This window comes from Cupriavidus neocaledonicus (assembly GCF_000372525.1).
Classification (GTDB): domain Bacteria; phylum Pseudomonadota; class Gammaproteobacteria; order Burkholderiales; family Burkholderiaceae; genus Cupriavidus; species Cupriavidus neocaledonicus.
Genome location: NZ_AQUR01000095.1, coordinates 1 through 110901, shown reverse-complemented (window position 1 = coordinate 110901; position 110901 = coordinate 1). Strand labels below are relative to the sequence as shown.

109 protein-coding genes, 2 tRNA genes and 2 riboswitches (1 of these 113 only partly in view) are annotated in these 110901 nt (G+C 69.0%); of the genes, 48 read left to right on the top strand and 63 right to left on the bottom strand.

Annotation, left to right across the window (positions count from 1 at the left end):
- From A3AG_RS0114920 to A3AG_RS0114895, 6 genes are all read right to left on the bottom strand, one after another.
- Positions 1 to 393: the 5' portion of an MBL fold metallo-hydrolase gene (locus A3AG_RS0114920; RefSeq protein WP_018006186.1), read on the bottom strand. Its footprint begins 345 nt before the window's first position; the window shows 393 of its 738 coding nt (coding positions 1-393); its start codon is at positions 391 to 393; the stop codon falls past the left edge of the window.
- A 55-nt stretch (positions 394 to 448) separates the two neighbouring features.
- A complete protein-coding gene (locus A3AG_RS0114915; RefSeq protein ID WP_018006185.1) occupies positions 449 to 1825 on the bottom strand; it encodes an L-serine ammonia-lyase in 1377 nt (458 codons plus the stop codon).
- Positions 1826 to 1918: 93 nt separating this feature from the next.
- Entirely contained in the window at positions 1919 to 4849 is a 2931-nt protein-coding gene (gcvP, locus tag A3AG_RS0114910; RefSeq protein WP_018006184.1) for an aminomethyl-transferring glycine dehydrogenase, read from the bottom strand.
- Positions 4850 to 4947: 98 nt separating this feature from the next.
- Entirely contained in the window at positions 4948 to 5328 is a 381-nt protein-coding gene (gene gcvH, locus A3AG_RS0114905) for a glycine cleavage system protein GcvH (RefSeq protein ID WP_018006183.1), read from the bottom strand.
- A 100-nt stretch (positions 5329 to 5428) separates the two neighbouring features.
- Entirely contained in the window at positions 5429 to 6556 is a 1128-nt protein-coding gene (gene gcvT / locus A3AG_RS0114900; RefSeq protein ID WP_018006182.1) for a glycine cleavage system aminomethyltransferase GcvT, read from the bottom strand.
- A gap of 96 nt (positions 6557 to 6652) precedes the next feature.
- A riboswitch (glycine riboswitch) is annotated at positions 6653 to 6778 on the bottom strand.
- Between the two features lie 21 nt (positions 6779 to 6799).
- A riboswitch (glycine riboswitch) is annotated at positions 6800 to 6887 on the bottom strand.
- A gap of 74 nt (positions 6888 to 6961) precedes the next feature.
- Entirely contained in the window at positions 6962 to 7189 is a 228-nt protein-coding gene (locus A3AG_RS0114895) for a glycine zipper 2TM domain-containing protein (RefSeq protein WP_012354259.1), read from the bottom strand.
- A 271-nt stretch (positions 7190 to 7460) separates the two neighbouring features.
- Between A3AG_RS0114895 and A3AG_RS0114890 the strand changes: the two genes are divergently transcribed.
- Entirely contained in the window at positions 7461 to 9566 is a 2106-nt protein-coding gene (locus A3AG_RS0114890) for a UvrD-helicase domain-containing protein (protein ID WP_026164203.1), read from the top strand.
- Positions 9567 to 9589: 23 nt separating this feature from the next.
- On the opposite strand, the gene A3AG_RS0114885 is transcribed toward A3AG_RS0114890, so the two are convergent.
- Positions 9590 to 10717: an ABC transporter substrate-binding protein gene (locus A3AG_RS0114885; protein ID WP_018006180.1), complete on the bottom strand. Its 1128-nt coding sequence runs from the start codon at positions 10715 to 10717 to the stop codon at positions 9590 to 9592.
- 210 nt (positions 10718 to 10927) lie between these two features.
- On the opposite strand from A3AG_RS0114885, the gene hemN reads away from it, so the two are divergent.
- Positions 10928 to 12385, top strand: coding sequence for an oxygen-independent coproporphyrinogen III oxidase (gene hemN, locus A3AG_RS0114880; protein WP_240619847.1), 1458 nt, complete (start codon positions 10928 to 10930; stop codon positions 12383 to 12385).
- An 80-nt stretch (positions 12386 to 12465) separates the two neighbouring features.
- On the opposite strand, the gene A3AG_RS0114875 is transcribed toward hemN, so the two are convergent.
- Positions 12466 to 13362: a c-type cytochrome gene (locus A3AG_RS0114875; protein WP_018006178.1), complete on the bottom strand. Its 897-nt coding sequence runs from the start codon at positions 13360 to 13362 to the stop codon at positions 12466 to 12468.
- Between the two features lie 463 nt (positions 13363 to 13825).
- Between A3AG_RS0114875 and A3AG_RS0114870 the strand changes: the two genes are divergently transcribed.
- From A3AG_RS0114870 to arfB, 3 genes are all read left to right on the top strand, one after another.
- Positions 13826 to 13901: transfer RNA gene (locus A3AG_RS0114870), tRNA-Arg, on the top strand.
- Positions 13902 to 14066: 165 nt separating this feature from the next.
- The gene (locus A3AG_RS0114865) at positions 14067 to 14882 is read left to right on the top strand and encodes a MipA/OmpV family protein (RefSeq protein ID WP_051073524.1); all 816 of its coding nucleotides are present in this window, start codon (positions 14067 to 14069) and stop codon (positions 14880 to 14882) included.
- Between the two features lie 37 nt (positions 14883 to 14919).
- Positions 14920 to 15324 carry an alternative ribosome rescue aminoacyl-tRNA hydrolase ArfB gene (arfB, locus tag A3AG_RS0114860; protein WP_026164201.1) on the top strand — a complete coding sequence of 135 codons (405 nt, stop codon included), beginning with the start codon at positions 14920 to 14922 and terminating at the stop codon, positions 15322 to 15324.
- 9 nt (positions 15325 to 15333) lie between these two features.
- Here the strand turns inward: arfB and htpX are convergent, their stop codons facing one another.
- Both htpX and A3AG_RS0114850 read right to left on the bottom strand, forming a co-directional pair.
- Positions 15334 to 16212, bottom strand: coding sequence for a protease HtpX (gene htpX / locus A3AG_RS0114855; RefSeq protein WP_018006175.1), 879 nt, complete (start codon positions 16210 to 16212; stop codon positions 15334 to 15336).
- Positions 16213 to 16338: 126 nt separating this feature from the next.
- On the bottom strand, positions 16339 to 16683 hold the full coding sequence (locus A3AG_RS0114850; protein ID WP_035848844.1) for a hypothetical protein: 345 nt from the start codon (positions 16681 to 16683) through the stop codon (positions 16339 to 16341).
- Positions 16684 to 16903: 220 nt separating this feature from the next.
- Here A3AG_RS0114850 and A3AG_RS0114845 point away from each other — a divergent pair, with 220 nt between their 5' ends.
- The 3 genes from A3AG_RS0114845 to A3AG_RS0114835 all read left to right on the top strand — a co-directional run bounded on the left by A3AG_RS0114845 (position 16904) and on the right by A3AG_RS0114835 (position 18947).
- On the top strand, positions 16904 to 17335 hold the full coding sequence (locus A3AG_RS0114845) for a Cd(II)/Pb(II)-responsive transcriptional regulator (protein WP_018006173.1): 432 nt from the start codon (positions 16904 to 16906) through the stop codon (positions 17333 to 17335).
- A 519-nt stretch (positions 17336 to 17854) separates the two neighbouring features.
- The gene (gene rnk, locus A3AG_RS0114840) at positions 17855 to 18274 is read left to right on the top strand and encodes a nucleoside diphosphate kinase regulator (RefSeq protein ID WP_026164200.1); all 420 of its coding nucleotides are present in this window, start codon (positions 17855 to 17857) and stop codon (positions 18272 to 18274) included.
- A gap of 259 nt (positions 18275 to 18533) precedes the next feature.
- Positions 18534 to 18947 carry a hypothetical protein gene (locus tag A3AG_RS0114835; protein WP_012354246.1) on the top strand — a complete coding sequence of 138 codons (414 nt, stop codon included), beginning with the start codon at positions 18534 to 18536 and terminating at the stop codon, positions 18945 to 18947.
- 113 nt (positions 18948 to 19060) lie between these two features.
- On the opposite strand, the gene A3AG_RS0114830 is transcribed toward A3AG_RS0114835, so the two are convergent.
- The 7 genes from A3AG_RS0114830 to gcl all read right to left on the bottom strand — a co-directional run bounded on the left by A3AG_RS0114830 (position 19061) and on the right by gcl (position 30443).
- A complete protein-coding gene (locus A3AG_RS0114830) occupies positions 19061 to 22198 on the bottom strand; it encodes a multidrug efflux RND transporter permease subunit (RefSeq protein ID WP_018006171.1) in 3138 nt (1045 codons plus the stop codon).
- 300 nt (positions 22199 to 22498) lie between these two features.
- Positions 22499 to 23368 carry a KPN_02809 family neutral zinc metallopeptidase gene (gene ypfJ / locus A3AG_RS0114825; RefSeq protein WP_018006170.1) on the bottom strand — a complete coding sequence of 290 codons (870 nt, stop codon included), beginning with the start codon at positions 23366 to 23368 and terminating at the stop codon, positions 22499 to 22501.
- A gap of 258 nt (positions 23369 to 23626) precedes the next feature.
- Entirely contained in the window at positions 23627 to 25090 is a 1464-nt protein-coding gene (gene pyk / locus A3AG_RS0114820; RefSeq protein WP_018006169.1) for a pyruvate kinase, read from the bottom strand.
- A 74-nt stretch (positions 25091 to 25164) separates the two neighbouring features.
- Positions 25165 to 26478: a glycerate kinase type-2 family protein gene (locus A3AG_RS0114815; protein WP_018006168.1), complete on the bottom strand. Its 1314-nt coding sequence runs from the start codon at positions 26476 to 26478 to the stop codon at positions 25165 to 25167.
- A 113-nt stretch (positions 26479 to 26591) separates the two neighbouring features.
- The gene (locus A3AG_RS0114810; protein ID WP_018006167.1) at positions 26592 to 27512 is read right to left on the bottom strand and encodes a 2-hydroxy-3-oxopropionate reductase; all 921 of its coding nucleotides are present in this window, start codon (positions 27510 to 27512) and stop codon (positions 26592 to 26594) included.
- A 250-nt stretch (positions 27513 to 27762) separates the two neighbouring features.
- Positions 27763 to 28545, bottom strand: coding sequence for a hydroxypyruvate isomerase (hyi, locus tag A3AG_RS0114805; RefSeq protein WP_018006166.1), 783 nt, complete (start codon positions 28543 to 28545; stop codon positions 27763 to 27765).
- 113 nt (positions 28546 to 28658) lie between these two features.
- Entirely contained in the window at positions 28659 to 30443 is a 1785-nt protein-coding gene (gene gcl, locus A3AG_RS0114800; RefSeq protein ID WP_018006165.1) for a glyoxylate carboligase, read from the bottom strand.
- Positions 30444 to 30703: 260 nt separating this feature from the next.
- On the opposite strand from gcl, the gene A3AG_RS0114795 reads away from it, so the two are divergent.
- The 3 genes from A3AG_RS0114795 (at position 30704) to A3AG_RS0114785 (ending at position 32858) form a co-directional block, all read left to right on the top strand.
- Positions 30704 to 31390, top strand: coding sequence for a hypothetical protein (locus A3AG_RS0114795; protein ID WP_018006164.1), 687 nt, complete (start codon positions 30704 to 30706; stop codon positions 31388 to 31390).
- Between the two features lie 149 nt (positions 31391 to 31539).
- On the top strand, positions 31540 to 32460 hold the full coding sequence (locus A3AG_RS0114790; protein ID WP_026164199.1) for a LysR family transcriptional regulator: 921 nt from the start codon (positions 31540 to 31542) through the stop codon (positions 32458 to 32460).
- Positions 32461 to 32477: 17 nt separating this feature from the next.
- Entirely contained in the window at positions 32478 to 32858 is a 381-nt protein-coding gene (locus A3AG_RS0114785; RefSeq protein WP_018006162.1) for a DUF2784 domain-containing protein, read from the top strand.
- A 10-nt stretch (positions 32859 to 32868) separates the two neighbouring features.
- On the opposite strand, the gene A3AG_RS0114780 is transcribed toward A3AG_RS0114785, so the two are convergent.
- The 5 genes from A3AG_RS0114780 to A3AG_RS0114760 form a co-directional block, all read right to left on the bottom strand.
- Positions 32869 to 33702 (bottom strand): crotonase/enoyl-CoA hydratase family protein, encoded by an 834-nt coding sequence (locus A3AG_RS0114780; RefSeq protein WP_018006161.1) that lies wholly within the window; start codon positions 33700 to 33702, stop codon positions 32869 to 32871.
- Between the two features lie 42 nt (positions 33703 to 33744).
- A complete protein-coding gene (locus A3AG_RS0114775; protein ID WP_018006160.1) occupies positions 33745 to 34524 on the bottom strand; it encodes an enoyl-CoA hydratase-related protein in 780 nt (259 codons plus the stop codon).
- Between the two features lie 53 nt (positions 34525 to 34577).
- Complete coding sequence (locus A3AG_RS0114770; RefSeq protein ID WP_018006159.1) at positions 34578 to 35381, bottom strand: SDR family oxidoreductase; 804 nt, start codon at positions 35379 to 35381, stop codon at positions 34578 to 34580.
- A gap of 582 nt (positions 35382 to 35963) precedes the next feature.
- The gene (locus tag A3AG_RS0114765) at positions 35964 to 36656 is read right to left on the bottom strand and encodes a GntR family transcriptional regulator (RefSeq protein WP_012354232.1); all 693 of its coding nucleotides are present in this window, start codon (positions 36654 to 36656) and stop codon (positions 35964 to 35966) included.
- 47 nt (positions 36657 to 36703) lie between these two features.
- Positions 36704 to 38101 carry a C4-dicarboxylate transporter DctA gene (locus tag A3AG_RS0114760; RefSeq protein ID WP_018006158.1) on the bottom strand — a complete coding sequence of 466 codons (1398 nt, stop codon included), beginning with the start codon at positions 38099 to 38101 and terminating at the stop codon, positions 36704 to 36706.
- 393 nt (positions 38102 to 38494) lie between these two features.
- Here A3AG_RS0114760 and A3AG_RS0114755 point away from each other — a divergent pair, with 393 nt between their 5' ends.
- Positions 38495 to 39751 (top strand): allantoate amidohydrolase, encoded by a 1257-nt coding sequence (locus tag A3AG_RS0114755; RefSeq protein ID WP_018006157.1) that lies wholly within the window; start codon positions 38495 to 38497, stop codon positions 39749 to 39751.
- A 55-nt stretch (positions 39752 to 39806) separates the two neighbouring features.
- On the top strand, positions 39807 to 41075 hold the full coding sequence (locus tag A3AG_RS0114750; RefSeq protein ID WP_018006156.1) for a M20/M25/M40 family metallo-hydrolase: 1269 nt from the start codon (positions 39807 to 39809) through the stop codon (positions 41073 to 41075).
- 81 nt (positions 41076 to 41156) lie between these two features.
- Here A3AG_RS0114750 and A3AG_RS0114745 read toward each other — a convergent pair whose 3' ends face one another.
- From A3AG_RS0114745 to A3AG_RS0114735, 3 genes are all read right to left on the bottom strand, one after another.
- The gene (locus tag A3AG_RS0114745) at positions 41157 to 41447 is read right to left on the bottom strand and encodes a type II toxin-antitoxin system RelE/ParE family toxin (RefSeq protein ID WP_018006155.1); all 291 of its coding nucleotides are present in this window, start codon (positions 41445 to 41447) and stop codon (positions 41157 to 41159) included.
- Positions 41444 to 41728 carry a hypothetical protein gene (locus A3AG_RS0114740; protein ID WP_018006154.1) on the bottom strand — a complete coding sequence of 95 codons (285 nt, stop codon included), beginning with the start codon at positions 41726 to 41728 and terminating at the stop codon, positions 41444 to 41446. The genes A3AG_RS0114745 and A3AG_RS0114740 overlap by 4 nt, the downstream gene beginning before the upstream one ends.
- 97 nt (positions 41729 to 41825) lie before the next feature.
- Positions 41826 to 42407 (bottom strand): GNAT family N-acetyltransferase, encoded by a 582-nt coding sequence (locus A3AG_RS0114735; RefSeq protein WP_026164198.1) that lies wholly within the window; start codon positions 42405 to 42407, stop codon positions 41826 to 41828.
- A 173-nt stretch (positions 42408 to 42580) separates the two neighbouring features.
- Here A3AG_RS0114735 and arsC point away from each other — a divergent pair, with 173 nt between their 5' ends.
- Entirely contained in the window at positions 42581 to 42940 is a 360-nt protein-coding gene (gene arsC / locus A3AG_RS0114730; protein ID WP_018006152.1) for an arsenate reductase (glutaredoxin), read from the top strand.
- A 70-nt stretch (positions 42941 to 43010) separates the two neighbouring features.
- On the opposite strand, the gene A3AG_RS0114725 is transcribed toward arsC, so the two are convergent.
- From A3AG_RS0114725 to A3AG_RS0114715, 3 genes are all read right to left on the bottom strand, one after another.
- Complete coding sequence (locus tag A3AG_RS0114725) at positions 43011 to 43238, bottom strand: hypothetical protein (protein ID WP_026164197.1); 228 nt, start codon at positions 43236 to 43238, stop codon at positions 43011 to 43013.
- Positions 43239 to 43444: 206 nt separating this feature from the next.
- Positions 43445 to 44101, bottom strand: a complete 657-nt coding sequence (locus A3AG_RS0114720; RefSeq protein WP_018006150.1) for a hypothetical protein — start codon at positions 44099 to 44101, stop codon at positions 43445 to 43447.
- 4 nt (positions 44102 to 44105) lie between these two features.
- The gene (locus A3AG_RS0114715; protein ID WP_018006149.1) at positions 44106 to 44756 is read right to left on the bottom strand and encodes an MBL fold metallo-hydrolase; all 651 of its coding nucleotides are present in this window, start codon (positions 44754 to 44756) and stop codon (positions 44106 to 44108) included.
- A gap of 270 nt (positions 44757 to 45026) precedes the next feature.
- Here A3AG_RS0114715 and A3AG_RS0114710 point away from each other — a divergent pair, with 270 nt between their 5' ends.
- Positions 45027 to 45794: a septal ring lytic transglycosylase RlpA family protein gene (locus tag A3AG_RS0114710; RefSeq protein ID WP_018006148.1), complete on the top strand. Its 768-nt coding sequence runs from the start codon at positions 45027 to 45029 to the stop codon at positions 45792 to 45794.
- A 102-nt stretch (positions 45795 to 45896) separates the two neighbouring features.
- Here A3AG_RS0114710 and rsmI read toward each other — a convergent pair whose 3' ends face one another.
- A complete protein-coding gene (gene rsmI, locus A3AG_RS0114705; RefSeq protein ID WP_018006147.1) occupies positions 45897 to 46802 on the bottom strand; it encodes a 16S rRNA (cytidine(1402)-2'-O)-methyltransferase in 906 nt (301 codons plus the stop codon).
- An 18-nt stretch (positions 46803 to 46820) separates the two neighbouring features.
- Here rsmI and A3AG_RS0114700 point away from each other — a divergent pair, with 18 nt between their 5' ends.
- From A3AG_RS0114700 to A3AG_RS0114615, 18 genes are all read left to right on the top strand, one after another.
- Positions 46821 to 47231 (top strand): YraN family protein, encoded by a 411-nt coding sequence (locus A3AG_RS0114700; protein WP_018006146.1) that lies wholly within the window; start codon positions 46821 to 46823, stop codon positions 47229 to 47231.
- An 85-nt stretch (positions 47232 to 47316) separates the two neighbouring features.
- Complete coding sequence (locus A3AG_RS0114695; protein WP_018006145.1) at positions 47317 to 47904, top strand: phosphoheptose isomerase; 588 nt, start codon at positions 47317 to 47319, stop codon at positions 47902 to 47904.
- 54 nt (positions 47905 to 47958) lie between these two features.
- On the top strand, positions 47959 to 48837 hold the full coding sequence (locus A3AG_RS0114690) for a BON domain-containing protein (protein WP_018006144.1): 879 nt from the start codon (positions 47959 to 47961) through the stop codon (positions 48835 to 48837).
- A 284-nt stretch (positions 48838 to 49121) separates the two neighbouring features.
- Positions 49122 to 49430 (top strand): c-type cytochrome, encoded by a 309-nt coding sequence (locus tag A3AG_RS0114685; RefSeq protein WP_370866988.1) that lies wholly within the window; start codon positions 49122 to 49124, stop codon positions 49428 to 49430.
- A 12-nt stretch (positions 49431 to 49442) separates the two neighbouring features.
- Positions 49443 to 50708, top strand: coding sequence for an NAD(P)/FAD-dependent oxidoreductase (locus A3AG_RS0114680; RefSeq protein ID WP_018006142.1), 1266 nt, complete (start codon positions 49443 to 49445; stop codon positions 50706 to 50708).
- 133 nt (positions 50709 to 50841) lie between these two features.
- Positions 50842 to 51732, top strand: a complete 891-nt coding sequence (locus tag A3AG_RS0114675; protein ID WP_018006141.1) for an O-acetylserine/cysteine exporter — start codon at positions 50842 to 50844, stop codon at positions 51730 to 51732.
- A 49-nt stretch (positions 51733 to 51781) separates the two neighbouring features.
- Entirely contained in the window at positions 51782 to 52201 is a 420-nt protein-coding gene (locus A3AG_RS0114670; protein ID WP_018006140.1) for an ArsR/SmtB family transcription factor, read from the top strand.
- A 117-nt stretch (positions 52202 to 52318) separates the two neighbouring features.
- Positions 52319 to 53668 carry a sulfite dehydrogenase gene (gene soxC / locus A3AG_RS0114665; protein ID WP_018006139.1) on the top strand — a complete coding sequence of 450 codons (1350 nt, stop codon included), beginning with the start codon at positions 52319 to 52321 and terminating at the stop codon, positions 53666 to 53668.
- On the top strand, positions 53652 to 54689 hold the full coding sequence (locus tag A3AG_RS0114660) for a c-type cytochrome (RefSeq protein WP_018006138.1): 1038 nt from the start codon (positions 53652 to 53654) through the stop codon (positions 54687 to 54689). The genes soxC and A3AG_RS0114660 overlap by 17 nt, the downstream gene beginning before the upstream one ends.
- Positions 54690 to 54806: 117 nt before the next feature.
- Positions 54807 to 55133, top strand: coding sequence for a c-type cytochrome (locus tag A3AG_RS0114655; protein ID WP_018006137.1), 327 nt, complete (start codon positions 54807 to 54809; stop codon positions 55131 to 55133).
- Positions 55134 to 55289: 156 nt separating this feature from the next.
- Positions 55290 to 55745, top strand: a complete 456-nt coding sequence (soxY, locus tag A3AG_RS0114650; protein WP_018006136.1) for a thiosulfate oxidation carrier protein SoxY — start codon at positions 55290 to 55292, stop codon at positions 55743 to 55745.
- Positions 55746 to 55801: 56 nt separating this feature from the next.
- Entirely contained in the window at positions 55802 to 56113 is a 312-nt protein-coding gene (soxZ, locus tag A3AG_RS0114645; protein WP_018006135.1) for a thiosulfate oxidation carrier complex protein SoxZ, read from the top strand.
- 105 nt (positions 56114 to 56218) lie between these two features.
- On the top strand, positions 56219 to 56674 hold the full coding sequence (locus A3AG_RS0114640) for a DsrE family protein (protein WP_018006134.1): 456 nt from the start codon (positions 56219 to 56221) through the stop codon (positions 56672 to 56674).
- An 81-nt stretch (positions 56675 to 56755) separates the two neighbouring features.
- On the top strand, positions 56756 to 57583 hold the full coding sequence (gene soxA / locus A3AG_RS0114635) for a sulfur oxidation c-type cytochrome SoxA (protein ID WP_018006133.1): 828 nt from the start codon (positions 56756 to 56758) through the stop codon (positions 57581 to 57583).
- Between the two features lie 19 nt (positions 57584 to 57602).
- Entirely contained in the window at positions 57603 to 58277 is a 675-nt protein-coding gene (soxX, locus tag A3AG_RS0114630; protein ID WP_018006132.1) for a sulfur oxidation c-type cytochrome SoxX, read from the top strand.
- Between the two features lie 5 nt (positions 58278 to 58282).
- Entirely contained in the window at positions 58283 to 58777 is a 495-nt protein-coding gene (locus A3AG_RS0114625; protein ID WP_018006131.1) for a TlpA family protein disulfide reductase, read from the top strand.
- Between the two features lie 68 nt (positions 58778 to 58845).
- The gene (gene soxB, locus A3AG_RS0114620; RefSeq protein ID WP_018006130.1) at positions 58846 to 60567 is read left to right on the top strand and encodes a thiosulfohydrolase SoxB; all 1722 of its coding nucleotides are present in this window, start codon (positions 58846 to 58848) and stop codon (positions 60565 to 60567) included.
- Positions 60568 to 60640: 73 nt separating this feature from the next.
- Positions 60641 to 60716 (top strand) — tRNA-Ala (locus A3AG_RS0114615).
- Between the two features lie 129 nt (positions 60717 to 60845).
- Here the strand turns inward: A3AG_RS0114615 and A3AG_RS0114610 are convergent.
- Both A3AG_RS0114610 and A3AG_RS0114605 read right to left on the bottom strand, forming a co-directional pair.
- Entirely contained in the window at positions 60846 to 61877 is a 1032-nt protein-coding gene (locus tag A3AG_RS0114610; RefSeq protein WP_018006129.1) for a hypothetical protein, read from the bottom strand.
- 203 nt (positions 61878 to 62080) lie between these two features.
- A complete protein-coding gene (locus A3AG_RS0114605) occupies positions 62081 to 63997 on the bottom strand; it encodes a YncE family protein (RefSeq protein ID WP_240619846.1) in 1917 nt (638 codons plus the stop codon).
- Between the two features lie 718 nt (positions 63998 to 64715).
- On the opposite strand from A3AG_RS0114605, the gene A3AG_RS0114600 reads away from it, so the two are divergent.
- Together A3AG_RS0114600 and A3AG_RS0114590 are read left to right on the top strand one after the other, a co-directional pair.
- Positions 64716 to 65567, top strand: a complete 852-nt coding sequence (locus tag A3AG_RS0114600; RefSeq protein ID WP_018006127.1) for a MurR/RpiR family transcriptional regulator — start codon at positions 64716 to 64718, stop codon at positions 65565 to 65567.
- 303 nt (positions 65568 to 65870) lie between these two features.
- Positions 65871 to 66566, top strand: a complete 696-nt coding sequence (locus A3AG_RS0114590) for an aspartate/glutamate racemase family protein (RefSeq protein WP_018006125.1) — start codon at positions 65871 to 65873, stop codon at positions 66564 to 66566.
- Between the two features lie 17 nt (positions 66567 to 66583).
- Here A3AG_RS0114590 and A3AG_RS0114585 read toward each other — a convergent pair whose 3' ends face one another.
- Positions 66584 to 66835 (bottom strand): hypothetical protein, encoded by a 252-nt coding sequence (locus A3AG_RS0114585; protein ID WP_018006124.1) that lies wholly within the window; start codon positions 66833 to 66835, stop codon positions 66584 to 66586.
- A 221-nt stretch (positions 66836 to 67056) separates the two neighbouring features.
- Between A3AG_RS0114585 and A3AG_RS0114580 the strand changes: the two genes are divergently transcribed.
- Positions 67057 to 68001, top strand: coding sequence for a cation diffusion facilitator family transporter (locus tag A3AG_RS0114580; RefSeq protein WP_018006123.1), 945 nt, complete (start codon positions 67057 to 67059; stop codon positions 67999 to 68001).
- Positions 68002 to 68343: 342 nt separating this feature from the next.
- Here the strand turns inward: A3AG_RS0114580 and A3AG_RS0114575 are convergent, their stop codons facing one another.
- A complete protein-coding gene (locus tag A3AG_RS0114575) occupies positions 68344 to 68970 on the bottom strand; it encodes a DNA-3-methyladenine glycosylase I (RefSeq protein ID WP_018006122.1) in 627 nt (208 codons plus the stop codon).
- 105 nt (positions 68971 to 69075) lie between these two features.
- On the opposite strand from A3AG_RS0114575, the gene A3AG_RS0114570 reads away from it, so the two are divergent.
- Positions 69076 to 69432, top strand: a complete 357-nt coding sequence (locus A3AG_RS0114570) for a DUF2314 domain-containing protein (protein WP_018006121.1) — start codon at positions 69076 to 69078, stop codon at positions 69430 to 69432.
- A 68-nt stretch (positions 69433 to 69500) separates the two neighbouring features.
- On the opposite strand, the gene A3AG_RS0114565 is transcribed toward A3AG_RS0114570, so the two are convergent.
- Both A3AG_RS0114565 and A3AG_RS0114560 read right to left on the bottom strand, forming a co-directional pair.
- Positions 69501 to 70811 carry an MFS transporter gene (locus A3AG_RS0114565; protein ID WP_026164194.1) on the bottom strand — a complete coding sequence of 437 codons (1311 nt, stop codon included), beginning with the start codon at positions 70809 to 70811 and terminating at the stop codon, positions 69501 to 69503.
- A 79-nt stretch (positions 70812 to 70890) separates the two neighbouring features.
- The gene (locus tag A3AG_RS0114560; protein ID WP_018006119.1) at positions 70891 to 71229 is read right to left on the bottom strand and encodes a hypothetical protein; all 339 of its coding nucleotides are present in this window, start codon (positions 71227 to 71229) and stop codon (positions 70891 to 70893) included.
- Positions 71230 to 71501: 272 nt separating this feature from the next.
- Here A3AG_RS0114560 and A3AG_RS0114555 point away from each other — a divergent pair, with 272 nt between their 5' ends.
- Positions 71502 to 72386 (top strand): DODA-type extradiol aromatic ring-opening family dioxygenase, encoded by an 885-nt coding sequence (locus tag A3AG_RS0114555; protein WP_018006118.1) that lies wholly within the window; start codon positions 71502 to 71504, stop codon positions 72384 to 72386.
- A 12-nt stretch (positions 72387 to 72398) separates the two neighbouring features.
- Here A3AG_RS0114555 and A3AG_RS31660 read toward each other — a convergent pair whose 3' ends face one another.
- From A3AG_RS31660 to A3AG_RS0114535, 4 genes are all read right to left on the bottom strand, one after another.
- The gene (locus A3AG_RS31660; RefSeq protein WP_018006117.1) at positions 72399 to 73601 is read right to left on the bottom strand and encodes an MFS transporter; all 1203 of its coding nucleotides are present in this window, start codon (positions 73599 to 73601) and stop codon (positions 72399 to 72401) included.
- Positions 73598 to 74887: an MFS transporter gene (locus tag A3AG_RS0114545; protein WP_026164193.1), complete on the bottom strand. Its 1290-nt coding sequence runs from the start codon at positions 74885 to 74887 to the stop codon at positions 73598 to 73600. The genes A3AG_RS31660 and A3AG_RS0114545 overlap by 4 nt, the downstream gene beginning before the upstream one ends.
- Before the next feature lie 110 nt (positions 74888 to 74997).
- A complete protein-coding gene (locus A3AG_RS0114540) occupies positions 74998 to 75441 on the bottom strand; it encodes a VOC family protein (RefSeq protein ID WP_018006115.1) in 444 nt (147 codons plus the stop codon).
- Positions 75422 to 75772 (bottom strand): GFA family protein, encoded by a 351-nt coding sequence (locus A3AG_RS0114535; protein WP_018006114.1) that lies wholly within the window; start codon positions 75770 to 75772, stop codon positions 75422 to 75424. Before A3AG_RS0114535 ends, A3AG_RS0114540 begins: the two co-directional genes overlap by 20 nt.
- 204 nt (positions 75773 to 75976) lie before the next feature.
- On the opposite strand from A3AG_RS0114535, the gene A3AG_RS0114530 reads away from it, so the two are divergent.
- Positions 75977 to 76588: an HD domain-containing protein gene (locus tag A3AG_RS0114530; RefSeq protein WP_018006113.1), complete on the top strand. Its 612-nt coding sequence runs from the start codon at positions 75977 to 75979 to the stop codon at positions 76586 to 76588.
- A 172-nt stretch (positions 76589 to 76760) separates the two neighbouring features.
- On the opposite strand, the gene A3AG_RS0114525 is transcribed toward A3AG_RS0114530, so the two are convergent.
- Positions 76761 to 80378, bottom strand: a complete 3618-nt coding sequence (locus tag A3AG_RS0114525) for an indolepyruvate ferredoxin oxidoreductase family protein (protein WP_018006112.1) — start codon at positions 80376 to 80378, stop codon at positions 76761 to 76763.
- Positions 80379 to 80717: 339 nt separating this feature from the next.
- On the opposite strand from A3AG_RS0114525, the gene A3AG_RS0114520 reads away from it, so the two are divergent.
- Positions 80718 to 81986 carry an NYN domain-containing protein gene (locus tag A3AG_RS0114520; protein WP_018006111.1) on the top strand — a complete coding sequence of 423 codons (1269 nt, stop codon included), beginning with the start codon at positions 80718 to 80720 and terminating at the stop codon, positions 81984 to 81986.
- Positions 81987 to 82126: 140 nt separating this feature from the next.
- Here A3AG_RS0114520 and gspF read toward each other — a convergent pair whose 3' ends face one another.
- From gspF to gspG, 11 genes are all read right to left on the bottom strand, one after another.
- Positions 82127 to 83344 carry a type II secretion system inner membrane protein GspF gene (gene gspF / locus A3AG_RS0114515; protein ID WP_018006110.1) on the bottom strand — a complete coding sequence of 406 codons (1218 nt, stop codon included), beginning with the start codon at positions 83342 to 83344 and terminating at the stop codon, positions 82127 to 82129.
- A gap of 15 nt (positions 83345 to 83359) precedes the next feature.
- Positions 83360 to 84835, bottom strand: a complete 1476-nt coding sequence (gene gspE, locus A3AG_RS0114510) for a type II secretion system ATPase GspE (RefSeq protein ID WP_050976489.1) — start codon at positions 84833 to 84835, stop codon at positions 83360 to 83362.
- 98 nt (positions 84836 to 84933) lie between these two features.
- Complete coding sequence (gspD, locus tag A3AG_RS0114505; RefSeq protein WP_026164191.1) at positions 84934 to 87423, bottom strand: type II secretion system secretin GspD; 2490 nt, start codon at positions 87421 to 87423, stop codon at positions 84934 to 84936.
- A 34-nt stretch (positions 87424 to 87457) separates the two neighbouring features.
- Positions 87458 to 88267 (bottom strand): type II secretion system protein N, encoded by an 810-nt coding sequence (locus A3AG_RS0114500; protein ID WP_018006107.1) that lies wholly within the window; start codon positions 88265 to 88267, stop codon positions 87458 to 87460.
- Positions 88267 to 88884 carry a type II secretion system protein M gene (locus A3AG_RS0114495; RefSeq protein ID WP_018006106.1) on the bottom strand — a complete coding sequence of 206 codons (618 nt, stop codon included), beginning with the start codon at positions 88882 to 88884 and terminating at the stop codon, positions 88267 to 88269. Before A3AG_RS0114495 ends, A3AG_RS0114500 begins: the two co-directional genes overlap by 1 nt.
- A 16-nt stretch (positions 88885 to 88900) precedes the next feature.
- Positions 88901 to 90352: a type II secretion system protein GspL gene (gene gspL / locus A3AG_RS0114490; RefSeq protein ID WP_018006105.1), complete on the bottom strand. Its 1452-nt coding sequence runs from the start codon at positions 90350 to 90352 to the stop codon at positions 88901 to 88903.
- 272 nt (positions 90353 to 90624) lie between these two features.
- Positions 90625 to 91680 carry a type II secretion system minor pseudopilin GspK gene (gene gspK, locus A3AG_RS0114485; protein WP_026164190.1) on the bottom strand — a complete coding sequence of 352 codons (1056 nt, stop codon included), beginning with the start codon at positions 91678 to 91680 and terminating at the stop codon, positions 90625 to 90627.
- Positions 91677 to 92384: a PulJ/GspJ family protein gene (locus A3AG_RS0114480; RefSeq protein WP_018006103.1), complete on the bottom strand. Its 708-nt coding sequence runs from the start codon at positions 92382 to 92384 to the stop codon at positions 91677 to 91679. Before A3AG_RS0114480 ends, gspK begins: the two co-directional genes overlap by 4 nt.
- The gene (gspI, locus tag A3AG_RS0114475; protein WP_018006102.1) at positions 92362 to 92775 is read right to left on the bottom strand and encodes a type II secretion system minor pseudopilin GspI; all 414 of its coding nucleotides are present in this window, start codon (positions 92773 to 92775) and stop codon (positions 92362 to 92364) included. Before gspI ends, A3AG_RS0114480 begins: the two co-directional genes overlap by 23 nt.
- Entirely contained in the window at positions 92772 to 93272 is a 501-nt protein-coding gene (locus tag A3AG_RS0114470) for a GspH/FimT family pseudopilin (RefSeq protein ID WP_018006101.1), read from the bottom strand. Before A3AG_RS0114470 ends, gspI begins: the two co-directional genes overlap by 4 nt.
- 33 nt (positions 93273 to 93305) lie before the next feature.
- Entirely contained in the window at positions 93306 to 93767 is a 462-nt protein-coding gene (gene gspG / locus A3AG_RS0114465; protein WP_018006100.1) for a type II secretion system major pseudopilin GspG, read from the bottom strand.
- A 242-nt stretch (positions 93768 to 94009) separates the two neighbouring features.
- Here gspG and A3AG_RS0114460 point away from each other — a divergent pair, with 242 nt between their 5' ends.
- The 5 genes from A3AG_RS0114460 (at position 94010) to A3AG_RS0114440 (ending at position 98346) form a co-directional block, all read left to right on the top strand.
- Positions 94010 to 94462, top strand: coding sequence for an RrF2 family transcriptional regulator (locus A3AG_RS0114460; protein ID WP_018006099.1), 453 nt, complete (start codon positions 94010 to 94012; stop codon positions 94460 to 94462).
- A 93-nt stretch (positions 94463 to 94555) separates the two neighbouring features.
- Positions 94556 to 95776, top strand: coding sequence for a globin domain-containing protein (locus A3AG_RS0114455; RefSeq protein ID WP_018006098.1), 1221 nt, complete (start codon positions 94556 to 94558; stop codon positions 95774 to 95776).
- A 126-nt stretch (positions 95777 to 95902) separates the two neighbouring features.
- Positions 95903 to 96661, top strand: coding sequence for a type II secretion system protein N (locus A3AG_RS0114450; RefSeq protein ID WP_018006097.1), 759 nt, complete (start codon positions 95903 to 95905; stop codon positions 96659 to 96661).
- Between the two features lie 154 nt (positions 96662 to 96815).
- Positions 96816 to 97439 carry an EF-hand domain-containing protein gene (locus A3AG_RS0114445; RefSeq protein WP_018006096.1) on the top strand — a complete coding sequence of 208 codons (624 nt, stop codon included), beginning with the start codon at positions 96816 to 96818 and terminating at the stop codon, positions 97437 to 97439.
- 412 nt (positions 97440 to 97851) lie between these two features.
- Entirely contained in the window at positions 97852 to 98346 is a 495-nt protein-coding gene (locus tag A3AG_RS0114440) for an Lrp/AsnC family transcriptional regulator (protein ID WP_010813460.1), read from the top strand.
- 87 nt (positions 98347 to 98433) lie between these two features.
- Here the strand turns inward: A3AG_RS0114440 and A3AG_RS0114435 are convergent, their stop codons facing one another.
- The gene (locus A3AG_RS0114435) at positions 98434 to 99132 is read right to left on the bottom strand and encodes a GNAT family N-acetyltransferase (RefSeq protein WP_012354170.1); all 699 of its coding nucleotides are present in this window, start codon (positions 99130 to 99132) and stop codon (positions 98434 to 98436) included.
- A gap of 328 nt (positions 99133 to 99460) precedes the next feature.
- Between A3AG_RS0114435 and kefF the strand changes: the two genes are divergently transcribed.
- Positions 99461 to 100015 (top strand): glutathione-regulated potassium-efflux system oxidoreductase KefF, encoded by a 555-nt coding sequence (gene kefF, locus A3AG_RS0114430; protein WP_018006094.1) that lies wholly within the window; start codon positions 99461 to 99463, stop codon positions 100013 to 100015.
- Complete coding sequence (gene kefC / locus A3AG_RS0114425) at positions 100012 to 101826, top strand: glutathione-regulated potassium-efflux system protein KefC (RefSeq protein WP_018006093.1); 1815 nt, start codon at positions 100012 to 100014, stop codon at positions 101824 to 101826. The genes kefF and kefC overlap by 4 nt, the downstream gene beginning before the upstream one ends.
- A gap of 40 nt (positions 101827 to 101866) precedes the next feature.
- Here the strand turns inward: kefC and A3AG_RS0114420 are convergent, their stop codons facing one another.
- The 7 genes from A3AG_RS0114420 to paaA all read right to left on the bottom strand — a co-directional run bounded on the left by A3AG_RS0114420 (position 101867) and on the right by paaA (position 107420).
- Positions 101867 to 102484 carry a TetR/AcrR family transcriptional regulator gene (locus A3AG_RS0114420; RefSeq protein WP_018006092.1) on the bottom strand — a complete coding sequence of 206 codons (618 nt, stop codon included), beginning with the start codon at positions 102482 to 102484 and terminating at the stop codon, positions 101867 to 101869.
- A 10-nt stretch (positions 102485 to 102494) separates the two neighbouring features.
- On the bottom strand, positions 102495 to 103289 hold the full coding sequence (locus tag A3AG_RS0114415; protein ID WP_026164189.1) for a DUF1835 domain-containing protein: 795 nt from the start codon (positions 103287 to 103289) through the stop codon (positions 102495 to 102497).
- 195 nt (positions 103290 to 103484) lie between these two features.
- Entirely contained in the window at positions 103485 to 104582 is a 1098-nt protein-coding gene (paaE, locus tag A3AG_RS0114410; RefSeq protein ID WP_018006091.1) for a 1,2-phenylacetyl-CoA epoxidase subunit PaaE, read from the bottom strand.
- Between the two features lie 25 nt (positions 104583 to 104607).
- The gene (paaD, locus tag A3AG_RS0114405; RefSeq protein WP_035848809.1) at positions 104608 to 105180 is read right to left on the bottom strand and encodes a 1,2-phenylacetyl-CoA epoxidase subunit PaaD; all 573 of its coding nucleotides are present in this window, start codon (positions 105178 to 105180) and stop codon (positions 104608 to 104610) included.
- 43 nt (positions 105181 to 105223) lie between these two features.
- Positions 105224 to 106075: a 1,2-phenylacetyl-CoA epoxidase subunit PaaC gene (gene paaC, locus A3AG_RS0114400; protein WP_026164188.1), complete on the bottom strand. Its 852-nt coding sequence runs from the start codon at positions 106073 to 106075 to the stop codon at positions 105224 to 105226.
- Between the two features lie 11 nt (positions 106076 to 106086).
- On the bottom strand, positions 106087 to 106374 hold the full coding sequence (gene paaB, locus A3AG_RS0114395; RefSeq protein ID WP_012354162.1) for a 1,2-phenylacetyl-CoA epoxidase subunit PaaB: 288 nt from the start codon (positions 106372 to 106374) through the stop codon (positions 106087 to 106089).
- A gap of 26 nt (positions 106375 to 106400) precedes the next feature.
- Positions 106401 to 107420 carry a 1,2-phenylacetyl-CoA epoxidase subunit PaaA gene (gene paaA, locus A3AG_RS0114390; RefSeq protein ID WP_018006088.1) on the bottom strand — a complete coding sequence of 340 codons (1020 nt, stop codon included), beginning with the start codon at positions 107418 to 107420 and terminating at the stop codon, positions 106401 to 106403.
- A 213-nt stretch (positions 107421 to 107633) separates the two neighbouring features.
- On the opposite strand from paaA, the gene A3AG_RS0114385 reads away from it, so the two are divergent.
- The gene (locus A3AG_RS0114385) at positions 107634 to 108104 is read left to right on the top strand and encodes a universal stress protein (protein WP_018006087.1); all 471 of its coding nucleotides are present in this window, start codon (positions 107634 to 107636) and stop codon (positions 108102 to 108104) included.
- Positions 108105 to 108125: 21 nt separating this feature from the next.
- Here A3AG_RS0114385 and A3AG_RS0114380 read toward each other — a convergent pair whose 3' ends face one another.
- The 4 genes from A3AG_RS0114380 to A3AG_RS33980 form a co-directional block, all read right to left on the bottom strand.
- On the bottom strand, positions 108126 to 108404 hold the full coding sequence (locus A3AG_RS0114380; RefSeq protein WP_018006086.1) for a DUF1488 family protein: 279 nt from the start codon (positions 108402 to 108404) through the stop codon (positions 108126 to 108128).
- 335 nt (positions 108405 to 108739) lie between these two features.
- Positions 108740 to 109984 (bottom strand): nucleoside recognition domain-containing protein, encoded by a 1245-nt coding sequence (locus A3AG_RS0114375; protein ID WP_018006085.1) that lies wholly within the window; start codon positions 109982 to 109984, stop codon positions 108740 to 108742.
- A 64-nt stretch (positions 109985 to 110048) separates the two neighbouring features.
- Positions 110049 to 110435 carry a DUF488 domain-containing protein gene (locus tag A3AG_RS0114370; RefSeq protein ID WP_018006084.1) on the bottom strand — a complete coding sequence of 129 codons (387 nt, stop codon included), beginning with the start codon at positions 110433 to 110435 and terminating at the stop codon, positions 110049 to 110051.
- Positions 110436 to 110666: 231 nt separating this feature from the next.
- Positions 110667 to 110901: hypothetical protein (locus A3AG_RS33980; RefSeq protein WP_157625331.1), on the bottom strand; the 235-nt coding region annotated here is incomplete at its 5' end.

The following is a 110901-nucleotide window of genomic DNA, read 5'->3' as shown; positions in this document are numbered from 1 at the left end:
GATGCCGTCGGCGGTGGCTTCTTCCCACAGGTAGCTCATGCTGCCGGCGGTGTGGCCGGGGGTATGGATGGCGCGCAGCACCTGCTTGCCGAACGCGACGGTGTCGCCGTCGATCAGCTGCTTGTGCGCGGGCTTGATGTCGCAGCCGGACGGTGCCGCGGTATGCGCGCCGGTCTGCAGGGCCAGGTGGCCGGCCGAGGTGATGTGGTCGGCATGGGCGTGGGTCTCGATCACCCACGCCAGGCGCGCGCCGGTCGCTTGCAGCAGCCTCAGGTCGCGCTCCAGCTGGTGGTCGACCGGATCGATCAGCAGCGCGTCCCCGGTGGCGGCGTCGATCAGCAGGTAGGTGAAGGTGGACGAGGTCTCGTCGAACAGCTGGTGGAAGGTCTGCATGGCCGTCCTCTTGTTGTTTGCCCGGGGAACGCCGCCATGATACGCCGCACCTGCGCTAGCACTCCACGATATTCACCGCCAGGCCGCCGCGTGCGGTTTCCTTGTACTTGGTCTTCATGTCGGCCCCGGTTTCGCGCATGGTCTTGATCACCGAATCGAGCGACACGTAGTGCGTGCCGTCGCCGCGCAGCGCCATGCGCGCCGCGTTGACCGCCTTGACAGACGCCATCGCGTTGCGCTCGATGCACGGAATCTGCACCAGTCCGCCGACCGGGTCGCAGGTCAGGCCGAGGTTGTGCTCCATGCCGATCTCGGCGGCGTTCTCCACCTGCGCCGGGCTGCCGCCGGTGACCGCGGCGAGTGCGCCGGCCGCCATCGAGCAGGCCACGCCAACTTCGCCCTGGCAGCCGACTTCGGCGCCGGAGATCGACGCGTTGAGCTTGTACAGCAGCCCGATCGCGCCCGCGGTGAGCAGGAAGTCCACCACGCCCTCGCGGCTGGCGCCCGGCACGAAGCGGTCGTAGTAGTGCAGCACCGCGGGGATGATGCCGGCCGCGCCGTTGGTCGGCGCCGTGACCACGCGCCCGCCGGCGGCGTTCTCTTCATTGACGGCGATCGCGTACAGGTTGACCCAGTCCATCACCGAGAGCGGGTCCGACAGCGTGCGCTCGGCGCGCTCGGTCAGGCTGCGGTACAGCTCGGGCGCGCGCCGCTTTACCTTGAAGGGGCCCGGCAGTTCGCCGTCGGTGCGGCAGCCGCGCGCCACGCAGGCCTGCATCACGTCCCAGATATGCAGCAGGCCATTGACGACCTCGGCCTCGCTGCGCCAGGTCAGTTCGTTTTCGAGCATCAGCCGGGCGATGCTCTTGCCGCTGTCCTGCGCCATCTGCAGCATGTCCTTGCCGCTGCGGAACGGGTGCGGCAGCTGCTGCGCGGCATTGAGCACCTGGGTGTTGGGCGCACCCGCCGTGACCACGAAGCCGCCGCCCACCGACAGGTAGCGCGCTTCGCGCAGGCTCGCGCCGCTGCTGTCGAAGGCATGGAACTTCATGCCATTGGGATGCTCGGCCAGCGCCTCGCGCCGGTAGAACGCGATGTGCTCCTTTTCGACGAAGGGCACGATGTGGCGGCCCAGCAGCGACAGCTCGCGCGACTTGCGCAACGCGGCCAGGCGCGCGTCGATGGCATCGGGATCGATGGTGTCGGGGGCCTCGCCCATCAGCCCCAGGATCACGCCCTTGTCGGTGCCGTGCCCCTTGCCGGTGGCGCCGAGCGAGCCGTACAGCTCCACCCGCACGCTGGCGACTTGCGGCAGCAGCCCGTCGCGCTCCAGCCCCTGCGCGAACATCAGCGCCGCGCGCATCGGCCCCACGGTGTGCGAGCTCGACGGGCCGATGCCCACCTTGAACAGATCGAATACGCTGACTGCCACGGACGGCCTCCAGATTGACGCCGGACCAAGCCGGCGGGCGCCGCGTTGCGCGGCGCCCCTGAGTACAGCTTAGCTTCTGGCCGGGGTGCCGGCTCAGTCCACCACGTAGTCGCTGACCGGCACGCAGGCGCAGAACAGGTTGCGGTCACCGTACACGTTGTCGGCACGGCCGACCGGCGGCCAGTACTTCTGCGTGCGCAGCGACGCCACCGGATAGGCGGCTTCCTCGCGCGTGTACTGGTGGGTCCACTCGTTGGCGGTGACCACCGCGGCGGTGTGCGGGGCGTGCTTGAGCGGGTTGTCGTCGCGGTCGAAGGTGCCGTCGGCGACGCGGCCTATCTCCTGGCGGATTGCGATCATCGCGTCGATGAAGCGGTCCAGCTCATGCAGCGCTTCGGACTCGGTCGGCTCGATCATCAGCGTGCCCGGCACCGGGAAGCTCATGGTCGGCGCGTGGAAGCCGTAGTCCATCAGGCGCTTGGCCACGTCTTCATTGCTGATGCCGGTTTCCTTCTGCAGCGGGCGCAGGTCCAGGATGCACTCGTGCGCGACCAGGTCGTGCTGGCCGGTGTAGAGCACCGGGTAGTACGGCGCCAGGCGCTTGGCGACATAGTTGGCGGCCAGGATCGCGTTCTCGGTCGCCGCGGTCAGGCCGGCCGAGCCCATCATCGCGATATACATCCACGAGATCGGCAGGATGCTGGCCGAGCCGAACGGCGCCGCCGACACGCCGCCGATGCCGCGCTCGTCGCGCCGGTAGCCGACGCTGTCCTGGTTGGGCAGGAAGTCCGCCAGGTGCGCGCCGACCGCAACCGGGCCCACGCCCGGGCCGCCGCCGCCGTGCGGGATGCAGAAGGTCTTGTGCAGGTTCAGGTGCGACACGTCGCCGCCGAACTGGCCCGGCGCGGCGGTGCCCACCATCGCGTTCATGTTGGCGCCGTCGACATAGACCTGGCCGCCGTGCTTGTGCACGATCTCGCAGATCTGCTGCACGCCCTGCTCGAACACGCCGTGCGTGGACGGGTAGGTGATCATGATCGCCGCCAGGTTCTTGCTGTGCTGCTCGGCCTTCTTCGCCAGGTCTTCCAGGTCGACGTTGCCGTTTTCATCGCAGGCCACCACCACCACCTTCATGCCGGCCATCTGCGCCGACGCCGGGTTGGTGCCGTGCGCCGACGACGGGATCAGGCAGATGTCGCGGTGGCTTTCGCCGCGGCTGGCGTGGTACGCATGGATGATCAGCAGGCCCGCGTACTCGCCCTGCGAGCCGGCGTTGGGCTGCAGGCTGACCGCGGCGTAGCCGGTGGCGGCGCACAGCATGGCCTCGAGCTGGTCGATCATCTCGCGGTAGCCGACGGTCTGGTCCAGCGGCGCGAACGGGTGGATCTGGCTGAACTCGGGCCAGGTCACCGGGATCATCTCGCTGGTGGCGTTCAGCTTCATCGTGCACGAGCCCAGCGGGATCATGGTGCGGTCCAGCGCCAGGTCCTTGTCGGCCAGCATGCGCAGGTAGCGCAGCATCTCGTGCTCGGCGTGGTGGGTGTTGAACACCGGGTGGGTCAGGTACGCGCTGGTGCGCGCCAGTTCGGCGGGGAAGGCGTCGCCAGCGGCGCCTTCAAGCTTGTCGAAGTCCAGGCCCGCCGGCAGCGGCTTGCCTTGCGTGAAGATTTCCCACAGCGCGACGACGTCGTCGCGGGTGGCGGTCTCGTCCAGCGAGATGCCGACGCGCGTGGCGCCGGCATGGCGCAGGTTGATGCCGCGCGCGGTGGCGGCGGCATGGATGGCTTCGGTGTTGAAGCCGGTTTCCAGCGTCAGCGTGTCGAAGAAGGTGGCGTTGGTGCGGGCAAAGCCGAGCTGCTCCAGCCCGGCGGCGAGCGTCGCGGTCAGGCGATGCACGCGCTGGGCGATGCGCTTCAGCCCTTGCGGACCGTGGTACACGGCGTACATCGATGCCATCACTGCCAGCAGCACCTGCGCGGTACAGATGTTGGAGGTCGCCTTTTCGCGGCGGATATGCTGCTCGCGGGTCTGCAGCGCCAGGCGGTAGGCCTGGTTGCCCTGCGCGTCGATGGTCACGCCGACCAGGCGGCCCGGCATCGAGCGCTTGAACGCATCCTTCACCGCCATGTAGCCGGCGTGCGGGCCACCGAAGCCCAGCGGCACGCCGAAGCGCTGCGAGTTGCCCACGGCGACGTCGGCGCCCCATTCGCCCGGCGCGGCGATCAGCGTCAGCGCAAGCAGGTCGGCAGCGGCCACCACCAGGCCGCCGGCGGCGTGCACGGCGTCGGCGATGGCGCGGTAGTCATTGATGTCGCCGTTCACGCCCGGGTACTGCAGCAGCACGCCGAAGGCGCCCGCGGCAGCGGCGTCGGCGGCGGGACCGACCTTCACTTCGATGCCCAGCGGCAGCGCGCGCGTGCGTACCACTTCCAGCGTCTGCGGCAGCACGTCGTCGGCGACGAAGAAGATATTGGAGTCGTGCTTGTTCACGCGCTGCAGCAGCGTCATTGCTTCGGCCGCGGCAGTGCCTTCATCCAGCATCGACGCGTTGGCGATATCCAGCCCGGTGAGGTCGGTGACCATCTGCTGGAAGTTCAGCATCGCCTCCAGGCGGCCTTGCGAGATTTCCGGCTGGTAGGGCGTATAGGCGGTGTACCAGGCGGGGTTCTCGAAGATATTGCGCAGGATGACGCCGGGCGTGATGGTGTTGAAGTAGCCCTGGCCGATGAAGCTCTTCAGCACCTTGTTCTTGCCCGCCAGCGCGCGCAGCCTGGCCAGCGCGGCCTCTTCGCTCAGCGGCTCGGTGAACTCGCCCATCGGCATGCCGTCGCGGCGGCGGATGGCGGCGGGGATGACGGCGTCGATCAGCGCGGCGCGGCTGTCATAGCCGAGCACCTTCAGCATGTGCTGCTGCTCGGGGGTATCGGGGCCGATATGGCGGGCGGCGAAGGCGTCGCGCGCCTCCAGTTCGGCCAGCGTGGGCCGGGTTGCTTGGGCGGCGTTCATGGGCAGCGGGGCGTTCATGGGCAAGAACCTCGTGGAGGGCGCGGCGGAAGGTGGTCAGCCGTGCCGCGGCGCCGCGAATGCGGTGTGCCGGTCCCGCACGCGGGACCGGCGGGCGATCAGGCGCCGACGCTGGCCTTGTAGGCGTCGGCAGACATCAGGCCGTTGACGTCGTCGCCGTTGGCCGGCTTGAGCTTGAACAGCCACGCGTCGAAGGCGTTGGCGTTGACGCTTTCCGGCGCCGCGGTGGCGGCCTCGTTGACGGCGATCACTTCGCCGGCCACGGGCGCGTAGATGTCGGAAGCGGCCTTCACCGACTCGACCACGGCCAGCGCGTCGCCGGCGCCGACCGACTTGCCCACTTCCGGCAGTTCCAGGAAGACGATGTCGCCCAGCGCGTCCTGTGCGTGGTCGGTGATGCCGATGGTGAGCGTGCCGTCGGCTTCGACGCGCACCCACTCATGCGACTCGGTGTACTTGAGGTCAGCGGGGAAATTCATGAAGGTTCTCCGGATTCAGATCTGATTCTTGTTGGGTGATGCCTGCCCGGCAACGCTGCCGGCAGGCGAGGGCGACCGTTGGGTGAGCGGGGCTTTCCCCTTAGCTCACGAGTGCCTTGCCATGACGCACAAACGGCAGTTTAACCACAGTCGCGTTGAGTTTGCGGTCGCGGATCTCCACCTGCACGGTGTCGCCGACGTTCACGCCCTGCGGCAGGCGCGCGAAGGCGATCGATTGCGACAGCGAGGGGCTGAAGGTGCCGCTGGTGATTTCACCGTCACCGGCGGGGGTGATGACCTTCTGGTGGGCGCGCAGCACGCCGCCCTTGTCGCGCAGGATCAGGCCGAGGAACTGCCGGCGCGAACCCGCCGCGGCCAGCGCCGCCTTGCCGGTGAAGTCGCGCTCGCTCTGCAGGTCGACGGTCCACGCCAGGCCCGCGTCCAGCGGCGAGACCTTGATATCCATGTCCTGGCCGTACAGGTTCATGCCGGCTTCCAGGCGCAGCGTGTCGCGTGCGCCGAGGCCGGCCGGGCGCACGCCCGCGGCATTCAGTTTTTCCCACAAGCCGGCGACGCTGGCGGCCGGCACCACCAGCTCGAAGCCGTCTTCGCCGGTGTAGCCGGTGCGCGCCACCATCACTTCGCCTAGCGCCGGGTCCTGCACCACCACCGCGTTGAACGGCTTGAGCGCGTCGGCAGGCTGGGTCGACGGGAAGGTGCTCCACACCTTGGCGCGGGCGTTGGGCCCCTGCACCGCGACGATCGCCAGCGGCTCCACGCCGGCGGGCGCAACGTCCTCGCGGCGCGGCGTGATGGTCACGCCGCTGCCGGTGGCGTCGTTGCGGGCGCGGATCCAGTCGATATCGCCGACCGCGGTGCCGGCGTTGACCACCAGGCGGAAACGGTCCTCGGCGAAGAAATAGACGATCAGGTCGTCGATGACGCCGCCGTTCTCGTCGAGCATGCAGGAATAGAGCGCCTTGCCGGGCGTCTGCAGCTTGTCGACGTTGTTGGCGAGCAGGCCGCGCAGGAAGCTGCGGGTATTGGCGCCGGCGAGATCGACCACGCACATGTGCGAGACGTCGAACATGCCGGCATCGTTGCGCACGGCATGGTGCTCTTCGATCTGCGAGCCATAGTTGACCGGCATGTCCCAGCCGCCGAAGTCGACCATGCGGGCGCCGAGGGCGCGGTGGATAGCGTTGAGGGGCGTGGCCTGGAGCGTCATGGAATCCTCGGGGGCAGTCTCGGTTGGCGAAAACAAAAAAAGGGCCATCCGCCGCAACCATCGCTACGCCAATATGGCAAGCGATCCGCTGCGGCGGATGACCCCTCTGTCCTCGATACCTGAGAGATTACGAGGCGGATCCCGTGGACCCCAACCCTCGCGCGCCCCTTCGGTGGGCACGCTCGCCACGAATGGCGGGTGCCGCTCTCCAGAGTGCGGCATGCATCGTGTGCATGTTGCATGCCGATCCGACCGGTCCGTGGTGCCTGAGAGTTTTCGGGTGATACCCCTTCGGCGGCGCAGGCGATGCGCGCTCTCCCGGTCGGATGCGCGCAATGTACGGGAGGGCCCCGCCTTTGTCAAACCAAGGCAGAGGCCACCGTACCCGTCGCTGCGCGGCAGTGCTTACTTCTTCTTGTCGTCGGTGACGACGTTACCGATGACACCGCCTACTGCCGCCCCGCCCAGCGTACCCAGGGCGCTGCCGTCGGTCAGCACGGCGCCGCCCACCGCGCCGGCACCTGCGCCGATCGCGGTATTACGTTGTTTCGGGGTCATGTCCGCGCAACCGGCAAAGGCCGCGACCGTCATGCCGATCAGGGTCACCTTGGTCAAAGTTTGCAGGGTTTTCATTGCTGGCTCCGATGTGATGATTGATGCATGCCCAGGCGATCCGGCGGACCGGGGGACACACTGATTAGAGTGTCGCGTCATGCCATTGGCTCCGGTCTTTACGAAGTGTTACGCCAGTGACACAGCCGGGCCCGCGCTCGCGGCGTGCGCTGACTGACCCGCCGCGGCGAGCGTGTTAACATCGGCAGCTTTGCCGCAGGCCCGGGTGACGGGATGCCGGCAAATCCCTTCTTTTCCCTCGATTCCGCTGCCGCCCCCGACGCCCGCCCGCATGACCCATGGCCTGAACCCCGCCCAATCCGAAGCCGTCCGCTACCTGGACGGGCCTTGCCTGGTGCTGGCCGGCGCGGGCTCGGGCAAGACCCGGGTGATCACGCAGAAGATCGCGCATCTGATCGAGGAAAAGGGCTTCGAGCCGCGCCATATCGCCGCCGTCACCTTCACCAACAAGGCGGCCAAGGAAATGCAGGAGCGCATCGCCAAGCTGATGGAAGGCAAGACCACGCGCGAAGGCAAGCGCATCCCGCTCAGGCAGCTGACGGTCTGCACCTTCCACTCGCTGGGCGTGCAGATCCTGCGCATGGAAGCCGAGCATGTCGGCCTGAAGCCGCAGTTCTCGATCATGGATTCGGACGACTGCTTCGGGCTGATCCAGGAGCAGCTGGGCACCACCGACAAGAAGCTGATCCGCGGCGTGCAGAGCACGATCTCGCTGTGGAAGAACGGCATGGTCGATCCCGAGGCCGCGATCGCGCAGGCCGCCAATGCCGACGAGCACCAGGCCGCGCTGGTCTACCGCAACTACGTCGCCACGCTGAACGCCTACCAGGCGGTGGATTTCGACGACCTGATCCGGCTGCCGGCGGAACTGTTCGCGCGCGATGAAGCGGTCCGGCTCAAGTGGCTGAACCGCCTGCGCTACTTCCTGGTCGACGAGTACCAGGACACCAACGCCTGCCAGTACCAGCTGCTCAAGCTGCTCGCCGGCGGCTCGCATCTGCGCGCGCCGGCCTTCACCGCGGTGGGCGACGACGACCAGGCCATCTACGGCTGGCGCGGCGCCACGCTGGACAACCTGCGCGGGCTGCAGACCGACTTCCCCGACCTGAAGGTGATCAAGCTGGAGCAGAACTACCGCTCCACCGTGCGCATCCTGGAAGCGGCCAACGCGGTCATCGCCAACAATCCGAAGCTGTTCGACAAGAAGCTGTGGAGCGAGCACGGCATGGGCGACCCGATCGCCATCCACACGATGAACGACGAGGAGCACGAGGCCGAGTCGGTTGTGTTCCGCCTGTCGGCGCACAAGTTCGAGCGCCGCGCGCAGTTCCGCGACTATGCCATCCTCTACCGCGGCAACCATCAGGCGCGGCTGTTCGAGCAGATCCTGCGGCGCGAGCGCATCCCCTACGTGCTGTCGGGCGGCCAGAGCTTCTTCGACAAGGCCGAAATCAAGGACATCTGCGCCTACCTGCGCCTGATCGCCAACCCCGATGACGATCCCGCCTTTATCCGCGCCATCACCACGCCGCGGCGCGGGGTGGGCAACACCACGCTCGAAGTGCTGGGCACCTTTGCCGGCCAGGCCAAGGTGTCGCTGTTCGAGGCGGCGATGATGGGCGGCATCGAAGGCAAGCTGCAGCCGCGCCAGCTGGAGCCGCTGCGCGTGTTCTGCGAATCGATGGTGCGGCTGGCCGACCGCGCGGCGAAGGACCCGGCCACCGAGGTGCTCGACGACCTGATGGCGGGCATCCACTACGAGGCCTACCTGTACGACAGCTTCGACGAACGGCAGGCGCAGTCGCGCTGGACCAATACCCTGGAATTCCTCGACTGGCTCAAGCGCAAGGGCACCAAGCCCGAAGGCGCGGACGGTGCGGAAGCCACCGGCTTCGACACCGCCGACGGCTTCGGCAGCGACGGCAAGAACCTGCTGGAGCTGACCCAGACCGTGGCGCTGATGAGCATGCTCGAAGGCCGCGAGGAAGACCCCGACGCGGTGCGGCTGTCGACGCTGCATGCGTCCAAGGGGCTGGAGTATCCGCATGTGTTCCTGGTCGGCGTGGAGGAGGGCATCCTGCCCCATTGCCGCGAGGACGAGGACATGAGCGACGAGAAGATCGAGGAAGAGCGGCGCCTGATGTACGTGGGCATTACGCGCGCGCAGCGCAGCCTGCATGTCAGCTGGTGCAAGAAGCGCAAGCGTGCGAGAGAGACCTATTCGTGCCAGCCGTCGCGCTTTATCGGCGAGATGAAGCTGGAAGAGGCGCCCGCGCCGGTCGACGCGACCCCGGCGATGAGCCCCAAGGACCGTCTTGGCGCGCTCAAGGCCCTGCTCGGGAACGGGGGCAGCGGCGGCAAGGCGGCCGCCGGCTGAGCCGCTGCGGCGCTATCGCATTGCTACCGCGCGGCGGACACCGCGAGCGTGACGTACTGCGAGCCGCGCTGTCCGCGCGTGAAGTCGAGCGTGAAGTCACCCACGTCGACGCGGCTCTGCAGCGCGCGCCGCAATTCCGCCGCGCCGCCCGGGCCCGCGCCCTGCAGCGCCCGCGCCAGCCATGCGGCGCCGATATAGCCGGCCAGCGTCGCCGGCGACGGCGGCTCGTCCAGGTACTGCTTCATGCGCGCCACATGTTCCTTCACCACCCGCAAGGTGGCCTGCTGCGGGCCCGGCGCGACCTGGGTCAGCACCAGCCCGCCGGCGTAGCCGCGGCCCAAAATCTCGCGCGCGGCATTGGCGCTGACCGCGGACAGGCCGACCAGGAAGCCGTACCATCCTTGCGCCGCCAGCGCCCGGCCCAGTTCGGCATAGGCCAGGGTGTCGCCGGCGACGATCACCGCGCCCGGGCGCGATGCCGCGATGCGCCGCGCCGCGGCATCGCCGTTGCCTTGCAGCGCCACCGCGCGGGTGCCGGTCTGCGCCTCGAGACGGGCCAGCGACGACACCGCGAAATCCGGCGCCACCGCCAGCGCGACGTGCGTCAGCCCGTAGCCGCGCAGCTGTTGCACGGCGGCGTCCAGTTCGGCCTGGTAATCGGCCCGCGTGAACCAGACATTGTCGGCGGCCAGCGCCAGCCCCGATAGCGGCGCGACGATCTGCATGCCGCGCCGGGCCAGTTCGGTCGACGACGCCAGCACGGGCAGCAGCCGGTCGCCGGGACCGAACAGCAAGCCCGCATGTTCGGTGTCGGCCAGCGACACGGCCTGCGCCAGCGCGCGGCGCGGATCCGGGTCCGCATCGCGCACCACGTGCCGGATCCGTACCGGGCCGCCGGCGGCGTTGGCCGCGTCGAACATGACCTTGGCCCCGGCCAGGTAGTCGCGCGCCAGGTCGGACTGCGCGCCGTTGCGGTCGACCAGATGCCCGACCACCACCGTGCGCGGCGCTTGTGCCAGCGGAGCAAACGCGGGCAGCGCCAGCGCCAGGCCGGTCGCGGCAAGCAGCCGGCGCCGGGGGGCCTGTGCCGGCGGGTGGTCGCGCAGCGGCAGGTACGGCGCGGGCGGGGCGGGGCGGCGGGAAAATGGCATGGCTGGGACGATGACGGAGCGCGGCGGGCGCGGTGGCGCGCAGCGTACCCGGCACGCATGACGCCAATGTGACGTACGCGTGCGTCAGCGGGGACGGCGCCGGTGGGCCCCAGGCCCGCGCTTGACGGCGGTCAAGCCGCCAGCGCCGGCCCGGTCCTACGATGGCGTGTCGCACACCCATTCCCCCGCGCCCCCATGACCCCGTCTGCCATGACTTCCCCCCCGCTCGACCGCCGCGCGCTCTCCGACTTCCGCGCGCTGGCCGGGCGCATCGACGGCAACGGCCCGCGCTATACCTCGTATCCGACCGCCGACCGCTTCCACAACGGTCCCGACCTGTCGCTGTACCACGACGCGCTGGACGCCTGCCGCGCCGACGCGCCGGCGCCGCTGTCGCTGTACCTGCATATCCCGTTCTGCGAGAACATCTGCTACTACTGCGGCTGCAACAAGATCATCACCCGCGACCACGGCCGCAGCGCGCGCTATGTCAGCTACCTGGGGCGCGAGATGGCGCTGGTCGCCGGGCGGCTGGGCGAGCGCCGCGAGGTGATCCAGTCGCACTGGGGCGGCGGTACGCCGACCTTCCTGAACCCGGAAGAAATGCGCCGCGTGATGGCGCTGCTGAACACGCATTTCACGCTGGCGGCCGATGGCGAGCACTCAATCGAGATCGACCCGCGCCGCGTCGACCACGACCGCATGGCGCTGCTGGCCGAACTGGGCTTCAACCGCGTCAGCCTGGGCGTGCAGGATTTCGATCCCGAGGTGCAGCAGGCCATCCACCGCATCCAGCCGTTCGCGCAGACCCGCGCCGTGGTCGATGCCGCGCGCGCGCTGGGCTTCCGCTCGGTCAGCCTGGACCTGATCTATGGCCTGCCGCACCAGACCGCAGCGCGCTTCGGCCGCACCATCGACCAGGTGCTGGCGCTGCGCCCCGAGCGGCTGTCGGTCTACAGCTATGCCCACCTGCCGCACGTGTTCAAGCCGCAGCGCCGCATCGACGAACAGGCGTTGCCGGCGGCCGGCGAGAAGCTCGACATCCTGGTCTCGACCATCGAGCGGCTGACCGCCGCGGGCTACGTCTATATCGGCATGGACCACTTCGCGCTGCCCGGCGACGACCTTGCCGTGGCCCAGCGCGAGGGCCGGCTGCAACGCAACTTCCAGGGCTATTCGACGCACGCCGGCTACGACCAGGTCGGCCTCGGCATCTCGGCGATCGGCGCGATCGCGGGGCACTACGTGCAGAACGCGCGCACGCTCGACGACTACTACGGCGCGCTCGACCAGGGCCGCCTGCCGCTGGCCAGGGGCGTGGCGATGACGGCCGACGACCACCTGCGGCGCGAGCTCATCGGCGACCTGATGTGCAACGGCCTGCTGGAGCTGGCGGCGATCGAGGCGCGGCATGGCATCGATTTCAACCGGACGTTTGCCGCGGAGCTGGCCGACCTCGAGCGCCTGGCCGCCGACGGGCTGGTGTGCCGCGAGCCCGGCCGCATCACCGTGACACCGCTGGGCCGGCTGCTGGTGCGCCGCGTGGCGATGGTGTTCGACCGCTACCTGCGCGACGACGCCGCCCGGGCGGTCGACAACGGCGCGCGCGCCGCCAACGACGGCGCCCAGCCGATCCGCATCGTGCCGCGCTACTCGCGCGTGGTGTAGCGCCAGAGATCGTTGCCGGACAGGCCCGGACGAAAAAAAACCCGCGCGAGGCGCGGGTTTTTTGTTGGCGTTGGTCTGGCTTACTTGGCGGCGTTGGCCATGTAGTCCGACGCGGCGATCACATCGGCGTCCGGGCCGGCATAGCCGCCCTTGGGCGGCATCACGCCCTTGCCCTTGAGGGCGAAGTTGTGGACCGCATCCATGCCTTCCTTCAGGCGCGGCGCCCAGGCGGCCTTGTCGCCGAACTTGGGCGCACCTGCCACGCCGGCGGCGTGGCAGGCGGCGCAGACCTGTTCGTAGACCTTCTTGCCCACTTCGGCCGAGGCAGCGGCCGGCGCGGCAGCAGCGGGAGCGGCGGGAGCGGCAGCGGCTGCCGGAGCCGCCGCAGCAGCGGGAGCCGGCGCCGCAGCGGCAGCCGGGGCGGCGGCTTCAGGCGCTGCGGCCGTGGCCGGCGCGGCAGCGGCCGGGGCCGGCGGCTCGGGGAACTTGGCGCCGCCGGCGTCGGCCAGGTAGACCACGGCGCGGGCCAGTTCGTAATCGGTGTAGTCGTCAGGCGTGCTGCCGGCGCGCGGCGGCATCGCGCCCTTGCCGTTGAGCACCGACTTCATCAGGCCGTCGAAGCCCTGGCCGATGCGCGCGGACCAGTCGCCGGCGGCACCGTGCTTGGGGGCACCCGCCGCGCCGGTGGCGTGGCAGGCGGCGCAGATTTCCTTGTAGACCTGTTCGCCGGTCTTGAACACGCGCGGCGCGTTGGGATCCTTGATTTCGAGCGAGGCGACCGGCTTGATGCGATCGTTGATGGCTTCGGCGGCGGTGCTGGCGCCGGCGCTTTCGGTCGAGCCGTGTCCGACGAAGTTGACCAGCAGGATGATCACGATGATCGGCACCAGGAACGCCGCGATCACGACTGCGATCAACTGCTTCGGGGTTTTGATGGGAGACTCGTGCTCGGGGTGTTCGTTGTGGACGTCGCTCATACAGAACTCTCAGTTTTGCAGGAAACCTTCTGGCCGCTTACGCTCGGCTTGCTTTTTCTGGCCCTGGTGTGGCCCTTCGCTGACCACTATCCGGCCCCATCCGGACCGCCCGCGCTCCCCTGCGGCCCTTGCCTGACTTGGGTCTGTTGCCATTTGCGTACCTCGGACTGTCTCCCGGACCGGGGCCCGATTGTCGCCGACAACCAGCCGCCCGGATTTGACCCCGGTCGACTCGCTGCGCCGACGGCGCGACGGGCACGATTTGACGCAAATAGCTGGCGATTATAGCGCCAAAGCCCCCCTGCCAGTGCCAAAAAGCGGCGGTTGCGAGACGTTCACCAGCGCCCGTATCGGCCCCGCATGGACGGCGCCGGGCAAAAGCGGTATCCTATGCGACTTTCCAGCGGCGGCACTCGCCCGCCGCAATCGCTGTACCCGCAAAACCGGTTGCAAAACCGTCTGTGCGCCCGTAGCTCAATGGATAGAGTACTGCCCTCCGAAGGCAGGGGTTGCTGGTTCGATCCCAGCCGGGCGCGCCAATTTTCCTCAGCTGTGCCATGCAGTGTCCGCACCCCGGCGGGCCCGCTTTAACTCGCGCGACGAAAACTTTCAGCACGCGATCGGGCAGTGGCGCGCGCCCGTGCTGCTAGATTCACACACTCCACCGAACCGGGCGCGCCGATGGCGCCGTTCCTCAGACAGCCATGGCTATTCCGACCAACCGCATATGCTGGCTGGCTACGCTGGCACTGGCCGGTGCAAGTGCCACAGCCGTTGCCACGCCGCTGAGCTTGCCTGGTGGCTTGCCCAACATGGCCGGACTGGGCATTGGCTCCACCACCGAGTTTGCCGGAGGCAAGGACCGCATGGTCGGCGTGGTGCCCGGACTGCGCTATGTCACGCCGGGCGGACGGCTGCTGGAATGGTACGGGCCGTATGCGCAGTTCAATTTCGGCGGACTGACGGGTTTCCAGTGGGGCCCGGCCGTCGGGCTGCGCCTCGGCCGCAACAATGTCGACGATCCGGTCGTGGCGCAGGTGCATGAGATCGACACCACGGTGGAGGCGGGCGGGTACATCGGCTATGAATACCTGAACCCCGGACGTGTCCCATGGCGGCTGCGCGGCGGCATCAACGTGATGACCAATGCGGGCATCGTCTACGGCGGCAGCCGCGTCACCGCCACCGGCACCTTCTGGATGCCGCTGCACCAGCGCCTCTACGCGGGCGCGGGCCTGGGCGCGACCTGGGTCAGCGGCAGCTTCAACCGTACCTACTTCGGCGTGACGCCGGCGGACTCGGCGGCGAGCGGCCTGCCCGCTTACAGCCCCGGCGGCGGGCTGGAGCAGTTTACGGGCTGGCTGGCGCTGATTTACCAGTTCGACAAGCACTGGTATGGCGGCGCGATGGTCTACGCGCAGCGCCTGGCCGGCGACGCGGCCGACAGCCCCATCGTCACGCAGCGCGGCACGCGCAACCAGATCACCTATGGCGTCGGCCTGGCTTATTCGTGGCGCTAGTGCGGTCCGGCGGGGGCCGGCTTGCTATGATGCGGCCATGGTCGACGAGCTCGTCATTCCCCACCACGAATACCTGATTACCGCGATCCGCGCGCAAGGCGCGGGCGGGCAAAACATCAACAAGGTATCCAACGCCGTGCACCTGCGTTACGACGTGCGGGCATCTTCGCTGCCGCCCGACCACAAGGAACGCCTTCTGGCGCTGCATGACCACCGCATCACGCGCGACGGCGTGGTGGTGATCAAGGCGCAGCAGTTCCGCAGCCTGGACCAGAACCGCGACGAGGCGGTGCGGCGCCTGCACGAGCTGGTGCGCAGCGTGGCCACGCCGCCGCGCGTGCGCCGGCCGACGCGGCCGACGCTGGCGTCGCGCCAGCGCCGGCTGGAGAGCAAGAGCCAGCGCAGCCAGGTCAAGGCGCTGCGCGGCCGGGTGTTCGACTGAGCCCTGGCTTCAGCGCGCCGACTGCAGCGCGGCGATGCGCTGCTCGATCGGCGGGTGGCTCGAGAACAGCGCCATCCACGACTTGCCGCCGGCGATGCCCATCGCCTGCATGTTCTGCGGCAGCCCGTCCGGATCCAGCCCGCCCAGGCGGCGCAGCGCCGCGACCATCGGCGTGGGCGTGCCCATCATGCCGGCGGCGCCGGCATCGGCGCGGAACTCGCGGCGGCGCGAGAACCAGGCCACGATGATGCTGGCCAGGATGCCGAACACGATCTCGCACACGATCACCGTGACCATGTAGCCAATGCCGGGGCCGCTCGCTTCCTCGTCGTTCTTGCGCAGCATCGAATCGACGAAGTAGCCGACCACGCGCGCCAGGAAGATGACGAAGGTGTTGACCACGCCCTGGATCAGCGTCAGCGTGACCATGTCGCCGTTGGCGACGTGCGCGACCTCGTGCGCGAGCACGGCCTCGACTTCTTCATGCGACATCGATTGCAGCAGGCCGGTGGACACTGCCACCAGCGAGCTGTTCCTGGTGGCGCCGGTGGCGAAGGCATTGGGCTCGCCCTCGTAGATGGCCACTTCCGGCATCGGCAGGCCGGCGCGCTGCGCCAGCTTTTCGACGGTCTGCACCAGCCACAGCTCGGTGCTGGTGCTGGGGTGGGTGATGACCTGCGCGCCGGTCGACCACTTGGCGATGGTCTTGGACATCAGCAGCGAGATAAAGGCGCCGCCGAAACCCATCAGCGCGGCAAACGCCAGCAGCATGCCCAGGTTGAGCCCGTTGGCGGTCAGGAAGCGGTTCACCCCGAGCACGCTGGCGGTGATGCTGAGGACGAGCATGACGGCGAGGTTGGTCGCCAGGAAAAGCAGTACGCGTTTCATGTGAGTGTGGAGCAGTGGTAGGTCGCGCCGTGCGGCGCAAGGGTGCGGTGGGACCGCAGGCGCGCGCCGCATTCGTGTGCGGCACGCGGGTTCGGGCGGGCGCGGCCAGGCCGCGCCGTTGGGGGATCAGGCGCGTGGCGGTCGCGGCAGCCGCGGCAGGTCTGGTTCGGGCAGCAGGGCGCCGGCATAGCGCGGCGGCCCGGCACGGCCGGCCCAGGGAGCCAGGCGCAGCGGGGTGGCCGGCAGCAGTTGCTCGGCCAGGTCGGCGCCGGACTGCCACTGCGGCTCGGCGGCTTCGGGGAGCGGCAGGGGATCGCCGGCCGGGTCGCCTGTCACGGCAGCGCGATCCGCGTCGGCGGCATCGGCGGCGCCGGGCGCAGCGGCGGGTACGGCCGCGGTTTCGGCGGTGGACACCACCGCGTGCGCGAATGCAGCCGCCCAGCCCGGCAGGGGCAGGAAGGCCAGCATCATGACCAGCAGGAGCAGCCGCAGGGCGCGCACGAACAGGGGACGGCTTATTCGGTGGAAGTGGAAGGAATTCTACAGGATGCGGCAGGTGGCGGGCGCCGCCGTGGCGGCGGTAGCACACCGACGGTTGCGGCCGCTTCGCCACCGCCTGCAGGATGCGGCCGGCTGGCCTACACTATCGTCAACCCTGTAGTCGTTACAGGGTATGGCAAGGAACAGGCATATGCGTATCGGCGAACTGTCACGATCCAGCGGCTGCGATGTCGAGACCATCCGCTATTACGAGCGCGAAGGGCTGCTCGACGCGCCCCGGCGCGAGGCCAACGGCTATCGCCGCTATGACGAGGGCCATGTGGTGCAGCTGAACTTCGTGCGGCATTGCCGTTCGCTCGGGATGAGCCTGTCGGACGTGCGGCGGCTGCGCGAGTTCGAGCGCAACCCGTCACAAGACTGCGACGATATCAACACGCTGCTGGACCGCCAGATCGCCCAGATCCATGCCCAACGCGTGGCGCTGGAGGCACTCGAGCGCCAGCTGCGCGCATTGCGCGAGACCTGCCGCCATCATCAGCCTGCCAGCGCGTGCGGCATTCTGCAGAACCTGCAGCAGGCGGCAGCGGGGGCGGGCTGCGAGTGCCATGCCACCAACGGGTGACGACCCCGACCGCAACGCTGTGCTACGATGGTTGCTCCGGTTTCGCACCAGCACGGTGCATGAGCCGGCGCAGCAAGGCAGGTGAGCCACCACTTCCAGGCTCGCCAAGGCAGCAAGCGATTCACTGCCGCCTATCCTTTTCCGCAATGACCCTGACCGATCGCCTGACGCCGATGCCCTACGCGCCTGTCCGCCCGCTGCGGACCGGCCGCCCGCACGCGTCCGCGGTCACCCTGGCTCCCAGCCTGCCCCAGCGCGCCAAGCGCGCGACGTCTCCCCGCCGGATCGGCGCACCGCCTGATTCCGCCCGGTTCCCAGCCTGATTCGTCTCCCACCGCGGGGCCCGGGCCGAACCGGGCCCGAGCCAGCGTTTCCGTTGTTGCCGGCGATCGCCGCAACGCTTTTGCCGATCCGTTGATGCGCGCGCCGCTGCGCGCGCACGCCAACCCGCAAGACCTGACCGCCGCCGCCCAACATGCTGGCCGGCCGCGCCCAACCACGACTGCCGGAGGACCCGCCATGACGGCCACCAACACCCAGACCGCCACCCTGTACCTGACCGAACTCGACGTCACCCGCCTGGAGCGCATCGCCAGCCGCGCCGGCTCCGCCCAGCTCGAAGACATGCTCGACGGCCTGCTGGCGCGCGCCACCATTGTCGCGCCCGAAGAGATCCCGACCGACGTGGTCACCATGAACACGCGCGTGGTTTGCACGCTGCCGGGCGAGCAGGAGCCGCGCAACTGGACCCTGGTGTATCCCGACGCGGCCGACTTCGACGCCGGCCGGCTGTCGGTGCTGTCGCCGGTGGGCCAGGCATTGCTGGGCGCGCGCGCCGGCGAGACCGTCAGTTACCGCCTGCCCGATGGCCGCGAGCAGCAAGTGAGCATCGCCGAGATCGCATTCCAGCCCGAAGCCGCCGGCCAATATACGCTCTGAGCCCGCCCTCGCGGGTGCGGCCGCCGCCACGCGCACAGGTCCGTGGCGGCATGTCGCCGGCGTTCCGCGGACACCATTCATCGGCAAGCCAGTCGTTTCACGACTCGCAACGCACCATTCGTCGCAGCGGTATTTCTGCTGGCGCGGGCTGTGACTAATCTTCAGTCCGTGCTCGCATCGCAACATAGATTGCGGAGCGGCCGGAGTCTTATCCCGGACCGACAAGAAATAACGACGAAATCAGTTGAAGGAGTCCCAAATGATCGCCAGACGTATCCTTGGCGGCGCGCTCGTGTTCGCGGCAGTGGCCGCGTCCGCTACGGCGATGGCTGCCCCCGCTGCCAGCAAGGTTGGCAAGTTCGATGTGTATGCCGACGCGCTGCGGGTCGGCAAGTACGATGTGTATACGGACGGCGCCAAGCAAGGCAAGTTCGACACCTACACCGACGGCGCCCGCACCGGCCGCTTCGACCCGTACTCGGAAGGCTCGCGCCGCGACGGCAAGTTCGACACCTTCAGCGAAGGGGCGCACAGCTTCAGCGGCGAGATCTCGAAGCGCGGCAAGTTCGATACCTTCAGCGAAGGCACGCACACCTTCACCGGCGACGTGGCCGAACGCGCGCTCGACAACTCGCGCTCCGGCGACGGTTCGCTGTACGGCTATCGCGTCTGATCCCACGGGTCTGCCCCAAGACCCTGCGCGGCCACTGCGGTGGCCGCAAGTTTTCTCTCCCGCCTGCCCGGCCGACCTCCTCCTCCTTCTCTCTTCGCCTGGCAGGCGTTTTTCTATTCCGTAGCTGCCGCAGCCGCTTGTTCCGGCGCTGGCTGCGCGCGTGGCAAGCGGCGCGCGATGGCCGCGTACAGCAGCGGCACCGCCAGCGTGCCCAGCACCGTCGCGCCCAGCATGCCGCCCAGCACGCCGGTGCCGACCGCCTGCTGCGCGCCCGCGCCCGGGCCGGTGCTGATGGCCAGCGGCACCACCCCCAGCACGAACGCCAGCGAGGTCATTACCACCGGCCGCAGCCGCTGGCGCGCCGCGCGCGTGGCGGCCTCGACCACGTCCAGGGCGCCGGCGGCGCCGCGCCGCAGCTGCTCGGCATATTCGACGATCAGGATCGCGTTCTTGGCCGCCAGGCCCATGATCACCACCACGCCTACCTTGAAGTAGACGTCGTTGGGCATGCCGCGCAGCCAGATCGCCGCGGCCGCGCCCATCAGGCCGGTGGGCACGATCGCAATCACCGCCAGCGGCAAGGTCCAGCTTTCATACAGCGCCACCAGGCACAGGAAGATAAACAGCAGCGACAGCGCGAACAGCCACGGCGCCTGCGTGCCGGTCTGCTCCTGCTCGTAGGCGCGGCCGGTCCAGCGCACGTCGAATTCCGGTCCTAGCTCGCGCACCAGTTCGGCCAGCCGCGTCATCGCTGCGCCGGTGGTGTAGCCGGGCGCCGCTTCGGCATTGATGCGCACCGAGCTGAACCCGTCGAAGCGCTCCAGCGTGACCTCGCCTTGCCCCCATTCCAGCGACGCGAACGCGGCCAGCGACACCATCGCACCCTGCGCGTTGCGCACATGCACGCGGGCCAGTTGCTCCGGGTGCATGCGGAACGGGGCGTCGGCCTGCAGGATCACGCGCCGCACCCGGCCTTCGCGCGCGACTTCGTCGATATAGCGCGAGCCCAGCGTTGCCGACAGCGTGTGGTGCACGGCCTCGGCGTCGACGCCGAAGGCCTCGGCCTTGCGGTAGTCGATCTTCAGGTCCAGCGCCGGCACCGGCTGGCCGGTGGTGGCGCGCACCTCGCCCAGCACCGGGTCCTGCCTGGCACGCTCGATCAGCTTGTCGCGCGCGGCGAACAGCGCCTGGCGGCCCACCGGCTGGCGCGCCACCAGGCGCATATCCAGGCCGCCGATGCTGCCCAGTTCCGGCAGCGCCGAGCTGTTGTAGGCGAACAGCTGCGCCGCGCCGCGGCCGGGCCAGCTGTCCAGGCCGGCCGAAAGCCGCTCCAGCACCGCCTGCGCGGTGTGCCCGCGCCCGCGCGCCTTCCAGTCGGTCAGGCCGATAAACAGGCTGGCGCGCTGCTCGCCGCTGCCGCCGCTGCTCCAGCCCAGCACGGCAAAGCTGGAGCGCACCGGGTAGCGCTGGTCGCGCATCCATTGCTCGAGGCTGGCGACCAGCCGGCGCGTGCCGGCCTGGGTACTGCCGGCGGGCAACTCCACGTCGACCACGATCTCGCCGGTATCCTCTTCCGGCAGGAACCCGCTCGGCATCTTCCACAGCGCATAGCCGCACGCCAGCGTCAGCGCCAGGTACACCGCCAGCCAGCGCAGCCGGCGGCGCTGCAGCGCCTGCACCCAGCCGGCGTAGCGCGCGGTGAACGCGGCAAAGCGCGCATCGAACCACGCCAGCGGCCCGCGCGCCGGCGCCGCGCTGTGGCGCAGCAGGCTGGCGCACATCGCGGGCGCCAGCGTCAGCGCAAAGAACAGCGAGAACGCGATCGACACCGCCAGGGTCACGGCGAAATGCCGGTAGATCACGCCCACCGCGCTGCCGAAGAACGCCATCGGCACGAACACCGCGCACAGCACCAGCGTCACCGCGACCAGCGCGCCGGAGACTTCGCGCATCGAGCGCGCCGCCGCCTGCATCGCACCGACGCCGTCGCTGCGCATGATGCGCTCGACGTTTTCCACCACGACGATGGCGTCGTCGACCAGGATGCCGATCGCCAGCACCACGCCGAACAGCGTGATCACGTTCAGCGACAGGCCCAGCGCGTACAGGCACGCGACCGTACCCAGCAGCGACACCGGCACCACGATGCAGGGGATCAGCGTGGCGCGCAGGTTGCCGAGGAACAGGTACAGGATCAGGAACACCAGCACCGTGGCCTCGATCAGGGTCAGCACCACGCGCGAGATCGATGCCTGCACGAAGGTGGCGCCGTCATACGAGATCTCATAGCGCACGTCGCCCGGGAAGCCGCGGCTGGCGGCATCGAGCGCGGCGCGCACGGTGCGCGAGGTCTGCAGCACGTTGGCGCCGTCGGCCAGCTTCAGGCCGATCGACGCGGCGTTGCGCGTGTTCAGCGTGGAGCCGTAACGGTAGTCGCTGGCGGCCAGTTCCACCCGCGCCACGTCGCGCAGCAGTACCGCCGAGCCGTCGGTGGCGGCGCGCACCACGATGCGCCCGAACGCCTGCGCGTCGCTCATCGGCGCCGGCGGGCGCACGATCGCCTGGAACGGCTGGCCCGGCACCGCCGGCGCGCCGCCCAGCTGGCCGGGCGTGACGTTGCCGTTGCGCGCGCGGATGGCGGCCTCGACTTCGGCCGTGGTCAGGTTGAAGGCGTTGAGCTTGTCCGGGTCGAACCAGATCCGCAGCGCGTACTCGGCGCCGTAGGGCTCGGCCTTGCCGATGCCGGGCAGGCGGCGCAGCAGCGGCAGCACCGAGCCGGCGGCGAAGTCGCCCAGCGCGGTTTCATCGAGCTGGCCGCTGTCCGACACCAGCGACACATACATGAAGGCACTGCTGCTGGCCTGGTCGACATAGACCCCGCCGCGGCGCACCGCCTCGGGCAGCAGCGGCTCGGCCTGGGCCACGCGGTTGCGCACATTGACCTGCGCCAGCTGCGGGTCGGTGCCCTGGCGGAAGCCGAGCGTCACCGTCGCGGTGCCGCCCTCGCTGCTGGAATCGAGGTAGAGCAGGCCCGGAATGCCGTGCATCTGCTGCTCCAGCACCGCGGTGACGCGGTCTTCCACCGTGCGCGCGGACGCGCCGGGGTAATCGGCATAGATGATCACCGTGGGCGGCGCCACCGCCGGATACTGGGCGATGGGGATGCGGTTCAGGGCCAGCAGGCCGGCCACCACGGTCAGGATGGCCAGCACCCAGGCGAACGCCGGGCGCTTCAGGAAAAACGACGCCATGTCAGGTCAGGGCTGGCACGGGCGCACGGCAAGTGAAGATCGGCCGTGGCTCCGGTGCGGTTGGAACGGAACGGCTTGGGTGCGGAGACGCCGCAACGACTGCGGCAAGTTGGCGCGTACCGGGGTACGGGGGTCCGCGGGGAGGGACCCGACACTGCGGCGGGAAAAGATCGGTGAGGATCGACGCCGGCGTGCGGCCGTCATACTGCGGCCTTGCCGGCGATTATAGACAGGGACGCGGGGCCGGACAACGCAAACGTCACATTGGCGGCCCCCCACCGACGTTGGGGGGGCGGGAAACTACAGGTCGCGCGCGGCGAAGGCGTCGCACTTGCGGATGTCGCCGGACTCGATGCCGCGGCGCAGCCAGCGCACGCGCTGCTCGCTGGAGCCATGGGTAAAGGCTTCGGGCACGACATAGCCCTGCGACCGGCGCTGCAGCCGGTCGTCGCCGATCGCGGCGGCGGCCTTCAGGCCTTCTTCGATATCGCCCGGTTCCAGCAGCTGCTGGTTGGCGCGCTGCGCGGTGGCGGCCCATACGCCGGCGAGGCAATCGGCCTGCAGCTCCATGCGCACCGACAGCTGGTTGGCCTGGGCCTCGCCCATGCGCCGGCGCGCGTTATCGACCTTGTCCGAAACGCCCAGCAGGTTCTGCACATGGTGGCCGATCTCGTGCGCGATCACATAGGCCTGGGCAAAGTCGCCGCCGGCGCCGAAGCGCTGGCGCAATTCGTCATAAAACGCCAGGTCGATATAGACCTTCTGGTCGCCGGGGCAGTAGAACGGGCCCATCGCCGACTGGCCGGTGCCGCATGCCGTCGGCGTGGCGCCGGAGAACAGCACCAGCGTCGGCGGCGCATAGCGGCGGTTGAGCTGGGTTTCGAAGATGTGTTGCCAGGTGCGCTCGGTATTGCCCAGCACCTTGCGCGTGAACACCGTCATCTGGTCCGTCGCCGGCGGCCGGTTGGCCTGCTGCTGTTGCTGCTGCGGGCCGGAGCCCTGCAGCACCGACGCGCCCTGCATGATCAGCATCGGGTCGATGCCGAAGAAATACGACGCCGCCAGCGCGATGATGACCGTGCCGATGCCGATCGACTTGCCGCCAAGTCCGCCGAACCCCCCGCGGCGGTCTTCAACGTGCTGGCTTTCGGCTTCGTCATCGAGGCGCATGGGGACTCCGGGCTTGGGGAACAGGGTAGGGGGAAGTGGAATTCAGTATAGCAATCCGCGCTTCGGTGCTCGCGCTTCGGGGCGCATCCCGCAGCGCGCCGTGCCCGCGGATGCGCGCCGCGGCATGCCAAAAAAAACACCGCCCACTCGCCCTGGAGACGGGCAATGCGGGCGGTGTGCGGCAAAGCGAAGAACCGGGTTTGCACCCGGTTCCGTCATGGCCTGGAGGTTCCGGAGCGGGCACGCGCGAGCGCGCGCTCAGGCCAGTGCGGCCTCGCGTGCGGCAGGCGCGGCGGCCACCACGCTGGCGCTGACTTCGGCCACGCGCAGCAGGTTGGTGGTGCCGCCCTGGCCGAACGGCATGCCGGCGGCGATGGTGATCTGGTCACCCGGCGCGGCATAGCCTTCGGCAACGGCGGCGCGCGTGGCGGCTTCGACCATTTCGTCGACGCTCTGCACGTCCGGGCTCACGGTGGAGTGGATGCCCCACGCGATCGCCAGCCGGCGCGCGATCTCCAGGTTGGGCGTGATGCTGACGATGGGCGCGCACGGCCGCTCGCGCGCGGCCCGCAGCGCGGTCGAGCCGGACGAGGTATAGGTCACCGTCGCGGCGGCGCCGATGATGTGCGTGACTTCGCGCAGCGCGGCGCAAATGGCATCCTGGCGCGTGTTCAGCGGGGTCTCGTGCTGGGCGTCGAGCAGGTTGCGGTACAGCGGGTCGCGCTCGACCTCGGTGACGATGCGGTTCATCATCGACACCGCCGGCACCGGGTAGCGGCCGTTGGCCGACTCGGCCGACAGCATCACGGCATCGGCGCCTTCATAGATGGCGCTGGCCACGTCCGACGCTTCGGCGCGCGTCGGCACCGGCGAGTCGATCATCGATTCCAGCATCTGCGTGGCGATCACCACCGGCTTGCCCAGCTGGCGGCACACGCGCAGGATGCGCTTCTGCACGCCCGGCACGCGCTCCGGCGGCAGTTCCACGCCGAGGTCGCCGCGCGCCACCATCACCGAATCGGACACCCGCACGATCTCTTCCAGCTGCTGCAGCGCGGCCGGCTTCTCGATCTTGGACAGGATGCCGGCACGGGTGCCGACGATCTCGCGCGCCTCGACGATGTCGGACGGGCGCTGCACGAACGACAGGCCGATCCAGTCGGCGCCCAGCGCCAGCGCGAAGTCCAGGTCCTTGCGGTCCTTCTCGGTCAGCGCCGGGATCGGGATCACCGCGTCGGGCACGTTCACGCCCTTGCGGTCGGACAGCGAGCCGTTGTTGGCGACGCGCGTGGTGATGGTGCCGGCGGTGACCGACTCGATCGCCAGGCGCACCTTGCCGTCGTCGATCAGCAGCGACTGGCCGGGCTGCGCGGCCTGGAACAGCTCCGGGTGCGGCAGGTAGACGCGGGTGCCGTCGCCCGGGGTCGGGTCGCTGTCGAGCACGAACACATCGCCGGTGCGCACCGCGACCTTGCCGGCGGCGAAAGTGCCGATGCGCAGCTTGGGGCCCTGCAGGTCGGCCAGCACGGCGATGGGGCGGCCGGTCTCGGCCTCGACCTGGCGCACCGCGTCGTAGCGCGCCCGGTGGTCGTCGTGCGTGCCGTGGCTGAAGTTCAGCCGGAACACGTCGGCGCCGGCCTCGAACAGCGCGCGGATCACCGCGATGTCGGTGCTGGCGGGGCCGAGCGTGGCCACGATCTTCGCTTTGCGCTGGCGTCTCATGATGTCTCCTCTTCCATTCTCGGTAGCGGCGCGTCGGCGCCGCGAGTCAGTCGGTACTACGTTGGCGGCGATCGTCAGATGATCAGGATCGCGCGGAAGTCGTTCACGTTGGTGCGGGTCGGGCCGGTGACGATCAGGTCGTCCAGGCCGGCGAAGAAGCCGTAGCCGTCGTTGTTCTCGAGGTGCGCGCGCGCATGCAGCCCGCGCGCGCCGGCGCGGGTCAGCGTGTCGGGCGACAGCAGCGCGCCGGCGTTGTCTTCCGAGCCGTCGATGCCATCGGTGTCGCCGGCGAGCGCATGCACCCCGGGCAGGCCATCGAGCGCCACCGCCAGCGCCAGCAGGAACTCGGCATTGCGCCCGCCGCGGCCCTTGCCGCGCACGGTCACGGTGGTCTCGCCGCCGGACAGGATCACGCACGGCTTGCCGAAGGGCTGGCCGCGCCGTGCCACCTGGCGCGCGATCGCGGCGTGGACTTCGGCCACTTCGCGTGCTTCGCCCTCGATGCAGTCGGACAGGATGTGGGCCTCGAAGCCGAGTTCGCGCGCACGCGCCGCGGCCGCTTCCAGCGCTTGCTGGGCGGTGGCCAGCGTCACGCTGCGGTGGCCGTGGAAGCGCGCATCGCCGGGCTTGGGCGTCTCGCCGGCGCCGCTCTCCAGGTGCGCGCGCACGTTGGCGGGCACGTCGATGCCGTACTTGGCGATCACCGCGAGCGCATCGGCGCAGGTGGTTGCATCGGGCAGCGTCGGGCCGCTGGCGATCAGGGTCGGGTCATCGCCGGGAATATCGGAAATCAGCAGCGTCTCCACGCGCGCCGGCGCGCAGTGCAGCGCCAGGCGTCCGCCCTTGAGCGCGGACAGGTGCTTGCGCACGCAGTTCATCTCGCCGATGCTGGCACCGCTCCTGAGCAGCGCCTTGTTCACGGCTTGCTTGTCGGCCAGCGTCAGGCCCGGCGCGGGCGCTGCCAGCAGCGCGGAACCGCCGCCGGAGATCAGGCACAGCACCAGGTCGTCGGCGGTCAGGCCCTGCACCAGTTCCACCATGCGCTGCGCGGCGCGCGCGCCGGCTTCGTCGGGCACCGGATGGGCGGCTTCGACCACTTCAATGCGCTTGCAGTCGGCACCGTGGCCGTAGCGCGTCACCACCAGTCCCGACAGCTCGCCTTGCCAGTTCGCTTCCACCGCCTGCGCCATCGCCGCGGCGGCCTTGCCGGCGCCGATCACCACGGTGCGGCCCTTCGGCGGCGCCGGCAGGTGCGGCGGCAGGCAGTGGCTGGCGCTGACGGAGGCGACCGCGGTATCGAACAGGTCGCGCAGCATCGCGCGCGGTTCAGCGTTGGCTGCGGTGCGCTGGGGCGACAGCAGGGCGGCTTGGGGTTCGGTGACGAGCATGAAGAATCCTGGGTGCTGACGGGTGCGCCGGGTACTTCGGGTACGCACTGGGTACGATGCGGGTACTGCAAAGCGTGTCGTCCCCGCTGGGCGGGGACGACGGGGGTTGCTGCTTACTTGGCGTTGGCGATCTGGTGGTTCGACATGATCTCGATCGCGCGGCACAGCGCCGAGTGGTCCTGCTTGCCCAGGCCGTTGGCCGAGCAGGTGTTGAACAGCTCCTGCGCGGTGGCGGTGTTGGGCAGCGCCACGCCCAGCGCCTTGGCACCCTGCAGCGCCAGGTTCAGGTCCTTCTGGTGCAGCTCGATGCGGAAGCCCGGATCGAAGGTGCGCTTGACCATGCGGTCGCCGTGCACTTCCAGGATGCGCGACGCGGCGAAACCGCCCATCAGCGCCTCGCGCACCTTGGCCGGATCGGCACCGGCCTTGGACGCGAACAGCAGCGCTTCGGACACGGCCTGGATGTTCAGCGCGACGATGATCTGGTTGGCCACCTTGGTGGTCTGGCCGTCGCCGTTGCCGCCCACCAGCGTGATGTTCTTGCCCATCAGCTCGAACAGCGGCTTGACCTGGTCGAAGGCCTCCTGCGGGCCGCCGACCATGATCGTCAGCGACGCGGCCTTGGCGCCCACTTCACCGCCCGACACCGGCGCGTCCAGGTACGAGGCGCCCAGCTTGTTGATGCGCGCGGCGAAGTCCTTGGTGGCGATCGGCGAGATCGAGCTCATGTCGACCACGATCTTGCTGTAGCTGGCTTCCTTGCCGGCGGCCTTGAACGCGGCGGCCACGCCCTTCTCGCTGAACAGCACCGCTTCCACGTGCGGCGTGTCCGGCACCATGATGATGATGATGTCGGCACGCTTGGCGACTTCCTCGGCGCTGGTACAGACGGTCACGCCTGCATCGACCAGCGCCTGCGGGGCCGGGTTGACGTCATGCACGAACAGCGTGTGGCCGGCGGCGCGCAGGTGGCCCGCCATCGGTGCGCCCATGATGCCCAGGCCGATGAAGCCGACGTTGCGAGTGGTTGCCATGTGATGTCTCCTAAGAATAAAAAAAACGAAATCGAAGCCAGCGGTGTTGGGTGCTCCCAAGCCGCCCGAGCTGGCCCCAGCAAGGTGTTCTCCCTCTCCCCTCATGGGGAGAGGGTTGGGGTGAGGGGTGGACTAGCCAGGTGCCACATCAAGCGAAGCCTTCGGTTCTTGAAGGCATCCCCGCTGCGGCAAGCGCCGGCCCTCACCCCCGCCCCTCTCCCGCAGGCGGGAGAGGGGAGCAAACAAGCGCTTATTGCACGCCGTGCGCGGCGCGCCAGCCCAGGCCGGCTTCGGTAGTGGTCTTCGGCTTGTATTCGCAGCCGATCCAGCCGGTGTAGCCGATCTCGTCCAGGAACCTGAACAGGTACTGGTAGTTCAGCTCGCCCGTGCCCGGCTCGTTGCGGCCCGGGTTGTCGGCCAGCTGGATGTGCTTGATCTTCGGCAGGTTGGCCTTGATGGTGTTGGCGATCTCGCCTTCCATCCGCTGCATGTGATAGATGTCGTACTGCACGTACAGGTTGGGTGCGTTGACCTGGGTGATCAGGTCCAGCGCCTGCTGCGTGCGCGACAGGAAGAAGCCGGGGATGTCGAAGGTGTTGATCGGCTCGATGAGCAGGTCGATATGCTCGGCGGCCAGCGCGCCGGCGGCGAAGCGCAGGTTTTCCACCAGCGTTTCCTGCGCCTGTTCGCGCTTGACGTTCTGCGGCAGGATGCCGACCAGGCAGTTCAGCTGGCGCACGCCCAGCACCTTGGCGTACTTGATGGCCTCGCCCACGCCGTCCTGGAACTCGCCGACGCGATCCGGGTGGCAGGCGATGCCGCGCTCGCCCGCATCCCACTTGCCGGCGGGCAGGTTGTGCAGCACCAGGTCGAGCTGGAAGCGGTTCAGGCGGTCAGCGATCTGGTCCGCATGGAACGCATAGGGGAAGAGGAATTCCACGCCGCGGAAGCCCGCGCGCGCGGCGGCTTCGAAACGGTCGAGAAAGCCCGCTTCGTTGAACAGCATGGTGAGATTGGCCGCAAGTTTAGTCATGAGTCTCTCCGGTTTAATTGTGTTGTCGTTCTGCCGGTGCAGAACCGGTGATGCGGGGACGCTGGATCGGCGCGGGCCGTAGCCCGCGCTTTCCAGGGTGGGCGTGTTATGGCTTACGCCGTTTCCACTTCTTCCTTCAGGATCGCTTCCTCGATGTCCTCGAGGTCTTCGATCGGCTCGAACTCGTTGATGTTGTCGATCTCGGTGCCCATTGCGATATTGGTCACGCGCTCCAGGATCACCTCGACCACCACCGGCACCGAGAACTCGGCCATCAGGTCGCGCGCTTCGGCGAAGGCCGGGGCGATGTCTTCCGGCTTGAACACGCGGATCGCCTTGCAGCCCAGGCCTTCGACCACCTTGACGTGGTCCACGCCGTAGCCGTTCAGCTCGGGGGCGTTGACGTTGTCGAAGGCCAGCTGCACGCAGTAGTCCATCTCGAAGTTGCGCTGGGCCTGGCGGATCAGTCCGAGGTAGGAGTTGTTCACCACCACGTGGATGTAAGGCACCTTGAACTGCGCGGCCACGGCCAGCTCTTCGATCATGAACTGGAAGTCGTAGTCGCCCGAGATCGCCACCACGTCCGAATCCGGCGACGCGGTCTTCACGCCGATCGCGGCCGGGATGGTCCAGCCCAGCGGGCCGGCCTGGCCGCAGTTGATCCAGTGGCGCGGCTGGTTGACCGACAGAAACTGCGCGGCGGCGATCTGCGACAGGCCGATGGTGCTGACGTAGCGCACGTCGCGCGGGAAGTACTGGTTCATCTCGCGGTACACGCGCTGCGGCTTGACCGGCACGTTGTCGAAGTCGCTCTTGCGCTGCATGGTGCGGCGGCGCTTCTGCACGTCGGCGACCCAGCTCTTGCGGCACGGCAGGCGGCCGGCCATCTTCATTTCGCGCGCGACTTCGACGAACAGCTCCAGCGCGGCCTTGGCGTCCGAGACGATGCCCAGGTCCGGACCGAACACGCGGCCGATTTGCGTCGGCTCGATATCGACGTGCACGAACTTGCGGCCCTTGGTGTAGACGTCGACGCTGCCGGTGTGGCGGTTGGCCCAGCGGTTGCCGATGCCCATCACGAAGTCCGAAGCCAGCAGCGTGGCATTGCCGTAGCGGTGCGAGGTCTGCAGGCCGACCATGCCGGCTTGCAGCGGGTGGTCGTCGGCCAGCACGCCCCAGCCCATCAGGGTCGGCACCACCGGCACGTTGACCAGCTCGGCGAACTCGACCAGCAGCTCCGACGCATCGGCGTTGATCACGCCGCCGCCGCACACGATCAGCGGGCGCTCGGCCGCGTTCAGCATGGCAATGGCCTTCTCGATCTGGGCGCGCGAGGCGGCCGGCTTGTACGGCTGCAGCGACTGGTAGGTGTCGGGATCGAATTCGATCTCGGCGACCTGCACGTCGAACGGCAGGTCGATCAGCACCGGGCCCGGGCGGCCCGAGCGCATGATGTGGAAGGCCTGCTGGAACACCTGCGGCACCAGCGCCGGCTCGCGCACGGTCACGGCCCACTTGGTCACGGGCTTGGCGATCGACTCGATGTCGACTGCCTGGAAGTCTTCCTTGTACAAGCGCGCGCGCGGGGCCTGGCCGGTGATGCAGAGGATGGGGATCGAGTCCGCCCAGGCCGAGTACAGGCCGGTGATCATGTCGGTGCCGGCGGGGCCCGAGGTGCCGACGCAGACGCCGATATTGCCCGGCTCGGCGCGGGTGTAGCCTTCGGCCATGTGCGAGGCGCCCTCGACGTGGCGGGCCAGCACGTGGTTGATGTTGCCCGACTTGCGCATCGCCGAGTAGAACGGGTTGATGGCCGCGCCGGGCACGCCGAACGCGGTGGTCACGCCTTCCTTCTCCAGCACGGCGATTGCCGCGTCGATTGCTCTCATCTTTGCCATGATCTTGTCTCCGGTAATGGTGGGAATTTCGTTGGAGTCGATCCTATTCCCGCGACCCGGTTGGGATAAACAGAAGAGCGATCAGTTGATTCGATACTTGCAGTACGCAATATGGGCAGGAATGCCACGTCGGGCGGTCGGCGCGGGTACGCCGATGCCTGCCATTGGATATGTGGTGTGACGGTACGGACACGCCGCGCAGCACTGGGTACGCCATCGCTGCGGCAAAATGGCGGCATTTCCTGCCTCCTTGGCCGACCATGTATTCCAGGCTGCCGTCCACCTACGAACTGCTGGAAGCGCTCGCCGCCGCCTCGCCCGAGGCTGCGCCGGCACCGCACAGCCGGCCCGGGCGCGCGTTGTGGCTCGGCTTTATCGCGGCGCTGGTCGCGACGATCCTGTGCGGCGCCGGACTGGCCGTCTGGCGTCTGGGGCTGAAGCAACCCGTGCCGCTGTGGTCGCTGCGCGGCTTCGAGGCCCTGCTGGGGCTGGCGGCCGCGTGCTATGTCGGCGCCGGGCTGGCCCGCGCCGGCACGGTGCTGGCGCGGCTGCGCCATCCGCTGCGCTGGCAGGCCGCCGAGCTGGACCGCGACAACGCCGCCGAAAACGCGCTGCTGCGCCGGCTGGCGCGCATCCCGCCGCAGCAACTGCAGGCGCGCCAGCGGCGCGTGGCGCTGCAGCTGCGCCTGTGGGAGGGCGCGGCGCGCACGCTGGCGGTGCTGCTGGCGCTGGCGCCGGCCGCCGCGGTGATGGCCGCGCTGCCGCCCCGGCAAGCCGTGGGCGGCACCCTGCTGTGGCTTTACGGCGTGATGGTGGTGACCGGCGCCGCCTGCTACCTGTACCTGCATCTGCAATGCAGCCGGACGCTGCGGCGCCTGGCCCATGTGCTGGGCGAAGCGGCCGAGCTGAACGCGCAGCTCGGCAAGCGCACGGCTGGCGCGGGCTGAACCTGGCCGCGCCCCGGGGTGCCGCCGCGTGCCCGTGGCCGCCCGCGGCAGCGGCCCTTATGCGGTGGCCTCGATCCGGTCCATCAGCCGCGCAGGGATGCCACAACCCCGGCGATGCCGCACAATGGCGCCCGGGAGACCAATATCCGATGGACAAACTCAAGCAAATCGAAGCCTTTATCGCCGTGGTGGAGCACGGCAGCATGGCCGCCGCGGCGCTGACGCAGAACGTCACGCCGGTGATGATCGGCCGCCGCATCAACGCCCTCGAGGCCCGCATCGGCGTCAAGCTGCTGCACCGGTCCACGCGCCGCATCGCCGTGACCGAGCAGGGCGCGGTGTTCATGGAGCAGTGCAAGAAGGCGCTCGCCGACCTCGACCGCGCCGAGATGCTGATCGCCGAAGGCAAGCACAAGGCCACCGGCCACCTGATCGTGTCGGCCCCGGCGGCATTCGGGCGCAAGCACGTGGCGCCGCACGCGCCGGCGTTCCTGGCCAGCAATCCCGAGGTGCAGATCTCGTTCAACCTGACCGACCGCGTGGTCGACCTGGTGCGCGAAGGCTATGACGTCGGCATCCGCATCGGCGGCGCCATCGATCCGAATTTCGTCGCGATCAAGCTGGCGTCGAACAAGCGCGTGGTGTGCGGCACGCCGGCGTACTTCGCCAAGTACGGCGTGCCGCAGACGCTGGACGACCTGGCCCAGCACAACTGCCTGGCGTTCAACCTGCAGGGCGGGCAGCAGCGCGGCTGGTACTTCAGCCAGAACGGCAAGACCGTGACCGTGCGCGTCAACGGCAACCTCGACTGCAACGACGGCGAGCTGCTGCACCGCTGGACCGGCGAGGGCCTGGGCCTAGGCTGGCGTTCCACCTGGGAGATCCTGCCGCAGCTGGAGAGCGGCGAGCTGATCACGGTGCTGGACGAATACGCGCTGCCCGCCTACGACATCCTTGCCGTGTACCCGCAGCAGCGGCCGGTGCCGGCCAAGATCCGCTTCTTCATCGAGCACCTGAAGGCGCAGTTCGCGCGCCCTGGTTACTGGATGGAGACCGCGGGCGGCAACTGAGGCCGCCGCGCTACGCCATGCCCGCCACCGCCTGGCTGGCCGACCTGGTGGTCATCGCGCACGCGCTGTTCATCGTGTTCGTAGTGGCGGGCGGCCTGCTGGTATTGCGCTGGCCGCGTGCCGCATGGGTGCACCTGCCCGCGGCGGTGTGGGGCGTGCTGATCGAATGGGCCGGCTGGATCTGTCCGCTGACGCCGTTGGAAAACGCGCTGCGCCGGGCTGCCGGGCAGGCCGGCTACAGCGGCGGCTTTGTCGAGCGCTACCTGTTGCCGCTGATCTATCCGGCGGGGCTGACGCCCGCGGTGCAGCTGTGGCTGGGCCTGGTGGTACTGGTGGTGAACGTCGCGATCTATGCGCTGTGGTGGCGCCGGCGGCGCCACCACCATGCCAGGCACTGAGCGACCGGCTTCAGCCTGCCGGCGTGAAGCGCGGCGCGCGCTTCTCCAGGTTGGCGAGCACCGCCTCGCGCTGGTTGGGCGAGCCCACCAGCCGGTCCTGCTCATCGGACTCGGCCTGCAGGATGGCGCCGTGGTCGCCGCGCTCGGCCACCGCCATCAGCCGCTTGGCGGCGCGGATCGCGTGCGGGTTCTTCTGCGCGACCTCGCGCGCGGCGGCCAGCGCCGCGGCGCGCGGGTCGTCGGCCAGATAGGTGCCCAGCCCCAGCTCGCATGCTTCGGCGCCGCTCAGCACGCGTGCGCTGTAGACCAGCTCGCGCAGCACATCCGGGCGCACCAGCCCGCGCGTCAGCACCATGCCCGCCATGTCGGGCACCAGCCCCCACTTCAGTTCCATCACGGACAGCCTGGCATCCGGCGCGACGTAGCGCACATCCGCGCCCAGCGCCACCTGCAGCCCGCCGCCGAAGGCGACGCCGTGCACCGCGGCGAAGACCGGCACTGGCAGCTCGCGCCATACCATGCAGGCGTACTGCGGGCGATTGGAGAGGCCGTGGGTGCGCTGGCCGAGGCGGCCCGCGCCGATGCTGCCTGGCTGCGACGCGCCCGCATCGTCCGACAACATGCCGGCCATGCGACCCATGTCCAGTCCCGCGCAGAAGGCGCGACCTTCGCCCGACAGCACCACCGCGCGCAGGTCCGGCAGGCGCGCGAGCTGTTCGCCGGTCTCGATCAGGGCATCGAACATGGCCTGGTCGAGCGCGTTCATCTTGTCAGGCCGGTTCAGGCGGACGTCGGCGACGCCGCCTTCGATCGTCACGAGGATACGTTCGTTGCTGGCGCTCATGCGCGGGCTCCTGGAAAGTGGCAGGGGTGGCAGTCGCCGCGTTCAGCGGCCCTTGAACTGCGGCTTGCGCTTCTCGACGAAGGCGGCCACGCCTTCCTGGCAGTCTTCGCTGCGGCTGGCGCGCGACTGCAGCGTGGCTTCCACCTCAAGCTGCGCGGCCAGGTCGTTGCCGAAGCTCTGGTTGAGGGCCTGCTTGATCATGGCGTAGGCCATGGTCGGCATGGTCGCCAGGTGGCGGGCCAGCTTGCCGGCCTCGTCCTGCAGCGCGGCGTCGTCATGGGTCTTCCACACCAGGCCGATGCGGTGGGCTTCTTCGGCGTCGATCTTCTCGGCCAGGATGGCCAGCGCGCGGGCGCGCATCTCGCCGGCGTAGCGCGGCAGGAAGTAGGTGCTGCCGGCATCCGGGATCAGGCCGATCTTTGAGAACGCCTGCAGGAAGCTGGCCGAGCGCGCCGCCAGCACCACGTCGCCCGCCAGTGCCAGGCTCATGCCGGCACCGGCGGCGACGCCGTTGACCGCGGTGATGACCGGCTTGGGCATCTCGCGCAGCGCCATGATGATGGGGTGGTAGCGCTCGCGCAGCAGCGTGCCGGAATCCGACACGCCGCCGCCCTGGCGCGCGGCCAGGTCGGCGCCGGCGCAGAAGCCGCGGCCGGCGCCGGTCAGCAGCACGGCGCGCACCCCGGCGTCGGCCGCGGCGCGGTCCACGGCCTCGCGCAGTTCGCGCAGGATGTCGGCGTTCAGCGCATTGAGCACGTCCGGGCGGTTCAGGGTCAGCGTGGCCACGCCTTCGCTGGCCTGGTAGAGGACGGTTGCCGTCATGATGGTTCTCCTGGTTTCTGGGTCGTTGCGGGTGCGGGATCCGGTACCGCCGTCTAGCGCGGCTGCTTCAGCGCGTCGGCCGAGGCGTCGCCGAGCTTGCTGCCGCCGTCGCAGTCGAGGATGGTGCCGGTGATGTAGCGGGCGTTGTCGCTGCTCAGGTACATCGCGGCGTCGGCGATGTCGTCCTTGCTGCCGTAGTCGCGCAGCGCCAGGCGTGCCTTGTAGCGCGCCTCCATCTCGGGCGTGGGGGCGAGCCGCGCCATGCCCTCGGTGTCTGCGATCGGCCCGGGCGAGATGCCATTGACGTGCACGCCGGCCGGGCCCCATTCCATCGCCAGGCACTTGACCAGCATGTTGATGCCGGCCTTGGCGGCGCAGGCATGGGCCTGGAACATCATGGCGTTGACCGCCTGCGGCGCGGTGATCGCGATCAGCGACGCGCCCGGCTTGTTGAGATGGTCGAAGCTGGCGCGGAACACGTTGAAGGTGCCGAGCAGGTCGATGTCGACCACGGTCTTGAAGGCATTGGCCGACATGCCGACCACGGGCGCCAGGAAATTGCCGGCGGCGCCGGAGATGACCACGTCGACCGGGCCCAGTTCATCCTGCGTACGCGCCAAGGCGGCCTCGACCGCGGCGTAGTCGCGCACGTCGGCGGCCATGCCGATGGCGGTGCCGCCGGCCGCGGTGATGGTGTCGGCGGCGGCCTGGATGCGCTCGGCGGTGCGGCTGATCAGCGCCAGCCGGGCGCCGGCGCGCGCAAAGCCGTGCGCGATGCCAAGGTTGATGCCGGACGAGGCGCCGGCGACGAATACGGTCTTGCCGGCAAAGGCGTCGGGGCGGAAGGCACTGGGCATGGGAAGTCCTTTTCGGTCGGAAGCAGGGGCGGATGCAGGCGAGGGCTAGCGCCGGCGCTGCGGCGGCACGGCAGGTATCGCGCGATGGCGCATGGCGGTCTCCCTGTGATCGTTATCGTGTGCGGCTGCCACCGCAGCGTGGCGGGACGGCGCGGGCCTCTGGCAGGGCCTGCGGCATCCTAACCCGAAGGCAGGATTCGCTTTTCACGCGGGGCCGCCGCCGCCAGCGCGCGGCAAGCGCGCTCGACGCGAGCGCGCCGGAATCCGGAGCGCGCGCGGGGCGCCGCAAGCCGCTGGCGGAAAAGGGAAAAACCGGTGGGGGACGCCACGGTTCGAGGCCGCGGGGCAGCCCGCCATTCGGCGCGGCGGAACCCCGTCCTCAGAAAAAAGAAAGCCCGCACACCGTTGCAGCGTGCGGGCAGCCTGCCGACGATGAGGTGCCGGCAGGCAAGTGCTCATGAAGTGCGCCCCCGCGTCTTCATGGCGGGATGAAGTTTGCGCGCGGGCGGCCAGGGGTGCTTTGACTCACATCAAGCGGCCGGCACCAGGCCAGAGAGTGACGGGAAGGGTGCCCGCAGGCGCCTAGGCCAGCAGGGCGGCGACCAGGTCCTTGCCGCGCGCCACCGGCGCGGTTTCCTCGAAATGCAGCGCGCCTTCCACGTGGCCCAAATGGTCCACCATCAGCGTGACGGCGCGCTCGACATCGCCGGCGCGCGCCGCCTCGATGAATTCGCGGTGCTCGTCCGACGAGCACGCCGCGTCGCGGCGCGACTGGTACAGCATGGTGATGACCGCGCTGCGCGCCGACAGCTCGCGCATCATCTCGGTCAGCACGCCGTTGCCGACCACCTCGGCCAGCACGATATGGAAATCGCCCAGCAGCCGGGTGCGCACCTGGGCATCGTTGCCCGCCAGCGACTTGCGCTCGGCCGCCAGGTGGCGGTCGATGCGCTTGTAGTCGGCGGCGGTGGCCTTGGCGACGAATTCGCGCGCCAGCGCGGCTTCCAGGATGCGGCGCACGGCGAACACCTCGCGCGCTTCCTCGGCGCTGGGCTTGGCCACGAACGCCCCTTTGTCCGGCACGATCTGGATGACCTTGTCCTTGGACAGCATCAGCAGCGCCGCGCGCACCTTGGTGCGGCTGACGCGGTAGACGCTGGCCAGGGCCTCCTCGCGCAGCTTGGTGCCGGGCGGCAGGCGGTGCGAAACGATGGCCGCGACGATGTCGTCGGCGATCGCTTCGGCGGTCATGTCAGGATCGATATGCTCGGGCATGGCAGCGCACTTGCGCAGAGGCTGCGCAGTTGGGGAGATGCGTGATTCTAGCGCCCCGCGACCGGGCCCGGCACGATGGCCGGGGCGGCGGCGTCCTGCGCCATCGCGGCCAGGCCGGCATCGAGGTCGGTCGCCTCGATGGTGCCGTTCAGCACGCCATGGGCCCGGGCGCGGTCGATGTCCTTCTCCCACGCCGCCACCACCACCGTGGCGACGCAGTTGCCGATCAGGTTGCCCAGCGCGCGCGCGATGCCGATGAACCAGTCCACCGACAGCACCAGCACCAGGCCGATCGCCGGGATGGCCGGATGCGCCGACAGCGTTGCCGCCAGGATCACGATGGCCGAGCCCGGGATGCCGTGCGCGCCCTTGGAAGTGACCAGCGCCACCGCCAGGATGCCGAGCAGGTCCGCCATCGCCAGCGGCGTGTTGGTCGCCTGCGCGATGAACACCGCCGCCAGCGTCAGGTAGATCGAGAACGCGTCCAGGTTGAACGAGTAGCCGGTCGGAATCACCAGGCCCACCACCGACTTCTTGATGCCCATGAACTCCAGCTTCTTCATTACCTGCGGCAGCACGCTGTCCGACGAGGCCGTGCCCAGCACGACCAGCAGCTCGGCGCGCAGGTAGCGGATCAGCTTGATCACCGAGAAGCCGCACACGCGCATGATGGTGCCCAGCACCACCAGCACGAAGACGATGACCGCACCGTAGAACAGGAACACCAGGAAGCCCAGCTGCTTGAGCGAGCCGATGCCGTACTTGCCGACGGTGAAGGCCACCGCGCCCAGCACGCCCAGCGGCGCCAGCTTGATGATGAAGCCCATCATCTTGAACAGCGTGTGCGAGAACGTGTCGATCAGCTTGACCAGCGGCCGGCCGGGCTCGCCCACCAGTGACAGCGCGCAGCCGAACAGGATCGATACCAGCAGCACCTGCAGCACGTCGCCGTTGGCGAAGGCGCCGAACACGGTATTCGGGATCAGCTTGAGCAGGAAGTCGACCGTGCCCTGGTCCTTGACCTTGGTGGCGTTGTCGATAAAGCCGGCGATGGCCGACGCGTCGAGCGAGCGCGGATCCACGTTCATGCCCACGCCGGGCTGGAACACATAGGCCAGCACGATGCCCAGCGCCAGCGCGATGGTGGTGACGATCTCGAAATACACCACTGCCTTGATGCCGACCCGGCCAACCTTCTTCAGTTCTCCGGCGCCACAGATGCCGGCCACCACCACGCAGAACACGATCGGGCCGATCAGCATCTTGATCAGCTTGATAAAGGCGTCGCCGAGCGGCTTGAGCTTGGCGGCGAATTCGGGAAAGGCAAGACCGAGGGCCGTGCCGATCACCAGGGCGATCAGCACCTGGCCAAACAGCGAGCGGGTAAAGCGGGTGTGCAGGCGTGGGGTGCCCGGGCGGTGCTGCGAGGGAACTGCGTGCTGCATGGTTGTCTCCGTGCCGGGCCGGTCCTTGCATGTGCTGGCTGGCCCATTTCGATCCAGGAATCACCGGCGGCCCCGTGCTGCTCTGACGGCTGGGTTGGGCTGCCGGCCTTACGTTCCGGGCGGGACTCCGGGTCGGGAGTACGCCACCGCGCGGACAGCCCCCCTGTTGGGGCGGACTCCACGTCATCCGTTGTCCGGACGGGATTGTCCGCGGCGGATTGTCTGAACGTGGAACCGAATATAGTGCATATCATTTTTGTATGCAATTTTTGAATTCACTGTGCTACCATGAATCGCACAGAATAGAGCTTCGGCCATGGGCGTCCCGCCCGCACTGGCAGCCCCGCCAGCCACGCCGCCGCGGCTTTCACGCACTTCCAGCAGGAGACACGCATGGCAGCAAATCCGTCCCCGTCCGCCGCAGAGACTGGCACGCGCATCATGGCCTGGGCCGACGCCCTGGCCGTCCACACCGAGCAGCCCGGCATGCTCACCCGCACCTACCTGACCGATGCCCACCACGGCGCCGCCGCGCAGCTGACCGAGTGGATGCAGCAGGCCGGCATGACGGTGCGCCGCGATGCCGCCGGCAACGTGATCGGCCGCTACGAGGGCACCACCCCCGACGCGCCGGCGCTGCTCACGGGCTCGCATTTCGACACCGTGCGCGACGCCGGCCGCTACGACGGCAACCTGGGCGTGATCCTGCCGATCGCCTGCGTGGCGGAATGGAACCGCCAGGGCAAGCGTTTCCCCTTCGCGCTCGAGGTGGTGGGCTTCGCCGAGGAAGAGGGGGTGCGCTTCAAGGCCACGCTGCTGGGCAGCCGCGCCATCGCCGGCACCTTCGACAACAACGTGCTCGACAACGTCGACGACAGCGGCAAGACCATGCGCGAGGTGATGCGCGAGGCCGGCTTCGACGCCGCCGCGCTGCCCGCCGCCAGGCATGAGCGCAGCAAGGTGGCGGCCTTTATCGAAGTGCATATCGAGCAGGGCCCGGTGCTGCTGAACGAAGGCCTGCCGGTGGGCGTGGTGACCGCGATTTCCGGCGCGACCCGCTTCCTGGTCGAGCTCGAAGGCCTGGCCGGCCATGCCGGCACCGTGCCGATGGACATGCGCCGCGACGCCGCCATGGCCGGCGCGGAAATCGGCCTCTATATCGAAAAGCGCTGCGGCGGCAAGCCGGGCCTGGTCGGCACCGTGGGCCAGTTCAACGTGCCCAACGGCGCCACCAACGTGGTCCCGGGCCGCGCCGTGTTCTCCATCGACATCCGTGCCGGCGAGGACGCCGAGCGCGAGGCCGCCGTCAACGACGTGCTGGCCGAGATCGAGCGCGTCTGCGCGCGCCGCAACGTGCGCGCGCAGATCCGCAAGACCCACGAGGCGAAGAGCGTCCCCTGCGCCCCGTGGCTGCAAGCGCAATGGGCCGCCGCGATCGCCCGCCAGGGCGTGCCGGTGCGCCACCTGCCGTCGGGCGCCGGCCACGACGCCATGGCCATTGCCGCCATCGCCGATGTCGCCATGCTGTTCGTGCGCTGTGGCAACGGCGGCATCAGCCACCATCCCACCGAAACCATGACCGCCGAGGATGCCGCACTGTCCGCGCGCGTGTTCAGCGATTTCGTCGAGCACTTCCGGCTGCCGCAGTAAGCCAGCGCGCCCGGAAGCCCACCCGAACCTCCTTCAGAAGTTACGAGAACAAGTCATGACCGCACGAGACAATATGAACCCCATCGACACCACGCTGACGCAATTCATCGACCAGCACCGTCCGCAGCAGGAAGCCTTCCTGGCCGAGCTGGTCAAGGTGCCGTCGGACAACCCGGCCGGCGATTGCGACGCGCACGGCAAGCGCGCCAAGGAACTGCTGGAGGGCCTGGGCTTCACGGTGGAGGCCCATAAGGTGCCCGACGCGCAGGTCAAGGCCGCCGGCATGATCAGCGCCACCAACCTGATCGTGCGCAAGCAGTTCGGCACGGGCGGCCCGGTCATCGCCATGAACGCCCACGGCGACGTGGTGCCCCCCGGCCTGGGCTGGACCAAGGACCCGTACGGCGGCGAGATCGCCGACAGCGAGCACGGCCCGGTCATGTACGGCCGCGGCGTGGCGGTGTCCAAGTCGGACTTCGCCACCTACACCTACGCGGTGCTGGCGCTGATGGAAGCTGAAAAGCAGGGCGCGAAGATCAACGGCGCGGTCGAGCTGCAGTTCACCTATGACGAGGAAACCGGCGGCGACATCGGCCCGAAGTTTCTGCTGGACAACAACCTGAGCAAGGCCGACTACGCCATCTCGGCCGGCTTCTCGTACGGCATCACTTCGTCGCACAACGGCTGCCTGCACGTCGAGGTGACGGTCAAGGGCAAACAGGGCCACGCCGCCATGCCGCACACCGGCGTCGACGCGATCGAGGCCGCCACCCACATCCTGCAGGCGATCTACGGCCTGCGCGCGGAACTGGCCACGCGCAAGTCCAAGGTGCCGGGCATCGACACCGCCACGCTGAACGTCGGCCTGATCAAGGGCGGCATCAACACCAACGTGGTGCCGGACCTGGTGACCTTCCGCGTCGACCGCCGCATGATCCCCGAGGAGATCGGCTTCGACGCCGAGGGCGAGATCCGCGCCGTGGTCGAGAAGGCCGCCAAGGACCGCCCGGGCATCGAAGTGAAGGTCGAGCGCATCATCCTGGCCGAGCCGCTGTCGGAACTGCCGGGGGTGGAAAAGCTGATCGGCGCGCTGAAGAGCCGCGCCGAGTCCGTGTTCGGCGTCGAGATCCCGGTGCAGGGCGTGCCGCTGTACACCGACGCCCGCCACTACACCAAGCGCGGCATCCCCACCGTGCTGTACGGCGCCGGCCCGCGCACGCTGATGGAAGCCCGCGGCCACAACTCGGACGAGAACCTGCGCCTGAACGACCTGAACCGTGCCACCAAGGTGGTGGCGCTGGCGCTGTCGGACCTGATGCAGTAACGCCGCGCGCCGCAGGCGCCCGGCCTTGATGGAAAGACGCCACGGAGGTATCCGTGGCGTTTTTTTTCGGCGCCGATCTGGTCACGTCCGACCTTCGGCCGGCGGCCAACAGCGCGACGTGTGCACCAACGCCAGGACCAGCACCGTATCGCCTGCAATCTCGTAAATCAGGCGATAGTGTTCATGAACCACCAGTTCGCGCGTGCCTTGCACGGTGCCGGCCGGCGCCGGCACGGGAAACGCGCACAAGCGCTCCGCTGCCTGGAAAAACCGTTCATCGAGGCGGGCAGCGGCTTCGACGTCATCCTGGGCGATGAACTCGAAGATCAGTGTGCGGTCGCGCCGGGCCAGTGCGGTCCAGACCGCCCTCAAGCCCGCCGCCGGGCCGCAGCGCGCCAGGCTGCAAATTCCGCTTCGATCTGTTCCGCGGGGATGCCGCCCGCTTCGAGCAGCGAGGCGCGGGAAGCGTCCACCTTGTTGCGCAGGAAAACCTCGGAGTCGCGCCTTCGGGCGCTGTGGTCGATGAACTCGCGCACCAGGCCCTGAAGCGCTTGCGACGGCGTCAGTCCCAGTGCCGTAGCTTCGGCAATGAACGCTTCATGCAGCCGGGCGTCCAGCGTGAATGTGAGTTTGGTTTCTTCCGACACAAGCATGTCCGGTGTCCTTGTGATGACAGAGTATAGGCATTGTCGATATCAGGACACCTGCACGGCGATAAGACCCGTCTGAACTTGCAGCAGACGATTCCGCCTACCCCGGCAGCGTCGCCGCCCCCGCGCCCAGCACCCGCTGCATCAGCACGGTGTCGATCCACTGTCCGTGCTTGAATCCCACCGCTTCCAGCCGGCCCACGGTGCGGAAGCCCAGCCGTTCATGCACGGCCAGCGAGCCCGCGCCTTCGCCGGCGGCGGTGCAAGCGATCACGGCGACCATCTGGCGCCACGGGCCGGTTTCGCAGCGGGCGATCAGCGCGGCCAGCAGCGCCTGCCCCAGGCCTTCGCCGACGCGGCGGTGGTCGATGTAGATCGAGTCCTCGATGGCGAAGCGGTAGGCGCTGCGCGCGCGGTAGGCCGAGGCATAGGCGTAGCCCAGCACCTCGCCGTCGCGCTCGGCGACCAAGTAGGGCAGGCCCTTGCGGTGGACTTCGGCAAGGCGCAGCTGCATCTCGTCGACGCTCGGCGGCACTTCCTCGAACGAGGCGCGGCCGTGCTGCACGTGGTGGGCGTAGATGGCCTGGATGGCGGCAATGTCGGCGCCGGTGGCGTCACGCAGCGTAAACGGTTGGCGCATGCCATGGCCGCGCGGCCCAGTGGAAACAGGAATGGAGGTCATCGGGAAATGGCGCCTGGGGCAGAAACCGGTGCAACGCAGGATGCGTGCCGGTGGCAATGCACCACATCATGCTGCGCGCCGGCCGCGGTCTTGTATATAGTGCGGGTGGATTTGCACCGCATAAGTGCCGATGCTCCGCCGCGGGGCGCGGCCATGACAAGAAAGGACCTGCCATGATCACCATCTACCACAACCCCCGTTGCTCCAAGTCGCGCGAGACCCTCGCCCTGGTCCAGGCCGCCGCCGAGCGGCTGGGAGAGCCGGTGGAGATCGTGGAGTACCTGAAGGAGCCGCCGTCGCTGTCGACGCTGCGCCAGTTGCACACCCTGCTGGGCGTGCCGGTGCGCCAGATGCTGCGCGACAACGAAGCCCCCTATGCCGAACTGGGCCTGGCCGACCCCGGCCTGACCGATGCGGAGCTGCTGGCGGCCGTGGCCGACAACCCGATCCTGCTGCAGCGTCCGGTGGTGGTGCGCAACCGCCGCGCGGCAATCGGCCGCCCGCCCGAGAACGTGACGCCGCTGCTGGCCTGAAACAGAACCGGCCCCCACGGTGTGTGGGGGCCGGCCGGTCTGCGAGGCAGTCTGCTTCAGGCAGGGTCGTCTAATGAACACCCAGCCAGTGCATGGCCTCCTGACCGAAAGCGATGGCCGCCAGCACCACCAGCAGCACCACCAGCGTCACGGTGCTGACGTAGAGCGTGGCCTTGGCGACTTCGGCGTCCTCGTCCGAGGTGTGGCGATGGGTAATGGGCGTGGCGTCCCGCGTGGCATGCGGCCAATGGATCCGGCCGGCCAAGTCTCTCAAGTGCAGGTCGGTAGGGAAACGCATGATCGACACCTCCTCGGCAGGCGCCGCGCGGTCCGGGCAGGATGGCTCAAACGGCATATGGCGTGGCTGCGCAATTGCGCCGGTTAGTCATGGCTCGTTTCGCCCGGTAACGCCATATCCGCTTCTACTATAGCCGGGCTGGCGCCAGTTGCGAGCGACGGTCTGCAAGGGACATGCCGCCGCGCTTGACGCGGCGCAAAAGGCGATCAGGCCTGGTTTGGCGAAGGTGAGGACACGCTTGCGCCGGATTCCTTTGTTGGCGTGATCGCTGCCAGCGCCGCTTCACGCTCGCGCAGCGTCGCCAGCATGTTGCAGAACAACGCGCCTTGTTCCATCGCATCGTCGAGCGCCACATGGGTGTGCGGCAGCGCATCCATCCACGCCGCGGGGAAGGCCGCCTTGACCGTCTTGCGATAGGGCCGCCCGGTCAGTGCGAAGCCCAGCGTCTTGACGTCGAGCGCGGCCCAGCCGAACGGCGAGCGCCCGGCGAAGCGCATCATGTACCAGAACATCCAGGTGAAATCGAAGCCCGCGGGAAAGGCGACGAAAACCGGCTTGCCCGGCAGGGCCTCGACCCATTCGACATAGCGCACCATGGCGTCCTCGGGCCGCTGCAGGTCGCGCCGGCACGCGCTCCAGGCTTCGGGCTGGGTTTGCCACCACTGCATCTGCACCGGGTGGCCGGCGGCGCCGGGCAGGGTTTCGAGGTTGGCCGAGAAGGTGCCCAGCACGGTCTTGTCGGCCAGCATCGCCAACGAGGCGAAGGACAGCATCGAATGCGGGCCGGGGATCGGGCCGTCGGCCTCGACGTCGGTGCTGACGTAGATCTCGGGACGGGTGTCGGGCGCCTGTTGCTTGGGCATGGCCTCAGCCCGCGTCGATCCGGTGATCGGCGACGAAGGGATTGTTGCGACGCTCTTCGCCGAAGGTCGAGACCGGGCCGTGGCCGGGGATAAAGGTCACGTCCTCGCCCAGCGGCCACAGCCGCGTGCGGATCGAGCGGATCAGGTCGGCGTGGTTGCCGCGCGGGAAGTCGGTGCGGCCGATCGACCCGGCGAACAGCACGTCGCCGACCACGGCCAGCCGGCTGGGACGCGAGAAGAACACCACGTGGCCGGGGGTATGGCCGGGACAGTGGTAGACCTCCAGGGTTTCGTTGCCGAACTGCACGGTGTCGCCGTTCTCGAGCCAGCGGTCGGGCTCGAAGCTCTCGGCATGGCCGAAGCCGAAGCGGCGCGTCTGTTCGGGCAGCTGCTCGATCCAGAAGCGCTCATCCTGCTGCGGCCCCTCGATCGGGATGCCGAGTTCGCGCGACAGCGCCGCGGCGCCGGCGCAATGGTCGACGTGGCCGTGCGTCAGGAAAATCTTTTCCAGCGTGACGCCTTGCTCTTTTACCGCCGCGCGGATGCGATCCAGGTCGCCGCCGGGGTCGCAGACCGCGGCGGCGCCGGTGCTTTCATCGATCAGCAAGGAACAGTTTTGCTGGAAGGGCGTGACGGGAATGAGCAGGGCTTTCATGGAGGTCTGATGTAGCCGGCCGGTACGGACCGGTCGTCTCTGGCGGGCGAGCGACGGCAGTGCCCAGCATTGTAGCGCCCGGGACGTCGGGCATGCCCGGGCCCTTCGGTGTGATGGATGGACTACCCGCGTCCGGCCCCGCCGCATTGGGCGGAATCCCTTGCCACAAGCGGGATTCCGGCAAATTAGGCCGCGATCGTGCGAAATCGCACAGACTTCGTAACAAATTGAAAGAGATAGTCCCAAACAGTCAATGTTAGACTGCCGCCCATGTTACGGATCTCCGCTCTCACCAAGCGCTGGCAACGGCTGGCCAAGCTCGGCGCATGCACCGCATGCGCCGTGGTGCTGGCCGCTTGTGCCACGCCGCCCGAAAGCGATACCGCCGGCACCGACGCCGGCGATGGCGTGCCCACGCGCGCGGCAAAAAACAGCAAGCCCGCCCGGACCGAACGCGTCGACGCCAGGCCTTCCGCGCGCACGGCCGACACCGGCAGCTGGAACCTGTTCGGCTATGACCCCGACGAAGGCCGCAGCGGCAACTCGCTCGAAGGCCTGCGCGCCGACATCGGCACGTTCGAGCAGCGCGGCGTGGCCTCGTGGTACGGCAAGGGCTTCCATGGCCGCAAGACCGCGAACGGCGAGCGCTTCGACATGCGCGCCATGACCGCGGCGCATCCGTCGCTGCCGCTCGACACCTGGGTGCTGGTGCGCAACCTGCGCAACAACAAGGTTGCGGTGCTGCGCATCAATGACCGCGGCCCGTACCACGGCAACCGCGTGCTCGATGTGTCCTACGGCGCCGCGCGCCGGCTGGGCTTTGTCGAGCGCGGTGCCACCAACGTCGAGATCCGCCGCCTGACCCGCACCGAAGTCGCCGCGCTGGGCCCGCAGGTCGATGCCGGCGGCACCGAGGCCGGCGACGGCAGCGGCGATGACGACGTGGCCGTGCCGGAACTGGCCAGTTCGCTGGCGCCCGCCAAGTCTGGCAAGGCGGCCCAGGCCGGCGGCAAGACCGTCAAGCGCAAGCGCCGCTGAGCGCGCCAGCGCCGCCGCATGCCGCCGCGCGCTGACACTTCCTCCTTACATTCTGACCTGCAGGCCCGTGCCGGTGCCCGCGCTGGCGCGCGGGCCGCGCCATCATTCGTCGGCGTCGCCGGCGCGCTGCGCCAGCGCCAGCCGATACAGTGCGTCGGTGCCCGCACCCGTGATCGCGGCCGCCAGCTTGGCGGCGCGCTTCGCCGGCAGTTCGGCCAGCAGCAGCGACAGCACGCGCTGCGCTTCGGCATCCGGCAGCCCCTCGGCGGCGGCGCCGCCGGCTCCTTCCACCACCAGCACGAATTCGCCCTTGGACCGGTTGGGGTCGGCCGCCAGCCAGGCCGGTGCCTGCGCCACCGGCACCACGGCGATGTCCTCGAACAGCTTGGTCAGTTCGCGCCCGACCAGCAGCCGGCGTTCGCCCGGCAGCCCCGCGGCCAGCGCGGCGAGCGTGTCGGCGATGCGGTGCGGCGCCTCGTAGCAGACCCAGGCGTGGTCCAGCGCGGCCAGCCGGGCGATGGCCTGGGCGCGGGCCTTGGGCTTGGGAGGCAGGAACCCGGCAAAGGTAAAGCGGCCCGCGCCGGCATCGAGCAGCTCGCCCGCCACCGACAGTGCCGCCACCGCCGCACTGGGACCGGGCAGGGGCACGACCGGATGGCCGGCGGCGCGCACCGCCTCGACCAGCCGCGCGCCGGGGTCGGAGATCCCCGGCGTGCCGGCGTCGGAGACGTAGGCGATGCGCTCGCCCGCCGCCAGGCGTTCCGCGATGCGGCCGGCGGCCTCGCGCTCGTTGTGCTCGTGCACCGCCAGCAGCGGCCGCTGCAGGCCGACGCGCGCCAGCAGCTGGCCGGTATTGCGGGTGTCTTCGCAGGCCACGGCGTCGGCCAGCCCCAGCACGTGCAGCGCGCGCAGCGACAGGTCGGCGACATTGCCGATGGGCGTGGCGACGACATAGAGCGTGCCGGCCGGGTACGACTGGCTTGCCGCCAGGGAGATCCAGTCACTCATGCTTGAGAACTTCCGTTGATGCGATCATTCAAATCCACCACGCACGCGCCGGGCAGGCAGGCGCCAAGCCGGCAGGCACGCGGGGCGCAGGCCGAGGACCGGGCCCTGGCCCACTTGCGGCGCCAGGGCCTGGAGCCCGTGGTGCGCAATTATCGCTGCAAAGGCGGCGAGATCGACCTGGTGATGCGCGCGCCGGACGGCACGCTGGTGTTCGTCGAGGTGCGCCAGCGCAGCGGGCGCGGCTTCGGCGGCGCCGCGGCCAGCGTCACGCCGGCCAAGCAGCGGCGCGTGCTGCTGGCCGCCGGGCACTACCTGGCCACGCTGGCGCGGGTGCCGCCGTGCCGCTTCGACGTGGTGGCGCTCGAACCCGGCCGGCTGGAGTGGCTGCAGCACGCCTTTGACCTGGATGCCGCCGGGGCTGGGTCATAATGCACGGCAGACATCCGCGACAGACATCGGCGGCAGACATGAGGCGATTCGCGGATCGCCATGGCAACAAACAGGCCCCAGAGCCATGAGTATCGACAGTATTCAGCAACAGTTCCTAGACAGTGCCGAAGCCAAGCGACAGGCTGCGGCGGTGATGGCCCCCTATATCGACGCCGCGGTGGAACGCATGGTCGGCGCGCTGACCAGCGGCAACAAGATCCTGGCCTGCGGCAATGGCGGCTCCGCGGCGCAGGCGCAGCATTTCGCGGCGGGGCTGGTCGGGCGCTTCGAGCGCGAACGGCCAGGCCTGGCCGCGATCGCGCTGAGCACCGACGGCTCGATCCTGACCGCGATCGGCAACGACTACGACTTCAGCACGGTGTTCGCCAAGCAGGTCGAGGCGCTCGGCCAGCCCGGCGACATCCTGCTGGCGATTTCCACCTCGGGCAATTCGGACAACGTCATGGCCGCCGTGGCCGCCGCGCGCCAGCGCGAGATGGCGGTGGTGGCGCTGACCGGCAAGGGCGGCGGGGCCATCGCCGGCCTGCTCGATGAATTCGACATCCACCTGTGCGTGCCGAGCGAGCGCACCGCGCGCATCCAGGAAGTGCACCTGCTGACGCTGCACTGCCTGTGCAACGGCATCGACGAGGCACTGCTCGGGGAAGCGTGATGCCGGGCATCCGCCGAACCTCCATTCCCAACATCCCGACACAGCAAGGACCGCATGACCCATCTGCCCACTACGCAAGCTCCCCGGAACGGCGCGGACGCGCGCCATCCTTCCCGCCCCCTGGCCGCCTCCGGCCTGGGCCGCGCCGGCCTGGTCGCGGCCGCGCTGGTGTGCGCCACGCAGCTGGCCGGCTGCTTTCCGGTGATCGCCGGCGCCATGGGCACCGGCGTGGCCATGGCCACCGACCGCCGCCCGGCCGCCACCCAGACCGTCGACCGCGGCCTGCAGCTCGAGGCCGAGAACACCATCAACTCGCGCTACAGCGGCCAGGCCCGCGTCAACGTGACCGTGTTCAACCGCAAGGTGCTGCTGACCGGCGAGGCCAGGAATGACAGCGTCAAGCAGCAGATCGAGCAATACGTGCGCGGGCTGCAGAACGCGCGCGTGGTGATCAATGAGCTGGAGGTGGTCAACTCGCCAGGCTTCATGACCCAGAGCCAGGACGCCTACCTCACCAGCAAGGTCAAGACCCTGCTGATGACCGCCGAGGGCGTGCCGTCCAACTCGATCAAGGTCACCACGGAAAAGAGCGTGGTCTACCTGCTCGGCGTGGTCACCAGCGCCGAGGGCGACCGCGCCACGGACGTGGCCCGCAATGCCTCGGGCGTGACCAAGGTGGTCAAGGCCTTCGACTACGTCAACGACGCCGAGCGCGCGCGCCTGGATGCGGCCTCGACCTCGCAGAACCCGTCGTTCGACGGCAGCGTCGGCACGCCGGCGCCGGTGCAGTCGGTGCCGGGCGTGGGCGGTCCGGTCGACGCCCCGGCTGGTGCCGCGGCGGAAAGCGCGGGCAGCGCAGGCGCCACCACCGCGCCGGTCGCGGCCCCGGTCACTTCGCCGGTGGCGCTGCCGCCCGGCCGCAACCTGCCCTGAAGCGCGCAGCGCTCACCGGCTCCGGCCGCAGGACGGCGTCCGCTTATGCGGACGCCGTTTTTCGTTCTGCGCTCTGCAACGCACACAGGGCCCGCCGATGTGCTACGGTTGCCACGCCGGCTGACCGCGCTGACTGCGATCACGCTGCGCCGGCCCCCAGACGGAGCGAGACCATGACAACAACGATCCCCCGGCCTGCCTGGCGTGTGCCGCCGCGACGGGCCATACGACTGGCCCCACGACTGGCGCCTCAATGGGCGCCGCAATGGGCGCTGCTGGCAGCGATGCTGTGGGCCCAGCCGGCGCTGCCGGCCGAACCCGGCGCGGCGCCTGCCCCGGCCCAGGCCACCGATGCCGCGCTGCGCGCGCGCAGCCATGCCGCCGCCTGCACCAGCTGCCATGGCCCGGCCGGTCGGGCCACGGCGGGCAGCACGATCCCGTCGCTGGCCGGCCGCCCGCAGGCGGAACTGGCCGCGCAGATGCAGGCCTTCAAGGCCGGCACGCGCCCGGCTACGGTCATGCACCAGATTGCCAGGGGTTACAGCGACGACCAGATCGCCGCGATCGCGGCGTGGTTTGCCGCCGTGCGCTGACAGGAGCGAGCCATGCACAGACGAAGCTTCCTCGGCGCCGCGGGCGCCGCAGTCCTGGGTACGGCCGCGATCCGGCCGGCGCGCGCGGCGGCCCGCGCCCGGGTGGTGGTGGTCGGCGGCGGCTATGGCGGCGCCACGGCGGCGCGCTACCTGCGCGAATGGAGCGGCCAGGCGATCGAGGTGACGCTGGTCGAACCGAACCCGGCCTTTGTCTCGTGTCCGCTGTCGAACCTGGTGCTGGGCGGCAGCCGCCAGCTCGGCGACCTGACGCTGCCGTACGACGCACTGGTGCGCCGCCACGGCGTGCGGCTCGCGCGCGACACCGCGGTCGCCATCGACCCGGCCCGGCGGACCGTGCGCCTCGCGGGCGGCAGCGTGCTGCCCTATGACCGCCTGCTGCTGTCGCCCGGGGTCGAGATGATGCGCGAGGCGCTGCCCGGACTGAAGCGGCCCGGCGGCGAGCAGATCCTGCATGCCTGGAAGGCCGGCGCCGAGACCGTCGCGCTGCGGCGGCAGCTGGAGGCGATGCCCGATGGCGGCACCTATGCCATCAGCGTGCCGCTGGCGCCGTACCGCTGCCCGCCGGGCCCCTACGAGCGCGCCTGCCAGGTGGCCCACTATTTCCGGCAGCACAAGCCGCGCGGCAAGGTGCTGATCCTGGACGCCAATGCCGACATCACCTCCAAGGCCGCGCTGTTCCGCCAGGTGTGGGCCACGCAGTACCCGGGCATGGTGGAATACCGGCCGCAGCACGAGGTGGCCGATGTCGACGCCGCCACGCGCACGCTCAAGTTCGAGGTGCAGGACGATGTGCGCGCCGACGTGCTCAACGTGCTGCCGCCGCAGCGTGCCGGCGCGATCGCGGTGTCGGCGGGGCTCGCCACTGCCAACCGCAAGTGGTGCGAGGTGGACTTCGTCAGCTTCGAGTCGCGCGCCGCGGCCCATATCCATGTGATCGGCGACGCCATCCAGATCGCGCCGCTGATGCCCAAGTCCGGCCATATGGCCAACCAGCACGGCAAGGTTGCGGCGGCGGCGCTGGTGGCGCTGCTGTCGGGCCGCGCCCCGGACCCGGAGCCGCTGTACAACAACACCTGCTACAGCTTCACCTCCGACCGCGAGGCGGTGCATGTGGCCAGCGTGCATCGCTACGACGCGGCGCAGAAGACCATGGTCACGGTGCCTGGCTCGGGCGGGCTGTCGCCGGCACCGACGGTGCTGGAGGGCGATTACGCGCTGGCCTGGGCGCGCGGGATCTGGGCGGAGATGCTGGGCTGACGGCACGACAGCCGCGGCGGCGCGGGCGGCGCGCCGCCCGCACAAAACCGCAAGAACGTGCAATGCCGCGCGCGCCGGCGCTGCTACGCTGGGCGTCCCGATCGAACTCGCGCGCCCGCGCCCGGCATTCCCCATGCAAGCCAGAGACCGTCTCCTCGCCCTCGCCATCGTCTGCGTCTGGGGCGTCAACTTCGTCGTGATCAAGGTCGGGCTGGCCGGTGTGCCGCCGATGCTGCTGGGTGCGCTGCGCTTCCTGCTGGTGGCGTTCCCGGCGATCTTTTTCGTGCCGCGCCCGCGCGTGCCGTGGCGGCTGCTGCTGGCCTACGGCGCCACCATCAGCCTCGGCCAGTTTGCCTTCCTGTTCTACGCCATGGCGGTCGGCATGCCGGCCGGCCTGGCATCGCTGGTGCTGCAGTCGCAGGCCTTCTTCACGCTGGCGATCGCGGCGCTGTGGCTGGGCGAGCCGGTGCGCTGGCACAACTTCGCCGGCATGGCGGTGGCGGCCGGCGGGCTGGCGCTGATCGGCGCCGGGGCGGGTGGCATGGGCGGCATGAGCGCTGCGGGCTTCGTGCTGACCCTGTGCGCGGCCTTGTGCTGGGCCAGCGGCAATATCGTCAGCAAGAAGATCGGCCCCGTGGACCTGCTCGGGCTGGTAATCTGGGGCGCGCTGGTGCCGATCGTGCCGTTTGCGCTGCTGTCGCTGTGGTTCGAGGGTCCGGCGCGCATCGTGCAGAGCGTGACCCAGGTGTCGGGCATGGCGCTGTTCGCGGTGGTGTACCTGGCGTTCGCGGCGACGGTGTTCGGCTACACCATGTGGGGCCGGCTGCTGACGCGCTATCCGGCCAGCCAGGTGGCGCCGCTGACGCTGCTGGTGCCGGTGGTGGGGCTGGTGTCGGCACACGTGCTGCTGGGCGAGGACCTGAGCGCTGCGCAGTGGATCGGCGCGGCGGTGGTGATGGCGGGGCTGCTGCTCAACGTGTTCGGCCAGCGCCTGTGGGCGGGCAGGGCGCTGGCGCGCCGCTGAGCCGGCGCGCGCGACAGCATGTTGTGCTGCATCAATGGGTAAACACTATATGCGCATTCACGCATATACGAATATATTGGACGGCATGGAAGAGCTGGATCGCGTGTTCGAAAAGGTATCGGGTTACTTCAGCCTGCTGGCGGAGCCGACGCGGCTGAAGATCCTGCACGCCTTGTGCGATGGCGAGAAGCCGGTCAGCACGGTGGTCGAGACGGTGGGTTCGTCGCAGACCAACGTGTCGCGGCATCTCAACGCGATGTACCGCTCGGGCGTGCTGTCGCGCCGCAAGGAGGCGAACCTCGTGTTCTACGCCATTGCGGACGAAAGCGTGATCGAGCTGTGCCGCACGGTCTGCGTGCAGGTGGCAAGCCGGCTGGAGGACAACGCCTTGCCCTCCGGCGTGGTCGACCGCTTCATGGCACAGCCCGCGCCGCAAGCCCCGGCGCGCCGGCGGCGCACCGCGGGCTAGCCGAGCCACCACTCTTCCGGCAGCAAACGGCGGCGCCGCACCCGTTGCCGCGCCCTGTACAACAGGCACGCCGACCCGGTCTGACCGACCAGGGCGAGCGCGCCGGAGGAGACCGCATTGCAGGAACGGAACCGGCCCGGGCGCATCGTGCCCGCGCCCGAGCACTTCGTCAGCGCATCGCTGCAGCAGGACATCGGCCGGCACGGCCTGGATGCGCCGCGGCGCGACTTCCTGCGCAAGAGCTTCCTGGGTGCCGCCGCGGGCCTCGCCACGGCGGCGGCGGGCCGGCATGCGCTGGCCGCGGACGGCGATCCCGCCATCCTGCAGCCGCAGCCCTGGGCCACGTCGCTGGGGCAGCCGGTGGCCGCCCGGCCCTACGGCCAGCCCTCGGTCCACGAGAAAAGCCTGATCCGGCGCGAATCGCCGGGCCTGACCCGGGTCTCGGCGGCCTCGGTCGCGTTTGCGCCGCTGCAGGGCTTTTTCGGCATCATCACCCCCAACGGCCTGCACTTCGAGCGCCACCACCAGGGCTGGCACGATATCGACCCGGCGCGGCACCGGCTGATGCTCAACGGCCTGGTGCGCACGCCGCGGGTCTACACCATGGACGATCTGATGCGCCTGCCGGCGGTGTCGCGCATGCACTTCATCGAATGCGGCGCCAATACCGGCATGGAATGGGGCAACGTCGCGGTGCCGACGGTGCAGTACACCCACGGCATGCTGTCGTGCTGCGAATTCACCGGGGTGCCGCTGCGGGTACTGCTGGATGACGCCGGCGCCGACCTGCGCCGCGGCCGCTACCTGCTGGCCGAGGGCGGCGACGGCTCCTCGATGACGCGCACCATCCCGATGGAGCTGGCCGACGAGATCATCGTCGCCTGGGGCATGAACGGCGAGATGCTGCGCCCGGAGAACGGCTACCCGCTGCGGCTGGTGGTGCCGGGCGTGCAGGGCGTGTCGTGGGTCAAGTGGCTGCGCCGGCTGGAGCTGGGCGACCGGCCCTGGAATGCCAAGGACGAGACCATCCACTACGTGGACATGATGCCCGACGGCATGCTGCGCCAGTACACCTCGATCCAGGAGTGCAAGTCGGTCATCACCACGCCGTCGGGCGGGCAGCAGCTGGTGGGCAAGGGCTTCTACAACATCAGCGGCCTGGCGTGGTCGGGGCGCGGACGCGTCAAGCGGGTCGATGTCTCGACCGACGGCGGGCGCAACTGGCGCACCGCGCGGCTGGAGGCGCCGGTGCTGTCCAAGTGCCTGACGCGCTTCAACCTGGACTGGGTCTGGGACGGCGGCCCGGCGATCCTGCAAAGCCGCGCCATCGACGAGACCGGCTACGTGCAGCCGAAGCTGGGGCAGCTGCGCGCGGTGCGCGGCACGCGTTCGATCTATCACAACAACGCGATCCAGAGCTGGCAGGTGGCGACCGGCGGCGAGGTGACCAATGTCCATGTGGGTTGAGCTCAGGATCGCCGCCGCGCTGCTGCTGGCGGCCGGCTGCGCCGCGCCGGCATTGGCCGGCACGGGCGACGCGCGGGCGGCACTCGGCCGCACCGCCACGCCGGCGGAGGTGGCCGCGTGGGACATCGACGTGCGCCCGGACTTCAAGGGCCTGCCCCGGGGCAGCGGCACGGTCGCGCAGGGCCAGAAGGTCTGGGATGGCAAGTGCGCGTCGTGCCACGGCGACTTCGGCGAATCCAACGAGGTGTTCGCGCCGCTGGTCGGCGGCACCACCGCCGACGACATCCGGCGCGGACGCGTCGCCGGCATGACCGGCAACCAGCCGTACCGCACCACGCTGATGAAGGTCAGCACCGTCAGCACGCTGTGGGACTACATCCACCGGGCGATGCCGTGGAACGCGCCCAAGAGCCTGAGCGTGAACGAGGTCTATGCGGTCACCGCCTACCTGCTCCACCTGGGCGAGATCGTGCCGGCCGACTTTGCGCTGTCCGACGCCAATATCGCCGAGGTCCAGCGGCGCATGCCCAACCGCGCCGGCATGACCACCGAGCACGGCCTGTGGCCGGGGCGCGGCCGGCCGGATACGCGCAACACCGCCTGCATGTCGCGCTGCGCGGAGCAGGTCACGATCGCCTCGTCGATGCCGGACTATGCGCGCGACGCCCATGGCGACCTGGCGCAGCAGCAACGTGCGTTCGGCCCGGTGCGCGGCATCGCCGCCGCCGGCGCAGGCGGGCCAGCCGTCGCAGCCGTGGCCGCTGCGGCGCCCCCGCCAGGCGCGCGCCTGGCCAGCCAGTACCAGTGCGTGGCCTGCCACGCGATGGACCGCAAGCTGGTGGGGCCGTCGTTCGCCGACATCGCCGGCAAGTACAGGGGCCAGGATGCGCATGCGGCACTGGCGCGCAAGGTCAAGGCGGGCGGGCAGGGCGCGTGGGGCGCCGTGCCGATGCCGCCGCAGCCGCAAATCCCGGATTCGGACGTGCAGGCCATGGTGGGCTGGATTCTTGAGGCAAAATAGCGGACTGGCCGCCGCAGTGCCCCCAGGCGGCGGCCGGTGTGTGCCGCCAGGCCATTGCAGCACGGCCGCGCGGCCTTTGCCGTCCCCACGGCTTTACAGAGCTTGGAGAGCTTAACAATGAAGCAGTTTGTCATCGCAGCGCTGATGCTCGGCGCCGCCGCATCGGCCCACGCGGTCGATGCCGCCAAGGCACAGGAGATCGCCAACAAGAACGCCTGCATGGGTTGCCACCAGGTCGACAAGAAGCTGGTCGGCCCGTCCTACAAGGAAGTGGCGGCCAAGTACAAGGGCGACAAGAACGCCCTGGCGACCCTGAGCAAGAAGGTCAAGAGCGGTGGCTCGGGCGTGTGGGGTCCGGTGCCGATGCCGGCCAACGCCGCCATCAGCGACGCCGACCTGAAGACCGTGGTCGAGTGGGTGCTGGCAGGCGCCCCCGCCAAGTAAGACCGACTGCCACAGCGGGCAGTCCGCCGATGCGCCGGGCCGGGCGGTGAATGCCGCGCGGCCTGGGACAACCAGCGGCCGGCCATGTACCGGCCGCATGCAACACCCCTGAAACGGTCCACGACCGACTGGAACGGAGTAGCCGGAGAGCAAGCAATGAATTCCAAACGACGAGAAGTGCTGCGGGTCACCGCTGTCCTGTCGCTGATGGCCGCCACCGGCCTGATCAGCGAAGCGCAGGCGGCCGAGTGGAACAAGAACGCCTTTGACGGCAAGAGCGTTGCCGACGTGATCAAGGCGCTCGGCGGCAGCGGCACCGAGAAAAGCACCGCCATCACCTTCACCGCCCCCGATATCGCCGAGAACGGCGCCGTGGTGCCGGTGGCCGTGACCAGCACCCTGCCGGATACCGAGCAGATCGCGATCCTGGTGGAAAAGAATCCCAACACCCTGGCCGCCGACTTCATCATCCCGGCCGGCACCGAGCCGTTCGTCTCCACGCGCGTGAAGATGGGCCAGACCTCGGTGGTGCACGCCGCGGTCAAGGCCGGCGGCAAGTGGTACGTGGCATCGAAGGAAATCAAGGTCACGCTGGGCGGCTGCGGCGGCTGACGCCGCGCCCCGGACCCCGGACCGAGATTCCCGCCAAACTGCAACAGGAGAAACACATGGCAGATCCGATGCGCGTACGCGCCACCGAAAACGGCGGCGTGGTGGACGTCAAGATTCTGATGAAGCACGACATGGAGACCGGCCAGCGCAAGGATGCGTCCGGCAAGGTCGTTCCGGCCTGGCATATCCAGACCGTGACCGCCCAGTGCAAGGGCAAGGAAGTGTTCCGCGCCCAGTTCGGGCCGGCGGTGTCGAAGGACCCGTTCCTGAACTTCAAGTTCAAGGGCGGCGCCAAGGGCGACAAGGTGGCGGTGACCTGGATCGACAACAAGGGCGACAAGCGCACCGACGAAGCGACCATCGCCTGAGGCCGAGCGATGCCGACCGATGCCTGCCCGTTGCCGGCAGGCCGCGCCGTCCTCTGCTAAGGTTCGGGGCGGAATGCCGGGACGGACCCGGCCGGAAGGAGCATTATGCGGCGAGCATTTATTCGAGCATCGGCGGCCCTGGCCGCCATCGGCCTGGCAGCCAGGGCCTCCGCCCAGTCGGCGCCGTCCGCTGCGGGCAAGGGCGGGCGCGTGAAGGTGGTGTACCAGCTGTCGGAGGGCATCGACCAGGCGGTGCGCGCGATGGGCAACCTGCGCAACCACCTGAATGGCGCCCCCGGCACCAAGATCGTGGTGGTCGCGTTCGGCTACGGCGTCGACTTTCTCGTCGAAGGCGCCAAGGACGCGCGCGGCAACGGTTTCGAGAGCCCGGTTGGCGCGCTCGCGGCCGACGGCGTGGAGTTCCGCGTGTGCCGCAATACGCTGACCGCGCGCAAGATCAGCGAATCGCAGCTGTTGATGGAGGCCAAGGTGGTCCAGGCCGGCGTGGTCGAGATCGCCCGCCTGCAGGCCGAGGAAGGCTACGCCTACATCAAGCCCTGAGCCGGGCTGGCGCGGCCTGACCGCAACACAAGAGAAAAAAAGCGTCCCGTCGCCCCAGGCGCGGCCGCGAGGAGAAGCCCCATGAATCCGACCCCAAGCCTGGCCCGCCGCGCCGCACTGGCGCTGGCGGCCACCGCGGCGGTGGCCGCCGCTGCCGTCGTGCACGCGCAGGGCAGCACCGCCGACGAAATCGCCAAATACCGCCAGATGCTGGCCGAAGGCAATCCCGCCGAGCTGTGGGAAGCCGCCGGCGAAGAGCTGTGGAAAAAGCCCGCGGGGCCGAAGCACGCCTCGCTCGAGCAATGCGACCTGGGCAAGGGCCCGGGCGTGACCAAGGGCGCCTACGCCGAGCTGCCGCGCTACTTCAAGGACACCAACAAGGTGATGGACCTGGAGCAGCGCCTGGCCCACTGCCGCATGACGCTGCAGGGGCTGAGCAAGGAAGAGGCCACCCGGAACCCGTTCTCGTCGTCGGGCCAGCCCTCCGAGATCGAACGCCTGGTGGCCTACCTGACGGGCGAGTCGCGCGGCGTGAAGATGAACGTGCAGCTCAGCCATGCGGAAGAGAAGCGCACCTATGCGCTGGGCGAGAAGATGTTCTTCTACCGCGGCGGCGCCTATGACTTTGCCTGTGCCACCTGCCATGCGGTGGACGGCCAGCGCATCCGCCTGCAGGACCTGCCCAACCTGCTGACCGACAAGGGCGCGCAGGCGGCCTACACCACCTGGCCGGCGTATCGCGTGTCGCAGGGCGAGGTCCGCACCATGCAGCACCGCCTGTACGACTGCCTGCGCCAGCAGCGCTTTCCCGAACCCGCCTATGGCTCGGACGTGATCACCGCGCTGACCATGTTCCTGGCGAAGAACGCCAACGGCGGCACCTACGACGGCCCGGCGATGAAGCGCTGACCAGTACGGGAGAGACACCATGCAACGACATATCAAGGCAGTGGCCGTCGCGGCCCTGGCCGCCCTGCTGGCAAACGGCGCCTACGCACAGGACAGCGCACAAGGCAGCGCCAAGGCCCGCCCGACCAAGGGCAAGCCCGCCGCGGTCAGCGGCGCCGACATGAAGCACCTGATCGAAGACTCGTTCTCTTCGCGCGGCCCGGTCACGGTCGAGGGCGTGCTCAACCAGGACGGCATGCAGCAGGCCTGCAGCCAGTACCCGGACCGCACCCGGGTGCCGGCCAGGGTGGCAAAGAAGATCGAGGCCGCCGAGCTGAAGCAGATCAAGTACCCCGCCGACGACAAATGGCTAGGCGACTGGAAGGAAGGCGAGAAGGTCGCCCAGAACGGCCGCGGCATGCAGTTCACCGACCAGGTCGGCGGCACCAATGGCGGCAACTGCTACGCCTGCCACCAGATGACCAAGGCCGAGATCTCGTTCGGCAATATCGGCCCGTCGCTGTACCAGTACGGCAAGCTGCGCGGCAACTCGCAGGAAGTCATCAAGTACACCTGGGGCAAGATCTGGGACTCCAGCGCCTACGCCGCCTGCTCCAACATGCCGCGCTTCGGCCACAAGGGCATCCTGACCGAGGCCCAGATCCGCGACGTGATGGCGCTGCTGCTCGACCCGGCCTCGCCGGTCAACCAGTAACGCCGATGCGCGCGCCCGCCATGCCGCTGCGCGCGCTGCTGGCCGCAGGCCTGCTACTGGCCGCGGCCGGCGCCGCCGCGCTGGAAGTGGGCGACACCGTGCGCCTGCCCGAGGTCCGCACCCTCGACGGCCGCACGCTGAGCGCGGCCGCGCTGGCCGGCAAGCCGCTGGTGGTCGAATACTGGGCCACCTGGTGCCCGTTCTGCGCGATGCAGAACCCGCGTTTGCAGAAGCTGTACGAGCGCACCCGCGGCACGCCGCTGCAGGTGCTGGCCATCAGCATCGACAAGGACCCGCGCGAGGCCGCCGACAACATGAAAAAGCGCGGTTACACCTTTGCCGCGACGATGGATTCGCCGGCGCTGCAGGCGGTGTTCGGCAAGCGCAAGGGGCTGCCGGAACTGTACGTGATCGACGCGCGCGGTCGCGTGGTGCAGAAAGAAGTGGGCGAAATGCTCGAAGAAGATGTGGCCGCGCTGGAGCGCTACGCCACGCCATAGCCAGGCCATAGCTATGCGATGCCGGCGGCCCCGCGCCCACCGGCACGCACTTATCCACAGGAAGAGACATGAACCGACGCGAGTTCCTGCAGGTGCTGGCCATCGCCGGCGCCGGCGGCATGACGTTCCCCCACCAGGATGCGCACGCCGCGCAGGCCGCCGACGCCATGTACGACCTGCCGCGCTTCGGCAACGTCCACCTGCTGCACTTCACCGACTGCCATGCGCAGCTGCGGCCGGTGTACTTCCGCGAACCCAACGTCAACCTCGGCATCGGCGACTATGCCGGCAAGCCGCCGCACCTGGTCGGCGAGGCGCTGCTGCGCCATTACGGCATCCGCCCCGGCACGCCGCAGGCGCATGCGTTCACGTATCTCGATTTCAGCGAGGCCGCGCGCCGCTATGGCAAGGTCGGCGGGTTTGCGCACCTGGCCACGCTGGTCAAGCGGCTCAAGGCAGGCCGGCCGGGCGCGCTGCTGCTCGACGGCGGCGATACCTGGCAGGGCTCGGCGACCGCGCTGTGGACCAAGGGGCAGGACATGGTCGATGCGGCGCTGGCGCTCGGTGTCGATGTGATGACGCCGCACTGGGAGATGACGCTGGGCGCCGAGCGCGTCAAGGAAATCGTCGACAAGGACTTCAAGGGCAAGGTCGCGTTCCTGGCGCAGAACATCAAGACCAACGACTTCGGCGACCCGGTGTTCGATCCGTACGTCATCCGCGAGATCAACGGCGTGCCGGTGGCCATCATCGGCCAGGCGTTCCCGTACACCCCGATCGCCAACCCGCGCTACTTCGTGCCGGACTGGACCTTCGGCATCCAGGAAGAAAATCTGCAGCAGGTCATCGACGCCGCGCGCGGCAAGGGCGCGCAGGCGGTGGTGCTGCTGTCGCACAACGGCATGGACGTCGATCTGAAGCTGGCCTCGCGCGTGCGCGGTCTCGACGCCATCCTCGGCGGCCACACCCATGACGGCGTGCCGGCGCCGGTGGCGGTGAAGAACGCCGGCGGCACCACGCTGGTGACCAATGCCGGCTCCAACGGCAAGTTCCTCGGCGTGCTCGATTTCGACGTGAAGAACGGCAAGGTGGCGGACTTCCGCTACCGCCTGCTGCCGGTGTTCGCCAACTACCTGCCGGCCGACCCGGCCATGGACGCGCTGATCAGCAAGGTACGCGCGCCGTATGAAAAGAAGCTGTCCGAAGTGCTGGCCGTCAACCGCGGCCTGCTGTACCGGCGTGGCAACTTCAACGGCACCTTCGACCAGCTGATCCTCGACGGGCTGATGCAGGCCCAGGGCGCACAGATCGCGTTCTCGCCGGGCTTCCGCTGGGGCACCACGCTGCTGCCGGGCCAGGCCATCACCATGGAGCACCTGATGGACCAGACCGCCATCACGTACCCGTACACCACGGTGACGCAGATGAGCGGCGCGACCATCAAGACCATCCTCGAAGACGTGGCCGACAACCTGTTCAACCCGGACCCGTACTACCAGCAGGGCGGCGACATGGTGCGCGTCGGCGGCCTGCAGTACACCATCGATCCCGCCGCCGGCATGGGCAAGCGCATCACCGACATGCGCCTGGCGGGCAAGCCGCTGGAGGCTGGCAAGACCTACAAGGTGGCAGGCTGGGCACCGGTGGCGGAAGAAGCGCGAGAATCGGGCGGCGCGCCCATCTGGGACGTAATGGCGCAGTGGCTGCGCAGCACCAGGGAAGTCAGCGCGCGCCCGCTGAACCTGCCGCGCGTGCGCGGCATGGACGGCAATGCCGGCATCGCGGCATGATGTGGCAAACAGCACGCATGGGGGCGCGGAGGATTGAAGCGCGCCGCCCAAGTACGCTACAATCCTCCGCGACGGGCCGATAGCTCAGCTGGGAGAGCGCTGCGTTCGCAATGCAGAGGTCGGGAGTTCGATCCTCCTTCGGTCCACCAGAATTCTTGCCCATCCGGCAATACGTACGGCAATACGTACGGCAATACGTACGGCAATACGCACCCGATGCCCCGGAGCCGCCAGGCTGCCGGGGTTTTTTGTTGATGGCGTTGCCGCCGTCTGCCCCGTCACAGCGCGGCCGCAACCTGCACCGGCAGCGTTCCCGCCCCTAACAACTCCCTGAACCCCGCTTCGTGATGCCGCAGCGCATGCGGCGCATACCAGGCGTGTGCCGCCCGGCCGATGCGCGCGGCGGCATCCAGGTCCGGCGTCATGGCCTGGATCGACGGCAGGTAGTGCCCCGGCGTGATGCCATCGTGCACGCCGCTGCTGCGGGACAGCAGCACCGGGCAGACCGCGTGGGCGCAATACGCGGCGAAGACCCCGCTCTTGGCCGCATAGTCGACAGGGTAGGCCAGCACGCCATAGGCCGATACCGACAGCAGCCGCGCCGCCTCGGCGGCTTCGACGCGGCCGTGCACCACCGCGCCGCGCCGGGCGATGCGGGCGGCGAGGCCGGTGTCGCCCAGCGGTGGCCCGACATCATGCAGGGTGAAGCCGGCATGGCCGATCCAGTCGAACAGGGCTGCGCCGGCCTCCTGATAGGTCTGGGCACGCAGCGCCGAGCCGCCGAGCACTACCACGGCGGCTTGCCGGTCCCGCTGCGGCGCGCCGCTTTCCCCCAGGTTGGAGAACACCGGCAGCACCTGGTGCGGCCGCGCCGGTGCGTGGGCATTGAGCCAGCGCGCCGAACCCTCGCGGTTGGTCACCCAGAAGTCGGCCAGCGCTGCCAGTTCGGCGGCAATGTAGCGCTGCACCGGAGAGAGCCAGAACGCCGAGCGCCATGGCGCGCCGTCGGCATACAGTTCGTGGAAGAAGATGCCGAGGCGGCGCATGTGCGGCCGGGCCTCGCGCAGGCGCCGCAGCAGCCACAGCGGCGTGCCGCGCCTGGCGTAGCCGTAGCCGACGTAATGGAGGACCACGTCGGCGCCGGCCAGCGCGGCCGCCGGCAGGTCGGGCGTCGCCTCGAGCAGCTGTCCTTGCAGCAGCCCGTTGAGCGTCGCGGCGTAGTCCCTGACGCCACCTTCGCCGGGCGCGACCAGGCTGATGGGGGCGCCGCAGCCGCGGGCGTTCAGGTCGTGGGCGGATGGACTCGGCATGGGACAGGCTCCTTGCGCATATGGCGAGGTTGTCATGTCCCCCGGCGGCCCATCTGTGCTCCAGCGCACGCGGCATGACGGCGCGGCCGACCCCTGTCCAATGGAAAAAGCCCGCACGGCGAACCGTGCGGGCCTCGATCAGGCGATATCAGGGGTGAGAAGCTTGCCGGGGTCAACCGGCGCGCTTCAGGCTGACATGGCGCTCAGGGTACGTTGCTCTGGGTGAAGTTGAACGGCTTGCCGGCCACCGCGTAGGAGCCGCCAAACTCGAACTCTTCATTGCCCGACTGGCCCACGCCGATATACAGCGGGGCGTTGGCGCCCTGCAGGTTGATCGGCGCATAGCGATAGTTCAGCACCTGCTTGCCGGCATAGTCGGTCAGCGTGATCACGCTGGTCAGCAGCGGGCTTTGCTGGGTTTCAGACACCGTGATCGGGTCGACGATGCGCGAATCCTGCAGCGTCTTTTCGACCGTCAGCGTTGCCATGTCGACCAGCTGCACCTTCTGCTCGCCGCGCGACACCACCCACAGCTTGGTGTTCGAGCTGCCGAAGCTTTCGCGATTCACCTGGTGGATCATGCTGGTCGGGTTCTTGCCCACTTGCAGCGTGGTCACTTCCTTGATCAGTTCCGGATCGAGGTTGGTACCGGATTGCACGCCAGCCACCGAGATCGCGTGGATCACGCCGTCTTCCGTCGCCACCCAGGCCTGGCCCGGGTTGGCCAGCATCGAGATCTTCACCGCGGTCGGCTTTTCGGCCAGGCTCATGGTCTTGATCACGGTCGGGGCGTAGTTGTCCACCGCGAACGTCTGCGGCCATTGCGAGTCTTCCAGGCCGGTATTGTTCAGCGTGTTCTGCAGGTCGCTGAAGCTGCCTTCGAAGTAGGTATTGATGACCTTGTTGAACAGCGGCTTCAGGTCCAGGAACACCACCTTCTTTTCCGACTTCGAAATCACCGCGGCAACGCCGGAGCGGGAGATCAGGTTGGCGTTCACGCCACCCGCGGCAAAGCTCTTCTGGTTGGCTTCGCTCAGGCCAGGCGTTGCTGCCGGCAGACCCAGGCTCGCACCGCGGTCGCCGACCGGGTCACGCAACCAGCCCTGCGTGGTGTTGTCCTGCATGGTGCTGAAGTCGGTCACGGCGGAAATGTCCGTCGGGGCCTTCATATCCGGCAGGTCAACGAAGCCCAGCAGCTTCATGAAGACGAAGTTCGACATGTTGCGCAGGCCCGGATAGAGACCGTGCCACGACATGTCGCTGGAGTCATAAGGACCGCCCACCTTGCTGCCGTCGGCGAGGCTGCCCAGCGCAATCACCGCCACCTGGCCCTTCAGGTTCTTGGTGTCCCAGATGGTCACCAGGGCAAATTCCGAGTTCGACGTGATCGCGATGGCCGTGGGCACCTTGCCCTCCGGCAGCTTCACCGACGCCGAGTGCGAAGCGGTATTCATACCGACCGAGGCAATCAGGCCGTTCTGGAATGCCACCAGCGACTGTGCGCAATCGTGCTCGCTGCAGCGGCCCATGGCGATCGGCTGCGTGGGCATGGCGCCGCCATTGGCTGCGACGTGGTTATTCAGTTGCGGATTGGTGGTGGCACCGCCCCAGAACCAGGCGGTCTGCGGCTTTTCGGCAATCGTGCCGGCGCTCAGGTCCAGCGTCAGCAGCGGCGTGACGGCCGAATCGGTGGCAACGTCCGGACGGTAAATCACGTCGCCCATGTTGCTGCCGTAGTCATTGCGGGCGCAGTCGACGCCACCCAGCTGATAAATAATGCTGGTGCTGGTGTCCATGCCGGCGCCGGGATATTCCTGCTGGAAGCAGGTATTACCGTGCGGGTAAAAGGTCTTGTCCTCGGGTTTCCAATAGGTATGGACCGCTGCGGCGGCCGAATTACTTGCACCGTAGCGATAAGCCATGGCTTTTTCGCTGGTGTAATCCGAGGCAATGGCGACATATTCGTCGGCATTCAAATTGCCGGAGCCGTCGAAAATCTCGTCGGCAACCTGGGTCGTCGCGGCCGGAGTGGTCGGGCCACGCGAAGCTTCGGTCGACGAGGTGCTACCGGAGGTGGTTGCATCGCTGCCGTCGCCGCCACCGCCGCATGCCGAAAGCACCACAGCGGCGCAGGCAGCGGCCAGGAAGTTCAGGCTCGGCAGAATGTAAGAATTGCGCGCTCTGCGCAGGTCGGATGGGTTATCGCGAGGTAGATTTTTCCCAGTCATTGATTTTTGAGTGAATGGATAAAAGATGAAAGTGAATAAACATCACCACGCCCGTTCTTGTGCCGGTTTGCAGTGTGTGCGACCAATTGCAGTGGCATAAAAAGCGGATCGGGTTAACCCCTTGGAAAACCCGGCAGCGGCGATACTAGGGGTACGTGTTCGAGACCGTACAGGACAGTAACAATGGGTTACGTGTGATTTTCGGGTGGGGCACCTGTGCACTATTGCAGTGCGCACTTGCGACGTAACGATTACGCGCTGATGGATCACATGTAAGGATTTGTTCGATTTGTGGACAGTTTTCCGTACGGCGCAATATCATCGCGCGCGATTTTCGGCGTAAAAAAACGGCTAATGCCGCCGCCTGGTGACAGGGCAGGACAGGGATTTAATGCCGGCGCAACGCCAGAGGTGGGCCGGGTTAAGGCCACCTGAATTCCACATGAATGCCAGCGGGACAGGGCGTTAAGCGCCACGCGCGGCGGTCACGCCAGCGGGGTGCCGGCGACTCGCTTCGCCGGGCGCCATACGTTATCGTTGAGCCCCTTGGGCCCGGCAGCGTGCGCCGGGCGCCGTTGACCGTCCCTGCGCACCAGCGCCGCCCCGTCCCATGCAAGTCATCAGGAAATCGTTCGTCGGACGCATCCGCGAGCAGCTGGACCAGTTGTCGCCGTCGGAGCGCCGGCTGGCGGAGTTCGCGCTGGATTTCCCCGGCGATCTAGCGGGCTATACCGCCTCGGAGCTGGCCGGGCTGGCCCATGTGTCGAATGCCACCGTGACACGCTTCGTGCGGCGCATGGGCTATGCGTCGTATGACGACGCGCGCAAGCATGTGCGCGCGGAGAAGAGCGCGGGCTCGCCGCTGTTGCTGGCCGGCGCCGAAAGTACAGCCGGAGCGGCCGATACCGGCTCGCTCGGCGCGCATCTCCGGCAGTCCGTGGCCAACCTCGGCGCCACGTATCGGCGCCTGTCAGAGGCGCAACTGCGGGAAATCGCCGAGGCGATCCTGGGCGCGCGCAAGGTCTGGATCGTCGGCTTTCGCTCGAGCCAGCCGCTGGCCATGTACCTGCGCTGGCAGCTGTTGCAGATCGTGCCGAGCGCGCAGTCGGTGCCCGGCGCCGGCGAGACCATGGGCGAGCACCTCGCCGGCATGACCGAGGACGACGTGGTGATCGTGCTGGCCTTGCGCCGGCGCGTGCGCGAGCTGCCGTCGGTCGTGGCGCAGGCGGCCAAGGCTTGCCCCAGGCTGCTCTACATCACGGAGCAGGGGGCGACGGCCAGGGTGCCCGCCAGGTGGGTGCTGCGCTGTGATGTGCAGGGCCCCGGCGTGCTGGACAACCATGCCGCCGTGATCGGCCTGTGCCACCTGATCGTCACGCAGGTGATGGAGCTGGCCGGCACGCCCGGCCGGCGGCATCTGGGCCTGGTCGAAGCCTTCCACGACGCGCTCGGCGAACTCTGAGCGCCACCGCCCGATTGCGGCGCGTTGCCCTTTGCATTTGCGATTTTCCGCCGCGGGGCCGGCCGCTTTAAGCCGACACCCTGCCGTGTCGGTATAAACCCGTTTGAAAAAATATTTTCAGATATTTATCATCTGAAAAAATCAGAACATTACGTCCGGAGCCACTGAGTCCCTGCTCGTAAAAACCGCCGTGCGCATGGAGGCAAAGGCATGGGTGCGGAAGTCAGTTTCCTCTACGCAGCCGCCGCCGCAGTAACCCGGGCGGGCGCTGGACGGCTGCCACTCCTGCATCCCGAGACGAGAATGCGCCATATCCTGCTGATCAACCCGAATACTTCCGGCGCCACTACGCAGATGATGGCCGGCATCGCGCGCGCCTGGCTGGCGCAGCACCTGGCGGTCCCGCCGGCCGTGGTCGGCGCGACGGTGGCGCGCGGCGCGCCGATGATCGTCGACGATAACGACCTGGCGCTGGCCGCGTGCGCGGTCAATGACGCCGAGACGGTGCGCCTGGCCGGCCTTGCCGGGGGTGTGATCGTCGGTGCCTTCGGGGATCCGGGCCTGCAAGCCCTGCGCGCGCAACTGGCGGTGCCGGTGGTGGGCATCGGCGAGGCCGCGATGCACGCCGCCGCGACGGGCGAGCGGCGCTTCGGCATCGCCACCACCACCCCGCGGCTGGCGGCGTCGATCGCGTGCGCCGTGCGCCGGTACGGCCTGGAGGCCCGGTTTACCGGCGCACGCTTCACCGATGGCGACCCGCGCGCGCTGGGCAGCGCGCCACGGCAACAGGAAGAACGGCTCGCGGGCGCGGTGCAGGCGTGTATCGACGATGGCGCGCAGGCCGTGATCATCGGCGGCGGGCCGCTGGGCGAGGCCGCGCGCGCGCTGCAACAACGCTTTGCGGTGCCCGTGATCGGGCCCATCCCGGCCGCATGCGAGGCGCTGGCCCGCGCCCTGGGCCTGCCGTTGCGCCAGGGGCCGGCGCTGGCAGGGGCTTGAGCCGTTCGAGGCGCGGCCTATGCCACGCGCGTCGGTCGTCTGGCCTTCATCGCCGACGGGCGTACCTGTTGCAGCGCCCGCAGTGACTGCAGGGCATCCTCGACCGCTTCGATGCCGTCGCGCAAGCGGCCGGTGGCATAGCCCAGGCGGCTTTGCGCATCGGCATCGGGGGTGGAAAGATTTTCGAGTGCATCGACTTCCGCCTGCATCTGTCCGACCAGGCGGCGAAGCTGGGATGTGCTGTGCGAGGCTAGCGAACGGATCGCCATCGTAAGAGCCCTCCTTGCAGAGACCGGGTGCGCCCGCTGGCGCCGGCGCGCACGCTTCGTGCGGCGCCTGTCGTGTCTACGGCCCGTCGTGTCTACGGTAAAGGCGGCGCAATCAGTTAGCCAGCGCTGTTACGAAATCGGCACGATGGCGCGCCCGCCCGGCGCGCCGCGCTGCCCTCAGGTTCGGCTATAGTCACCCGATGGATTCGCACTCCCCCCGCATGCGCGCAAGGCCGGGCAACCTGCCCGACGACGGCGCCAACCCGTCGGCGCAAGCCGAGGCACGCCACCGCGCCGGCCGCAACAGTACGCTGGTCAGCGTGGCGGTCAATACCGGCCTGACCGCGGTGCAGGCGGTTGCAGGCGTGATCTCCGGCTCGCAGGCGCTGATCGCCGACGCCGCGCATTCGCTGTCCGACCTGCTTTCAGACTTTGTCGTGCTGGCCGCCGGCTGGCAAAGCCGCAAGGATCCGGACGCCGACCACCAGTACGGCCACCTGCGCTTCGAGACCGGCGCCTCGCTGGCCCTCGGCGTACTGCTGCTGACGGTGGGGGCGGGCATGCTGTGGGCGGCGCTGGGCAAGCTGCAGTCCGCGGGCGGCGCGCAGCCGGTGCAACCGGTGGCACTGTGGGTGGCGCTGGCCACGCTGGCCTCCAAGGAACTGCTGTTCCGCTACATGCTGGCCGTGGCGCGGCGGGTGCGCTCGAGCATGCTGGTGGCCAACGCCTGGCATGCGCGCTCGGATGCGGCGTCGTCGCTGGTGGTGGCGCTCGGCATCGGCGGCAACCTGCTGGGCTACCACATCCTCGACCCGATCGCGGCGATCGTGGTCGGGCTGATGGTGGCGCGCATGGGGCTGCGCTTCGGCTGGGACGCGCTCAACGACCTGATGGACCGCGCCGCCGACGAGGAGACCGTCACCGCGATCCGCGCCACCATGCTGGCCACGCCCGGCGTGCTCGGACTGCATGACCTGCGCACGCGCAAGATGGGCGACCAGGTCCTGGTCGACGTGCACCTCGAGATCGACGCCACCCTGAGCGTGGCGCAGGGCCATGCCATCGCGGTGGAGGCGCGGCGCCGCACGCTGGAACACCACCATGTGCTGAACGTGATGACGCACGTCGACCCGATATACGTGGGCGCTACCACTGCGGGTGGATGAAGCCTGTGGACAGCCTCGCCCAAGCCTGGGGATAACCGGCGGACAAGCTGTGTCGCGGCTGTGGATGCGCTGTGGGACGTATACGGACAACTCGCGGGGGCGCGCGGCCTATGTATACCTCGCCGCCGTCTTGTCCCGGCAAATCAGGGTTATCCCGGAGCCGTTATCTTTGCTGCAAGTCACTGACCCGGAAGGGAAAAGGTGACTTATCCACGGCTCTGAGCCCGGTTTACCTACTACTACTATGTTTACATACGTAAACAATATAAAGACGACCACCAGGACCTTTGCACCAGGCGGTGGTGCCGGGCTGGCACGTATACGCGGCCGCCTGTATACCGGCTAGCGCGGGACCTTGAACGCCTTGCGCGCCGCCAGCACCTGCGACCGCGTGGCGCAGCCTTCCTGGTGGTCGTTGACCAGGCCCATGGCCTGCATCAGCGCATACATCGTGGTGGGCCCGACAAAGCGCCAGCCGCGCTTCTTCAGGTCCCTGGACAGCGCGGTGGACTCGGGCGAAATGGCCATGGTGCGCAGTACCTCTGGCGTCAGCACCTTCGGCCGGCTGGCCGGATCGGGCTCGAAGCGCCAGAAGTAGGCCGCCAGCGAGGACTCGGTTTCCAGCAGTTCGCGGGCGCGCCGGGCATTGTTGATCGCGGCCTCGATCTTGCCGCGATGGCGCACGATGCCGGCGTCGCCCAGCAGGCGCGCGATATCGCGCTCGGTGAAGCGCGCCACTTTCTCGATGTCGAAGTTGGCGAACGCCTTGCGGAAGGCTTCGCGCTTGCGCAGGATGGTCAGCCAGCTGAGGCCGGACTGGAACCCCTCCAGGCACAGCTTCTCGAACAGCCGGCGGTCGTCGGCCACCGGAAAGCCCCACTCGGTATCGTGGTAGTGGCAATAGTCCTCCAGCGTGCCGCACCAGCCGCAGCGCACCGGCGCGGCCAGCGCTTCCTTGTTGCTCGTCATGCGTACCTTTCCAGTATTGAATCAATGGGACGCCGGCCAGCCTCTCGCCGGCCGGCGCATTTGCTGCGATCATGCCCGCACCTGAAAGATTGCGGAAGGCTGAAAATGGACATGCGATTGACCACCCTGGACGAGGACGGATGGGAGCTCGACGACGCCGAGCCCATCGCCGCCGCCCACCCGGACACCTTCTGGATGCCGCCGCGCGCCGAACGCGACGCGCTTGCCGCGGGCCAGCAGGTCAAGCTGATCTTCCGCATCCTGGTCGCGGACGAGGATGGCAACGAGGAAGTCCACGTCGAGCGGATGTGGGTCAATGTGACCGGACGCGAAGGCGCGCTCTATACCGGCGAACTCGACAACCAGCCGTACTGCACCGACGAGATGAATCCGGGCATGCCGCTGTGTTTCGAGGCCCGGCACGTGATCAATATCTATCGGGAAGGCGACGAGGACGCTTGAGCGCCCCCCGCGGGCAACAAAAAAGCCAGCCTGGCGGCTGGCTTTTTTGTGGGCAGGCGCGAGCGCGCTCACGCCAGCCGCTTGCCGGTCCGGTCGTGCATGAACACCAGCGCGACGAAGCTCACGACGGCGGCGGCAATCACGTAGTAGGCCGGCGCCAGCTTGTTCTGGGTGGACTCGATCAGCCACGTCACGATCAGCGGGGCAAAGCCGCCGAAGATGGTCACGGCGAAGTTGTAGGCCAGCGACAGGCCGGTGGAGCGCACTTCGGTCGGGAACTGCTCGGCCAGCACCGCCGGCGCCGGGCCGGTAAAGGCCGCCAGCAGGATGCCCAGCACGATCTGAACCTGCAGCAGCGTCTGCGTGGTCGGCGTCACGTTGAGCCAGTGGAACAGCGGATAGGCGAGCACGCCGATCAGCAGCGCCACCATGCCCAGCATGCGCTTGCGGCCGACACGGTCCGACAGCATGCCCATCAGCGGGCACAGCACCAGGATGATGGCGCCGCACAGCGCGGTCGACTGGAACGTGGCGCCCAGCGGCAGGCCCAGCTGCTGCTTGGCGTACGACGGCATGTAGAACACCAGCACGTAGGTGCAGACCGTCCACAGGATGGTCACGCCCAGCCCGGCCAGCACTTCGCGCGGGTGGTCGCGCAGCACCTGCGACAGCGGCGAGAACTTCACCTGCGCGGCCCGGCGGGCGGCCTGGCGCGCCTCGAACTCGGGCGGCTCGTGCAGGTGCGAGCGGATATACATGCCCACCGGGCCGATCAGCAGGCCGAACAGAAATGGGATGCGCCAGCCCCAGGCGTCGATCTGCTCCGGCGACAGGCCGTTGGTGACCAGCGCGCCCATGGCCGCGCCCAGCATGAAGGAGATGCCCTGGCTGGCCTGCTGCCAGCTGGCATAGGCGCCCCGCTCGGCGTCGGGCGCGTGCTCGATCAGGAAGGCGGTGGCGCCGCCGACTTCGCCGCCGGCGGAAAAGCCCTGGATCAACCGCGCGACCACGATCAGCGCCGGGGCCCACAGGCCGATCTGGGCGTAGGTCGGGGCCAGGCCGATGATGGCGGTGCCCAGCGCCATCAGCAGGATGGTCAGAGTCAGCGCTGCCTTGCGGCCGACGCGGTCGGCATAGACGCCCAGTACGATGGCGCCGACCGGGCGCATGAAGAAGCCCACGCCGAAGGTGGCGACGGTGAGCAGGAACGAGGTCAGGTCATTGCCGGTGGGAAAGAACAGCTTGGCGATGATGACGGCAAAGAAGCTGTAGACGGTGAAGTCGAACCACTCCAGGCCATTGCCGATGGTTGCGGCGATGATCGCCTTGCGTCGGGTGGCGTTGGTCAGTTCTGGAACGGGGGCGGTGGTCGCGGTCATGAAGCGTTGGTCATGCGGGGAAACCGCCATATTAAGCGATTCCTTAATCGCAGGCCTGCGCGCCCTCGCGCGCGTGACTTCAGCCGGGCAGTGCAGGTTCCGTTGCTGGGCGGTCCGGCGTTGGCGCGCCGGCGGGGACGGTTTCGGCGGGCACCGACGGGGCGGGGGCAGGGCGGCGTCGCGTGAGCCACAGCAGCAGTGCGCTGGCGACCCAGCCGGCCACGAACACGGTGTCCCCCGCCCGGTTCAGCCAGGCCGGCGCGGCCGGCATGCCCGTCACGGCCAGCAGCAGGCCGGCCGGCAGCCGCGCCAGGATCCACAGCGCGACAGCGGGCATGCTGCCGTACACGCCCGGCTGCCACCACTGGCCCGGGATGGGGTTGTGCCGTCCGGCGCGGCGCGGATTGCGCGATGCCACCTGAGCCTCCTGCCATCCGCGCGGGAAAAGCGCCGTGGCGTCCTGGGTTGCGAAAGTCCGTGCGGAGCGCCCCGCGGGCGGGCTTCCAACTGCAGCATAAGGCCCTTGCAGCGGCCGCGGTGCGCCCACGACGGAAGTTGTGTGGGCCGCGCCACGAAGGCCCCGGCGATTCAATTTTTTTGCATGAGGTGTCCGCAAACGGCGTCCGCGAGCCCCGCGGATCTTTGCCAAACTGGAAGCCAGTACACAAACCGTTTGAAGGCGGTATTGCCATGCTTCCCTCGCTCTATATCTCTCACGGCTCGCCGATGCTGGCCATCGATCCCGGCCCCACCGGCGCCGCGTTCGAGGCGCTCGGCGCCCGGCTGCGCGCGCGGCGCCCGCGTGCGGTGCTGGTGATTTCGGCGCACTGGATCTACAGCACGCTGGCCGTTACCAGCCGCGAACGCCAGGAGGCCTGGCACGATTTCGGCGGCTTCCCGCGCGAGCTGTACGCCCTGCGCTACGACGCCCCGGGTTCCCCGGAACTGGCGGCGCGGGTGAAGGCGCTGGTCGAGGCGGCGGCGATCCCCGGCGCGGGCTTTGTCGGCCACGACGACGAGCGTCCGCTCGACCATGGCGCCTGGATGCCGATGCGCCACTTCTTTCCCGATGCCGACATGCCGGTGGTGCAGCTGGCGCTGAATCCCTACCTGGCGCCCGCGACGCAGATCGCGATCGGGCGCGCGCTGGCGCCGCTGCGCGACGAAGGCGTGCTGGTGCTGGCCTCGGGCAGCTTCACCCACAACCTGCAGGAAGTGTTTGGCGGCGGCCGGCGCGAACAGCACGGCCCGCAGGCCGAGCCGTATGTCGAAGCGTTCCGCAAGTGGATGGCCGAGGCGCTGGACCAGGCCCTGGCCACCGGCGACACCCGCCTGATTGCCGACTACCGTGCGCAGGCGCCCTATGCGCGCCGGGCACACCCCACCGACGAGCACCTGCTGCCGTTCTATGTGGCGCTGGGCGCGGCGCTCGGCCCGGAGGGCGCAGGCCCCGCGCGGCCGGGCCCGGTGACGGTGTCGCGGGTGGCCGATGAGGTCACCTATGGCGTGCTGGCAATGGACAGCTTCGTGTTCGAAGGCATGGGCGCCGGGGCGCCGCTGCGCGCCGCGGCCTGACGGTCTGAAGGCTTACCGGCGCGACGGCGCGCGCGGCGGCAGGTAGCGCCGCGCCGAGCGCGCGCCCGCCAGCGCGATCCAGCCCATGGTCAGCCCCACCAGCGCCAGGCCGGCGCGCAGGCTGGCCAGGTGCGCCACGCCGCCGATCAGCACCGGGCCCAGCAGCAGCCCGACGTAGGCGAAGCGCGCCACGCGCGCAATCGCTTCCGCCGGCGCCACGCCCGGCAGCCGCGATGCGGCGACAAAGAAGATCGGCACCATATTGGCCGCGCCCAGCCCCATCAGCGCAAAGCCCGCCAGCGCGGCCAGCGGCAGCGGCACGGCCAGCGCCAGCGCAATGCCGGCAAAGCCCAGCCACGCGCTGCCGGTCAGCGTGGCGCTGTCGCCCAGGCGCGCGCGCAGGCGGTCGCCGCCGAAGCGCCCGCAGGCCATGCCGCCCGAGAACGCGGCATAGCCCAGGCTGATCCAGCCGTCGGGCGCGCGTGCCACGTCGCGCATGTAGACGCTGGTCCAGTCGTACATCGCGCCTTCGCCGATCAGCCCGAGAAAGGCCAGCAGCCCGAGCAGCCATAGCGCCCGCACCGCATGGTCGCGATGGTGGGGCGCGGACGGGGGCACCGGATGGTCGGCCAGCAGCCCCGGCAGCGTGGCCACTGCCACCGCGGCGGTCACGCCGGCCATCATGGCGGCATGCGCCAGCGGCGCGACGCCCAGGGCCAGCATCGCGCCGCCAAAGCCCGCGCCCGCCATCCCGCCCAGGCTGAACATGCCATGCAGCGACGACATCACCGGCCGCGCGCGGCTGGCCTCGACGGTGGCGGCCTGCGCGTTCATGGCGACATCGAACGCCGCATTGGTCATGCCGAAGACCAGCAGCGCGGGCAGCAGCAGCCAGAACGACGGCATCGCCAGGATTGCCACCGTGGCCAGCGCGAACAGCAGCCCGCCGGCCATCGAGGCGCGCGCGCTGCCGACGCGGGCCACCCAGCGGCCGACCGGGCCCATCGCCACGATGGCGCCGCCCGCCACCGCCAGCATCGCCAGCGACAGCATCGCGTCGGACAGTCCGAAGCGGGCCTTGATGGTGGGGATATGCACGCCCCAGGTGGCGAAGGTGGCGCCGTTGACGAAGAACAGTGCCATGGTGCCGTGCGTGGCGCGCGCGACCCGGCCGGCGGGCGGCGCGGCGATGGCGGGCGCCGGCGCGCCGGTCATGGGCGGCCCGCCTCCACGCGCAGCAGCCCGCGCCGGTGCAGCGCGTAGCCGAACGCCAGCAGCGCGGCCAGCGCCAGCGCCAGCATGACCCACAGCATCAGCCAGTAGCCGCCGGCCGCGCGCCACAGCAGCGCGCCCAGCCATGGCGCCGCCGCCTGCATCAGCAGCACCGGCGTCATCATCAGCCCGTTGAGGGTGGCATAGTGGTGGCGCGAGATCAGTTCCGGCATCGCCATCGCGCGCAGCATAGTGTTGACGCCGTTGGCGCAGCCGTACAGCACGGCCGCCACCATCAGCCAGGCGCCATGCCCCAGCGCAAAGCACAGCAGGCCGACGCTCATCAGCGCATAGACCGGCAGCGACAGCCGCACCGGGTGGCGCACGCCCGCGCGCATCATCAGCATGCGGCCCGCCACCTGGGCCGGCCCGATCAGCGCCGCGACTGCCAGTTGCTGCGCCACCGGCATGCCTTTCTCGGTCAGCATCGGGATCAGGTGCGCGCCCAGCAGCGACGCCACCACCGCGGTCGCGGTAAAGGCCAGCACTACCGCCCAGAACACCGGCTGGCGCAGCGTGGCGCGGGCAATGTCGCGGCCGCCGGCGGAGGCCGTGCCGGCGCCAGCGCCGGAGTAAGAGGGATGCAGCGCATAGCGCATGCGCGCATGCAGCGGCGCGCAGACCAGCAGGTTCAGCAGGGCAAAGCCGACCAGGGTGGGGCGCCAGCCGACATGCAGCACCAGCCATTGCGCCAGCGGCACGAAGATGGTGCTGGCAAAGCCGGCCATCAGCGTGACCGCGACGATCGGCTTCTGGTACTGGTCGCCATAGGCCTGGCGCAGCACCACGAAGGCGGGCTCGTACAGCGTGGTCGCCATGGCCAGCCCGAGCGGCACCCACATCAGCAGGAACACCGGTTGCGACGGCGTCCACGCCCACAGCACCAAGCCCAGCCCGGCCAGCACCGAGCCCGCGCCCATTACCTTGCGCGCCGGCGCGCGGTCCAGCAGCCGCCCGACCGCGAACGAGCACAGCGCCCACACCAGCAGCCCCAGCGAATAGCCGCCCGCCAGGAACGGCTTGGACCAGCCCAGGCTGCGGATCATCGGATCGATGAAGACGGTGAAGGCGAAGAACAGCGTGCCCCACGAGATGGTCTCGGTCAGGCCGAGGATCCACACCAGCCGGCGCGGCGGCGTGGCGGGCTGCGCGGGTCCGGCGCGGGCCGGACTGGCGTCAGGATCGGAGTCGGCGGCATCCGTGCCGGGGCTGGCTTCGAGTGTGGTCATGGCGGGCCCGGCGCGGGAATGGCCGCCACGCAAGCGGCGCACCTGGGGCCAGTCGGAAATTGTAGCGATGCGGCGCGCGGTCTGCTCGCGGCGTGCCGGGTGCACGCGCGTTACTGTGCGGTCACCGGCGTGGGCGGTCCTTTCAGCTCGACCACGTTGCCGTCCGGGTCCTGCACATAGAGCGAGGGGCCCTTGCCTTCGGCGCCGAAGCGCTGCGCCACTTCGCCCGCGTCGACGCCATGCCGAGCCAGCTGCGCGCGCAACGCCTGCGCGTCGAACGGGTCGATGCGCAGGCAGAAATGGTCGAGGTTGCGGCCCTGCGCGCCTGGCCCGGCGCCGCCCGCGCGGCCGAGCGGGCCATCGAGCGTGACCAGGTCGATCAGGCTGGCACCCGCGCGCAACTGGGTCAGGCCCAGGTCGGCCTGCTCGCGCTCGACGCTGCAGCCGAGCACGTCGACATAGAAGCGCCGCAGCGCGGCCACATCGGCGCTGCGCAACACCAGGTGGTCGATGCCGAGGATGCGGAATGTCGCGTCAGTGGTGCAGTCCGTCATAGTCGATCACCTTCAGGCTGTCGAGGTCGACGTTGTCCAGGCAGCGCACATTGACCGCGGCCATCGGCTTGCCGTCCTTGTCCTGGCCGTCCGCGTAGGGGCCGCAGCCGCACACCGGACAGAAGCGGTGGGCGATCTTCATGGTGTTGAAGCGGTAGGTGGAGGCGTTGCTCTCCGGCGTCTCCAGCCTGAAGGTCGCGCGCGGCACGAACCACAGCAGGTGCCCGCGCCGGCGGCAGATCGAGCAGTTGCAGCGGATCACGCTGGGGATGCTGTCGGCCTCGACCGCGAAGGCGATGTTGCCGCAATGGCAGCTTCCGTTGAAGGTCATGTCAATCTCCTTGCGCCAGGGTCCGTCCGACCCGGAATCACATCAACGCTGCTGCGCCGCAATATGCCGGCACATTGTTTGGTTTTTGACAGTGTAGTCCGGCCACGGGTGCCACAATGCCCGCAAGCCGTTGCCAACGATGGCGGCATGCGCACGCATGCCCCGCATCGCCCACAAAAAACCGCGCCACCAAAGGAGACCCGCATGAGCGACACGCACACCACCGCACGCGCCACCTTCAGCCATATGGAACACGGCACCCGCGAGGACTGGGCCGCGATCTCGGCCGAGTTCATGCCATTTGCGCGCGCGCTGCCTGACCGGGTGCTGGCGCACCTGCGCCTGCTCGACGGCGATTGCGGCGGCTTCCCGGTGGACCGGCTCACGCATTCCTTGCAGACCGCCACGCTGGCCCACCGCGACGGCCGGGACGAGGAATACGTGGTCTGCGCGCTGCTGCATGATATCGGCGATACGCTGGGCAGCTTCAACCATCCCGACATCGCCGCCGCCATCCTCAAGCCCTTTGTCAGCGCCGAGAACCTGTGGATGGTGGAAAAGCATGGCGTGTTCCAGGGCTACTACTTCTTCCATCATCTCGGCCTCGATCGCAACCTGCGCGAGCAATACCGCAGCCAGCCCGAACTGTTCGAGCGCACCGCGGAGTTCTGCCGCAAGTACGACGCCGCCGCCTTCATGACCGACTACGACACGCTGCCGCTGTCGTTCTTCGAGCCGATGGTGCGCCGGGTGCTGTCGCAGCCCAAGCATTCGATGTATGTGAAACCGGGGGAAACGACGCTGGCGCAGGCGTAAAGCGACGACACCCCCGTACCGATGGTGTTCCCCTCTCCCCGCATGGGGAGAGGGCAGGGTGAGGGGTGGTTTGGCTAGGGACCACGCCTCCAGACGCTCCCGCCCTCTCCCGGCCCCTCTCCCGCAAGCGGGAGAGGGCAGCAAACAGCGGGATTTGCAAGAGCGCTCGCCCTCAAGCCGCCCGCTGCGCCGTCTCCGGATGCCGGAACTGCTCCAGCAGCTTCGCCCAGCGCGCCCGCACTGCCTTCAGGTTGTTTTCCTTCACGTGGCCGAAGCCGCGGATATCGTCCGGCAGGTTGGCCAGCGCCACCGCGGTGTCGTGGTTGGCGGCATTCAGGCCCGCCACCAGTTCATCCAGCAAGGCACGGTACTCGCCGATCAGCGCGCGCTCGGTGCGGCGCTCTTCACTCTTGCCGAAAATATCGAAGATGCCGCCGCGCAGCCCCTTCAGCTTCGCCAGCACGCGGAACAGCTTCATCGTCGACGGGCCGAACTTGCGCTTGACCAGGTGGCCCTTGTCGTCGCGCTTCGCGTTCAGCGGGGGTGCCAGCCAGAAGTTGAGCTGGTAGTCGCGTCCGGGCTCGCCCTCGAACTGCGCGCGCAGCTTGTCCAGGAAAGCCGGGTCGGTATAAAGACGCGCCACTTCGTACTCGTCCTTGTACGCCATCAGCTTGGCCAGGTTGCGCGCCGCCGCCTCGGTCAGCGGCAGGGCCTTGCCGCTGCCCAGCAGCGCGCTCTCGGCCGCGCGCACGCGCTCGATCGCTTCGCGGTATCGGCTGGCATAAGCCGTATCCTGGTACGCCGTCAGGTGTTCCACGCGGCGTGCGATCAGCTTGTCGAGCAGGGCGCCGGTCGACGCCGGCAGCTTGACCACGGCGGCGCCTTCGGCGGTGCTCTTGAGCTTGCCGCTCAGCGACAGCACGTGCTCCGGGTCGTGCGCCATATGGCGGCCCCAGTCGAAGGCGGCCTTGTTCTTGTCGACCGCGACCCCGTTCAGCTCGATGGCGCGCTCCAGCGCCTGCAGCGTCAGCGGGATCCAGCCCTTCTGCCAGGCGTAGCCCAGCACCAGCGGGTTGGTGTAGATGGCATCGCCCAGCAGCGCCACGGCCAGCCCGGAGGCATTGATGAAGTCGCACTTCTCGCCCACGGCATTGCGCACATCCTGCTCGGCCGACAGCCCGGGGAACTGCCACTTCGGGTTCTTGATGAAGTCGGCGGTCGGGGTTTGCGCGGTGTTGACCACGGCGCGCGTGCGGCCGGCCTGGGTCTTGGAGATGACCTCGTCGCTGGCCGAGACGATGGCGTCGCAGCCGATCACCAGGTCGGCCTCGCCCATGGCGATGCGGGTGGCATGCAGGTCATCGGGGCGCGCGGCCAGCTGCACGTGCGACAGCACCGCGCCGCCTTTCTGCGCCAGCCCGGCCATGTCGAGCACGGTGACGCCCTTGTTTTCCAGGTGCGCGGCCATCCCCAGCAGGCCGCCGATGGTCACCACGCCGGTGCCGCCGACGCCGGTCACGAGGATGCCATAGGCGCGGCGGATCGCCGGCAGCTGCGGTTCAGGCAGCGCCGGCAGGCTGTCCATCGACACGCCATGCTGCTCGGGCTTGCGCACCTGCGCGCCCTCGGCCGTGACGAAGCTGGGGCAGAAGCCGTTCACGCACGAGAAGTCCTTGTTGCATGACGACTGGTTGATCTGCCGCTTGGTGCCGAACTCGGTTTCCAGCGGTTCCACCGACAGGCAGTTGGACTTGACCGAGCAGTCGCCGCAGCCCTCGCACACCGCATCGTTGATAAAGGCGCGGCGCGGCGGGTCTTCCATCGTGCCGCGCTTGCGGCGGCGGCGCTTCTCGGTGGCGCAGGTCTGGTCGTAGATCAGGATGGTGCAGCCCGGCACCTCGCGCAGCTCGCGCTGCACGCGGTCGAGCTGGTCGCGGTGATGAATGTCGATGCCTGGCGGCAGCTTGATCGCCGCGTTGTACTTCTCGGGCTGGTCGCTGACGATGACGATCTGCTTCGCGCCCTCGCTGTGCACCTGCCAGGCGATGTCCTGCACCGACAGCTGGCCGTCGACCGGCTGGCCGCCGGTCATCGCCACCGCGTCGTTGTACAGGATCTTGTAAGTGATGTTGACGCCCGCGGCGATCGACGCGCGGATCGCCAGCAGGCCGGAGTGGAAGTAGGTGCCGTCGCCCAGGTTGGCGAACACGTGCTTGTCGCCGGCAAACGGCGCCTGGCCGATCCACGCCACGCCTTCGCCGCCCATCTGGCTGAAGGTGCTGGTGCTGCGGTCCATCCATACCGTCATGTAGTGGCAGCCGATGCCGGCCAGCGCGCGCGAGCCCTCGGGCACGTTGGTCGAAGTGTTGTGCGGGCAGCCCGAGCAGAACCACGGCTTGCGCTCGGCCTTCGGCTGGCCCTTCCCCTCGCCGACCACGCGCGGCGTGGCCAGCGCCTTTTCCTTGGCCTCGATGATGGCCAGGCGCGCGGTGATGCGCGCGCGCACGTCCATCGGCAGGTCGAACTTGTCCAGGCGCGTGGCAATGGCCTTGGCGATGATCGCCGGCGACAGCTCATAGTGCGCCGGCAGCAGCCAGTGGCCCTGCGGGATCGACCATTCGCCGCCGGCGTTGTCCTTCTCGTCGAACTTGCCGTAGACCTTGGGGCGGACATCGTCGCGCCAGTTGTACAGCTCTTCCTTGAGCGCGTACTCCATGATCTGGCGCTTCTCTTCGACCACCAGGATTTCCTGCAGGCCTTCGGCAAAGGCGCGCGCGCCATGCGCTTCGAGCGGCCACACGCAGCCGACCTTGTACAGCCGGATGCCGATCTGCGCGCAGGTGGCGTCGTCCAGGCCCAGGTCGGCCAGCGCCTGGCGCGTGTCCAGATAGGCCTTGCCGCCGGTCATGATGCCGAAGCGCGCATGCGGCGAGTCGATCTCGATGCGGTCCAGCTTGTTGGCGCGCACATAGGCCAGGCCGGCATACCACTTGTAGTCGAGCAGCCGCGCTTCCTGCTCCAGCGGCGGATCGGGCCAGCGGATGTTGAGGCCGCCCGGCGGCATGATGAAGTCGCCCGGCAGCGCGATCTGCACACGGTGCGGGTCCAGCTCGACCGAGGCCGACGATTCGACCACGTCGGTCACGCACTTCATCGCCACCCACAGCCCCGAGTAGCGGCTCATGGCCCAGCCGTGCAGGCCGTAGTCCAGGTACTCCTGCACGTTGGACGGATACAGCACCGGCAGGCCGCAGGCCTTGAAGATGTGCTCGGACTGGTGCGCCAGCGTCGACGACTTGGCCGAGTGGTCGTCGCCGGCCAGCACCAGCACGCCACCGTGCTGCGAGGAGCCCGCCGAGTTGGCGTGCTTGAACACGTCGCCGGTGCGGTCCACGCCCGGCCCCTTGCCGTACCACATGCCGAACACCCCGTCGAACTTCGCATCGGGGTACATGTTGACCTGCTGCGAGCCCCATACCGAGGTGGCGGCAAGGTCTTCGTTCAGGCCGGCCTGGAACACGATGTTGTGCGCGGCCAGGTGCTTCTTGGCCTTCCACAGCGACTGGTCGAGGGCGCCCAGCGGCGAGCCGCGGTAGCCGGAGATAAAGCCGGCGGTGTTCAGCCCGGCGGCGTGGTCGCGCTCCTGCTGCAGCATCGGCAGGCGCACCAGCGCCTGCGTGCCGCTGATGTAGATGCGGCCGCGTTCGAGCGTGTATTTGTCTTCGAGGGAAACGTTGGCGAGCGCCTGGCGGATGGCGTCGCTGACCGGCGAGGTCAGGGGGGCATTCATGCGTGCTCCTCTATGGGCGTGCTGTCGGGATCACCGAAACCTGCAGGGGTGGGCAACCGCCGCGTCGCCTCTTGTGAAGGCTCCGGGGGGCTGTGTCTCTGCGCGGCATGGTAGCACCGCCACAAAACCGGCGGTACCTTGCAATGCAGCACAAAGCGTGCCGGTCATGGCCGTGATTTCCCGTATCGACAGGGCCTGGCGTGTACACTGCGTTGCATCGAGACCGCCCGCGCCGAAGCCGGGCGGTCTCTTGTGCGTCATATCTGCGTTGCCATCCCGGTGCAACCCGATCCCTAGTCCGCCCGCGCCGGTGCGCGGCTTGCCAGCGAATATCCGAACATGACCAATTCCCCCCGCCAGGGCACCGCAACCCTGGCCGTGCTGATCGACGCCGACAACGCGGCGCCCGCCATCGTCGAAGGCCTGCTGGCCGAGGTCGCCAAGTACGGCGTGGCCGCCGTCAAGCGCATCTACGGCGACTGGACCCGGCCCAACCTGGCCGGCTGGAAGGAGCGGCTGCTGTCGCACTCGATCCAGCCGATCCAGCAGTTCCGCTACACCGTCGGCAAGAACGCGACCGACAGCGCCATGATCATCGACGCCATGGACCTGCTCTACACCGGGCGCTTCGATGGCTTCTGCATCGTCTCCAGCGACAGCGACTTCACCCGGCTGGCCTCGCGCATCCGCGAGCAGGGCCTGACCGTGTATGGCTTTGGCGAGCGCAAGACGCCCAAGCCGTTCGTCACCGCCTGCGACAAGTTCATCTATTCCGACGTGCTGCGCGCCGAGGTCGATACCGACGGCGCGGACGGGACCGACGGCGCCGCCGCGCCCACGCGCAAGCGCAGCACCGGCGAGCTGCGCCAGGACTCGCGCCTGGTGCGGCTGCTGCAGAATGCGGCGCAGGCGGTGTCGGACGAAGACGGCTGGCTGGCGCTGGGCAGCATGGGCAACCATATCGCCAAGCAGGCGCCGGAATTCGACTCGCGCAACTACGGCTACGGCAAGCTGTCGGAGCTGGTCGCGGCGACCGGCCTGTTCGAGGTCGAGACCCGCAACGGCGGCAACAACAAGACCATCTGGGTGCGGCTGAAGAAGCGCGCCAAGGGCGGCGAGCCGCAGCAGCGCGCGCCGCAGCCGCCGGCCCCGCAGGCCGAGCCGGCGCGCCGCCAGCCCGCACCCGCGCCGGCGGAAGCGCCGGAGCCGGCTCGTGGGGTCGAGCCGCTGCCGACGCCGGAGACGGTAGCCCCCGAACCCGAGGCGCCGGCGCAAGCCGAGCCGCCGTTCGTCGCGGCTGATGCGGTGCAGGCAGAGCCCGAGCCGCAGCCGGTGCCGCCGCTGGAAGCCGCGCCGCAGCCGGATCCCGAGCCGAAGGCGGGCAGCCGTACCGGCGCACGCAAGCGCGCGGCGCGCCGGCCCGAGGTGACACTGAGCGAGACCCCGTGGCCGATCGACCAGTCGGTGTTCGCGGCGCCGGGCACGACCGTGCTGACGGCGACGGTGGAGGCGGAACCGCAACCGGCCGCTGCCGCTGCTGCCGAAGCCGCACCGGCGCCGGCGCCGGCGCGCAAGCCGCGCAAGCGTCCGAGCAAGAAAGCGGAGTAGAGCGGCCTGCTGGTTTTCTTCCCTCTCCAGCTGGCGGGAAAGGGAAGAGGGCGGGCGTGCGGCAAGTGCGGTGAGACGTTAGCCTGCACCGGCGGCCGTCAGGCTACGCGAGTGTTGCCGGTGCCAGCGCAGCGCGCGCCTTACCGCACCAGCTGGTTGATCTCGATGATCGGCATCAGCACCGCCAGCACGATCAGCAGCACCACCACGCCCATGGTCAGGATCAGCAGCGGTTCCAGCAGGCTGGTCAGGAACAGCGTGCGGCGTTCCAGTTCCTGCGCTTCGCCCTGCGCGGCGCGGTCCAGCATCACCGGCAGGTTGCCGGTGGCTTCGCCCGAGCGGATCAGGTGCACCAGCACCGGCGGAAACTGGTTCTGCGCCGCCAGTGCGCGCGCCAGCGAGGCGCCCTCGCGCACGCGGGTGTTGGCGTCTTCCACGTTGGCGCGCAGCGCTTCGTTGGTCAGGGTCTCGCCGGCGGCCTGCAGGCTGCGCAGGATCGGCACGCCCGCGGAGACGAGAATCGCCAGCGTGCCGGCAAAGCGCGCGGTGTTGTAGCCGCGCACCAGCTTGCCGAGTAGCGGCGCGGTCAGCAGCCAGCGGTGCCATTCCAGCCGCACCGCGGGCTGGCGCAGCAGCCGGCGGATGCTGAACGCGGCCACCGCGATCACCGCCAGCGCGGCCCACCACCAGTTACGCACGAAATCCGACAGCCACAGCATGATGATGGTCAGCGTGGGCAGCTTCTGCTTGGTGTTGGCGAACACGCTCACCACCTGCGGCACCACGTACGACAGCAGGAAGATCACGATCGCGAACGCCACCACCGTGACGATGGCGGGATAGGTAAAGGCCAGCCGGATCTTGGAGGTCAGCGTGTTGCGCGACTCGATATAGCCGGCCAGCCGCTCCAGCACCACGCCCAGGTGGCCGGAGTGCTCGCCGGCCGAGACCAGCGCGCGGTAGATGTCCGGAAAATCGCGCGGATGCTGCGCCAGCGCCACCGACAGCGCGCTGCCGCCCATCACCTCGGCGCGGATGCCGGCCAGCAGTTCATGCACATAGGGCCGCTCGGCCTGGTCGGCGAGCGCGCCCAGCGCTTCGTCCAGCGGCAGGCCGGCGACGATCAGGCTGGCCAGCTGGCGCGTGAACAGCGCCTGCTCCTGCGTCGACAGCTTGCGCGCGAACAGCTGGCTGCCGGCGCGCGGGGCCAGGCCCGCGCCGGCGAGCGCATCGACGGTCAGCGGCGTCAGCCCGCGCGCGCGCAGCTGGGTGCGGGCCTGGCGCGCGCTGTCGGCCTCGATCACGCCGCGGTCGGTCTTGCCGGCGGCGTCGGCGGCTTCATAGCGGAAAGCTGGCATGCGGGCGTCTCCGCGTCAGTCGCGCGTGACGCGCAGCACTTCCTCGAGCGAGGTCGCGCCGCTGTCGATCCAGCGCTGCGCGTCGCCGCGCATGGTGTGCATGCCGTGCGCCAGCGCCACTTGCTTGATTTCCGATTCCGGCGCCTGGCGGTGGATCATGGTGCGGATTTCATCGTCGACCGTGAGCAGCTCGTAGACGCCCATGCGACCCTGGTAGCCCGACTGGCCGCACTTGTCGCAGCCGACCGGATGCCACACGGTCTGCAGCGGCTTGCCCTGCGCGTGCAGCACGTCGGCCTCGGCCGGCGTGACCTCGATCACTTCCTCGCGCTTGCAGTGCGGGCACAGGCGCCGTACCAGCCGCTGCGCCAGCACCCCCAGCAGCGACGACGAAAGCAGGAACGGCTCGATGCCCATGTCGACCAGCCGCGTCACCGCCGAGGCCGAGTCGTTGGTGTGCAGCGTGGCCAGCACCAGGTGGCCGGTCAGCGATGCCTGCACCGCGATCTGCGCGGTTTCCAGGTCGCGGATCTCGCCGATCATGACCACGTCCGGGTCCTGGCGCAGGATCGCACGCAGGGCCTTGCCGAAGGTCATGTCGATGCGCGGGTTGACCTGGGTCTGGCCGATGCCGTCGAGGTCGTACTCGACCGGGTCTTCCACCGTCATGATGTTGGTGGTGCGCGCATCCAGCCGCGACAGCGCGGCATACAGCGTGGTGGTCTTGCCCGAGCCGGTCGGCCCGGTCACCAGTACGATGCCGTGCGGCTGGCGGATCAGGTGGTCGAAGCCGCGCAGCGTGTCGGGCGCCATGCCCAGCTTGGCCAGGTCCAGCCGGCCGGCTTCCTTGTCGAGCAGACGCAGCACCGCGCGCTCGCCGTGGCCGGTGGGCAGCGTCGAGACGCGCACGTCGACCGGCCGCCCGCCCACGCGCAGCGTGATGCGGCCGTCCTGCGGCAGACGCTTCTCGGCAATGTCGAGCTGCGCCATGATCTTGATGCGCGAGATCAGCGCGCCGTGCAGCGCCTTCTTGGGCCGCACCACGTCGCGCAGCGTGCCGTCGACGCGGAAGCGCACCACCGACGACGATTCGAACGGCTCGATATGGATATCCGAGGCACCTTCGCGCGCCGCCTGCGTCAGCAGCGCGTTGATCATGCGGATGATGGGCGCATCGTCTTCGGATTCCAGCAGGTCTTCGACCGCGGGAATGTCCTGCATCAGGCGCGACAGGTCGACCTCGCCCTCGACTTCGCCCACCACCTGCGCGGCGCTGCCGTCCTGGCGGTTGTAGGCGTCGGACATGGCATGCTCCAGCGCCTCGGGCTCCAGCACGCGCAGGCGCAATGCGCCGTGCACGCGCGCGACTTCGGCCAGCGCCGTGGGCGAGGTGGCGCGGCTGACCCATACCTCGAGCCCGTCGGGGCGCTGGTGCGCGATCAGCAGCGGGGCCTCGCGCGCAAAGCCATAGGAGACCAGCCGCGCCGCCATCGGCGAGGGCGGCTCGAGCTCGGGCGGCGGGTTGATGCCGGCGCTGCCGGTGGCAGGGACGGAGAGAGCGGTCTGGACTTCGCTGGCCATGACGGGCCTCAGTACTGGAGTGCGGCTTCGCCGCGCGAGTTGAGCGGCTGCGGGCCGCCCACCGGCGCTTGCGGCGCGGGTTGGGGCGCGGGTTGCGGGACCGGTTCGGGCAGCGGCTGCGGCACCGCCTGCGGTGACTGTGGCTGACCCGGCACGCCCGGCTGAGGCGCGCTCTGCGGCAGCGTCTGGGGCAGCGGCAGCGGTCCGGCCACGGCGCCGTTGGTGCGCGGGTTGACGAACGGCGTGGTGGGCGCGTCGGCCGGCGGCAGCAGCGGCGTATTGGTGTCCCGCACCATGATGTTAGGCGATACGAAGCCCTGCTGCTGCGCGCGCATATAGTCGTAGCGGTCCGCGGTCAGGCGGTCGGTGGCGCCGGCCGTGCGCATCACATAGGGCCGCAGGAACACCAGCAGGTTGGTCTTCGAGCGGTTCTTGTTCTCGTAGCGGAACAGGCCGCCGATCAGCGGGATGTCGCCCAGCAGCGGTACCTTCTGCACGCCGTCGCCATAGTTGTCCTCGATCAGGCCGCCCAGCACGATGATCTGGCCGTCGTCGACCAGCACGTTGGTCTCGATCGAACGCACGTTGGTGGTCGGCCCCTGGATCAGGTTGGCGGTCGCCTGCACCACATTCGACGATTCCTGGAAGATCTGCATCTTCACCAGCCCGCCGTCGGTGATCTGCGGCTTGACCCGCAGCGTGATGCCGACGTCCTTGCGGTCGAAAGTCTGGAACGGCGTGACCGATGCCGCGCCGCCGGTCTGGGCGTAGGAGCCGGTGGTGATCGGGATGTTCTGGCCGATCAGGATCTTGGCTTCCTCGTTCTCGAGCGTGATCAGGTTCGGTGTCGACAGCAGGTTGACGCTGCCATTCGTGCCCAGGGCGCGCAGCAGGGCGCCCAGGCCCATGGCCCGGTTGACGATGCCCAGGTTCAGGCCGCCGATGTCGGGGACCAGTTGCTGCGCGGCAGCGATGCCGGCGGAGCGGTTGCTGTCGGCCAGGGCGCCGGCCAGGGTCAGGTTGAGGATGTTCTGTCCGCCGGTGCCGAAGTTGGTGCCGGCAAAGACGTTGTTGTTGCCGCTTGACGAGCTGATCAGGCCCTGCCACTGGATGCCGAGTTCACTCGCCTGGGTGGCGGTCACTTCGACGATCATCGACTCGATATAGACCTGCGCGCGGCGCGCGTCGAGGTCGTCGATCACGCCGCGCAGGTTGCGGTAGACCGGTTCGCTGGCGGTGATGATCAGCGAGTTGGTGGAGGGGTCCGCCTGGATGATGCCGCCCGTGGTCGGCTGCGTGGTGGTGCCGAACGAGGCCGCGAAGGCCGAGTTGCCATAGGCGCCGCCGGTGCCGCCCCCGGTGCCGGTGCCGCCGCGCATGCCGGTCTGGCTGGTGGTGGCGCCGCCGGTGAACTGGCCGCCGGTCGGCGTCGAGACATTGGTCATGCCCGCCGCGCCGCCGATGCCGCCGGCCTGCCCGCCGGGCTGGGTGGTGGTGGCGAAGCTGCTGTCGGCGGCGACGATGGCACGCAGCGTGGCGGCCAGCTTGATCGCATCCGCGTTCTTCAGCGGCACTACCCAGATGTTGCCGGGGCGCGCGTAGGGCTGGTCGAGCTTCTCGATCAGCTGGCGCGCCTGCTGCAGGCGCGCGCGGCTGGTGGCGCGGATCATCAGCGAATTGCTGCGCGGCTCGGCCACTACCGAGGTGCGCAGGCTGGCATCGACGGCCGCGGCACCGCCGCCGCCGGTGGCACCCGCGGCGCCCGGGTCCAGCAGGCGCTGCAGCACCGCCGCGGTATCGCTGGCCAGCGCGTGCTTGAGCGGCACCAGTTCGACCTCGCCCGAGGCCGGCGCATCGACCGCGGCGATGATGCGGGCGATGCGGCGCAGGTTGTCGGCGTAGTCGGTGATGACCAGCGTGTTGTTGGCCGGGTAGGCGGTGATGGTGTTGTTGGGCGCGATCATCGGCCGCAGCACCGGCACCAGGTTGTTGGCCGACTCGTAGTTCAGCCGGAACACCTGGGTCACCACCTGGTCGCCGCGGCTGGGGCTGCCGCCGATCACGGTGGGCGAGCCCTGCAGCTTGGCGTCGGCCTCGGGCACGACCTTGGTGAAGCCGTTGCTCTCGACCATGGCATAGCCCTGCATGCGCAGTACCGAGCCCAGCGTCTGCAGCGCCTGCGCGCGCGAGACCGGCTGCTCCGTGACCAGGTTGACGGTGCCCTTCACGCGCGGGTCGATGACGAAGTTCTTGCCGGTGGCCTGGCCGACCGCCTTGATCACGGAGTCGAGGTCGGCGTTGACGAAGTTCAGCACCACCTGGTCGCGATTGGCGGGGGTGACGTCGGGCGGCGCCGGCGGCGTGCCTTGGCTGCGCGCGGCCGACGCGCCGGGCTGGGCCCACAGCGGCGCGGGCGCCAGCAAGGAGAGCCCGCAGAGCAATGCCACGGCGCGGGCGCAGGCGGTCTTGAAAACAGGTCGGTTGGCGTGGGTGGTCATAGTCATTTCCGTGGGCTGTGCGATCTGCGTGGCATCAGAAACGCAGCCTAGTCACATTGTTGTCTCGTCGTCCCAGCAGGCTCAGCAGGCTGGTCAGCTGCGTCGCAGCCTCCGGTTCGGCATGCGCGGTCCCTTCGAAGCGCGCCTGCCGCCCGAGCGTGCCGCTGCCCTCCAGGTGCAGCGGACCATCGATGGTGCTCAGCTGCAGCTTGCCGTCGCCCGCGCCGGTCCAGTCGATCTCGGCGCGGTAGCTGCCCAGCGGACGCAGCCGGCTGACCGCGGCCGATACCTGCTCGACGCGCAGGGTCATATGGCCGCTCATGCCCTTGCCGGAAAACCGGCCCTGCAGCGTGGACCAGTCCACCCGCATCAGGCCGTCCGGGCGCAGCGTGTTGAACGGCGCGCCCACGCCCTCGAGCAGCGACGCGGGCAGCCGCATCGCGCCCGACTGCGCGGTCCAGCCGCCCGGGGTCGCGGTCACCGCGACCGGCGCGGCCATGGCCTCGGAGTGGCTCAGCACCAGCCGCGCGCGGCCGGTCAGCAGCGGCCAGAACGCCAGCGTCCAGTGCAGCCGGCCGGGCAGCACGGTGGCGGTCTGGCTGCCGGCGCCGGCCGACAGCGCCAGCGTGGCGCTGCCGCGCCACAGCGAGCCGCTGGCATCGGCCAGCAACACGCGTCCCTGCGTCTGCGTGGCGACGCGCGTGGCAATCCAGGTCGCCGGCAGCATCGCCACCGTGGTCACCGCGGCCGTGCCCAGTCCCAGCCCGAGCCAGCGCAGGCGCCGCGCGGCGGCCGGCTGGCGCTGCGCGCGCCGCGGCAGGCGCAGGGTTTCCAGCCGCACCATCAGCTGCGGCCACCCGGACCCTGCAGGGTCGCGGTAACGTTCACCAGCGCCGTGGCGCCGACATAGACCACGCGCGCATCGATTACCTTCATGCGCTGCTGCTGGCGCACGTCCTGCAGCCAGGTGCTGACCGCCCCGAACGGGACCTTGTCCAGCTGCACCTGCACGCTGTTGTCGGCGGCGGCCGCCAGCCGGGTCGCTTTCAGGCCGTACTGGCCCAGGCTTTCCTGCAGCGCCTGGGTCAGCGCATCGCCGCGCAGCGACGGCGCCGGCGTGGCCTTCAGGCCGCGGGCTTCCTGCGCCAGCGTTTCCATCTCGGCCAGGTCGGCGCGCAGCTGCGGCAGGTTGCGCGCGGCGCGTTCGCGGCCGTCGGCGGCCGGCTCCCACAGCAGCAGATAGCCGAGCACCAGCGCCAGCACCGCGCCGCCCCCGCCGAGGATGGCCTGCTCGCGCGGGTTGCGCGCCGACCAGAAGGCGTCGAAGCGTTCCCGCCACGCCTGCGGCACGGACGGGCGCAGCCGCGCCATGCGCGTGCGCAGCGTGGCGCGGCTGCGCCCGTCGGTGCCGCGGCGGGCGGCGGGCGAAGGGCTGCGGGTGGAGTCTTTCAATGGGTTCATGTCGGGCGTGCGCCGGTCACAGGCCGGGCTTGATGGTCCAGCGCGAGCCGGGTGTCACAGGCGTGCCTGCGCTGGAGCCGGTGCTGCCCGCGGCATTGCCGGCCTTGTCCTCTTCCATCTGCAGTCCGGCCTGGCGCGCCGCGCTGCGCAGGCCGGCGGTGTCGGTGCCGGGCTTGAGCGTCACCACCAGCATGCGGCCGCGGTACTCGAGCGCCTGCAGCGCATCCGGCGGCAGCCGGCGCGCGGCCTGGGCGAAGCGGTCGGCCAGCGGCAGGAAATCATCGGGTGTGCTGCGCCCGCTGGCGATGCGCAGCTGCTCGACCTGCCGGCGCATCTGCAGCGGGGCGTCGATCACCGTCGGCGTTTGCGGGAAGGTGCCGCGCAGCGTCTGCGCCTGCGCCGCTTCGAGCCGTTGCTGTTCGTTGCGCAGCAGCAGCCAGTGCGTGTTCATGCCGATCAGCTGGACCAGCACCAGGCCCGCCACCAGCGCCAGCGGCAGGCGCCACGCCACCAGGTTCCAGCGGTCGGCGCGGCCCTGCGCGAATTCGAACTGGGCGAGGTCCAGCCCCGGCTCGCGCAGGCATTCCTGCGCACCGTCGATCCACAGCCGCCAGCCGGTGCGACCGGCCTGGCGCAGGGCGGGTACCGGCGCCATGGCGGCGGCGTCGGCATCGGCAAACCAGGTGCCTTCAGGCGCCAGCGCCTGCCACGCGGCCAGGGCGTCGTCGCCCAGCAGCAGGCCGTAGCCGGCGTGCGCACTGGTGCGCACGGTCAGCTGCCACTGGCGTGCGGTGCTGCTGGCGGTGTCCGGCAGCGCTTCGCCCAATGCGTCGCCGAGGGCGCCGCCTTCGGCCAGCGCACTGGCGGCAGCTTCGACCACCAGCGTGGCCGGCTGCACCGGTGCCGGCGCCGGTGCAGCCGCGGGCGGCGCCAGCGTCGGCTCGGCGCCGGCTTCCTCCTCCGCGGGCGCGGCCAGCGGCACGCACAGCTGCGCGGCCAGCACGTGGCGGCGGCGATGGCGGTGCTCGGCAAAGGCATCGAGCACCGCGCGCAGCCAGGCGCGGTCCGCCACCATCAGCAGGCGCCGGCGCGGGCCGCGCGGGGGCGCGTCGCCGTCGAGGGCCGGGCCGATGCCAATATGGCAGGGCTGCGCGTCGGTGGCGAGGGCGTCCTCGACCAGGTTGGGCAGCGCCTGCTTCAAACGCGCGGGCGGCAGCGGCGGCACGCTGGCGCTGGTCAGCAGTACGTCGCTGGCCGCCAGGATCAGCACCAGCCGCTCCGCCGCGGGCAGGTCGGCGATGCGGGCGTGGCCTTCTCGCAACACTTCCGGCGCGGCACGGGGCAAGCCACGCCGCGCGGCGTCGGCCGCCGCCGTGCGCACCAGCGCAAAGGGCAGGGCGCCGAACTGCCACGGTTGCGGCTGGTCATGCGGCCGGTGCGGCAAGCGCACGTACAGAGTGGTGCTCAAGGTGTCCTTGCTTTGGCTTCAGTAGAACGGCTCGATAAGGCGCATGGCCCATTGGGGGTGCGCCCGGGAACGCCCCGGCGCAGGAAACTTGCCGGAGTGCGGGGATGCCGGCGGACGGCCTGGGAGGCCGATCAGCGGCGAGCGGGCTGGTGTCAGGCTCGCGCCAGCGCCGCAGCATACCTTGCCTGCGTGACAAAATCGCGTCAATACCATTCTCCCCGGTTGCTCCGGTGTGCTGTTTGCGTATGTGCGCCAGCCCGCGTTGCCATGGCTCAGCGCAGGTCCGGCAGCCGGTCCGCGTCCTGGATCCAGACCACGCGGGTAGTGTTGGCCGCACCGAGCGGTTCGCCGCGGTAGATCAGCGACACCTGCAGCCGGCTGGCGCGCTCGTGCCGCACCAGCCCATAGACCAGGAAGTAATGCGAGCGCACGTCGAGCAGGTTGCCCAGGTTGCCGCTGCTCGCCTGCGGCGCCAGCGCCGACAGCTGCGTCTGCAGGTTGCCGATATTGTTGAAATAGGCGCGGTCGCGCTGGCGCACCAGCTCGCGCGCGCGTTCCAGCGGCAGCTTGTCGATCATCGCGGCCAGCACCTCGGCCTCGGCGGTGTTGGCATTGACCAGGGTGCGCTCGGGCAGCACGATCACGAACGGCTCCAGCACCGCCACCATCTCGGGCGTGTAGCCGGGCAGCGCCAGCAGGCCCTGCACGCTGTCGAGCGGGCGCGGCGCCTGCCGGCCCGAGCCCTCGCCGCCGTGGCCACCCTGCGCGGCCTGCAGCATGTGGCGCGCGGTGGTCTCGGCCAGCGCCGGGTTCAGCCCCACGGTGCGCAGCAGCCGGCCGTAGGCGGCCTGCGCCGACTGGTCGATGTTGGCGACGCGCCCGACCGGCGCACCCTGGCCGCCGGTCGCGGACCACGTCACCAGGTTGGCGAGGTTGAAGCGCGCCTGCGCATCGAGGATGCGCCCGGACAGGAACGAGGTCTCGCCCGCCACGTCGGTGCGCAGCGACGCGCCCAGAAAATCCGACAGGCGGGTCTCGGCGATCGGCACCGCCCACGGCTCGCCCAGTTCGTCGACGTTGCTGCGGCGCTGGTCGTCGCGCAGGATCAGCCGCGCCCAGTCGACCGCGGCGCGCTCGATCCAGGTGGCCTGGGCCAGCAGCCGCTGGTTCTCGATGGCGCGGATCTGCACCTGCTGGCGCCACAGCATGCCCGACACCACCACCACGGCCAGCGTCACCATCAGCAGCGCGGTGACCACGGCGGCGCCACGGGCGCGGCGCAAACGCCTGAAGCGGAGTGGGCGGAGGGGGCGGCGGGCGTGCGTCATAGCCCCGACATGCAGATCTTCTGGAACTGCCGCGGCGCGTCGCCGTCGCCCATGCGGGCGAGGATGGTCAGTTCCACCGCGCGCACCGCGGTGTTGGGCACCGCCGCGCCGGCCTCCGACGCTTGCACCGCGCTGGCCGCGTCGCCGCTGAACAGCACGTTGCGGATGCGGTTGCTGTCGGCCTGCCAGCCGCCGGGTTCGACCCAGGCGCGCGCGCTCATGCCGTCGACGTTGCCCAGCACGCGCCGCACCTGCGCGTCGTTGCCACCGCCCTGGCGCAGCGCCAGCAGCGACGACTGCAGCGCGGCACGGTTGTTCACCGGCGGCGCGGCCACGCGCACCAGCGTGTTGCCGTCAAGCTGGTACGACAGCGCCTGCCATGCCGGCGGCTGGCCTTCGTCGCGGCGGTCGCGCACCAGCAGCACGCGGTTCGGGCCGATTTCGACCGGGCTGCCCTGCAGCAGCGTGGGGTTGGCGAGGTGCTCGCAATCGGCCTGCAGCTGGCCGTACAGCACCTTCAGCGCATCCAGCCGGGCGTCATGGTCGATCAGCCGTTCGCGGCCGCGCGTCAGGCTGTCCAGCGCGCGCCAGCCGATCACCGCCATCACCGCCAGCAGCGTGATGGCGACCAGCATTTCCAGCAGCGTGAAGCCGCCGGCGGAGCGGCGCGCGCGCCGGCGCTCAGAGCACGTTGCGGATTTCATTGGGAACGATGGTGACGAGCCACGCCAGCCGCACCGACTTGTCGGTGGCGGACGGATAGACCGCGATCTCGACGCGGCGGAACACCGGGTTGGGCGTGGCCGAGACGGATTGCTCGCAGTACAGCGGCGTGCCGCCCTGCGGGCAGGCATAGCCGCTGACGCCGGGCTCGGGCCAGGTCTTGGCCAGGCGCAATGCGGCCAGGTGGTTCTCGGCGCTCCATTCGGCCAGCATGCGGTTCTGCAGCGACGCGCTGGCATCGACCATCGAGCCCATCGCGCGCATCGCCGCGGTCAGCGCCACCGCCAGGATGGTCAGCGCCACCAGCACTTCGATCAGCGTGAAGCCGGCCGCGTTGCCGCGCCGGTGTCCGGGACAGCGCGGGCGGCTCATGGCGTGCTGGCGAAATAGCGGCCGCTGCCATCGCCGGCCACGTCGACGCGGATATCGCCGCGCACCAGCACCAGGCGCTGCGGGGCATCGACCAGCTCGCGGCCGAAAATCAGCCGCGGCGGGCTGTTGGTGCCGGTGCTGCGGCCGCCCTCGGCGACGATGACCTGGTCCAGCGCCAGGCGCCAGGTGCCGGGCGCGAACACGTCGGTGCGCAGGGGGATCCAGCCGTTGGGCGTCGACTCGAGGAAGCGCCAGCCGCTGGCATCGCCCTCCCAGGCGAGCGGGCGCGCGCCCAGCTGCGCTTCTTCCTGCGCCAGCTCGAACAGCCGCGCGATGCGCTGGCCGTCGTCAAGCACGCGGCCGCGCTCGTTGGGCGAGGCATTGACCGCGACCAGCGAGATCACGATGCCGGCGATCACCATGACCACCAGCAGTTCCAGCAGCGTGAAGCCGGAGTGCCGCCGCCGGGGGGCGCGGCGGCGCGGCACCGTGGTCATCAGGGAAGCGGCAAGGGCGGGCGGCAGGGGGGCTTACTCCCAGTTGCCGATATCGGCGTCGTTGGCGTTGCCGCCGGCCTGGCCGTCGGCACCGAAGCTGAACACGTCGATTTCGCCGCGCACGCCGGGGTTCAGGTACTGGTACGGATGACCCCACGGGTCCTTGGGCAGCTTTTCCAGGTAACCGCCGCCCTTCCAGTTATTGGGCACCGGCTCGGTGGTAGGCTTGGCCACCAGTGCGCCCAGGCCCTGCTCGGTGGTCGGATAGCGGCTGTTGTCGAGGCGGTACAGCTTGAGCGCCTGCATGATCGACGAGATATCCTGGCGCGCCGCGACGATGCGGGCTTCGTCCGGACGGCTCATGATCTTGGGCACCACCAGTGCCGCCAGCACGCCGAGGATCACGATCACGACCATGATCTCGATCAGGGTAAAGCCGCGCGCGCGGCGGGCAGGACGGGCGGGGCGGGCAAGCCGGGAAGTGATTCTGCGCATTGTTGGTAAGACCTCGTTGCTGGAAAGGCGGGACCCGCGCCAGGGCGCTGGCGGGGCCGGGTTCGCCAATCAGTATAACCGGCGCCTTATGACTCTTTTATGGGCGGCCCGGGATGGGGCTGCAGAGAAGTGTGTTGTGGAGCACAATGCTGTGCCGACGCTTGCGGCGATCCGGCACCGTATCACGCCGGGGAAAAAGTTAACTTGCATCCAGGATGCATCTTTTTTAACATGACGCCACGATGCAACTGACCCGCTTCTCCGACTATGCGCTGCGCCTGCTGATGTACGTTGCCCGTGGCGACGGCAGCCGGCCCATCACGATCGCCGAGGTGGGCCAGCAGTTCGGCATTTCGCACAACCACCTGGTCAAGGTGGCGGCGCGGCTGTCGAAGCTGGGCTGGGTCAGCGCCACGCGCGGCCGCCATGGGGGCCTGCAGCTGGGTCCCGGCGCCGAGCGCCTCACCATCGGCACCATCCTGCGCGAGCTGGAAGGGCACCGGCCGGTGATCGACTGCGACAACCCGCCCTGCGCGCTGAACGGCAACTGCCGCCTGAAGCGGGCGCTGGACGTGGCCGAGCAAGCCTTCTACCGCGCGCTCGACGACGTCACGCTGGCCGATGTCACCGGCAGCCACACCGCCGAATCGATCATCCGCCTGCATCGTGATTTCCTGAACCGGCGTTCGGCCTGAGCGGAGGAATCCGCGCGTGGCCGGCGAATGCCGGTTTTTTTGTTGTCCAAAAACATGCATCTTGTCTGCATGAATAAAACGGAGTGATTCCTGATGCTGTCCGCCGCTTCCCGCCCCTATATCGATGCAAGCGTGCCCGTGCTGCGCGAGCACGGCCTGGCCATCACCACGCATTTCTACCGCGAGATGTTCGCCGACCGGCCCGAGCTGACCCAGCTGTTCAACATGGGCAACCAGGCCAACGGCAGCCAGCAGCAGTCGCTGGCGTCGGCGGTGTTCGCCTACGCCGCCAACATCGACAATGCGGCGGCGCTGGGGCCGGTGGTCGAGCGCATCGTGCACAAGCACGCGGCCGTGGGCATCACGCCGGCGCATTACCCGATCGTCGGCCGCCACCTGCTCGGCGCGATCTCCGCGGTGCTGGGCGAAGCCGCCACGCCGCCGCTGCTGGCGGCCTGGGACGAGGCCTACTGGCTGCTGGCGGGCGAGCTGATCGCCGCCGAGGCGCGCCTGTACCAGCGCACCGGCGTGGCCGCCGGCGAGCTGACGCCGGTGCGCGTGGTGCGCCGCGAAGCGCACGGCAGCCAGGTGGTGGCGCTGACGCTGGCCGCGGCCGACGGCCAGCCGCTGCGCGATTTCCGCCCGGGCCAGTACATCAGCGTCGAGGCGCGCCTGGACGACGGCACGCGCCAGTTGCGCCAGTATTCGCTGTCGGCCGAGGCCGGTCTGCCGACCTGGCGCATCTCGGTCAAGCGCGAGGACGGCGACCAAGCCACGCCGGCCGGCGCCGTCTCCAACTGGCTGCACGCCAACGCCCACGAGGGTACCGGCCTCAGGGTGAGCGCACCGTTCGGCGAGTTCACGCCGGCGCTGGAAAGCCACCGTCCGCTGGTGCTGCTGTCGGGCGGGATCGGCATCACGCCGATGCTGTCGGTGCTGCGCACGCTTGCCGCGCAAGGCTCGCAGCGGGCGGTGCTGTTCGCCCACGCCGCCCGCGATGGCCACCACCATGCCCATCGCGCCGACCTGCAATGGGCGCGCGAGCGCATGCCGGGACTGGTCACGCATATCAGCTACGAATTCCCGCAAGCCGGCGACGCCGCAGGCCGCGATTACGACCACGCCGGCACCATGCCGCTGGCCGACATGCTGCGCCAGCCTGACCTGCAACGCTTCGTCGACGGCCGCTTCTACCTGTGCGGGCCGCTTGGCTTCATGCAGGCGCAGCGTCACGCGCTGCTCAGCACGGGGGTGCCGGTGGCACATATCGAGCGCGAAGTATTCGGTCCCGACCTGCTGGACGACCTGCTCTAAGTGTCCCGGCCGGGCCGGCGGCAGCATCGCCGGCGCGGCAGACAGCGTCATGGGGCTCTGGTACGCTTGGCGCGTCCGCGCCCTCGCGCCATGCCCCGCCGCGGCGGGTATCCAGGTTCCCGATCCATGCAATTGTCCCTCCGGCCTTCGTTCCGCTTCGATGCCTCCGCGCTGTGGCTGCCGCGCCTTGCCAGCGTGGCGCTGTTCATCGCGCTGTGCGCGCTGGCCACCTACTGGGTGCTGACGTTCAGTGCGATGCGGACCATTCCGGTGCCCAAGAGCGCGCGCGTGGCGCAGACCGAGGCGGTCGAGACCGGCGCGATCGCGACGCTGTTCGGTGGCTCGGCGCAGGCCGGACCGAGCAACGTGCAGCTGCTCGGCGTGGTGGCCGAGCTCGGCGGTGGCGCCAGCGCGGCGATCGTTTCCATCGATGGCGGCCCGGCCAAGGCGGTGCGCATGGGCGCCGACCTGGCGCCGCAGATCCGGCTGGTGGAAGTGCGCCAGCGCGGCGTGGTGATCGAGCGCAATGGCGTGCGCCAGGAAATCGCCCTGCCGCTGCAGGCAGCCGCCACGCGCGGTGCGCCGCGTGCCGCCAGCCCGCTGCCGACGCCGCCCGCCGGCGCGGCGGCACCCATGGCAACGCCCATGCCGGCCCCGGCCGCTGCCCAGCCTGCACCGGCCCAGCCCCCGCGCGGCCAGCCGCAGCCGCAAGCCCAGGCCCAGCCACAACTCCAGCCGCAGCCACAGCCGGTTCAGCCGGCACCATCGGTGCAGCCGGCCCAGCCCCAGTCTCAGCCCCAGCCCGTCGATCCGCGCCAGTATCAACCGGGAATGGCGCCCGAGGCGGCGGAGGAAGGCCAGATGGCGCCGAAAGGGCAGCCCTAGGCTGCCGACGGATCGATTATTCGCGCTTGCTTGCGTTCCCTTACGCCGCCCCTGGTTTTCTGTGAGCCGGGTAACATCGTATTAAAAGCGCCAACTCGGCTGCATCGTCTGCGTTCTAATCCGTACATGCCAACGTGATGAAAAGGAGCACGACATGCAACGCAATCACCAGCCGCAGATCCTGAAACAGTTCCTGGCCGCGTCGGCCGCCCTGCTGGTCGCCGGCGGCGCCTTTGCCCAGGCCAGCGCCCCCGCAGCACCGGGCGCAGCACCGGGCGCGGCACCGGCCGGCAAGGCCGGCATGGGCCACCACCATCGCCACCACGGTGGCGGCATGTGGATGAAGGCCATCGATACCGACGGCGATGGTGCGATTTCCAAGGCCGAGGCCGATGCGTGGTTCAACAAGCTCGACACCAACCGCGACGGCAAGATCGACAAGGCCGAGATGGACGCGCAGCGCAAGGCTGCCATGGCCGAGCACCACGCGCGCATGCAGGCCGCCTTCGACGAGAAGTTCAAGGCCGCCGACAAGAACGGCGACGGTGCGCTGACCAAGGCCGAGGCCAACGCCGGCCTGCCGCACCTGGCCAAGCGCTTCGACCAGCTCGACGCCAACCGCGACGGCAAGCTGACCCGCGATGAAATCCGCGCGGGCATGGAGAAGATGCACCGCGATCGTCCCCATCGTGGCGAGCATGGCCCGCGCGGCCAGGCCGCCCCGGACAGCCAGCCGGCGCCCGCCAACCCGGCGGCGCCATCGACCAGCGGCGGCTGAGCGGCCCGCGGCGGCGCCGCCTGAGCGTCGCTGCCAGACGAACCCACCAAGCGCGTGAGCCTGACGGCCGCGCGCTTTTTTTTGTCCGTTCAGCGGTCAACGCGGATCGTTCCGTGGCAGGAAAGCGCTGGCGCGGGCGCAAACGCCCGTAGAATGCCGCTTCCCTGTTTGCCGGAAGCTGCGCACCACCTCGCCCGTGCTCCGGTCAGCGCGTCCGTGACACCCGGCAGCGCCACCAGACTGGGATTTGCCCGGCCCTGACGGCTGACGCGCGAGTGACCGATAAGGCCGCCCACCCCACAAAATCGGGCGCAGACCGGATGTAATTTCACAAAAAATTGCGTACTTGTGCACGGCTTGCTAAATTTGCGCAAAAAAATTGCCAATAAACATATTGCGGAGCAACAATATCGTGAGCAAGGTGGAGTTGGACAAGATCGACCGGAAGATCCTGGAAGTGCTGCAGACCAACGGCCGGTTGACCAACCTGGAGGTGGCCGAGCGCGTGAACCTGTCGCCCAGCCCCTGCCTGCGCCGCATCCGGCGGCTGGAAGAGATCGGCGTGATCCGGCAGTACGCGGCGCTGCTGGAGCCCAACAAGATCGGGCTCGGCCTGCTGGCCTATATCAATGTGCGGCTGGAAAAGCATGGCGGCGCGCCCAAGGGCAAGGCCCCGCTGGACCTGTTCCGCGCCTCCATCGCCGTGTGGCCGGAGGTGGCGGCATGCCATGCCATGACCGGCGAGATGGACCTGCTGCTCAAGGTCTATGTCGAGGACATGGAACACTTTGCGCGCTTCATGCAGGAACAGTTGCTGGCGCATCCGTCGGTGATCGACGTGCGCTCGAGCTTCGCGCTGGAAAGCATCAAGGACACCACGGCGCTGCCGGTGGGCGGCGCGGCCTGAGCGGCGCGGCCCGGGCCCAAAGCAAAACGGCGCATCGTTGCGATGCGCCGTTTTTGTCGATGCCGCGCGGACCGGGGTTCCGGCCGCTCAGGCGGTATGCTTCTGCGGCACCATGGTGCGCCAGAAGCGCAGGCCGAAGCGGCGTGCGTCGCGCAGGTTGCGGCGCACCGCGTAGTCCAGGTCGGCGAGTTGCTCGTCCAGCGCCTCGCTGAGGCGGCTGGCGGTGTCCGCCGGCGGCAGTTCCAGGTAGGCATCGGCCTCGCCGTAGGCATACTGGACCTTCATGCCGGCCTTCTTGGCGATATGCATCATCGCGGCGTTGCGCGACAGGCAGTGCATGTAGAGCGTGCGGACGTTGGTATTGCGGCCATGGATGGCGGCCCGCTCGAACAGCGCGCTGCCGATGCCGCGGCCGCGGGCGCTGCCCGACACCGACACGCCGAACTCCGCCACGCGACCCTGGGCGTTGTCGCGCAGGTTGGCGAAGTGGCCCACGCCGATCAGCTCGAGCTTGTCGTCGTAGACGCCGAACACGCTGTCATGGTCGAAGTCGATGCTGTCGACATAGGCTTCGATCACGTGGTCGCCCACCGACTGGCCGAAACGGAGCAGGCGATCCTCCTCGCCCAGGGCGAGGAAATGCTTCAGCAGGCGAGAGCGGTGGTGGGCCGACAGCTCGCGCACCAGTACGGTGGCGCGGTGGGCGGCTTGGGCGGCTTCGGCTGCCTTGCGCAGATCTTCGTCGGTCAGTGCGCCGACGGCCTTGCTCAGTTCGAGCGGGTTCACGATGATTCCTTCCGGTGTGTCAGATAAAAAAATAGGCACTGCGGCGGTGTTTTTCCAGGCACTTTTCCTGGCATCCGTGCGAGACTCGGGGAAACACCAACTTGATACAGCGCGAAAAGTATTGTAGTGGAATTGTCAGTTTGACGTAAGCTTCCCGCGCCGCAACAGAAACCAAGCCGGCCAGTCCGGAAAATAATTTCCTTTAAAAACAATATCTTAAAAAAATGTGATGAATTGTTGCGCACCCTCAAGTGTGGATTTGGTGCAACGCATCAATTCACCGGCACTCCGCCGGATTTTCCGATGACCAGCCAGCCAACGCTTTTCGATGACCGAGCCCCCCATTGTTGTGATCTACGCGCACCCGACCCCCAGCCGCTCGCGCGTGAACCGGCCGCTGGCCGACGCGCTGGGCGCGCTGCCGCAGGTCCAGGTACGCGACCTCTACCGCAGCTATGTCGACTACGACATCGATGTCGTGGCCGAGCAGCGGGTACTGTCGGTGTCGGACACCATCGTGCTGCAGTTCCCGGTGCGCTGGTACAGCGTGCCCGCCTTGCTCAAGCTGTGGCTGGATGAAGTGCTCGAGCCGGGTTGGGCCTATGGCCCGGGCGGCACCGCGCTGCGCGGCAAGTCGCTGCTGGCGGTGGTCAGCACCGGCGGCTCGGCCGACGCGTACGGGCCGGACGGCACCCATGGCCACCCGCTCGCCGAATTCCTGCTGCCGCTGGAACAGACGGCCTTGCTGTGCGGCATGACGTGGCTGCCGCCGGTGGTGCTGCATGACGCCAACAAGGCCGACGCGCAGGCGCTGGCCGACCATATCGCCCATGTCTGCGGGCGGCTCGGCACCCACCCGGTGCCGGCGGAGGTGCGGGCATGAACCAGCATGATTTCCTGATTGCGCTGCTGGTGTTCCTGGTCGCGGCGGTGGTGGCGGTGCCGCTGGCGCGGCGCGGCGGGCTCGGCGCGGTGCTGGGCTACCTGCTGGCCGGCGCGGCGATCGGGCCGTTTGCGCTGCGCCTGGTGACCGATGTCGAATCGATCCTGCACTTTTCCGAGTTCGGCGTGGTGCTGATGATGTTCGTGATCGGCCTGGAACTGGAGCCGCGCAAGCTGTGGGCGCTGCGGCGTAGCATCTTCGGCTACGGCGGCGCGCAGCTTGCCGCCTGCGCGCTGGGGATCGGCGCGGCCGCGGCGCTGGCCGGCGCGCCCTGGCAGGTGGCGCTGGTGGCGGGGCTCGGGCTGGCGCTGTCGTCCACCGCGATCGCGCTGGCGACGCTGACCGAGCGCAACCTGTTCGGCACGCCGGCGGGCGCCGCCAGCTTCGGCATCCTGCTGTTCCAGGACATCGCCGCGATCCCGATGATCGCGCTGCTGCCGCTGCTGGCCATGCAAGGCGCCGAAGGGGCCGGCACCGGCGCGGCGGGCTGGCTGGCGGCGGGCAAGGCGGTGGCGGTCATCGGCGCGGTGGTGGCCGGCGGCCGCTACCTGGTGCGGCCGGCGCTGCGCTTCATCGCCCGCACCGACATGCGCGAGATGTTTACCGCCTTTGCGCTGCTGCTGGTGGTGGGCATCGCGCTGATGATGGACGCGGTGGGCCTGTCGATGGCGCTGGGCACCTTCCTGGCCGGCGTGCTGCTGGCCGATTCGGAATACCGCCACGCCCTCGAGGCCGACCTGGAGCCGTTCAAGGGCCTGCTGCTGGGTCTGTTCTTCATGGCGGTCGGGATGTCGATCGACTTTGCCGTGCTGGCGCGCTCGCCCTGGCTGGTGCTCGGCCTGGTAGCGGCCTTCGTGGTGGCCAAGACCGCGGTGCTGGCGCTGCTGGCGCGGTATTTTGCGATTGCCCGCGGCCAGCGCCTGCTGTTCGCGCTGCTGATCTCGCAGGGCGGCGAATTCGCCTTCGTGGTGTTCGGCGTCGCCGGCGGCGCCGGGCTGCTGCCGCGCCAGACCGAGGCCTTGCTGGTGCTGGTGGTGGCGCTGTCGATGGTGGCCACGCCGTTGCTGCTGCTGGCCTATGACCGCCTGGTGGCGCCCCGCATCGGCGCCGGCAAGGCGCGGCCGGACGAAGTCATCACGCCGCAGCACAATCCGGTGCTGATCGCCGGCTTTGGGCGCTTCGGACAGATCATCGGCCGCCTGCTGTACACCCAGGGCGTGGGCGTGACGGTGCTGGACCACGATCCCGACCAGATCGAATTCCTGCGCCAGTACGGCTTCAAGGTCTTCTATGGCGACGCCACCCGGCTGGACCTGCTCGAAGCCGCCGGCATTGCCGACGCGCGTATCCTGGTGGTGGCCATCGACAGCATGGACGACAGCCTGGCGCTGATCGACCGGGTGCGCGAGCGCTTCCCCGCGCTGCAGATCTACGCCCGCGCGCGCCATGTCTCGCATGTCTACCAGCTCAAGGATCGCGGCGTGCAGTTGTTCGAGCGCGAGATGTTCGAGGGCTCGCTGATGCTGGGCCGGCGCGTGCTGGAAGGGCTCGGCTTCGACCCGGGCGAGGCGCGCAACGTGGCGCTGCGCTTCCGCCGCCACAACATCGAGGCGATCGACCGCTTCTACCCGCACTACACCGACCAGAAGAAGCTGGTCTCGCTGGCGCGCCAGGCGCGCGACGAGCTGGAAGAGATGTTCCGCCAGGACCGCGAGCAGCGGCGCCAGCGCGAAGAGGCAGAATGGATGTAGGCGCGCGGGCGTGTGTGTGGCCCGGCCCGGGCCGGGCGGCTCAGCGCCCGGCGGCAGCGCGGCCGGGCAGGCCGCCTTCGAGCAGGTCGACCACCATCTCGGCAAAGTCGGCATACGACAGCCGGCCGCCCGGCTTGAGCCAGGTGAAGGTCCAGTTGATCATGCCGAAGATAGTCATGGTCAGCGCGGTCTGGTTTTCGCGCGTGACGCGCTCGGGGTAGGCGCGGCGCAGCAGGCGCGAGAACGCCGCGACCACGTCGCGCTCGCGGCCAAGGATCAGGTCGCGCTGGGTCTCGGCCAGGAACTTGACGTCGTTGATCAGCGCGATATGGCGCGTCTGCGAGGTCTCGTACTCGGCCAGGAAGGCGCGGATCAGGTTGCCGAAGGCGTCCTTGTCGGTGCGCGCATGGCGCTCGGCGTCGGCTTCGACTTCAGTGACGAGCAGCATCAGCCGGCGCGTGTAGCGGTCCAGCAGGTCGAACAGGATCGCTTCCTTGCTCTCGTAGTAGTGATACAACCGCGCCTTGGAGGTGCCGCAGGCGGCGGCCAGGTCGGCCATCGAGGTGCTGGGGTAGCTGCTGTTGGCAAAGGCGGCGGCGGCCAGGTCCAGGATCTGCTCGCGCTGCGCCTCGAAATCGGGTGCCTTGGTACGGGCCATATATTGTTGTTTATTCGCCCCCGCCGCCGGCATGGCGGCGCAGCTCACAGGTATCGAGCGAGTCGGCGTTGCCGCGCAGCACCAGCTGCCCCATGGCGATCAGTTCGCGGCAGCGCCAGAACACGAACCAGTCGCTGGCCAGCAGGCCCTCGATCGCGCCCATCACGCTGCCCACCACCTGCGCCGCGGGGGTCCATTCTGCCGGGGCGCGCTCCATGATGATGTCGTCGATGGTGCGGTAGGCCGCCGGCACCAGCGTGTTGCCCTTCCACAGCCGCACGTCGGCGTTTTCCTTGACGTTCTGCTGCCATTCGTAACCCAGCCGCCCCAGCCGCAGCACCGAGACCGGGGCGATGGTGGAGAAGCGCCGCGCCAGCCGCGCCGGCGAGTACATGCCGATCGCCGCCAGGTTGCCTTGCGCGGGCGTTTCCAGTTCGCGCAGGTCCATCGCGACCTCATTGATCCGCTGCGGCGCCTGGTAAAGGTGGAACACCACGCGGCGCAGCATCAGCTGGTCGGCCGCGCTCTGGCCGTGCCAGATCGCGACTTCCATGTCGTCCTGGCGCAGCGCCAGCAGCTGGTCCAGCGCCTGGCGCATCTCGGCGGCGAAGTCGATGTCGGTGTGCGGGGCGACGCGCTGCCAGAAGCCGGAGCGGATCATCCCGGTGCTGTCGATGTCCGCCAGCGGACCGACGGCGAGATCGTCGCGCAGCACCACGACAGGGTCCGGCCGCGCAGCCTGGGCCAGCGCCTGGCGCAGGGTCGTGCCTGCTACATCACCGTTGACGACGTGGATATATTGCATGGCCGTGATTGTATATGGGTGGGGCGGTTCGCTGGCGCCGCCGCGGCGGCGGCGCGACAGCTGCCCGCACCGCGCGCCCGATCACCCGCCTGCAAGCATCGCGCCAGCAGGGCGCCGCCTGCCGCCATTGTAGTCACGGCCCGTGCTGGCCAATGTCGGCGATTGTCTGACGACGCACGCGACGGCGTGCCCGGATCAGCGTTCGTCGTAGCTGACCACCACGCGCGGCGTCAGCGCGCGTGCCTGGCAGGTGAGCACGAAGCCCTTGTCCATCTCCCACGGCTCGAGCGTGTAGTTCTTTTCCATCTCGACCTTGCCTTCCAGCACCTTGGCGCGGCAGGTGCAACAGACGCCGCCCTTGCAGGCGTAGGGCAGGTCCAGCCCGGCGGCCAGCGCGGTGTCGAGCACGTTGGCATCCTCGAGCGGCAGGCGCATGCTGTGCTGCTTGCCATCGAGCACCACCACCAGCTCCGCCGTGCCGGCATGGTCGGCGTGCGCGGCATGGGCGGCGGCCGGCTTGCGCCGGGTCGGTGCCAGCGGCACCCCGAAGCGCTCGGCGTGGATGCGGTGCGGGTCCAGGCCCGCCTCGCGCAGCGCCGCCTCGACCTCGTCGATCATCGAGGCCGGGCCGCAGACAAAGGCCGCATCGATATCGTCGACCGGGATCAGCGTCTGCAGGAAGGCGCTCACGCGTGCGTGGTCGAGCCGGCCGTGCAGCAGGTCCACCTCCTGCGGCTGGCGCGACAGCACGTGGTAGAGCGTGAAGCGCGCCAGATACTGGTTCTTCAGATCCTCCAGCGCTTCGGAAAAGATGATGCTGTCGACATTGCGGTTGCCATAGACCAGCGTGAAGCGGCTGTGCGGCTCGGCCTGCAGCGTGGTGCGAATCAGCGACAGCACCGGCGTGATGCCGCTGCCGGCGGCGAAGGCGACATAGTGGCGCGCGGCGCCGGCATCGAGCGGCACGTGGAAACGCCCGTCGGGCGTCATCACGTCGATGACCTGCCCGGGGGCGACGGAATCGTGCAGATGGCTGGAAAACAGCCCGTCCTCGACCAGCTTGACCGCCACGCGCAATTCGCCGTGCGCGTCATAGTCCTGCACCGCCGAGCAGATCGAGTAGGAGCGCCGCAGGTCCTTGCCGTCGACCGGCGCCTTCAGCGTCAGGAACTGGCCTTGCGTGAAGCGGTAGGCCTCGCGCAGCGCGTCCGGGACCTCGAACGCGATCGAGATGGTGTCGGCGGTCTCGGGGCGCACCTGCGCCACGCGCAGCGGGTGGAACTGTGGAGTCATGGCAGCCTGGCTCGGCCCCGGGGGCTCAGTAGGGTTTGAAGTAGTCGAACGGCTCGCGGCAGTCCAGGCACCGGTACAGCGCCTTGCAGGCGGTCGAGGCAAAGCGCGAGATTTCCTGCGTATGGACGCTGCCGCAGCGCGGGCAGGCCACGGCATCGGGCGCGCCGGCCCGCGCGGCGCGCGGCACGAAGCGCAGCGCCTGCGCCCCGCCCGGCGTGCCGCACTGTCCCGGCGGCGCGATGCCGAACGCGCGCAGGCGCTCGCGCGCGGCCGGTGTGATCCAGTCCGTGGTCCAGGCCGGCGCTAGCACGGTGCGGATGCGCCACGGCGCCAGTCCGGCGCGGTCCAGCGCGTGGCCGATGTCCTCACCGATCTGCGACATCGCCGGGCAGCCGGAATAGGAGGGCGTGACGACGATCTCGAGCACGCCGTCCGGCGCGGCTACGACCTCGCGCAGGATGCCCAGTTCGCGGATCGACACCACCGGGATCTCCGGATCCGGCACCGCCTCGAGCGCCGCCCACGCACGCGCAACGCGCGCATCGGGGCCGCCGCCTGCGTTGTTCACGTAATGAGGGGGAAGGGTGGTGACGTTCATGTGGATCAAGCCTTTGCGCTGAAGCGTGCGCTCACCAGTGCCCTTACCATTGCGCGCCCGGATGGGCCCGTGCCAGCCCCTGCATCTCGCCCAGCAGGTAGCTCATGTGTTCCGAATGCACGCCGTGCTTGCCGGTCGAGACAAAGCCGGTAGCCGCCGGCAAGGTCAGCGTGGCCGCCTGCAGCGTCTCGGCGATGGTGGCGTCCCAGGCCGGGCGCAGAGTGGCGGTGACCACGCCGATGCCCTGCGCGGCGGCCTCGCTTTCGACCGCATCTTCCGCAAAGCACTCGTTCATATACGGTAGCAGGTGTTCCAGCGCGCGTTGCATGCGCGCGTGCGAGGCCTCGGTACCGTCGCCGAGCCGCACCATCCAGCCGGCCGCGTGGTGCAGGTGGTAGCGCGCCTCCTTGATCGCCTTGGCGGCGATCGCGGCCAGCTGTTCGTCCCGGCTGGCCTGCAAGGCTTGCCAGAGTTCGACCATCAGCGCGCTGTACAGGAAGTTGCGCACGATGGTGACGGCGTAGTCGCGTTCGGCGGCGGCGTTGCCAGACAGCGGGCCGCGATGCGGCAGCTCCAGCAGGGTCCAGTTGCGGAACTCGCGCTCCGCGCGCCAGTAGGCGTAGTCGTCCTCGTGGCGGGGCAGGCCGGTCAGCTCGCCCTCCAGTTCGCCGGCGCGGCCATAGAGCAGCCGCGCCTGGCCGATCAGGTCGAGGCTGATATTGGCCAGCGCGATGTCTTCCTCCAGCACCGGCCCATGGCCGCACCATTCGGCGTTGCGCTGGCCGAGGATCAGCGCGTTGTCGGCCAGGCGCAGCACGTAGCGCAGCGCGGCGGTGCGCGCCGGCGGCAGGTGGTCGAGCGAAGCAGGCACGGCAGGCTGTGGGGACGCGATCATCATGCGGCGCCTTACATGTGGTTGACTTCGTCGGGCAGTTGGTAGAACGTCGGGTGCCGGTAGATCTTGTCGGCCATCGGGTCGAACAGTTCCGGCTTTTCCTCGGGCACGCTCGCGGTGATGGCGGCGGACGGCACCACCCAGATCGATACGCCTTCCTGGCGCCGGGTATAGACGTCGCGCGCCATGTGCAGCGCCTGCTGCGCGTCGGCCGCATGCAGGCTGCCGCAGTGCTTGTGTTCCAGGCCTTGCTTGCTGCGCACGAACACTTCCCACAGCGGCCATTCCTTGCGTTGCATCGTGGTCTCCTTGGCGATCCCAGGCATCAGGCGGCGGCGCGACTGGCGCCGGATTCGCGTTCGGCCAGCTTGACTGCGTGCGCCAGCGCGGCTTCGCGCACCCAGGCGCCGTCTTCGTGCGCCTTCACGCGGGCAGCCAGGCGTTCCTTGTTGCAGGGGCCGTCGCCGTTGATGACCCGCCAGAATTCATCCCAGTCCAGCGGGCTGTAGTCATAGTGGCCGCGCTCGGCATTCCATTGCAGGCCGGGGTCGGGCAGGGTCACGCCCAGCACGCGCGCCTGCTCCACCGTGGCATCGACAAACTTCTGGCGCAGGTCGTCGTTGGAGATGCGCTTGATGCCCCAGGCCATGGTCTGCGCGCTGTTGGTCGAGGCCGCGTCGGGCGGGCCGAACATCATCAGCACCGGGAACCACCAGCGGTCGACCGCGTCCTGCACCATCTCGCGCTGGGCATCGGTGCCGCGCATCATGGCCAGCAGCGCGTCGAAACCCTGGCGCTGGTGGAACGACTCTTCCTTGCAGATGCGGATCATGGCGCGCGCATACGGCCCGTACGAGCAGCGACACAACGGGATCTGGTTCATGATCGCGGCGCCGTCGACCAGCCAGCCGATCACGCCCACGTCGGCCCAGGTCAGCGTCGGGTAATTGAAGATCGACGAATACTTGGCCTTGCCGCTGTGCAGCGCGTCGATCATGTCGTCGCGCGAGGCGTCCAGGGTCTCGGCCGCCGAATACAGGTAGAGGCCGTGACCGCCTTCATCCTGCACCTTGGCCAGCAGGATGGCCTTGCGCTTGAGCGAGGGCGCCCGGCTGATCCAGTTGCCCTCCGGCAGCATGCCGACGATCTCGGAGTGGGCATGTTGCGAGATCTGGCGCACCAGGGTCTTGCGGTAGGCCTGCGGCATCCAGTCCTGCGGCTCGATCTTGCCGTCGGCGGCCATGCACGCGTCGAACGCTGCCTGGCGGGCGGCTTCATCGGGGGGCGCGCCGGCCTGCGCTGCATCGGCATGCTGGCCGGGCAGGTCAAGGCTCTGCGTGTACATAGCGTCTCCTCTGGCGGGGGCCGCGCCAATCCGGTCCGGCACGGCTGGCCCTATTATATGTAAGCCGACCGGTCGGTCAATTAAAGCGGATGTGGATGCGGCTGTGGCTGCGGTGCGTTTGCGCCTGCGCAGCACCGCGGCTTTGCCCGATGTGTACTATCCAAGACAGGCGGCGCGGCGCCGCATGACTTTTCCAGCGACGGAGGTGCGCAAATGACAAGCGCGGCATACAGCAAGATCGTGGTGGCGGTGGACGGCAGCAGCACCTCAGACCTGGCGGTTGGTGAAGCCATCCGCGTAGCCTCGCCGGGCGGGGCTACCGTGCTGGCGCTCTATGTCGTCGATACCGGCACGCCCGTCTTCGACGTCGGCTACTACGACCCCAGCCAGTTGCACAAGGCCTTCGAGGAAAGCGGGCAACGGGCCCTGCAGCACGCAGCGCAGCGGCTGGCTGGTGCCGGCGTCAGGCACGAAATCCAGCTCGTCACCGTGGCGGAGGTACCCGGCGACATCGGCGCTTCCATCAATGAGGCCGCGCGCCAATGGGGAGCGGACCTCCTGGTGATCGGCACGCATGGCCGGCGCGGCGTGCGCCGGCTGGTGCTGGGCAGCGTGGCCGAGGCGGTGATCCGCCAGTCCACCGTGCCGGTGCTGCTGGTGCGCGGCGAAGCGAAAGCCGATTAAAGCGTGCCGCGGCAGCCAGCCTTAGCCTGCGAAGCGGAAGTGGCCGCTGCGCAGCACGATTTCGCGCGCCTCGGTCAGCTCGAACAGGCTTTCTGCCAGGCGCTCGATACGCTGGCGGTTATTGGTGAAGGCCGCCACCAGATCCTCTTCGCGCGGCGAGCGCGCGCCGAAATGGGCTTCGAGCGCCTCCGCGGTGACGGAATACAAGGTGGGACTGCCGTTGACCGTCGCGGGGCAGGACAGCGTCAGGCTGGCTGCACAATAGGTGGGAAGGCTGCGAGGGAACGTGATGTCTGGCATGGCGTGCCTCGTGCTGGCGGCGGGCGTATCCAATCAATATAGGTCAACGCCGCATTCCGTAAAGTCGGGCGTCCAGACGATTTTTCGCTCGTCGTCCACTGGCCGCTGAACTGCCATGTCTGTGCTTGCCCGTTGTTGCAATGCGGAAATCCATCGCAGGAATCAGACGAAAAAAAACCCACGCAGGTTGTGCGTGGGTTGGAATCCACCGAGGTGGTGGAGGAGACAGACTCCACTATACATGTTTTGTTGCGACGCACCAAGTGTAATGTGTCAATGTACGAGGATAAGCACAATATCGTTGTAAGGAAGCAACAAATCGCCCAACCAAGGCATCAGCGGAAAAGATATGCGGCGCCAACGGCACAAACAATTCCGGCGGCATCCGCTACCAGCGCGCAACCCAGCGCATGGCGCGTGTTGCGCACATTGATGCTGCCGAAATAGACCGCCAGCACATAGAAGGTCGTCTCGGTCGACCCCTGGATAATGGCCGCGAGACGCCCCTGGAAAGAATCGACGCCGTAGGTGGTCATCACGTCGACCATCAACCCGCGCGCCCCGGCGCCGGAAAGGATCTTCATCAGCCCGACCGGCAGCGCCGGGACAAAGTCGGTGTTGACGCCCAGCATCGCGAAGCCGTGCATGAGCCAGCCCATCAGCACGTCCATGCAGCCGGCGGCGCGGAACAGGCCAATGGCGATCAGGATCGCGACCAGATAGGGGATGATCTGCACCGCGACGCCGAAGCCTTCCTTGGCACCGTCGATAAACGCCTCATACACATTGACCCGGCGCAGCGCGCCGCAAATCAGGAAGAGGGTGATCAGGGACAGGATGAAGCCGGCGCCAGCCAGCGCCGTCACGGTGCCGACCTGCTGGGGCGGCGCGTGCTGCAGCCACGCGAACATGGCCCCCAGCAGCGCGATCACCAGCCCGAACGTCACCAGTACCGCCGGCCGCAGCAGGTTGATCCGCTGGACCCAGGCCACCGCTAGCAGTCCGGCCAGGCAGGCGCCGCCCGTGGCCAGCAGCGTCGGCAAGAAGATATCAGCGGCGTTGAAGCCGACCAGCCCCTGCTTGACCGCGATGGCCTGGCGGATGGCGATGACAGAAGTCGGGATCAGCGTCAGCCCGGCGGAGTTGAGCACGATGAACATGATCTGCGCGTCGGTGGCGACCTCCGGGCGGCGGTTCAGCGTCTGCAGCTCGCGCATGGCGTTCAGGCCCAGCGGCGTGGCGGCGTTGTCGAGACCGAGCAGGTTGGCCGAGACGTTCATCATCATCGCGCCTTGTGCCGGGTGCCCCTGGGGCACCCCGGGAAAGAAGTGCCGCAGCAGCGGGTTCACCAGCCGGGCGAAAGCATCGACAACGCCGGCGCGCTCGCCGATGCGCATGATGCCCAGCCACAGGCTCATTACCCCGGCCAGTCCGAGCGCGATCTCGAAGGCGGTGCGGGCGCTATCGAACAGGCTGCCGAGCATTGCCGGAAAGACGGCGAGGTCACCCTGCGCCACGCGGGCGCAGGCGGCGGCGAAGGAAATCAGGAAGAAGCCGAGCCAGACTACGTTCAGCGCCATCGGAAACAGGGGAAGCGGGAAAACGTGAAAACAAGGCCGGTAAGATCCCGGCACGTCGCGCAAGTCACTCGATCACGGCCCCGCGCTCGGCGAGCAATTCGCGCAAGACGGAGCGGTGGCAATGCGCTTCGTCTTCGCAATAGCAGCCCACCGAGAAGTTGGTCTGGTGCGACAGCGCGGCCAGCAGGTCCAGCGTGCGGCTGGCATCCGGTTCGGCCATTTCCTTGCGGAAATGCCGGACAAAGGCTCGCCATTGTTTTTCGTCAGTCGCATGCAGCGCCTGGGCGACCAGTTCTTGCGACGGCGAAAGCGCCGGATACCAGACATCATAGTAATCTCGGCTCGCAAACTCCGATTTGGGCACGCCTCGCGGTGGCCGGCGCACGGTACCGACGCGCAAGCCCTCGTCGGCCGCGCGCGGTGTACCCAGTCTTACGATTCTGATGGTCATGAGGATTCCGGTTTGGCTCTGGCCGCCATGCAGGGCGGCAACTGCGGCGTGCCTGCGTCGCTCCAGCCCCAGATCATGAATCATGGGGCTGCGGCTGACAAACTGGTGCTCGTTGTGGTGTTCGTTGGCGAAGACTTTTCGGCGTCATCGAATTATTTCGTGGAATCGCTTGCCAACCCCGTCGCGCTCGCTTACTATTCGCCCCCTCGCAACACAACGCGGCGCTGCAAGTCAGGCGTGGCAAGGGTTGCGGGGTTGGCCGGGAGGTTGGCGCAGCAAGGTTTGCAGCGCTGACGGCAGCAAAAAAGATTGCTGCAAACGGTTGACGAAACGAAGAAAGCTCTGCATAATCTCGTTTCTCTGCTGCAGACAACGCAGCGCGCTGAACGGCAAAGCCGGGAAGCGAAGTTCTTTAACAAACAAACAACCGATAAGTGTGGGCGCTGGGTAGCGGACGCCGCTGTCT

Coding starts and splice junctions, on each gene's coding strand:
- A3AG_RS0114480 (WP_018006103.1), bottom strand. CDS start 92,384: ATGAAATCCGCAACGTGCTCTGAGCGCCGGCGCGCGCGCCGCTCCGCC.
- kefF (WP_018006094.1), top strand. CDS start 99,461: ATGACCGAGCCCCCCATTGTTGTGATCTACGCGCACCCGACCCCCAGC.
- A3AG_RS0114375 (WP_018006085.1), bottom strand. CDS start 109,984: ATGGCGCTGAACGTAGTCTGGCTCGGCTTCTTCCTGATTTCCTTCGCC.
- soxB (WP_018006130.1), top strand. CDS start 58,846: ATGAACCGACGCGAGTTCCTGCAGGTGCTGGCCATCGCCGGCGCCGGC.
- A3AG_RS0114875 (WP_018006178.1), bottom strand. CDS start 13,362: ATGAGCGACGTCCACAACGAACACCCCGAGCACGAGTCTCCCATCAAA.
- A3AG_RS0114710 (WP_018006148.1), top strand. CDS start 45,027: ATGTTACGGATCTCCGCTCTCACCAAGCGCTGGCAACGGCTGGCCAAG.
- paaC (WP_026164188.1), bottom strand. CDS start 106,075: ATGATCGCGTCCCCACAGCCTGCCGTGCCTGCTTCGCTCGACCACCTG.
- gcvP (WP_018006184.1), bottom strand. CDS start 4,849: ATGAACGCCCCGCTGCCCATGAACGCCGCCCAAGCAACCCGGCCCACG.
- A3AG_RS0114675 (WP_018006141.1), top strand. CDS start 50,842: ATGCAAGCCAGAGACCGTCTCCTCGCCCTCGCCATCGTCTGCGTCTGG.
- A3AG_RS0114625 (WP_018006131.1), top strand. CDS start 58,283: ATGCGCGCGCCCGCCATGCCGCTGCGCGCGCTGCTGGCCGCAGGCCTG.
- kefC (WP_018006093.1), top strand. CDS start 100,012: ATGAACCAGCATGATTTCCTGATTGCGCTGCTGGTGTTCCTGGTCGCG.
- A3AG_RS0114420 (WP_018006092.1), bottom strand. CDS start 102,484: ATGGCCCGTACCAAGGCACCCGATTTCGAGGCGCAGCGCGAGCAGATC.
- A3AG_RS0114720 (WP_018006150.1), bottom strand. CDS start 44,101: ATGCCCAAGCAACAGGCGCCCGACACCCGTCCCGAGATCTACGTCAGC.
- gspF (WP_018006110.1), bottom strand. CDS start 83,344: ATGCCAGCTTTCCGCTATGAAGCCGCCGACGCCGCCGGCAAGACCGAC.
- soxA (WP_018006133.1), top strand. CDS start 56,756: ATGAATCCGACCCCAAGCCTGGCCCGCCGCGCCGCACTGGCGCTGGCG.
- gcvT (WP_018006182.1), bottom strand. CDS start 6,556: ATGACGCTCCAGGCCACGCCCCTCAACGCTATCCACCGCGCCCTCGGC.
- A3AG_RS0114680 (WP_018006142.1), top strand. CDS start 49,443: ATGCACAGACGAAGCTTCCTCGGCGCCGCGGGCGCCGCAGTCCTGGGT.
- A3AG_RS0114865 (WP_051073524.1), top strand. CDS start 14,067: ATGGCTATTCCGACCAACCGCATATGCTGGCTGGCTACGCTGGCACTG.
- A3AG_RS0114555 (WP_018006118.1), top strand. CDS start 71,502: ATGCTTCCCTCGCTCTATATCTCTCACGGCTCGCCGATGCTGGCCATC.
- A3AG_RS0114750 (WP_018006156.1), top strand. CDS start 39,807: ATGACCGCACGAGACAATATGAACCCCATCGACACCACGCTGACGCAA.
- A3AG_RS0114575 (WP_018006122.1), bottom strand. CDS start 68,970: ATGACGAGCAACAAGGAAGCGCTGGCCGCGCCGGTGCGCTGCGGCTGG.
- soxZ (WP_018006135.1), top strand. CDS start 55,802: ATGGCAGATCCGATGCGCGTACGCGCCACCGAAAACGGCGGCGTGGTG.
- gspD (WP_026164191.1), bottom strand. CDS start 87,423: ATGACCACCCACGCCAACCGACCTGTTTTCAAGACCGCCTGCGCCCGC.
- A3AG_RS0114415 (WP_026164189.1), bottom strand. CDS start 103,289: ATGCAATATATCCACGTCGTCAACGGTGATGTAGCAGGCACGACCCTG.
- A3AG_RS0114385 (WP_018006087.1), top strand. CDS start 107,634: ATGACAAGCGCGGCATACAGCAAGATCGTGGTGGCGGTGGACGGCAGC.
- A3AG_RS0114755 (WP_018006157.1), top strand. CDS start 38,495: ATGGCAGCAAATCCGTCCCCGTCCGCCGCAGAGACTGGCACGCGCATC.
- A3AG_RS0114815 (WP_018006168.1), bottom strand. CDS start 26,478: ATGCTCGTCACCGAACCCCAAGCCGCCCTGCTGTCGCCCCAGCGCACC.
- hemN (WP_240619847.1), top strand. CDS start 10,928: ATGACTTCCCCCCCGCTCGACCGCCGCGCGCTCTCCGACTTCCGCGCG.
- A3AG_RS0114460 (WP_018006099.1), top strand. CDS start 94,010: ATGCAACTGACCCGCTTCTCCGACTATGCGCTGCGCCTGCTGATGTAC.
- A3AG_RS0114520 (WP_018006111.1), top strand. CDS start 80,718: ATGACCAATTCCCCCCGCCAGGGCACCGCAACCCTGGCCGTGCTGATC.
- A3AG_RS0114780 (WP_018006161.1), bottom strand. CDS start 33,702: ATGAGCGCCAGCAACGAACGTATCCTCGTGACGATCGAAGGCGGCGTC.
- A3AG_RS0114785 (WP_018006162.1), top strand. CDS start 32,478: ATGCCCGCCACCGCCTGGCTGGCCGACCTGGTGGTCATCGCGCACGCG.
- gcvH (WP_018006183.1), bottom strand. CDS start 5,328: ATGAATTTCCCCGCTGACCTCAAGTACACCGAGTCGCATGAGTGGGTG.
- gspE (WP_050976489.1), bottom strand. CDS start 84,835: ATGGCGGCGCGGCTGGTCTCCTATGGCTTTGCGCGCGAGGCCCCGCTG.
- A3AG_RS0114700 (WP_018006146.1), top strand. CDS start 46,821: ATGCGATCATTCAAATCCACCACGCACGCGCCGGGCAGGCAGGCGCCA.
- A3AG_RS0114500 (WP_018006107.1), bottom strand. CDS start 88,267: ATGGTGCGGCTGGAAACCCTGCGCCTGCCGCGGCGCGCGCAGCGCCAG.
- A3AG_RS0114790 (WP_026164199.1), top strand. CDS start 31,540: ATGGACAAACTCAAGCAAATCGAAGCCTTTATCGCCGTGGTGGAGCAC.
- A3AG_RS0114530 (WP_018006113.1), top strand. CDS start 75,977: ATGAGCGACACGCACACCACCGCACGCGCCACCTTCAGCCATATGGAA.
- soxX (WP_018006132.1), top strand. CDS start 57,603: ATGCAACGACATATCAAGGCAGTGGCCGTCGCGGCCCTGGCCGCCCTG.
- A3AG_RS0114590 (WP_018006125.1), top strand. CDS start 65,871: ATGCGCCATATCCTGCTGATCAACCCGAATACTTCCGGCGCCACTACG.
- A3AG_RS0114795 (WP_018006164.1), top strand. CDS start 30,704: ATGTATTCCAGGCTGCCGTCCACCTACGAACTGCTGGAAGCGCTCGCC.
- paaB (WP_012354162.1), bottom strand. CDS start 106,374: ATGCAACGCAAGGAATGGCCGCTGTGGGAAGTGTTCGTGCGCAGCAAG.
- A3AG_RS0114495 (WP_018006106.1), bottom strand. CDS start 88,884: ATGAACCCATTGAAAGACTCCACCCGCAGCCCTTCGCCCGCCGCCCGC.
- paaD (WP_035848809.1), bottom strand. CDS start 105,180: ATGAACGTCACCACCCTTCCCCCTCATTACGTGAACAACGCAGGCGGC.
- A3AG_RS0114835 (WP_012354246.1), top strand. CDS start 18,534: ATGATCGCCAGACGTATCCTTGGCGGCGCGCTCGTGTTCGCGGCAGTG.
- htpX (WP_018006175.1), bottom strand. CDS start 16,212: ATGAAACGCGTACTGCTTTTCCTGGCGACCAACCTCGCCGTCATGCTC.
- arfB (WP_026164201.1), top strand. CDS start 14,920: ATGGTCGACGAGCTCGTCATTCCCCACCACGAATACCTGATTACCGCG.
- A3AG_RS31660 (WP_018006117.1), bottom strand. CDS start 73,601: ATGACCGGCGCGCCGGCGCCCGCCATCGCCGCGCCGCCCGCCGGCCGG.
- A3AG_RS0114565 (WP_026164194.1), bottom strand. CDS start 70,811: ATGACCGCGACCACCGCCCCCGTTCCAGAACTGACCAACGCCACCCGA.
- A3AG_RS0114455 (WP_018006098.1), top strand. CDS start 94,556: ATGCTGTCCGCCGCTTCCCGCCCCTATATCGATGCAAGCGTGCCCGTG.
- A3AG_RS0114570 (WP_018006121.1), top strand. CDS start 69,076: ATGGACATGCGATTGACCACCCTGGACGAGGACGGATGGGAGCTCGAC.
- A3AG_RS0114845 (WP_018006173.1), top strand. CDS start 16,904: ATGCGTATCGGCGAACTGTCACGATCCAGCGGCTGCGATGTCGAGACC.
- A3AG_RS0114740 (WP_018006154.1), bottom strand. CDS start 41,728: ATGCTTGTGTCGGAAGAAACCAAACTCACATTCACGCTGGACGCCCGG.
- A3AG_RS0114775 (WP_018006160.1), bottom strand. CDS start 34,524: ATGACGGCAACCGTCCTCTACCAGGCCAGCGAAGGCGTGGCCACGCTG.
- A3AG_RS0114540 (WP_018006115.1), bottom strand. CDS start 75,441: ATGACGGACTGCACCACTGACGCGACATTCCGCATCCTCGGCATCGAC.
- A3AG_RS0114770 (WP_018006159.1), bottom strand. CDS start 35,381: ATGCCCAGTGCCTTCCGCCCCGACGCCTTTGCCGGCAAGACCGTATTC.
- A3AG_RS0114450 (WP_018006097.1), top strand. CDS start 95,903: ATGCAATTGTCCCTCCGGCCTTCGTTCCGCTTCGATGCCTCCGCGCTG.
- A3AG_RS0114765 (WP_012354232.1), bottom strand. CDS start 36,656: ATGCCCGAGCATATCGATCCTGACATGACCGCCGAAGCGATCGCCGAC.
- A3AG_RS0114715 (WP_018006149.1), bottom strand. CDS start 44,756: ATGAAAGCCCTGCTCATTCCCGTCACGCCCTTCCAGCAAAACTGTTCC.
- A3AG_RS0114685 (WP_370866988.1), top strand. CDS start 49,122: ATGCTGTGGGCCCAGCCGGCGCTGCCGGCCGAACCCGGCGCGGCGCCT.
- gcl (WP_018006165.1), bottom strand. CDS start 30,443: ATGGCAAAGATGAGAGCAATCGACGCGGCAATCGCCGTGCTGGAGAAG.
- A3AG_RS0114610 (WP_018006129.1), bottom strand. CDS start 61,877: ATGCCGAGTCCATCCGCCCACGACCTGAACGCCCGCGGCTGCGGCGCC.
- hyi (WP_018006166.1), bottom strand. CDS start 28,545: ATGACTAAACTTGCGGCCAATCTCACCATGCTGTTCAACGAAGCGGGC.
- A3AG_RS0114695 (WP_018006145.1), top strand. CDS start 47,317: ATGAGTATCGACAGTATTCAGCAACAGTTCCTAGACAGTGCCGAAGCC.
- A3AG_RS0114470 (WP_018006101.1), bottom strand. CDS start 93,272: ATGACCACGGTGCCGCGCCGCCGCGCCCCCCGGCGGCGGCACTCCGGC.
- A3AG_RS0114655 (WP_018006137.1), top strand. CDS start 54,807: ATGAAGCAGTTTGTCATCGCAGCGCTGATGCTCGGCGCCGCCGCATCG.
- A3AG_RS0114670 (WP_018006140.1), top strand. CDS start 51,782: ATGCGCATTCACGCATATACGAATATATTGGACGGCATGGAAGAGCTG.
- rsmI (WP_018006147.1), bottom strand. CDS start 46,802: ATGAGTGACTGGATCTCCCTGGCGGCAAGCCAGTCGTACCCGGCCGGC.
- A3AG_RS0114640 (WP_018006134.1), top strand. CDS start 56,219: ATGCGGCGAGCATTTATTCGAGCATCGGCGGCCCTGGCCGCCATCGGC.
- A3AG_RS0114535 (WP_018006114.1), bottom strand. CDS start 75,772: ATGACCTTCAACGGAAGCTGCCATTGCGGCAACATCGCCTTCGCGGTC.
- A3AG_RS0114545 (WP_026164193.1), bottom strand. CDS start 74,887: ATGACCACACTCGAAGCCAGCCCCGGCACGGATGCCGCCGACTCCGAT.
- A3AG_RS0114725 (WP_026164197.1), bottom strand. CDS start 43,238: ATGCGTTTCCCTACCGACCTGCACTTGAGAGACTTGGCCGGCCGGATC.
- arsC (WP_018006152.1), top strand. CDS start 42,581: ATGATCACCATCTACCACAACCCCCGTTGCTCCAAGTCGCGCGAGACC.
- gspK (WP_026164190.1), bottom strand. CDS start 91,680: ATGACGCACGCCCGCCGCCCCCTCCGCCCACTCCGCTTCAGGCGTTTG.
- A3AG_RS0114660 (WP_018006138.1), top strand. CDS start 53,652: ATGTCCATGTGGGTTGAGCTCAGGATCGCCGCCGCGCTGCTGCTGGCG.
- A3AG_RS0114890 (WP_026164203.1), top strand. CDS start 7,461: ATGACCCATGGCCTGAACCCCGCCCAATCCGAAGCCGTCCGCTACCTG.
- A3AG_RS0114525 (WP_018006112.1), bottom strand. CDS start 80,378: ATGAATGCCCCCCTGACCTCGCCGGTCAGCGACGCCATCCGCCAGGCG.
- A3AG_RS0114380 (WP_018006086.1), bottom strand. CDS start 108,404: ATGCCAGACATCACGTTCCCTCGCAGCCTTCCCACCTATTGTGCAGCC.
- ypfJ (WP_018006170.1), bottom strand. CDS start 23,368: ATGCGCCTCGATGACGAAGCCGAAAGCCAGCACGTTGAAGACCGCCGC.
- gspI (WP_018006102.1), bottom strand. CDS start 92,775: ATGAGCCGCCCGCGCTGTCCCGGACACCGGCGCGGCAACGCGGCCGGC.
- gspG (WP_018006100.1), bottom strand. CDS start 93,767: ATGCGCAGAATCACTTCCCGGCTTGCCCGCCCCGCCCGTCCTGCCCGC.
- A3AG_RS0114445 (WP_018006096.1), top strand. CDS start 96,816: ATGCAACGCAATCACCAGCCGCAGATCCTGAAACAGTTCCTGGCCGCG.
- A3AG_RS0114690 (WP_018006144.1), top strand. CDS start 47,959: ATGACCCATCTGCCCACTACGCAAGCTCCCCGGAACGGCGCGGACGCG.
- soxY (WP_018006136.1), top strand. CDS start 55,290: ATGAATTCCAAACGACGAGAAGTGCTGCGGGTCACCGCTGTCCTGTCG.
- A3AG_RS0114760 (WP_018006158.1), bottom strand. CDS start 38,101: ATGCAGCACGCAGTTCCCTCGCAGCACCGCCCGGGCACCCCACGCCTG.
- A3AG_RS0114735 (WP_026164198.1), bottom strand. CDS start 42,407: ATGACCTCCATTCCTGTTTCCACTGGGCCGCGCGGCCATGGCATGCGC.
- A3AG_RS0114370 (WP_018006084.1), bottom strand. CDS start 110,435: ATGACCATCAGAATCGTAAGACTGGGTACACCGCGCGCGGCCGACGAG.
- rnk (WP_026164200.1), top strand. CDS start 17,855: ATGACGGCCACCAACACCCAGACCGCCACCCTGTACCTGACCGAACTC.
- A3AG_RS0114585 (WP_018006124.1), bottom strand. CDS start 66,835: ATGGCGATCCGTTCGCTAGCCTCGCACAGCACATCCCAGCTTCGCCGC.
- A3AG_RS0114600 (WP_018006127.1), top strand. CDS start 64,716: ATGCAAGTCATCAGGAAATCGTTCGTCGGACGCATCCGCGAGCAGCTG.
- pyk (WP_018006169.1), bottom strand. CDS start 25,090: ATGAGACGCCAGCGCAAAGCGAAGATCGTGGCCACGCTCGGCCCCGCC.
- A3AG_RS0114850 (WP_035848844.1), bottom strand. CDS start 16,683: ATGATGCTGGCCTTCCTGCCCCTGCCGGGCTGGGCGGCTGCATTCGCG.
- A3AG_RS0114830 (WP_018006171.1), bottom strand. CDS start 22,198: ATGGCGTCGTTTTTCCTGAAGCGCCCGGCGTTCGCCTGGGTGCTGGCC.
- A3AG_RS0114885 (WP_018006180.1), bottom strand. CDS start 10,717: ATGCCATTTTCCCGCCGCCCCGCCCCGCCCGCGCCGTACCTGCCGCTG.
- A3AG_RS0114580 (WP_018006123.1), top strand. CDS start 67,057: ATGCGCGCAAGGCCGGGCAACCTGCCCGACGACGGCGCCAACCCGTCG.
- A3AG_RS0114895 (WP_012354259.1), bottom strand. CDS start 7,189: ATGAAAACCCTGCAAACTTTGACCAAGGTGACCCTGATCGGCATGACG.
- paaE (WP_018006091.1), bottom strand. CDS start 104,582: ATGACTCCACAGTTCCACCCGCTGCGCGTGGCGCAGGTGCGCCCCGAG.
- A3AG_RS0114810 (WP_018006167.1), bottom strand. CDS start 27,512: ATGGCAACCACTCGCAACGTCGGCTTCATCGGCCTGGGCATCATGGGC.
- paaA (WP_018006088.1), bottom strand. CDS start 107,420: ATGTACACGCAGAGCCTTGACCTGCCCGGCCAGCATGCCGATGCAGCG.